General features: G+C 73.7%; 106 protein-coding genes, 1 tRNA gene, 3 pseudogenes and 2 riboswitches (2 of these 112 cut by a window edge). Of the genes and pseudogenes, 36 read left to right on the forward strand and 74 right to left on the reverse strand.

Going from position 1 to position 110,993, the window contains the following annotated elements; genetic code table 11:
- From ACIQKA_RS12925 to pssA, 8 genes are all read left to right on the forward strand, one after another.
- On the forward strand, positions 1–101 hold the end of the coding sequence (locus ACIQKA_RS12925; RefSeq protein ID WP_383159876.1) for a TetR family transcriptional regulator. Its footprint begins 748 nt before the window's first position; 101 of the gene's 849 nt are visible here — the last part of the coding sequence; its start codon lies beyond the left edge, outside the window; it ends in the stop codon at positions 99–101.
- Positions 102–507: 406 nt separating this feature from the next.
- A complete protein-coding gene (gene ccrA / locus ACIQKA_RS12930) occupies positions 508–1,869 on the forward strand; it encodes a crotonyl-CoA carboxylase/reductase (protein WP_402540898.1) in 1,362 nt (453 codons plus the stop codon).
- 14 nt (positions 1,870–1,883) lie between these two features.
- Positions 1,884–3,896: a protein meaA gene (locus tag ACIQKA_RS12935; RefSeq protein ID WP_402540900.1), complete on the forward strand. Its 2,013-nt coding sequence runs from the start codon at positions 1,884–1,886 to the stop codon at positions 3,894–3,896.
- The gene (locus ACIQKA_RS12940; RefSeq protein ID WP_383159883.1) at positions 3,893–4,867 is read left to right on the forward strand and encodes an HpcH/HpaI aldolase/citrate lyase family protein; all 975 of its coding nucleotides are present in this window, start codon (positions 3,893–3,895) and stop codon (positions 4,865–4,867) included. Before ACIQKA_RS12935 ends, ACIQKA_RS12940 begins: the two co-directional genes overlap by 4 nt.
- Before the next feature lie 5 nt (positions 4,868–4,872).
- Entirely contained in the window at positions 4,873–5,397 is a 525-nt protein-coding gene (locus ACIQKA_RS12945) for a MaoC family dehydratase (protein ID WP_351972947.1), read from the forward strand.
- A 2-nt stretch (positions 5,398–5,399) separates the two neighbouring features.
- Positions 5,400–6,605: an acyl-CoA dehydrogenase family protein gene (locus ACIQKA_RS12950; RefSeq protein ID WP_383159886.1), complete on the forward strand. Its 1,206-nt coding sequence runs from the start codon at positions 5,400–5,402 to the stop codon at positions 6,603–6,605.
- A 168-nt stretch (positions 6,606–6,773) separates the two neighbouring features.
- Positions 6,774–7,430 carry a phosphatidylserine decarboxylase gene (locus ACIQKA_RS12955; protein WP_383159887.1) on the forward strand — a complete coding sequence of 219 codons (657 nt, stop codon included), beginning with the start codon at positions 6,774–6,776 and terminating at the stop codon, positions 7,428–7,430.
- Complete coding sequence (gene pssA / locus ACIQKA_RS12960; RefSeq protein WP_366374512.1) at positions 7,423–8,286, forward strand: CDP-diacylglycerol--serine O-phosphatidyltransferase; 864 nt, start codon at positions 7,423–7,425, stop codon at positions 8,284–8,286. Before ACIQKA_RS12955 ends, pssA begins: the two co-directional genes overlap by 8 nt.
- 82 nt (positions 8,287–8,368) lie before the next feature.
- Here the strand turns inward: pssA and ACIQKA_RS12965 are convergent, their stop codons facing one another.
- The 8 genes and pseudogenes from ACIQKA_RS12965 to ACIQKA_RS13000 form a co-directional block, all read right to left on the reverse strand.
- Positions 8,369–8,917 carry a GNAT family N-acetyltransferase gene (locus ACIQKA_RS12965; protein WP_391094242.1) on the reverse strand — a complete coding sequence of 183 codons (549 nt, stop codon included), beginning with the start codon at positions 8,915–8,917 and terminating at the stop codon, positions 8,369–8,371.
- Positions 8,918–8,986: 69 nt separating this feature from the next.
- Positions 8,987–9,421 (reverse strand): annotated as a pseudogene (locus ACIQKA_RS12970) (GNAT family N-acetyltransferase); the annotation flags it as partial.
- 196 nt (positions 9,422–9,617) lie between these two features.
- Positions 9,618–10,883 carry an ABC transporter substrate-binding protein gene (locus tag ACIQKA_RS12975; protein WP_402540902.1) on the reverse strand — a complete coding sequence of 422 codons (1,266 nt, stop codon included), beginning with the start codon at positions 10,881–10,883 and terminating at the stop codon, positions 9,618–9,620.
- Positions 10,880–12,028 (reverse strand): branched-chain amino acid ABC transporter permease, encoded by a 1,149-nt coding sequence (locus tag ACIQKA_RS12980; RefSeq protein WP_402540904.1) that lies wholly within the window; start codon positions 12,026–12,028, stop codon positions 10,880–10,882. The genes ACIQKA_RS12975 and ACIQKA_RS12980 overlap by 4 nt, the downstream gene beginning before the upstream one ends.
- Positions 12,021–12,149, reverse strand: coding sequence for a hypothetical protein (locus ACIQKA_RS12985; protein WP_390107894.1), 129 nt, complete (start codon positions 12,147–12,149; stop codon positions 12,021–12,023). Before ACIQKA_RS12985 ends, ACIQKA_RS12980 begins: the two co-directional genes overlap by 8 nt.
- A complete protein-coding gene (locus ACIQKA_RS12990; RefSeq protein WP_383151823.1) occupies positions 12,142–13,032 on the reverse strand; it encodes a branched-chain amino acid ABC transporter permease in 891 nt (296 codons plus the stop codon). Before ACIQKA_RS12990 ends, ACIQKA_RS12985 begins: the two co-directional genes overlap by 8 nt.
- Positions 13,029–13,850, reverse strand: coding sequence for an ABC transporter ATP-binding protein (locus tag ACIQKA_RS12995; protein WP_402540906.1), 822 nt, complete (start codon positions 13,848–13,850; stop codon positions 13,029–13,031). Before ACIQKA_RS12995 ends, ACIQKA_RS12990 begins: the two co-directional genes overlap by 4 nt.
- Positions 13,847–14,665: an ABC transporter ATP-binding protein gene (locus ACIQKA_RS13000; protein ID WP_383151825.1), complete on the reverse strand. Its 819-nt coding sequence runs from the start codon at positions 14,663–14,665 to the stop codon at positions 13,847–13,849. The genes ACIQKA_RS12995 and ACIQKA_RS13000 overlap by 4 nt, the downstream gene beginning before the upstream one ends.
- A 198-nt stretch (positions 14,666–14,863) precedes the next feature.
- Between ACIQKA_RS13000 and ACIQKA_RS13005 the strand changes: the two genes are divergently transcribed.
- Positions 14,864–16,063, forward strand: coding sequence for a PucR family transcriptional regulator (locus tag ACIQKA_RS13005; protein WP_383151826.1), 1,200 nt, complete (start codon positions 14,864–14,866; stop codon positions 16,061–16,063).
- 31 nt (positions 16,064–16,094) lie between these two features.
- Here ACIQKA_RS13005 and ACIQKA_RS13010 read toward each other — a convergent pair whose 3' ends face one another.
- Positions 16,095–17,243, reverse strand: coding sequence for a glycerate kinase (locus tag ACIQKA_RS13010; RefSeq protein ID WP_383442542.1), 1,149 nt, complete (start codon positions 17,241–17,243; stop codon positions 16,095–16,097).
- Between the two features lie 112 nt (positions 17,244–17,355).
- Between ACIQKA_RS13010 and ACIQKA_RS13015 the strand changes: the two genes are divergently transcribed.
- A complete protein-coding gene (locus ACIQKA_RS13015) occupies positions 17,356–19,047 on the forward strand; it encodes a BCCT family transporter (RefSeq protein ID WP_402540908.1) in 1,692 nt (563 codons plus the stop codon).
- A 24-nt stretch (positions 19,048–19,071) separates the two neighbouring features.
- Here the strand turns inward: ACIQKA_RS13015 and ACIQKA_RS13020 are convergent, their stop codons facing one another.
- The 6 genes from ACIQKA_RS13020 to ACIQKA_RS13045 all read right to left on the reverse strand — a co-directional run bounded on the left by ACIQKA_RS13020 (position 19,072) and on the right by ACIQKA_RS13045 (position 24,396).
- A complete protein-coding gene (locus ACIQKA_RS13020; protein ID WP_391094177.1) occupies positions 19,072–19,275 on the reverse strand; it encodes a type II toxin-antitoxin system VapB family antitoxin in 204 nt (67 codons plus the stop codon).
- An 88-nt stretch (positions 19,276–19,363) separates the two neighbouring features.
- A complete protein-coding gene (locus ACIQKA_RS13025) occupies positions 19,364–19,864 on the reverse strand; it encodes a methylated-DNA--[protein]-cysteine S-methyltransferase (protein ID WP_383151829.1) in 501 nt (166 codons plus the stop codon).
- Between the two features lie 12 nt (positions 19,865–19,876).
- Positions 19,877–21,352 carry an AlkA N-terminal domain-containing protein gene (locus ACIQKA_RS13030; protein ID WP_402540909.1) on the reverse strand — a complete coding sequence of 492 codons (1,476 nt, stop codon included), beginning with the start codon at positions 21,350–21,352 and terminating at the stop codon, positions 19,877–19,879.
- Between the two features lie 77 nt (positions 21,353–21,429).
- Positions 21,430–22,050 (reverse strand): L-threonylcarbamoyladenylate synthase, encoded by a 621-nt coding sequence (locus ACIQKA_RS13035; protein WP_402540910.1) that lies wholly within the window; start codon positions 22,048–22,050, stop codon positions 21,430–21,432.
- 10 nt (positions 22,051–22,060) lie between these two features.
- The gene (locus tag ACIQKA_RS13040) at positions 22,061–23,479 is read right to left on the reverse strand and encodes a phytoene desaturase family protein (protein WP_383430712.1); all 1,419 of its coding nucleotides are present in this window, start codon (positions 23,477–23,479) and stop codon (positions 22,061–22,063) included.
- Between the two features lie 80 nt (positions 23,480–23,559).
- Positions 23,560–24,396, reverse strand: coding sequence for an inositol monophosphatase family protein (locus ACIQKA_RS13045; protein WP_402540911.1), 837 nt, complete (start codon positions 24,394–24,396; stop codon positions 23,560–23,562).
- 111 nt (positions 24,397–24,507) lie between these two features.
- Between ACIQKA_RS13045 and ACIQKA_RS13050 the strand changes: the two genes are divergently transcribed.
- The 3 genes from ACIQKA_RS13050 (at position 24,508) to ACIQKA_RS13060 (ending at position 27,490) form a co-directional block, all read left to right on the forward strand.
- Positions 24,508–25,563, forward strand: coding sequence for a biotin/lipoate A/B protein ligase family protein (locus ACIQKA_RS13050; RefSeq protein ID WP_383430681.1), 1,056 nt, complete (start codon positions 24,508–24,510; stop codon positions 25,561–25,563).
- 54 nt (positions 25,564–25,617) lie between these two features.
- On the forward strand, positions 25,618–26,505 hold the full coding sequence (locus tag ACIQKA_RS13055; RefSeq protein WP_402540912.1) for a hypothetical protein: 888 nt from the start codon (positions 25,618–25,620) through the stop codon (positions 26,503–26,505).
- 175 nt (positions 26,506–26,680) lie between these two features.
- Entirely contained in the window at positions 26,681–27,490 is an 810-nt protein-coding gene (locus tag ACIQKA_RS13060; protein WP_383151835.1) for a serine protease, read from the forward strand.
- A 159-nt stretch (positions 27,491–27,649) separates the two neighbouring features.
- On the opposite strand, the pseudogene ACIQKA_RS13065 reads toward ACIQKA_RS13060, so the two are convergent.
- The 8 genes and pseudogenes from ACIQKA_RS13065 to ACIQKA_RS13100 form a co-directional block, all read right to left on the reverse strand.
- A pseudogene (locus tag ACIQKA_RS13065) lies at positions 27,650–27,892 on the reverse strand (cytosine permease); the annotation flags it as partial.
- Positions 27,893–27,992: 100 nt separating this feature from the next.
- Entirely contained in the window at positions 27,993–28,994 is a 1,002-nt protein-coding gene (locus tag ACIQKA_RS13070) for a TIGR03842 family LLM class F420-dependent oxidoreductase (protein WP_402540913.1), read from the reverse strand.
- Positions 28,995–29,005: 11 nt separating this feature from the next.
- Entirely contained in the window at positions 29,006–30,409 is a 1,404-nt protein-coding gene (hydA, locus tag ACIQKA_RS13075) for a dihydropyrimidinase (protein WP_402540915.1), read from the reverse strand.
- Between the two features lie 48 nt (positions 30,410–30,457).
- Entirely contained in the window at positions 30,458–31,738 is a 1,281-nt protein-coding gene (locus ACIQKA_RS13080; protein WP_383151839.1) for an aspartate aminotransferase family protein, read from the reverse strand.
- Positions 31,735–32,577, reverse strand: a complete 843-nt coding sequence (locus tag ACIQKA_RS13085; protein ID WP_402540916.1) for a nitrilase-related carbon-nitrogen hydrolase — start codon at positions 32,575–32,577, stop codon at positions 31,735–31,737. Before ACIQKA_RS13085 ends, ACIQKA_RS13080 begins: the two co-directional genes overlap by 4 nt.
- Before the next feature lie 264 nt (positions 32,578–32,841).
- Positions 32,842–34,380: a UL36 very large tegument protein gene (locus ACIQKA_RS13090; protein WP_402540918.1), complete on the reverse strand. Its 1,539-nt coding sequence runs from the start codon at positions 34,378–34,380 to the stop codon at positions 32,842–32,844.
- A gap of 109 nt (positions 34,381–34,489) precedes the next feature.
- Positions 34,490–34,873, reverse strand: coding sequence for a PPOX class F420-dependent oxidoreductase (locus tag ACIQKA_RS13095; RefSeq protein WP_391094186.1), 384 nt, complete (start codon positions 34,871–34,873; stop codon positions 34,490–34,492).
- Positions 34,874–34,929: 56 nt separating this feature from the next.
- Positions 34,930–35,181, reverse strand: a complete 252-nt coding sequence (locus ACIQKA_RS13100; protein WP_121833151.1) for a helix-turn-helix domain-containing protein — start codon at positions 35,179–35,181, stop codon at positions 34,930–34,932.
- Positions 35,182–35,214: 33 nt separating this feature from the next.
- Here ACIQKA_RS13100 and map point away from each other — a divergent pair, with 33 nt between their 5' ends.
- Positions 35,215–35,982, forward strand: coding sequence for a type I methionyl aminopeptidase (gene map / locus ACIQKA_RS13105; protein WP_383430663.1), 768 nt, complete (start codon positions 35,215–35,217; stop codon positions 35,980–35,982).
- 58 nt (positions 35,983–36,040) lie between these two features.
- On the opposite strand, the gene ggt is transcribed toward map, so the two are convergent.
- Complete coding sequence (gene ggt, locus ACIQKA_RS13110) at positions 36,041–37,849, reverse strand: gamma-glutamyltransferase (protein ID WP_402540921.1); 1,809 nt, start codon at positions 37,847–37,849, stop codon at positions 36,041–36,043.
- A gap of 116 nt (positions 37,850–37,965) precedes the next feature.
- On the opposite strand from ggt, the gene ACIQKA_RS13115 reads away from it, so the two are divergent.
- Both ACIQKA_RS13115 and ACIQKA_RS13120 read left to right on the forward strand, forming a co-directional pair.
- Positions 37,966–38,715: a hypothetical protein gene (locus ACIQKA_RS13115; RefSeq protein ID WP_402540922.1), complete on the forward strand. Its 750-nt coding sequence runs from the start codon at positions 37,966–37,968 to the stop codon at positions 38,713–38,715.
- Between the two features lie 243 nt (positions 38,716–38,958).
- The gene (locus tag ACIQKA_RS13120; RefSeq protein WP_402540924.1) at positions 38,959–40,515 is read left to right on the forward strand and encodes an alpha/beta fold hydrolase; all 1,557 of its coding nucleotides are present in this window, start codon (positions 38,959–38,961) and stop codon (positions 40,513–40,515) included.
- A gap of 37 nt (positions 40,516–40,552) precedes the next feature.
- Here ACIQKA_RS13120 and ACIQKA_RS13125 read toward each other — a convergent pair whose 3' ends face one another.
- From ACIQKA_RS13125 to ACIQKA_RS13200, 16 genes are all read right to left on the reverse strand, one after another.
- Positions 40,553–41,413, reverse strand: a complete 861-nt coding sequence (locus tag ACIQKA_RS13125) for an amino acid ABC transporter permease (protein ID WP_383430511.1) — start codon at positions 41,411–41,413, stop codon at positions 40,553–40,555.
- Complete coding sequence (locus ACIQKA_RS13130; protein WP_383151850.1) at positions 41,410–42,054, reverse strand: amino acid ABC transporter permease; 645 nt, start codon at positions 42,052–42,054, stop codon at positions 41,410–41,412. Before ACIQKA_RS13130 ends, ACIQKA_RS13125 begins: the two co-directional genes overlap by 4 nt.
- A gap of 19 nt (positions 42,055–42,073) precedes the next feature.
- Complete coding sequence (locus ACIQKA_RS13135; protein ID WP_383430509.1) at positions 42,074–42,991, reverse strand: glutamate ABC transporter substrate-binding protein; 918 nt, start codon at positions 42,989–42,991, stop codon at positions 42,074–42,076.
- Between the two features lie 13 nt (positions 42,992–43,004).
- Entirely contained in the window at positions 43,005–43,751 is a 747-nt protein-coding gene (locus ACIQKA_RS13140; protein WP_402540926.1) for an amino acid ABC transporter ATP-binding protein, read from the reverse strand.
- 139 nt (positions 43,752–43,890) lie between these two features.
- Positions 43,891–44,334 (reverse strand): DUF6278 family protein, encoded by a 444-nt coding sequence (locus ACIQKA_RS13145; RefSeq protein WP_383151853.1) that lies wholly within the window; start codon positions 44,332–44,334, stop codon positions 43,891–43,893.
- A 54-nt stretch (positions 44,335–44,388) separates the two neighbouring features.
- Entirely contained in the window at positions 44,389–45,195 is an 807-nt protein-coding gene (locus ACIQKA_RS13150; RefSeq protein WP_383151854.1) for an exodeoxyribonuclease III, read from the reverse strand.
- 52 nt (positions 45,196–45,247) lie between these two features.
- The gene (locus ACIQKA_RS13155; protein ID WP_383151855.1) at positions 45,248–45,880 is read right to left on the reverse strand and encodes an MBL fold metallo-hydrolase; all 633 of its coding nucleotides are present in this window, start codon (positions 45,878–45,880) and stop codon (positions 45,248–45,250) included.
- Positions 45,881–45,889: 9 nt separating this feature from the next.
- Entirely contained in the window at positions 45,890–47,149 is a 1,260-nt protein-coding gene (locus tag ACIQKA_RS13160) for an alpha/beta fold hydrolase (RefSeq protein ID WP_402540927.1), read from the reverse strand.
- Between the two features lie 121 nt (positions 47,150–47,270).
- On the reverse strand, positions 47,271–48,065 hold the full coding sequence (locus ACIQKA_RS13165; RefSeq protein ID WP_383151911.1) for an SDR family NAD(P)-dependent oxidoreductase: 795 nt from the start codon (positions 48,063–48,065) through the stop codon (positions 47,271–47,273).
- Between the two features lie 146 nt (positions 48,066–48,211).
- The gene (locus ACIQKA_RS13170) at positions 48,212–48,814 is read right to left on the reverse strand and encodes a TIGR00730 family Rossman fold protein (RefSeq protein WP_390107845.1); all 603 of its coding nucleotides are present in this window, start codon (positions 48,812–48,814) and stop codon (positions 48,212–48,214) included.
- A gap of 115 nt (positions 48,815–48,929) precedes the next feature.
- On the reverse strand, positions 48,930–49,460 hold the full coding sequence (locus ACIQKA_RS13175) for a hypothetical protein (RefSeq protein WP_390108545.1): 531 nt from the start codon (positions 49,458–49,460) through the stop codon (positions 48,930–48,932).
- Between the two features lie 41 nt (positions 49,461–49,501).
- Complete coding sequence (locus ACIQKA_RS13180) at positions 49,502–50,677, reverse strand: ROK family glucokinase (protein ID WP_366373835.1); 1,176 nt, start codon at positions 50,675–50,677, stop codon at positions 49,502–49,504.
- Positions 50,678–50,714: 37 nt separating this feature from the next.
- Entirely contained in the window at positions 50,715–51,509 is a 795-nt protein-coding gene (locus ACIQKA_RS13185) for an ATP-binding cassette domain-containing protein (protein ID WP_391094244.1), read from the reverse strand.
- Positions 51,510–51,523: 14 nt separating this feature from the next.
- Positions 51,524–52,576 (reverse strand): ABC transporter permease, encoded by a 1,053-nt coding sequence (locus tag ACIQKA_RS13190; protein WP_383151857.1) that lies wholly within the window; start codon positions 52,574–52,576, stop codon positions 51,524–51,526.
- On the reverse strand, positions 52,573–53,592 hold the full coding sequence (locus ACIQKA_RS13195; protein ID WP_402540928.1) for a sugar ABC transporter substrate-binding protein: 1,020 nt from the start codon (positions 53,590–53,592) through the stop codon (positions 52,573–52,575). The genes ACIQKA_RS13190 and ACIQKA_RS13195 overlap by 4 nt, the downstream gene beginning before the upstream one ends.
- Before the next feature lie 100 nt (positions 53,593–53,692).
- Positions 53,693–54,412 carry a GntR family transcriptional regulator gene (locus ACIQKA_RS13200; RefSeq protein ID WP_383442497.1) on the reverse strand — a complete coding sequence of 240 codons (720 nt, stop codon included), beginning with the start codon at positions 54,410–54,412 and terminating at the stop codon, positions 53,693–53,695.
- Positions 54,413–54,638: 226 nt separating this feature from the next.
- Between ACIQKA_RS13200 and ACIQKA_RS13205 the strand changes: the two genes are divergently transcribed.
- A complete protein-coding gene (locus tag ACIQKA_RS13205; protein WP_402540930.1) occupies positions 54,639–55,637 on the forward strand; it encodes a Gfo/Idh/MocA family oxidoreductase in 999 nt (332 codons plus the stop codon).
- Positions 55,638–55,739: 102 nt separating this feature from the next.
- On the opposite strand, the gene ACIQKA_RS13210 is transcribed toward ACIQKA_RS13205, so the two are convergent.
- Together ACIQKA_RS13210 and ACIQKA_RS13215 are read right to left on the reverse strand one after the other, a co-directional pair.
- A complete protein-coding gene (locus ACIQKA_RS13210) occupies positions 55,740–56,411 on the reverse strand; it encodes a response regulator (RefSeq protein ID WP_383430502.1) in 672 nt (223 codons plus the stop codon).
- The gene (locus ACIQKA_RS13215; RefSeq protein WP_402540931.1) at positions 56,408–57,619 is read right to left on the reverse strand and encodes a sensor histidine kinase; all 1,212 of its coding nucleotides are present in this window, start codon (positions 57,617–57,619) and stop codon (positions 56,408–56,410) included. Before ACIQKA_RS13215 ends, ACIQKA_RS13210 begins: the two co-directional genes overlap by 4 nt.
- 146 nt (positions 57,620–57,765) lie before the next feature.
- Between ACIQKA_RS13215 and ACIQKA_RS13220 the strand changes: the two genes are divergently transcribed.
- A complete protein-coding gene (locus ACIQKA_RS13220; RefSeq protein WP_383151864.1) occupies positions 57,766–57,987 on the forward strand; it encodes a hypothetical protein in 222 nt (73 codons plus the stop codon).
- 63 nt (positions 57,988–58,050) lie between these two features.
- On the opposite strand, the gene ACIQKA_RS13225 is transcribed toward ACIQKA_RS13220, so the two are convergent.
- The 3 genes from ACIQKA_RS13225 to ACIQKA_RS13235 all read right to left on the reverse strand — a co-directional run bounded on the left by ACIQKA_RS13225 (position 58,051) and on the right by ACIQKA_RS13235 (position 60,104).
- Entirely contained in the window at positions 58,051–58,416 is a 366-nt protein-coding gene (locus ACIQKA_RS13225) for a hypothetical protein (protein ID WP_383151865.1), read from the reverse strand.
- Between the two features lie 11 nt (positions 58,417–58,427).
- Complete coding sequence (locus tag ACIQKA_RS13230) at positions 58,428–59,387, reverse strand: DMT family transporter (protein ID WP_402540932.1); 960 nt, start codon at positions 59,385–59,387, stop codon at positions 58,428–58,430.
- 108 nt (positions 59,388–59,495) lie between these two features.
- Complete coding sequence (locus ACIQKA_RS13235; RefSeq protein ID WP_383151867.1) at positions 59,496–60,104, reverse strand: dihydrofolate reductase family protein; 609 nt, start codon at positions 60,102–60,104, stop codon at positions 59,496–59,498.
- A 169-nt stretch (positions 60,105–60,273) separates the two neighbouring features.
- Between ACIQKA_RS13235 and ACIQKA_RS13240 the strand changes: the two genes are divergently transcribed.
- On the forward strand, positions 60,274–61,014 hold the full coding sequence (locus ACIQKA_RS13240; RefSeq protein ID WP_383151868.1) for an SDR family NAD(P)-dependent oxidoreductase: 741 nt from the start codon (positions 60,274–60,276) through the stop codon (positions 61,012–61,014).
- 295 nt (positions 61,015–61,309) lie between these two features.
- On the opposite strand, the gene ACIQKA_RS13245 is transcribed toward ACIQKA_RS13240, so the two are convergent.
- A complete protein-coding gene (locus tag ACIQKA_RS13245; protein ID WP_383151869.1) occupies positions 61,310–62,158 on the reverse strand; it encodes a class I SAM-dependent methyltransferase in 849 nt (282 codons plus the stop codon).
- A 166-nt stretch (positions 62,159–62,324) separates the two neighbouring features.
- Here ACIQKA_RS13245 and ACIQKA_RS13250 point away from each other — a divergent pair, with 166 nt between their 5' ends.
- Entirely contained in the window at positions 62,325–62,909 is a 585-nt protein-coding gene (locus ACIQKA_RS13250) for a TetR/AcrR family transcriptional regulator (protein ID WP_383151870.1), read from the forward strand.
- Positions 62,910–62,956: 47 nt separating this feature from the next.
- On the opposite strand, the gene ACIQKA_RS13255 is transcribed toward ACIQKA_RS13250, so the two are convergent.
- The 3 genes from ACIQKA_RS13255 to allB form a co-directional block, all read right to left on the reverse strand.
- A tRNA-Trp gene (locus ACIQKA_RS13255) sits at positions 62,957–63,029 on the reverse strand.
- Positions 63,030–63,345: 316 nt separating this feature from the next.
- Positions 63,346–64,464: an allantoicase gene (alc, locus tag ACIQKA_RS13260; protein ID WP_383430487.1), complete on the reverse strand. Its 1,119-nt coding sequence runs from the start codon at positions 64,462–64,464 to the stop codon at positions 63,346–63,348.
- 3 nt (positions 64,465–64,467) lie between these two features.
- On the reverse strand, positions 64,468–65,802 hold the full coding sequence (allB, locus tag ACIQKA_RS13265) for an allantoinase AllB (RefSeq protein WP_383151873.1): 1,335 nt from the start codon (positions 65,800–65,802) through the stop codon (positions 64,468–64,470).
- A 358-nt stretch (positions 65,803–66,160) separates the two neighbouring features.
- Here allB and ACIQKA_RS13270 point away from each other — a divergent pair, with 358 nt between their 5' ends.
- On the forward strand, positions 66,161–66,967 hold the full coding sequence (locus ACIQKA_RS13270; RefSeq protein WP_383151874.1) for an IclR family transcriptional regulator: 807 nt from the start codon (positions 66,161–66,163) through the stop codon (positions 66,965–66,967).
- A 121-nt stretch (positions 66,968–67,088) separates the two neighbouring features.
- On the opposite strand, the gene ACIQKA_RS13275 is transcribed toward ACIQKA_RS13270, so the two are convergent.
- On the reverse strand, positions 67,089–67,769 hold the full coding sequence (locus ACIQKA_RS13275; RefSeq protein ID WP_383430484.1) for an ABC transporter ATP-binding protein: 681 nt from the start codon (positions 67,767–67,769) through the stop codon (positions 67,089–67,091).
- 90 nt (positions 67,770–67,859) lie between these two features.
- On the reverse strand, positions 67,860–68,939 hold the full coding sequence (locus ACIQKA_RS13280; protein WP_402540934.1) for an ABC transporter permease: 1,080 nt from the start codon (positions 68,937–68,939) through the stop codon (positions 67,860–67,862).
- A 112-nt stretch (positions 68,940–69,051) separates the two neighbouring features.
- Between ACIQKA_RS13280 and ACIQKA_RS13285 the strand changes: the two genes are divergently transcribed.
- Positions 69,052–70,281, forward strand: a complete 1,230-nt coding sequence (locus tag ACIQKA_RS13285) for a sensor histidine kinase (RefSeq protein WP_402540935.1) — start codon at positions 69,052–69,054, stop codon at positions 70,279–70,281.
- Positions 70,278–70,904: a response regulator gene (locus tag ACIQKA_RS13290; protein WP_383151878.1), complete on the forward strand. Its 627-nt coding sequence runs from the start codon at positions 70,278–70,280 to the stop codon at positions 70,902–70,904. The genes ACIQKA_RS13285 and ACIQKA_RS13290 overlap by 4 nt, the downstream gene beginning before the upstream one ends.
- Positions 70,905–70,937: 33 nt before the next feature.
- Here the strand turns inward: ACIQKA_RS13290 and ACIQKA_RS13295 are convergent, their stop codons facing one another.
- Positions 70,938–71,264 (reverse strand): DUF5955 family protein, encoded by a 327-nt coding sequence (locus tag ACIQKA_RS13295; RefSeq protein WP_383151879.1) that lies wholly within the window; start codon positions 71,262–71,264, stop codon positions 70,938–70,940.
- A 206-nt stretch (positions 71,265–71,470) separates the two neighbouring features.
- Between ACIQKA_RS13295 and ACIQKA_RS13300 the strand changes: the two genes are divergently transcribed.
- The gene (locus ACIQKA_RS13300) at positions 71,471–72,109 is read left to right on the forward strand and encodes an NTP transferase domain-containing protein (protein WP_402540937.1); all 639 of its coding nucleotides are present in this window, start codon (positions 71,471–71,473) and stop codon (positions 72,107–72,109) included.
- Between the two features lie 290 nt (positions 72,110–72,399).
- Positions 72,400–74,022 carry a malate synthase A gene (gene aceB, locus ACIQKA_RS13305; protein WP_383151881.1) on the forward strand — a complete coding sequence of 541 codons (1,623 nt, stop codon included), beginning with the start codon at positions 72,400–72,402 and terminating at the stop codon, positions 74,020–74,022.
- A 129-nt stretch (positions 74,023–74,151) separates the two neighbouring features.
- Here the strand turns inward: aceB and ACIQKA_RS13310 are convergent, their stop codons facing one another.
- Together ACIQKA_RS13310 and ACIQKA_RS13315 are read right to left on the reverse strand one after the other, a co-directional pair.
- Complete coding sequence (locus ACIQKA_RS13310; protein ID WP_402540939.1) at positions 74,152–75,957, reverse strand: hypothetical protein; 1,806 nt, start codon at positions 75,955–75,957, stop codon at positions 74,152–74,154.
- A gap of 81 nt (positions 75,958–76,038) precedes the next feature.
- Positions 76,039–77,010, reverse strand: a complete 972-nt coding sequence (locus ACIQKA_RS13315) for a fibronectin type III domain-containing protein (protein WP_390107815.1) — start codon at positions 77,008–77,010, stop codon at positions 76,039–76,041.
- Between the two features lie 132 nt (positions 77,011–77,142).
- On the opposite strand from ACIQKA_RS13315, the gene ACIQKA_RS13320 reads away from it, so the two are divergent.
- Positions 77,143–77,805: a hypothetical protein gene (locus tag ACIQKA_RS13320; protein WP_391094211.1), complete on the forward strand. Its 663-nt coding sequence runs from the start codon at positions 77,143–77,145 to the stop codon at positions 77,803–77,805.
- A gap of 22 nt (positions 77,806–77,827) precedes the next feature.
- Here the strand turns inward: ACIQKA_RS13320 and ACIQKA_RS13325 are convergent, their stop codons facing one another.
- From ACIQKA_RS13325 to ACIQKA_RS13365, 9 genes are all read right to left on the reverse strand, one after another.
- The gene (locus tag ACIQKA_RS13325) at positions 77,828–78,475 is read right to left on the reverse strand and encodes an aspartate/glutamate racemase family protein (RefSeq protein ID WP_402540975.1); all 648 of its coding nucleotides are present in this window, start codon (positions 78,473–78,475) and stop codon (positions 77,828–77,830) included.
- 248 nt (positions 78,476–78,723) lie between these two features.
- On the reverse strand, positions 78,724–80,073 hold the full coding sequence (locus tag ACIQKA_RS13330; protein WP_383151916.1) for a nucleobase:cation symporter-2 family protein: 1,350 nt from the start codon (positions 80,071–80,073) through the stop codon (positions 78,724–78,726).
- 454 nt (positions 80,074–80,527) lie between these two features.
- Positions 80,528–81,919 (reverse strand): 8-oxoguanine deaminase, encoded by a 1,392-nt coding sequence (locus ACIQKA_RS13335; RefSeq protein WP_402540941.1) that lies wholly within the window; start codon positions 81,917–81,919, stop codon positions 80,528–80,530.
- A 48-nt stretch (positions 81,920–81,967) separates the two neighbouring features.
- Positions 81,968–83,374 carry a nucleobase:cation symporter-2 family protein gene (locus tag ACIQKA_RS13340; protein ID WP_383430462.1) on the reverse strand — a complete coding sequence of 469 codons (1,407 nt, stop codon included), beginning with the start codon at positions 83,372–83,374 and terminating at the stop codon, positions 81,968–81,970.
- 74 nt (positions 83,375–83,448) lie between these two features.
- Positions 83,449–84,372 carry a factor-independent urate hydroxylase gene (gene pucL / locus ACIQKA_RS13345; protein WP_351970389.1) on the reverse strand — a complete coding sequence of 308 codons (924 nt, stop codon included), beginning with the start codon at positions 84,370–84,372 and terminating at the stop codon, positions 83,449–83,451.
- Between the two features lie 5 nt (positions 84,373–84,377).
- Positions 84,378–84,782 carry a hydroxyisourate hydrolase gene (gene uraH / locus ACIQKA_RS13350; RefSeq protein ID WP_161373932.1) on the reverse strand — a complete coding sequence of 135 codons (405 nt, stop codon included), beginning with the start codon at positions 84,780–84,782 and terminating at the stop codon, positions 84,378–84,380.
- A 51-nt stretch (positions 84,783–84,833) separates the two neighbouring features.
- Positions 84,834–85,349, reverse strand: a complete 516-nt coding sequence (gene uraD / locus ACIQKA_RS13355) for a 2-oxo-4-hydroxy-4-carboxy-5-ureidoimidazoline decarboxylase (RefSeq protein ID WP_383430460.1) — start codon at positions 85,347–85,349, stop codon at positions 84,834–84,836.
- A 155-nt stretch (positions 85,350–85,504) separates the two neighbouring features.
- Complete coding sequence (locus tag ACIQKA_RS13360) at positions 85,505–85,843, reverse strand: helix-turn-helix domain-containing protein (protein WP_383151917.1); 339 nt, start codon at positions 85,841–85,843, stop codon at positions 85,505–85,507.
- A 44-nt stretch (positions 85,844–85,887) separates the two neighbouring features.
- The gene (locus ACIQKA_RS13365; RefSeq protein WP_366374497.1) at positions 85,888–86,139 is read right to left on the reverse strand and encodes a hypothetical protein; all 252 of its coding nucleotides are present in this window, start codon (positions 86,137–86,139) and stop codon (positions 85,888–85,890) included.
- A gap of 143 nt (positions 86,140–86,282) precedes the next feature.
- Between ACIQKA_RS13365 and ACIQKA_RS13370 the strand changes: the two genes are divergently transcribed.
- From ACIQKA_RS13370 to ACIQKA_RS13380, 3 genes are all read left to right on the forward strand, one after another.
- Entirely contained in the window at positions 86,283–87,116 is an 834-nt protein-coding gene (locus ACIQKA_RS13370) for a TIM barrel protein (RefSeq protein ID WP_383430457.1), read from the forward strand.
- 53 nt (positions 87,117–87,169) lie between these two features.
- Positions 87,170–88,060, forward strand: a complete 891-nt coding sequence (locus ACIQKA_RS13375; protein ID WP_402540942.1) for a 2-hydroxy-3-oxopropionate reductase — start codon at positions 87,170–87,172, stop codon at positions 88,058–88,060.
- A gap of 191 nt (positions 88,061–88,251) precedes the next feature.
- Positions 88,252–89,706: a catalase gene (locus ACIQKA_RS13380; protein WP_383151891.1), complete on the forward strand. Its 1,455-nt coding sequence runs from the start codon at positions 88,252–88,254 to the stop codon at positions 89,704–89,706.
- A 906-nt stretch (positions 89,707–90,612) separates the two neighbouring features.
- On the opposite strand, the gene gcl is transcribed toward ACIQKA_RS13380, so the two are convergent.
- Positions 90,613–92,400, reverse strand: a complete 1,788-nt coding sequence (gene gcl / locus ACIQKA_RS13385) for a glyoxylate carboligase (RefSeq protein WP_383151892.1) — start codon at positions 92,398–92,400, stop codon at positions 90,613–90,615.
- 265 nt (positions 92,401–92,665) lie between these two features.
- Here gcl and ACIQKA_RS13390 point away from each other — a divergent pair, with 265 nt between their 5' ends.
- From ACIQKA_RS13390 to ACIQKA_RS13400, 3 genes are all read left to right on the forward strand, one after another.
- Positions 92,666–93,868 (forward strand): hypothetical protein, encoded by a 1,203-nt coding sequence (locus ACIQKA_RS13390; RefSeq protein ID WP_402540943.1) that lies wholly within the window; start codon positions 92,666–92,668, stop codon positions 93,866–93,868.
- Positions 93,869–94,080: 212 nt separating this feature from the next.
- Positions 94,081–94,872 (forward strand): TIGR04222 domain-containing membrane protein, encoded by a 792-nt coding sequence (locus ACIQKA_RS13395; RefSeq protein ID WP_402540945.1) that lies wholly within the window; start codon positions 94,081–94,083, stop codon positions 94,870–94,872.
- Between the two features lie 63 nt (positions 94,873–94,935).
- Positions 94,936–95,511 carry a GNAT family N-acetyltransferase gene (locus tag ACIQKA_RS13400; protein WP_391094219.1) on the forward strand — a complete coding sequence of 192 codons (576 nt, stop codon included), beginning with the start codon at positions 94,936–94,938 and terminating at the stop codon, positions 95,509–95,511.
- On the opposite strand, the gene ACIQKA_RS13405 is transcribed toward ACIQKA_RS13400, so the two are convergent.
- Both ACIQKA_RS13405 and ACIQKA_RS13410 read right to left on the reverse strand, forming a co-directional pair.
- Positions 95,508–97,130: an AMP-binding protein gene (locus ACIQKA_RS13405; RefSeq protein WP_391094221.1), complete on the reverse strand. Its 1,623-nt coding sequence runs from the start codon at positions 97,128–97,130 to the stop codon at positions 95,508–95,510. The genes ACIQKA_RS13400 and ACIQKA_RS13405 overlap by 4 nt on opposite strands.
- Positions 97,127–98,803: an AMP-binding protein gene (locus ACIQKA_RS13410; RefSeq protein WP_391094222.1), complete on the reverse strand. Its 1,677-nt coding sequence runs from the start codon at positions 98,801–98,803 to the stop codon at positions 97,127–97,129. Before ACIQKA_RS13410 ends, ACIQKA_RS13405 begins: the two co-directional genes overlap by 4 nt.
- 130 nt (positions 98,804–98,933) lie before the next feature.
- Here ACIQKA_RS13410 and ACIQKA_RS13415 point away from each other — a divergent pair, with 130 nt between their 5' ends.
- Positions 98,934–99,752 carry a response regulator transcription factor gene (locus ACIQKA_RS13415; RefSeq protein ID WP_383151898.1) on the forward strand — a complete coding sequence of 273 codons (819 nt, stop codon included), beginning with the start codon at positions 98,934–98,936 and terminating at the stop codon, positions 99,750–99,752.
- 15 nt (positions 99,753–99,767) lie between these two features.
- On the opposite strand, the gene ACIQKA_RS13420 is transcribed toward ACIQKA_RS13415, so the two are convergent.
- On the reverse strand, positions 99,768–100,550 hold the full coding sequence (locus tag ACIQKA_RS13420) for a TSUP family transporter (protein ID WP_383151899.1): 783 nt from the start codon (positions 100,548–100,550) through the stop codon (positions 99,768–99,770).
- A 77-nt stretch (positions 100,551–100,627) separates the two neighbouring features.
- On the opposite strand from ACIQKA_RS13420, the pseudogene ACIQKA_RS13425 reads away from it, so the two are divergent.
- The 3 genes and pseudogenes from ACIQKA_RS13425 to ACIQKA_RS13435 form a co-directional block, all read left to right on the forward strand.
- Positions 100,628–100,935: pseudogene (locus tag ACIQKA_RS13425) on the forward strand (3-hydroxyacyl-CoA dehydrogenase family protein); the annotation flags it as partial.
- A 171-nt stretch (positions 100,936–101,106) separates the two neighbouring features.
- Positions 101,107–101,262: riboswitch (cobalamin riboswitch) on the forward strand.
- A 183-nt stretch (positions 101,263–101,445) separates the two neighbouring features.
- Positions 101,446–103,764, forward strand: a complete 2,319-nt coding sequence (gene metE, locus ACIQKA_RS13430) for a 5-methyltetrahydropteroyltriglutamate--homocysteine S-methyltransferase (RefSeq protein ID WP_402540947.1) — start codon at positions 101,446–101,448, stop codon at positions 103,762–103,764.
- Between the two features lie 181 nt (positions 103,765–103,945).
- A complete protein-coding gene (locus ACIQKA_RS13435) occupies positions 103,946–105,232 on the forward strand; it encodes a radical SAM protein (protein WP_390108539.1) in 1,287 nt (428 codons plus the stop codon).
- Here the strand turns inward: ACIQKA_RS13435 and ACIQKA_RS13440 are convergent.
- The 7 genes from ACIQKA_RS13440 to ACIQKA_RS13470 form a co-directional block, all read right to left on the reverse strand.
- Positions 105,145–106,032, reverse strand: coding sequence for an ATP-binding cassette domain-containing protein (locus ACIQKA_RS13440; RefSeq protein ID WP_391094226.1), 888 nt, complete (start codon positions 106,030–106,032; stop codon positions 105,145–105,147). The two genes, ACIQKA_RS13435 and ACIQKA_RS13440, sit on opposite strands and share 88 nt — an antisense overlap.
- Positions 106,029–107,087, reverse strand: a complete 1,059-nt coding sequence (locus ACIQKA_RS13445) for a FecCD family ABC transporter permease (RefSeq protein ID WP_383442455.1) — start codon at positions 107,085–107,087, stop codon at positions 106,029–106,031. Before ACIQKA_RS13445 ends, ACIQKA_RS13440 begins: the two co-directional genes overlap by 4 nt.
- Positions 107,084–108,163: an ABC transporter substrate-binding protein gene (locus ACIQKA_RS13450; protein ID WP_391094227.1), complete on the reverse strand. Its 1,080-nt coding sequence runs from the start codon at positions 108,161–108,163 to the stop codon at positions 107,084–107,086. Before ACIQKA_RS13450 ends, ACIQKA_RS13445 begins: the two co-directional genes overlap by 4 nt.
- 55 nt (positions 108,164–108,218) lie before the next feature.
- A riboswitch (cobalamin riboswitch) is annotated at positions 108,219–108,344 on the reverse strand.
- Between the two features lie 96 nt (positions 108,345–108,440).
- Complete coding sequence (locus ACIQKA_RS13455; protein ID WP_391094229.1) at positions 108,441–108,647, reverse strand: cold shock domain-containing protein; 207 nt, start codon at positions 108,645–108,647, stop codon at positions 108,441–108,443.
- 244 nt (positions 108,648–108,891) lie between these two features.
- Complete coding sequence (locus tag ACIQKA_RS13460; protein ID WP_391094230.1) at positions 108,892–109,485, reverse strand: TetR family transcriptional regulator; 594 nt, start codon at positions 109,483–109,485, stop codon at positions 108,892–108,894.
- 90 nt (positions 109,486–109,575) lie between these two features.
- A complete protein-coding gene (locus tag ACIQKA_RS13465; protein ID WP_383151906.1) occupies positions 109,576–110,340 on the reverse strand; it encodes an SDR family NAD(P)-dependent oxidoreductase in 765 nt (254 codons plus the stop codon).
- A 153-nt stretch (positions 110,341–110,493) separates the two neighbouring features.
- Positions 110,494–110,993: the 3' portion of an NAD-dependent epimerase/dehydratase family protein gene (locus tag ACIQKA_RS13470; protein WP_402540949.1), read on the reverse strand. Its footprint extends 481 nt past the window's final position; 500 of the gene's 981 nt are visible here — the last part of the coding sequence; its start codon lies off the right edge, out of view — the gene reads right to left on this strand; the stop codon is at positions 110,494–110,496.

Raw genomic sequence — 110,993 nt, forward strand, 5'->3', positions numbered from 1 at the left:
GGGCCTCCGCCACCGGTGACGTGGTGGTGGCCGTGGCGCGCACGGACGCGCCCCTCGACGAGGTCATGCGGACCATCCAGAAGGCGCTCGGCACCGTCTGAGCCCCTTCCACCGCGAGGGCCGTTCCCGAATTCCGGGAACGGCCCTCGTCGTGTTTGCCCAGCTCGGAGCCGTTTCAGGGCATGATTCGATCGATCATCGCTCATGTGTGACCACCAGATTGCATCTGAGTGAAATTGTTGGCACCCAGTGCCTTGTCAGGTGACACGGCGTGCCATACGTTGATGTTGTCCGGGCGGCCGGCGCACGGAGGTCCACCTCGTGCGCCGGCTGTCCCCACAAGCCGACGGCTCGTGCGCCCGGACGCCTGCGTCACAGGCAACCCCGCGCCCGACCGGCGCCGCGCCACCGCACGACCCAGCCGAACCGACGGCACACCTCCACAGCAGCACTCACCGCCGTAACCCTCAGGCGTCCTCCCCGGACGCTCACCGCCGGAGGCAACCCGTGAAGGAAATCCTGGACGCGATCCAGTCCCAGACTGTGACATCGAGCGGCTCCGCCGCGGTCACGTCCGCCGACTTCGCGAACATCAAGCTCCCCGAGTCGTACCGCGCCGTCACCGTCCACAAGGACGAGGCGGAGATGTTCACCGGACTCGCCAGCCGCGACAAGGACCCGCGCAAGTCGCTCCACCTGGACGACGTCCCGCTGCCCGAGCTCGGCCCGGGCGAGGCGCTCGTCGCCGTCATGGCCTCCTCGGTCAACTACAACTCGGTCTGGACCTCGATCTTCGAGCCGGTCTCGACCTTCGGCTTCCTGGAGCGCTACGGCCGCCTCTCCGAGCTGACCAGGCGCCACGACCTGCCGTACCACGTCATCGGCTCCGACCTCGCGGGCGTCGTGCTGCGCACCGGCCCCGGCGTCAACTCCTGGAAGCCCGGCGACGAGGTCGTCGCGCACTGCCTCTCGGTCGAGCTGGAGTCCTCGGACGGCCACAACGACACGATGCTCGACCCCGAGCAGCGCATCTGGGGCTTCGAGACCAACTTCGGCGGCCTGGCGGAGATCGCCCTCGTCAAGTCCAACCAGCTCATGCCCAAGCCGGGCCACCTGAGCTGGGAGGAGGCGGCGGCCCCGGGCCTCGTCAACTCCACCGCGTACCGCCAGCTCGTCTCCCGCAACGGCGCCGGCATGAAGCAGGGCGACAACGTCCTGATCTGGGGCGCCAGCGGCGGCCTCGGCTCGTACGCCACGCAGTTCGCCCTGGCCGGCGGCGCCAACCCGATCTGCGTCGTCTCCTCCCCCGAGAAGGCCGACATCTGCCGGTCCATGGGCGCCGAGGCGGTCATCGACCGCAACGCCGAGGGCTACAGGTTCTGGAAGGACGAGAACACGCAGGACCCGAAGGAGTGGAAGCGCTTCGGCAAGCGCATCCGCGAGCTGACCGGCGGCGAGGACATCGACATCGTCTTCGAGCACCCGGGCCGCGAGACCTTCGGCGCGAGCGTGTACGTCACCCGCAAGGGCGGCACCATCACCACCTGCGCCTCCACCTCCGGCTACATGCACCAGTACGACAACCGCTACCTGTGGATGTCGCTCAAGCGGATCATCGGCTCGCACTTCGCGAACTACCGCGAGGCCTGGGAGGCCAACCGCCTCATCGCCAAGGGCAAGATCCACCCGACCCTGTCGAAGGTCTACTCCCTGGAGGAGACCGGCCAGGCCGCCTACGACGTCCACCGCAACCTCCACCAGGGCAAGGTCGGCGTCCTCGCCCTCTCGCCCGAGGAGGGCCTGGGCGTGCGCGACCCGGAGCTGCGGGCCCAGCACATCGACGCCATCAACCGCTTCCGCAACATCTGAGCCCGGGACCATAGATGACTGAGCGCCAGAAGGACCGTCCGTGGCTCATGCGGACGTACGCCGGTCACTCGACCGCCGAGGCGTCCAACGAGCTGTACCGGCGCAACCTCGCCAAGGGTCAGACCGGCCTCTCGGTCGCCTTCGACCTGCCGACGCAGACCGGGTACGACCCCGACCACGTCCTCGCCCGCGGCGAGGTCGGCCGGGTCGGGGTCCCCGTCTCGCACCTCGGTGACATGCGCCGGCTGTTCCAGGACATCCCCCTGGAGCAGATGAACACCTCGATGACGATCAACGCCACGGCGATGTGGCTCCTGGCGCTCTACCAGGTGGTGGCGGAGGAGCAGGGCGCGGACGTCACCAGGCTCCAGGGCACCACCCAGAACGACATCGTGAAGGAGTACCTGTCGCGCGGGACGCACGTCTTCCCGCCCGGCCCCTCCCTCCGCCTCACGACGGACATGATCACCTACACGGTGAACAGCATCCCGAAGTGGAACCCGATCAACATCTGCAGCTACCACCTGCAGGAGGCCGGGGCCACCCCGGTCCAGGAGATCTCGTACGCGATGTCCACCGCCATCGCGGTGCTGGACGCCGTCCGGGACTCCGGCCAGGTCCCGGAGGAGCGCTTCGGCGAGGTGGTCGCCCGCATCTCGTTCTTCGTGAACGCGGGCGTCCGCTTCGTCGAGGAGATGTGCAAGATGCGCGCCTTCGGGCGCATCTGGGACAAGGTCACCCTGGAGCGGTACGGCATCGAGAACGCCAAGCAGCGCCGGTTCCGCTACGGCGTGCAGGTCAACTCGCTCGGCCTGACCGAGGCCCAGCCGGAGAACAACGTCCAGCGGATCGTCCTGGAGATGCTGGCCGTCACCCTCTCCAAGGACGCCCGCGCGCGGGCCGTCCAGCTCCCCGCCTGGAACGAGGCCCTGGGCCTGCCCCGGCCCTGGGACCAGCAGTGGTCGCTCCGCATCCAGCAGGTGCTCGCCCACGAGTCCGACCTGCTGGAGTACGAGGACATCTTCGCCGGCTCGCACGTCGTCGAGGCCAAGGTGGACGCCCTCGTCGAGGAGTGCCTGGCCGAGATCGACCGGATCCAGGCGATGGGCGGCGCGATGGCCGCCGTCGAGTCCGGCTACCTCAAGTCGCAGCTCGTCTCCTCGCACGCCGAGCGGCGCGCCCGGATCGAGGTCGGCGAGGAGAAGATCGTCGGCGTCAACATCTTCCGGTCGACCGAGGAGAACCCCCTCACCGCCGACCTGGACACCGCCATCATGACGGTGGACCCGGCGAACGAGGCGCGGGTGGTCGCCGCCCTCCACGAGTGGCGCGACAACCGCGACGAGAACCGCGCCCAGGAGTCCCTGGCGGCGCTGAAGGCGACGGCGGCCGGCGACGGCAACCTCTTCGCCGCCACCCTGGAGTGCGCCCGTGCGGGCGTCACCACCGGGGAGTGGTCCTGGGCGCTGCGGGACGTCTTCGGCGAGTTCCGCGCCCCGACGGGCGTCTCCTCCGCCCCGGTGGCGGTGACGGCCGAGGCGGGCACGCCGCTGGCCCTCGTGCGGGAGAAGGTGACGCGGACCGCCGAGGAGCTGAACACCGGGCGGCTGCGGCTGCTCGTCGGCAAGCCCGGTCTCGACGGGCACTCCAACGGCGCCGAGCAGATCGCCGTGCGCGCGCGCGACGCCGGTTTCGAGGTGGTCTACCAGGGGATCCGGCTGACCCCGGAGCAGATCGTCGACGCGGCCCTGGCCGAGGACGTGCACTGCGTGGGCCTGTCGATCCTCTCCGGCTCGCACGCCGAGCTGGTCCCGGACGTCCTCGAACGCCTCCGCGAGGCGGGCGCGGCCGACATCCCGGTCATCGTCGGCGGGATCATCCCGAACGCCGACGCCGCAGAACTGAAGCGCGCGGGTGTGGCCGCCGTCTTCACACCGAAGGACTTCGGTATCACGGAGATCATCGGCCGTATCGTCGACGAGATCCGGAAAGCGAACAAGCTCGATCCCCTGGAGGTCCCCGCATGACCAGCCCCGCGTCCCCCGTGAACCGGCTGCGCCCCCGCCGTTCCTGCCTGGCGGTCCCCGGCTCCAACCCGCGCTTCCTGGAGAAGGCCCAGGGCCTCGCCGCCGACCAGGTCTTCCTCGACCTGGAGGACGCCTGCGCCCCGCTGGCCAAGCCCGAGGCCCGTCACACCATCGTGAAGTTCCTGAACGAGGGCGACTGGACCGGCAAGACGCGCGTGGTCCGCGTCAACGACTGGACCACCCACTGGACGTACCGGGACGTCGTCACCGTCGTCGAGGGCGCCGGCCAGAACCTCGACTGCATCATGCTGCCGAAGGTCCAGGACGCGCAGCAGATCGTCGCGCTCGACCTGCTGCTCACCCAGATCGAGAAGACCATGGGCTTCGAGGTCGGCAAGATCGGCATCGAGGCGCAGATCGAGAACGCGCAGGGCCTGACCAACGTCAACGCCATCGCGCAGGCCTCCCAGCGCGTCGAGACGATCATCTTCGGCCCGGCCGACTTCATGGCCTCCATCAACATGAAGTCGCTGGTCGTGGGCGAGCAGCCGCCCGGCTACCCGGCGGACGCGTACCACCACATCCTGATGAGCATCCTGATGGCCGCCCGCGCCAACAACCTCCAGGCGATCGACGGCCCCTACCTCCAGATCCGCAACCAGGAGGGCTACAAGGCCGTCGCGCGGCGCGCCGCCGCCCTCGGCTTCGACGGCAAGTGGGTGCTGCACCCGGACCAGGTCGCCGCCGCGAACGAGATCTTCTCGCCCTCGCAGGAGGACTACGACCACGCCGAGCTCATCCTCGACGCGTACGACTACTACACGTCCGAGGCCGGCGGGAAGAAGGGCTCCGCGATGCTCGGCGACGAGATGATCGACGAGGCCTCCCGCAAGATGGCCCTGGTCGTCTCCGGCAAGGGCCGCGCCGCCGGCATGCGGCGCACCAGCAAGTTCGAGATCCCGGAGGCCTGAGTCCGATGCAGTTCGGCCGCACGTACGAGGAGTTCGAGGTCGGTGCCGTCTACAAGCACTGGCCCGGGAAGACGGTCACGGAGTACGACGACCACCTCTTCTGTCTGCTCACCATGAACCACCATCCGCTGCACATGGATGTGAACTACGCCGAGAACACGACGGACTTCGGCAAGAACGTCGTCGTCGGCAACTACATCTACTCGCTGCTGCTCGGCATGTCCGTGCCGGACGTCTCCGGCAAGGCCATCGCCAACCTGGAGATCGAGTCGCTGCGGCACGTGGCGCCGACCTTCCACGGCGACACGATCTACGGCGAGACCACGGTCCTCGACAAGACGCCGTCGAAGTCGAAGAACGACCGCGGGATCGTGTACGTGGAGACCAAGGGCTACAAGCAGGACGGCACCCTGGTGTGCGTCTTCCGCCGCAAGGTGATGGTCCCCACCGAGACGTACATCAAGGAGCGCGGCGGGGAGCAGCCCGGCCGCCCCACGCTCGTCGAGCCCTCCAAGAAGACGGAGAAGTAGTCATGGCGCGACTCGCCCAGACCCACGGTCTGACCGACGTCCAGCAGGAGATCCTCGCCACCGTCCGGGACTTCGTCGACAAGGAGATCATCCCGGTCGCGACGGACCTGGAGCACCGCGACGAGTACCCCCAGCAGATCGTGGACGGGCTCAAGGAGCTCGGCGTCTTCGGCCTGATGATCCCCGAGGAGTACGGGGGCCTGGGCGAGTCGCTGCTCACCTACGCGCTGTGCGTGGAGGAGATCGCCCGCGGCTGGATGTCGGTCTCCGGCATCATCAACACCCACTTCATCGTGGCGTACATGCTCAAGCAGCACGGCACCCAGGAGCAGAAGGAGCACTTCCTTCCCCGGATGGCGGCCGGCGAGACGCGCGGCGCGTTCTCGATGTCGGAGCCGGCCCTGGGCTCGGACGTGTCGGCCATCACGTCGAAGGCGGTGAAGGACGGCGACGAGTACGTCCTCAACGGCCAGAAGATGTGGCTGACGAACGGCGGGACGTCCTCGCTCGTGGCCGTTCTGGTCCGGAGTGACGAAGGACACCCCGAGGGCACCGCGCCCCACAAGTCGATGACGACCTTCCTCGTCGAGAAGGAGCCCGGCTTCGGAGAGGTCCGTCCGGGCCTCACCATCCCGGGGAAGATCGACAAGATGGGCTACAAGGGCGTCGACACGACCGAGCTCATCATGGACGGACTGCGCATTCCGGCCAATCGTGTACTCGGCGGGGAAACCGGTCGCGGCTTTTACCAAATGATGGACGGTGTCGAGGTCGGGCGGGTGAACGTGGCGGCCCGTGGTTGCGGCGTCGCTCAGCGTGCGTTCGAGCTGGGCGTTTCGTACGCCCAGCAGCGCCACACCTTCGGCAAGGCCATCGCCCAGCACCAGGCCATCCAGTTCAAACTGGCCGAAATGGCTACCAAGGTCGAGGCCGCCCATGCGATGATGGTCAACGCAGCACGCAAAAAGGACTCCGGGGAGCGAAACGACCTCGAAGCAGGGATGGCGAAGTACCTCGCCTCCGAGTACTGCAAGGAGGTCGTCGAGGACGCCTTCCGTATCCACGGTGGATACGGGTTCTCGAAGGAGTACGAGATCGAGCGCCTCTACCGCGAGGCACCGATGCTGCTCATCGGCGAAGGTACCGCCGAGATCCAGAAAATGATCATTGGTCGTCGGCTGCTCGAGGAGTACCGATTCCAGGGTTGATTGTCGGTTTTGAGTCGTTTCGGCCGCGAAGAAGATCACACCCTGTGTTCGTCTTCCGGCCGTCGACTCGGTTCCTGGCTTGCCCAGTTGCGCCCCGCAACCGATAGCATCGCCGGAAAGCCGCCGTCCCCGTTGCCAGCGCGGCATCATCCGCTACGAAGGTCATCCATGCCCCACAGCCAAACCTCTGCACACCGCGACAGCCTCAAGGGCGTACGCCTCGCGCGCGGAGCATCGCCGTGGCTCCTGCCGACCGTCGCCACCGCGGCGCTCAGCCTCGTGCGCGCCCGCGGCTCGCGGCGCGCCGCGGCCATCGCCGTGCCGACCACCGCTCTCGCGGCCGGCATGCTGTGGTTCTTCCGCGACCCCGAGCGAGAGATCGCTCAGGGCCGGGTCATCTCCCCCGCCGACGGCGTGGTGCAGAGCATCATGCCGTGGAAGGACGGGCGCACCCGGGTCGCCATCTTCATGAGCCCCCTGAACGTCCACGTCAACCGCGCGCCGCTGGCCGGCACGGTGACGTCCGTGGAGCACGTTCCCGGTGGGTTCGTCCCGGCGTTCAACAAGGAGAGCGAGAACAACGAGCGCGTCGTCTGGCACTTCGACACCGAGCTCGGCGACATCGAGATGGTCCAGATCGCGGGCGCCGTCGCCCGGCGCATCGTGCCGTACATCCCGCAGGGGACGAAGGTGGAGCAGGGCGACCGCATCGGCCTGATCCGCTTCGGCTCGCGCGTCGACATCTACCTCCCCGAGGGCGTCGAGGTCGCGGTCGAGGTCGGGCAGGTCACCACAGCGGGGGTGACTCGCATTGACCGTGATTGATCCCGACACACGGGCGGCCGACTGGGCCGCCGACGCCGAGACCGCGGCCGAAGAGGCCGAGGAGATGCCGCTCTCGCTGAGGCTGTCCATAGCGGACGCCCTCACGCTCGGTAACGCCACCTGCGGATTCATGGCGGTGTACTTCACCACCACCGGAATCCTCATCCCGCACCTGACGGGCAGCGCCGAGACCGGCATGGCGCGCAACAGCGCCGCCACCGCCGTGATCCTCATGCTGTGCGCGGCGATCTTCGACCTCTTCGACGGGATCGTGGCGCGCAAGCTCCGCTCGTCCCCGATGGGCGCCGAGCTCGACAACCTGTCGGACCTGATCAGCTTCGGCCTGGCCCCGGCCTACTTCGTCCTCGTGTACGGGATGGTCGCGGACGACGCGCAGCAGAAGGTCTCGGCGGTGGCCGCGATCGTGGTGCTGCTCGCGGTGGTGCTGCGGCTGGCGAGATTCTCCTGCGTGACCATGAAGGACGGCATGTTCCAGGGCATGCCGAGCCCCTTCGGCGCGCTGACGGTGGTCTCGATCGTGCTCCTGGAGCTCCCCTTCATCCCGACGCTGCTCGCGATCATCGGGGTGGCCTGGCTGATGGTGAGCCGGGTCGAGTACCCGAAGCCGCGCGGCGTGCTCGCGGTGGCGATGCTCAGCTGGATCGTCGGCGCGATGGGCATGCTGGCGGCCTGGGCGTTCGACGCCCCGGGCGGGCAGTTCCTGCTCCAGACCGGCTGCGCGCTCCAGGTCGTGATGGGCGCGGTCATCCCGCTCTTCGCGACGGCCCGCCGGGTGAACACCTTCCGCGGCAACCGGCGCGAGAGCCGGGAGGCGCGGGCGGCCCAGCTGCCGTAGGCGGCGGACGGCGTACGAGAGGGCCCCGGGAGGCGAACAGCCTCCCGGGGCCCTCTCGCGTCCCCCGAGTCCGCCCGGCGGATCAGGGTCGCGGCCCCGATCCGCCGGGCGGGCCCTGGTCGAGCCGCTTGTAGTACAGCGTGGTCGCGCGCAGGACCCCGGCCGGGTCGGCGGCGTACTCCGGGATCGTCCCGGCGGCGGTCCAGCCCGCGCCCCGGTAGAGGCGCTCGGCCGGGCTGCCGGTCCGCGTGTCCAGGACGAGCAGGGTCAGGCCGGTGGCGGCGGCGTGCGCCTCGGCCGCGGCGAGCAGCCGGCGCCCGAGGCCCCGGCCCCGGGCGGAGCGGTGGACCAGGAGCCGGGCGATCTCCCCCCGGTGCCGGCCGTTGGCGGCGCCGGGGCGGACGAGGGTGACGGCCCCCACCGGGCGCCCCGCGCCGTCCAGGGCCGCCCAGACGTCCCGGGCGCCCTCCTCGGCCTCCCCGGCGGCCCGGAGCCACCAGGAGGCCGCCTCGGCGGCCTCCAGGGGCGCGAGGAAGCCGACGGAGGCGCCGTCGTCCACGGCGTCCGCGAGGAGCGCGGCGAGGCCGTCGGGGGCGTGGGCGCGGACGGCGTCGGGGGTGAGGCGCGCGATGCGGTCGGCCGCGAGCGGCTTCTCCAGGCAGAGGAGGCCGGGGCGGGCGTCCCAGGAGGGGACGGTCGCGAAACCGAGGCTCCGGTAGAGGGCCAGCGGCTCCTGCCGCCAGTTCCAGACCGTGAGGCGCACGGCGGGCGCCCCGAGGGCGGCGGCCCGGCGCAGGGCCTCGGCCACGAGGGCCCTCGCGAGGCCCTTCCGGCGGGCCGCGGGCGCGACCCAGAGCCGCTTGACCTCGGGCGCGCGCCCGGCGCGGGGGGCCTTCAGGACGACGCAGCCGGCCGGGTGCTCCCCGCCGGGCGGGGTGGCGAGCAGGACCGTGTCGGCGGCGAACGCGGCGGCCGGGTCCTCGGTCTCCCCGCGGTATGCGGCCGGGAGCTCGGCGACCGTCGCCACGGGCGTCCCCTTCTCCGCCTGGTTGGCCAGGTGGTAGGCGCCCAGCAGGCCGGCGAGGTGCGGGTGGGAGCGGTTCTCCTCGATGAGCGGAGTGATGTACGGCTTCATGCGCCCGAGCTTCACACCGGAGTGTTTCCGGGAGGTGACAATCTCCCGGAGGCTTCCGGGACGGCGGCCGTGCGGGTCCTGGTCGCGGACGCCGTGGGCCCGGGGCGCGGTGGACGTCCGGGCCCGTGCGCTCGGCCGGCCCCGGCCCGCCCGTCCCGGCGGACGGGCTTCGCGGGCCGGGGCCGGCGCGGGCCGGCTACGGGGTGTAGCCCTTCGCCGCGTCCGAGACGAAGGGCTGCCGGACCGTGCGCATGCCGCCGGGGACGGACTTGTCCGGCTGGACGATGACGGACTCGCGGGACGACGGGGCCTTCGGGTCGCCGAGGTCGTGGGTCACGCCGAAGCCGGCGTCGTGGGCGGTCAGGGTGAGCAGCGCCTTCCCGACGCCCTCGCGGGTGAGGTCCTTGGCGGCGCAGGCCTTCTCCAGGGCCTCGCCGAAGACGCTCGCGGCGGTCCAGCCGGCGACGACGCCGTTGTCGAGGGCCTCCCCCGGGTAGGCGGCCCGGTAGTCCGCCACCAGCTTCTTCGCGACCGGGGTGTCCGCGCCGACGGGGAGGCTCGGGGAGGCGAACCAGTACATCTTCTCCAGGGCGGGTCCGGCCTGGGTGCCGAGGAGCTGCGGGGCGAAGGCCGAGTTGTTGCCGATGACCGGGACCCCGAGGCCGGTGGCGGCGGCGACGCCGACGAGGGAGGCGGCCTGGCGGGGTCCCGCGCTGACGACGACGGCCTTGACCCCGGCCTGCTTGAGCGCCGCGACCTGCGCGGACATGTCGTTGTCGGTGGGCTTGATCTTCTGCTCGACGACGGTCAGGCCGGCCTTCTCCGCCGCGTACTTCGAGCCCTTGAGGGCGTTCTCGCCGTAGTCGCCCTCGAAGTAGACGTGGCCGAGCCTGTCGCCGGCCTTGAGCCCCTTCTCGGTGAGGAGGAAGTCGACGGCGTTGATCGTCTCGACGTCGTACGTGGAGCCCAGGACGCGGATGTACGGCGAGCCGAGCAGCGAGGCCGACCAGGCCTGCGGGAGGACGAGGCCCTTGTCCTGGGCGTCGACGCGCTGCTTGACGGCGGCGACGAACGGGGAGCCGATGAACTGGACGTAGCCGACGACCTCGGGCTCCAGCTCGGTGTAGGCGGCGAGGGCCTTCTGCGGGTCGTAGCCGTGGTCGCGGACCGTGAGCTCCAGCTGCCGGCCGCAGATTCCGCCGGCGGCGTTGACCTGCTTCACGTAGAGCTGCTGGGCCTGGGTGACGCTCTTGCCGAGGGTGGCGTACACGCCGGTCATGTCGGTGAGCGCGCCGAGCGCGATCGTCCCGTCGGTGACGCCCTCGCCGGTCCTCACCCCGCCCGCGCCGGTCTGTTCGCCGTCGCCGGTCTTCGCCTTGGAGCTGCATCCGGCGGCGGTGAGGGCGACCAGGGCGGCGAGCGCGGCGGCCAGGCCCCGCACGGCCTGTCGTCTGTGGGTCATCGTGTCTCCCCTGAGGGTTCGGTGGACGTGGGGGGTGTGGGTGTGTCTGGTGTCTTTGGCGTCTCGGACGTCTCGGACCTCTCGGACCTCTCGGGCGTCCGGGCGGCGAGGCGGGCCAGGCCGCCGGGCAGGAACAGCACCACCGCGACGACGGCCGCGCCGTACAGGTAGCGGGCGGCCTCCCCCGGCGCGATCCCGCCCGTCCCCGGGGCGGAGACCAGGGGCAGGGCGTCGCTGTAGCGGGTGAGGAGCTGGGGCAGGAGGGAGACGAAGACGCCTCCGGCGACCGCTCCGGCGACCGAGCCGAGGCCGCCGATGACGATCATGGCCAGGTACTCCAGGGAGAGCGCCATCCCGAAGTACTCCGGGACGGTCCGCTGGAAGACCAGGGCCAGCAGGACGCCGGCCAGGCCCGCGTACATCGAGGACAGGACGAAGACGGCGGCGCGGTGGCGGGCCACCGGGATGCCCATGACGCCGGCGGCGATCCGGTGGTCCCGGATGGCGTTCATGGCGCGCCCGGGGCGGCCCCGGAGGACTCCCCGGGCGAAGAGGACCCCGCCGAGGAGCAGGACGAGGCCGAGGTACCAGAGCTTCTCGACGGCGCCGAAGGGGACTTGGGCGACGAGCAGTTCGGTGTCGTCGAAGGCGAGGCCGAAGAGGGAGAGCGGCGGGACGGCGCGGCCGTTGTAGCCGCCGGTGAGGTCGTGGGCGTTGAAGAGGACGTGCTGGCCGATGAAGATCAGCGCGAGGGTGGCGATGCCGAGGTACGCGCCGTGCAGCCGTCCCGCGATGGGGCTGAAGACCCCGCCGGCCAGGCCCGCGAGGGCGACCGCGAGGACGGCGGCGAGCCAGCCGGGCAGGCCGAGTCCGGCGAGGCCGTCGGCACCGTCCCCGGCGAAGGCGCAGTAGCCGTAGGCGCCGACGGCGAGGAAGAAGGCGTGCCCCATCGAGAGCTGGCCGGTGGCGCCGGTCAGCAGGTTGATCCCGATGGCGCCGAGGGCGGCGGCCATGGCGAACAGGCCGGCCTGGAGCCAGAAGCGGTCCAGGTAGAAGGGCAGGGCCAGCAGGACGAGCCCGGCGGCGGCCCCTCCGTACGCGGCGGGCCGGACCCGGGGGCCGGGGCGGGCGAGGGTCTCAGACACGGGCGGGCTCCTTCGTGCCGCCGGGGCGGGCGGGGGCCGTGGACGCGGACCGGACGCCTCGGGCCGCCGGACGGGCGGCGACGTGCGGCGGGGCCGCCGGGCGGGCAGAGGCCTCAGACACGGGCGGGCTCCTTCGTGCCGAAGAGGCCGGCCGGGCGGATCAGGAGCACCACGACCATGACGAGGTACGGGGCGAGGTCGCCGATCCCCCGGCCGAGGAAGGCCAGGTCGCCCTGGTAGCCGGTGGCGAGGGACTCGGTGACGCCGACGAGGAGGCCGCCGACGAGGGCGCCCGTGGTGGAGTCGAGGCCGCCGAGGATCGCGGCCGGGAAGGCCTTGAGGGCGGCGAGCGAGGTGGCCCGTTCCAGGCCGGGGGTGGGGAAGACGGTGAGGAAGAGCGCGGCGACGGCGGCGAGGCCGCCGGCGACCGCCCAGGCGCCCAGCGAGACCCGGCCGAGCCGGATGCCCATGAGGGCGGCGGTCTCCTGGTTCTCGGCGGCGGCCCGCATGGCGACGCCCCAGGAGGTGTGCCGGAAGGCGAGCAGGAAGGCGGTGATGAGGAGGGCCGCCGCGAGGAGGGCGGCGATCCGGGTCTGGGCGATCGTGACCGGTCCGACGGTGACGACGGCGTCGCCCCAGGGGTCGCCGAGGGCGAGGATGTCGGTGCCGATCCGGCGGGTCAGCTCGGTGGCGAGCAGGATGTCGACGCCGATGGTGACGATGGCGAGGACGCTGTGGTCGGCGCCCCGGTGGCGGCGCATGACGAGGAACTCGACGGCCGCGCCGACCACCGCCGCGCCCGCGACGCCGGCGAGCAGCGCGGGCCAGAAGCCGATCTCGTCGTGGAGGACCGCGGTGACGTAGCCGCCGGCCAGGAGGAGGGAGGCGTGGGCGAAGTTGACGACCTCCGTGGCGCGGAAGATGACGACGAAGCCGAGGGCGATGAGGGCGTAGACCGAGCCCAGGGAGACGCCGTTGATCAGGAACTCGGCGAAGGTGCTCACGCGGCGGACTCCTCTCCGAGGTAGGCGCGGACGACCGCCGGGTCGTTCTGCACGTCGGCGGGTGCCCCGTCGGCGATCCGGCGGCCGAAGTCGAGGACGGTGACGGAGTCGGCGAGCCGCATCACCAGGCCCATGTCGTGTTCGACGAGGAGGACCGAGATGCCGAGGCCGTCGCGGACCCCGGCGATGACGGAAGCGGTGCGGCGGCGCTCGTCGACGGTCATCCCGGCGACGGGCTCGTCCAGGAGCAGGAGCCGGGGTTCCGTGCAGAGGGCGCGGGCGAGTTCGGCGAGCTTCTGCTGTCCGTACGGGAGGGAGCCCGCGGGCCTGGCGAGCTGCCGTTCCAGGCCGACGAAGGCGGCGATCTCCCGGACCCTGGCCCGGTGCCGGGCCTCCTCGCGGGCGGCGGAGGGCAGTCGGAGGCCGGCGGCCAGGAAGCCGGTGCGGGTGAGCCGGTGGCGGCCGAGCATCAGGCTGTCCTCGACGGTGGCGCGGGGCGGCAGGGCCAGGTTCTGGAAGATCCGGCCGACGCCGAGTTCCGCGATCCGGTGCGGGGGCAGGCCGGTCAGCTCGTGCTCCCCGAGGCGCACGGAGCCGGAGGTGGCGCGGTAGACGCCGGAGAGGACGTTGAAGCAGGTGGACTTGCCGGCGCCGTTGGGGCCGATGAGGGCGTGGACGGTGCCGGGCCGGACGGTGAAGCCGACGGAGTCGAGGGCGGTGAGCCCGGCGAACCGGACGGTCAGGTCGCGGACGTGGAGGGCGGGGACTCCGGGGTCGGGGGCGTGCGCGGATTCCGCCGGCGGGGGCTGCGGTCTCATCGGTGCTCCTCCCAGCGGGTCAGGACCGGGTGCGCGGCGGCGGCGCGGGCCGCGTCGGCGGCGGCGTCCTCGTCGACCACGCCCAGGTAGCGGCGGCGCACCTCGTCGGAGGCGGCGAGTTCGGCGGCGGGCCCGGAGAGGGTGACCTCGCCGACCTCCAGGACGTACGCGCGGGAGGCGAGCCGCAGCGCGAGCGCCGCGTTCTGCTCGACGAGGAGCACCGCCGTGCCCTGGGCGTTGATCTCGCGGACGGCGTCCGCGATCCGGGCCGCCATCAGCGGGGCGAGGCCGAGGGAGGGCTCGTCCAGGAGGAGCAGGCCCGGCGCGGCCATCAGGGCGCGGCCGACGGCGAGCATCTGCTGTTCGCCGCCGGAGAGCAGCCCGGCCGGCTGGCGGGCGCGCTCGGCGAGGACCGGGAAGAGCTCGTGGACCCGGCGCAGGGCGGCGGCCCTCGAGGCCCGGCCGCCGCGCCGGCCGAGCGCGCCGGCCCGCAGGTTGTCCTCGACCGTCATCCGGGCGAAGACCTGGCGGCCCTCGGGCACCTGGGAGGCGCCGGCGGCGACGACCCGGTCGGGCGGCAGCCCGTCGAGCGGGCGGCCGTCGCGGCTCACCGTGCCGGAGACCACGGCGCCGCCGTGGAACCGCAGGGTGCGCGAGACGGCCCGCAGCAGGGTGGACTTGCCGGCTCCGTTGGCGCCGAGGACGGTGACGACGGCGCCGGCGGGCACGGTCAGCGACACCCGCCGCAGCGCGCGCACCGGTCCGTATCCCGCCGTCAGGTCCGTGACCTCCAGGGCGGGTGCGGTACCTCCCATGGTTCCCCTTTCCCGGGCCGCCCACGTCGGCCCGGCCGTTCGGTGGCGCTCACCCCAGCACCGCACCGGACCGCGCGTCCACGCCCGGCGGCCGAAACGCTGCCGGTGACCAGCGGGTGCGGCGGGGGGCTGTGCACGCGCACAACGGTGCGCGTCAGGGGGTGTGCGAAGGGGGGCGGGAGGGGGGATCCTCCCGGCATGGGACGGCGCAGACGGCGGACCGGTGACGACTGGAAGGTGCTCGCCCGGGCGTGCACGGAACTTCTGGAGCGGGTGCCGGAGCTGGTGGACGAGCATCTGAGGGAACTCCACGCGTACGAGCCCGCCTACGGGCGGATCCTGGCGTACGACCAGCACTGGCAGGAGGCCCACGAGGCGATGCGGATCGGGATCGAGATGATCTCGGCGCCCCGGAACTCGCCCCGGCGGGACCTGGAGCACGCCGACGGGATGGGCCGGCGGCGGGCCGCGCAGGGCATGCCGCTCGAACTGGTCGTGCACGCCTACCGGCACGCCGGGCACCTGGTGTGGGACGCGCTGATCGAGGGCGCGGGGTCGGACGCGGCGCGGCTCGCGGCCCTGATGCAGTCGGCGACGACGGTGTGGTCGGCGGTGGACGCGCAGGCGGACACGGCGTCGGAGGCGTACCGGGAGACGGAGCTGGAGCTGCGCAGCCGTACGGACGAGCAGTTGCAGGCGCTCCTGGACGCGCTGCTCCAGGGGCAGCGCTCGCCCGAGCTGGTGGCGCGGGCGGCGGCGGGCCTGGACCTGCCGGAGCAGGGGCGGTACGCGGTGGTGGTGCTGCGCTACGACCGGCGGGAGGAGCGGGAGCCGTTCCACCGGCAGGTGCAGGGCGAGGGGGTGCGGTTCCTGTGGCGGATGGGCGCGGACGGCGAGCTGGGGGTGGTGGCGCTCGCCGGTGACACGGGTCTGGACGCGCTGTCGGAGCTGCTGGACGGGCGGTGTCCGGGGCCGGGCGGGATCAGTCCGGTGGTGGTGGGCCTGACCGAGCTGGGCCGGGCGCGCCGCCTCGCGGAGCTGGCGCTGCGCACGTGTCCGCCGGGCAGCCGGCGGATCGTGCGCCTGGACCGGCGGATGACGGGGGCGCTGGTGGTGGGCCAGCCGGAGATGGCGAGCCTGCTGGTCTCGGACGTCCTGGGCGGTCTCCTGGAGCTGGACCCGGCGGACCGGGCGGTGCTCCTGGAGACGCTGGACGCGTGGCTGGAGTGCGAGGGGTCGGCGGGGCGGGCGGCCGGACGGCTGTACTGCCACCGCAACACGGTCTTCAACCGGCTGCGGCGGCTCGAACAGCTGACGTCGCGGTCGCTCTCCCGGCCGCGGGACCTCACGGAGATGACGCTGGCGCTCGACGCGTTCCGGCTGACGGGGCCGGGGTGACCGGGCCCCGTCCCCGCAGGCCCCGGGGCGGCTACTTCAGGAAGTCCCGGGCGATGTTCGCGGCGGCCTCCTCCAGGAGGGGGCCCGCGTTCGCCATGGACCTGGCGGGGTCCGGCTCCAGGTCGGCGAGGGGGTAGGCGCGGCGGATGCCGGCCCTGCCGAGCGCCTCGGCGGGGAGGGCGAGGCGGCCGCAGACCGCGACGACCTCCTTGCCGGCCGCGCGGGCCGCGGCGGCGACGCCCGCCGGAGCCTTGCCGTGGAGGGTCTGCTCGTCGAGGGAGCCCTCGCCGGTGACGACGAGGGTGGCGCGCTCCAGGGCGGGGGCGAAGCCGAGGACCTCCAGCATCAGCTCGATGCCGGGGCGGAAGCTCGCGCCGAGGACGAGGGCGCCGTAGCCGATGCCTCCGGCGCCGCCCGCGCCGGGCGCGAGCGCGGCCTCGGCCGCCTTGGGGCCGATCGCCTTCTCCAGGACGGTGGCGAAGTGGGCGAGGGCCGCGTCGAGGGTCCGGACGTCGTCCGGGGTCGCGCCCTTCTGCGGTCCGTAGACGGCGGGGGCGCCCTTGGGGCCGGTGAGCGGGTTGTCGACGTCGCTCGCGAGGATCAGGTCGACCGAGGCGAAGCGGGGGTCGAGGCCGGTGAGGTCGGCCGTGGCCAGGTCGGCGAGGGCCGCTCCGCCGGGGCCGACGGGCTCGCCGTCCGCGTCGAGGAGGCGGGCGCCGAGCGCGGCGAGCATGCCGGCGCCGCCGTCGGTGGTGGCGCTGCCGCCGACGCCGAAGACGACGGTGGTCGCACCGGCGTCCAGGGCCGCGCGGAGCAGTTCCCCGGAGCCGTACGTGGTCGCGGTGAGCGGGGCGAACACGCCGTCCGGGAGGAGCTGGAGGCCGGAGGCCTCCGCCATCTCGACGACCGCGGTGGTGCCGCGCAGCGCGAACGCGGCGGTGACCGGTTCGCCGACCGGCCCCGTCACCGCCACCTCGTGGCGCTCGAATCCGGCCGCGACGGCCGCCGCGACGGTGCCGTCGCCGCCGTCCGCGACCGGCAGCGTCTCCACCTCCAGGTCCGGGACGACCCGTCGCAGGCCTGCCGCGACCCGCTCGGCGACCTCCACGGCCGTGAGCGAACCCTTGAACTTGTCGGCCGCCACGAGCACGCGAGCGACCGTTGCTGCTCCGTCCGTCACCTTGCATCCCTTGCTTTCGAACGTGCAGTCGCGCCGCCGCCGACCCTATCCGGAGCCCCGGACGGCGTGCCACCCCCTGATGTGCGGATATTCGGCACCATAGTGGGGTCGCATGAGCACGGAACCGAGCGAGCGCGCCCCGGCGGTCCCGGACGAACGGCACGCGCCCGACGGCAAGGTCATCGGGATCGGGGTCGCGGCCGTCGTCGCGGCCGTGGCCTGGGCGGCCCTGGGCGAGGACTCCTTCGACAGCGCCTCGTCCACGGCCCTGGACTGGGTCCTCTCCAACTTCGCCTGGCTGTTCGTGGTGGCGGCGGACGTCTTCCTGGTGCTGTGCGTGGTCCTCGCGCTGAGCCGGTTCGGCCGGATCAGGCTGGGCCGGGACGACGACGAGCCCGAGTTCACGAATCTGGCCTGGATCGCGATGATGTTCAGCGCCGGCATGGGCATCGGTCTGATGTTCTACGGGGTCGGGGAGCCGCTCCAGCACTTCCTCGACCCGCCGCCGGCGAGCGGCGCCCCGGCGGGGACGGGCGCGGCGGCCCTCAACGCCATGGAGTACTCGTTCTTCCACTGGACGCTGACCCCGTGGGCGATCTACGGCATCACGGGGCTCGCCCTGGCGTACGCGGGCTTCCGCAAGGGCCGGGGGAACCGGCTGAGCTCCGCCTTCGTGCCGCTGATGGGGGCGCGGCGGGCGGACTCCTGGCCGGGCAAGGCGATCGACCTGCTCGCGGTGTTCGCGACCGTGTTCGGCACGGCGACGAGCCTGGGGCTCGGTGCGCTCCAGGTCGCCGAGGGGCTGAACCTGACGGCGGGCGTGGAGAACACGACGGGCGTCCAGCTGGTCATCATCGTGTCGCTGTCGGGGGCCTTCGTCCTGTCGGCCTTCTCCGGCCTCCACAAGGGCGTGAAGTGGCTCTCCACGCTGAACATCGTCCTCGCGGCCTGTCTGATGCTCTTCGTCTTCCTGCTCGGGCCGACCGTCTACGTCCTGGACACGATCCCCGCCTCCGTCGGCGGCTACCTGCACGAGCTGCTGCCGATGGCGAGCCGGACCGGGGCGTTCACCGATCCCGACTGGCTGGGGACGTGGACGATCTTCTACTGGGCGTGGTGGCTGTCCTGGGCGCCGTTCGTCGGCACGTTCATCGCCCGGATCTCGCGGGGCCGGACGGTCCGGGAGTTCCTGGTGGGCGTGCTGCTCGTGCCGTCGGGGGCGACGGTGGTGTGGTTCTGCGTGATGGGCGGCACGGCGATCCGGCTGGAGTCGACGGGCGCCGCGGACCTGGCGGCGACCGTGGAGGACGGGGCCGAGGCCTCGCTGTTCGGGATGCTGGAGGCGCTGCCGCTGGGCACGCTCACCTCGGTCGTCGCGATGGTCCTGGTGATGACGTACTTCGTCACCAGCGCCGACTCGGCCTCGCTCGTGATGGGTTCGCTGACCAGCCGAGGCTCGCTCCATCCGCCGACCTGGCTGGTGGTGACCTGGGGCGTCCTGATGGCCGCCGTGGCGGCGGCGCTGCTCGTGGTGGGCGGCCTGGACTCGCTCCAGACGGCGACGATCCTGGTGGCGCTGCCGTTCGTGGTGGTGATGCTGGTGCTCTGCTGGGCGCTCGTGAAGGAGCTGCGGGAGGATCCGGGAGCGGGTCCGGCCCGGCACCACGCCCTGCACGGATTGCGGGACGCGGTGCGGTCCATGGTCGGCGAGGCGATGACCGAGCAGGGCGGCGACCGCCACCCCCGGCTGCGGCGCGCGGCGCGGGCCCGCAGCGACGCGGAGCCCCCGGACCGGGAGGGCTGAGGTTCCTCTCCGGGGCCGGCGGTCTCAGCCCTGTTGCGGTTCCGGCGGGACGATCTCCCCGGTGCGGACCGGTTCCTCGCGGCCGGCAACCCGGGCCTCGGTGCGGTGGCCGCGGGCGATGTAGTCGCGGACGACCGCCTCGACGGCGTCCTGCGGGTTGTTGACGCCCGCCAGGACCATGACTTCCACGACGAGTTCGGCGTCGAGCGCGATGTTCACCTTGGCCATGCCGGGAACCTAGCACCCCGGCCGGGGAAGGGCACCGGGTTCGCGCGGGAGGGCCGGGGGCCGGGTGCGCGCGGAAGGGGCCGCGGGTTCAGAAGAGGGCGTCGGGCTCCTTCGCGCCCGACTCGAAGGCCAGCAGCCGCTGCTTGCGGTCGAGGCCGCCGCCGTAGCCGGTGAGGCCGCCGCCGGCGCCGACCACCCGGTGGCAGGGGACGACGATGCTGACGGGGTTCTTGCCGTTGGCGAGGCCGACGGCGCGGGAGGCGCCGGGGTTCCCCAGCTCCTCGGCGAGTTCGCCGTACGTCCGGGTCTCCCCGTACGGGATGAGGCTCAGCCGCTCCCAGACGCGGAGCTGGAACGGGGTGCCGACCAGGTGGAGCGGCAGGTCGAACGCGGTGAGTTCGCCGGCGAAGTAGGCGTCGAGCTGGCGGACCGCCTCGCCGAAGGGGCGCGGGTCGGGCGCGCCGAAGGTCTCCTCGGGCGGGCGGTGGCGCTGGCCGGTCATGTGGACGCGGCTGAGGACGCCGTCGACGGCGACGAGGGTCAGCGGCTCGTACGGGCTGTCGACGACGGTGTGCTGGACGGTGGGCACGGGGCGACCTCCTCAGGAGGGCAGGTGGTTGATCGGGTGGGAGTCGGTGGCCCAGAGGTACTGGACGGCGTAGGCGCGCCAGGGGCGCCAGGGGGCGGCGCGGGCGGTCAGCGCGGCCGGGGTGCCGGGCAGGCCGAGTCCCTCGGCGGCGCGGCGGACGCCGAGGTCGCCGGAGAGGAAGGCGTCGGGGTCGCCGAGGGCCCGCATGGCGATGACCTCCGTGGTCCAGGGGCCGAAGCCGGGCAGGGCGAGCAGCCGGGCGCGGGCCTCCTCGCGGTCGTCGGCGGGGCCGAGGGGGAGGGTGCCGTCCGCGAGGGCCCGGACCAGGGTGAGCAGGGTGGTGCGGCGGCTGCGGGGCAGGGCCAGGGAGTCGGGGTCGAGGGCGGCGAGCGCCCCGGGCTCCGGGAAGAGGTGGGTGAGGCCGCCCTCGGGGTCGTCGACCGGGGTGCCGTGGGCGGCGACGAGCCGGGCGGCGTGGGTGCGGGCGGCGGCGGTGGAGACCTGCTGGCCGAGGACGGCCCGGACGGCGAACTCGGCCGGGTCGACGGAGCCGGGCACCCGGCGGCCGGGGGCGGCGTCGACGAGCGGGGCGAGCAGCGGGTCGGCGCGCAGCCGCTCGTCGACGGCGACGGGGTCGGCGTCGAGGTCGAGGAGCCGGCGGCAGCGGCTGATCGCGTGGGTGAGGTCGCGCGGGTCGGTGAGGGAGAGCCGGCAGGCGATGTGGTCGGCGCGGGGCGCGAGGGCGACGACGCCGTGCCCGTACGGGAGGTTCAGGGTGCGGCGGTAGGCGCCGTCCCGCCACTCCTCGACGCCGGGGACGGCGGTGGCGGCGAGGTGGCCGAAGAGGTTGGAGGGTTCGAGCGGGGTGCGGAACGGCAGCCGGAGGCTGATCACTCCGGGGGCGGGTGTCCGCGGCCCGGCCGGGCGGGCGGCGCGGGCGCGCAGTTCGCCGGGGGTGAGGGCGAAGACCTCGCGGACGGTGTCGTTGAAGGTGCGGATGGAGGAGAACCCGGCGGCGAAGGCGACCTCGCCCAGCGGCATGGGGGTCGTCTCGACGAGGACCCGGGCGGTCTGGGCACGCTGGGCGCGGGCCAGGGCGAGGGGCCCGGCGCCGAGTTCGGCGAGGAGCTGGCGCTCGATCTGGCGGGTGGACCAGCCGAGGCGCCGGGCGAGCCCCGGGACGCCCTCCCGGTCGACGACGCCGTCCTGGATGAGCCGCATCGCGCGGGCGACGGCGTCGGCCCGGACGTTCCACTGGGGCGAGCCGGGGCTGGTGTCGGGCCGGCACCGCTTGCAGGCCCGGAAGCCGGCGCGCTGGCAGGAGGCGGCGCTGGGGTGGAACTCCATGTTCTCGGGTTTGGGCGGGGCGACCGGGCAGCTCGGCCGGCAGTAGATCCGGGTGGTGCGGACGGCGGTGAAGAACACGCCGTCGAAGCGGGCGTCCTTCGACCGGACGGCCCGCACGCAGCGCTCGGTGTCGGTGTGCATGCCTCCATGATCGGGGGCGGACGGCGCCGAGGCTGGCGGAAAAACGACATGGCCGTCCGGCCCCGGGGCCGGGGCCCCTACTCGAAGCGGGTGGTGTCGCCCGCTCCCCGGCGGACGATCTCGGGCTCGCCGCCGGAGAAGTCGACGACGGTGGTGGGCTCGGTGCCGCAGTCGCCGGAGTCGAGGACCGCGTCGACCTGGTGGTCGAGCCGCTCCTTGATCTCCCAGCCCTGGGTCAGCGGCTCCTCCTCGTCGGGCAGGAGGAGGGTGCTGGAGAGCAGCGGCTCGCCGATTTCGGCGAGGAGGGCCTGGGTGGCGACGTGGTCGGGGATGCGGACGCCGACCGTCTTCTTCTTGGGGTGGAGGAGCTGGCGCGGCACCTCCTTGGTGGCGGGCAGGATGAAGGTGTACGGGCCGGGGGTGGCCGCCTTGACCGCGCGGAAGACGTCGTTGTCGATGTGCACGAGCTGCCCGAGCTGGGCGAAGTCCCGGCACATCAGGGTGAAGTGGTGGCGGTCGTCGAGGTCGCGGATCGCGCGGATGCGGCTGATGCCGTCGCGGCTGCCCATGCGGGTGCCGAGCGCGTAGCAGGAGTCGGTCGGGTACGCGACGAGCGCCCCGTTCCGGATGCTGTCGGCCACCGTGGAGATGGTGCGCGGCTGCGGGTTGTCGGGGTGCACGTCGAAGTACTTGGCCATGGGAGCCAGTCTAATTTTCGCGGGCGGAGGCGCGCAGCCGCCGCCAGACCGCCTTCGCCGCGTTGTGCCCGGACATGCCGTGCACGCCGGGGCCGGGCGGGGTGGCGGAGGAGCAGAGGAAGACCGCGGGGTGCGGTGTGTCGTAGGGGCGGAGCGACAGGGTGGGGCGCAGCAGGAGCTGGAGGCCGCGGGCGGCGCCGCAGGCGATGTCGCCGCCGACGTAGTTGGCGTTGTGCGCGGCGAGTTCGGGCGGTCCCGCGGTGGCGCGGGCCAGGACGCGGTCGCGGAAGCCGGGGGCGAAGCGCTCGATCTGGCGCTCGATCGCGTCCGTGAGGTCGCCGCGCCAGCCGTGGGGCACGTGGCCGTACGCCCAGAAGACGTGCTTGCCCTCGGGGGCGCGGGAGGGGTCGACGAGGCTGGGCTGGGCGGTGATGAGGAAGGGGGCGTCGGGGGCGGTGCCGGAGGAGGCCTGGCTCAGGGCGGTGCCGATCTCGCCCGCGGTGGGGCCGATCTGGACGGTGCCGGCGCGCCGGGGCTCCTCGGCGGTCCACGGCACGGGTCCGTCGAGCGCGTAGTCGACCTTGAAGACGGCCGCGCCGTACTTGTAGTGGTCGTAGTGGCCGCCGAAGCCGGCGATCCGGGCGAGGGCGGTGGGCGAGGTGTCGAAGACGTAGGCGCGGGCCGGCGGCAGGTCGTCGAGGCGCTTGACCTCGAAGTCGGTGTGGACGGCACCGCCGAGGTCCTTCAGGTACGCGGTGAGGGCGTCGGAGATGGACTGCGAGCCGCCACGGGGCAGCGGCCAGCCGCCGGCGTGGGCGGCGAGCGCGAAGACGAGGCCGACGGCGCCGGTGGCGAAGCCGTCGAGCGGGGCGATGACGTGGCCGACGAGTCCGGCGAAGAGCGCGCGGGCCTTCTCGTCCCGGAAGCGGCGCGTCAGCCAGGTGGAGGGCGGCAGTCCGGCGAGGCCGAAGCGGGCGAGGGTGACCGGGTCGCGGGGCAGCGCGGTGAGCGGCAGCTGCATGAAGTCGGCCGCCAGGGTGTCCCACTTGCCGCGGAAGGGGGCGACGAGCCTGCGGTACGCCCCGGCGTCGCGCGGCCCGAAGGAGGCGGCGGTCTCGGCGACGGAGCGGGCGAGGACGGCGGCGGTGCCGTCGTCCCAGGGGTGGGCCATGGGCAGTTCGGGATGCAGCCACTCCAGGCCGTACCGGTCGAGCGGCATGGTCCTGAAGACGGGCGAGCCGGCGCCGAGGGGGTGCACGGCGGAGCAGGGGTCGTGCCGGAAGCCGGGGAGGGTGAGCTCCTCGGTCCTGGCGCCGCCGCCGACGGTGGGCTTCGCCTCGAAGACGGCGACGGAGAGGCCTCGGCGGGCCAGTTCGACGGCGGCGGTCAGTCCGTTGGGCCCCGCCCCCACGACGACGGCGTCGAGCATCGGCGTCCTGTTCGTCACCTGCGGGCTCCTTCGTCAGCCGGTGGCCGGGTCCTCAGGATAGGCGGAGGGGCGCGGCGGTCTCACCGCCCCCCGAGGAGGGTCCGTATCCGCTCGGCGGTCGCCGCGTCCCGGGCCGCGGTGAACGGCAGCGCGTTGCCGCCGGTGACACGGAACGGCTCTCCGGCGAGCGTGGTGTCCGTGCCGCCCGCCTCGGCGACCAGGAGGAGTCCGGCCGCGTGGTCCCAGGCGTACTCCCAGGAGAAGGCCACGCCGGAGAGCGCCCCGCGCGCGACGGCCAGGTACTCGAGTCCGGCGGAGCCGCAGGGCCGGGGGCGGACGCCGTCGACGGCCAGGCCGAGCAGGGCGCGCTTCTGCTCCGGGGTGGTGTAGTCGGGGTGCGAGGAGGCGATCTCCAGGACCTCGCCGGGCGCGGGCGCGCCGGAGCGCAGCGGCTCGCCGTTCAGCGTGGCGCCGCGGCCGCGCACCGCGACGGCCATCTCCTCCAGGGCGGCCGCGTACGTCCAGGAGGCGAGGACCTCGCCGTGCCGGGCGAGGGCGACGAGGGTGCAGAAGGCGGGGTCGCCGTGGACGAACTGGCGGGTGCCGTCGACGGGGTCGACGATCCACACGGGCGCGTCGCCGCGCAGCGCGTCGTAGACCGCCGGGTCGGCGTGGACGGCCTCCTCGCCGACGACCACGGAGCCGGGCAGGAGTGCCGTGAGGGAGGCGGTGAGGTGGGCCTCGGCGGACCGGTCGGCGACGGTGACCAGGTCGTGCGGGCCGTTCTTCTCGACGATCTCGTGGGCGGCGAGCTGACGGAAGCGCGGCATGATCTCGGCGGCGGCGGCCTTGCGGACCGCCTCCTCCACCTCGGTCGTGCCGCCGCCGAGGACGTGGGCAAGGAAGTCTTCGATCATGCGTCCAGCCAATCACGGCGCTCTGACAACCGGTACGGCGCATCCGTCACCCGTTGTTTCCCCGGGGAGTACCCTTTGGCCGAGTTCATCCCTTACCCGCGGGAGGGTTCCGTGCACGGCGAGTACAAGGTCCCCGGTGGAAAGCTGGTGGTCGTCGACCTCGACGCGGAGGACGGCGTCCTGCGGAACGTGCGGGTCGCGGGCGACTTCTTCCTGGAGCCGGACGAGGCGATCCTCGCGATCGACCGGGCCCTGGAGGGCGCCCCGGTCGACACGGACGCGGCCGGGCTCGCGGCGCGGATCGACGCGGCGCTGCCGCCGGGCACCCACATGTTCGGCCTGACGTCGGAGGGCGTCGGGATCGCGGTCCGCCGCGCCCTCGCGCACGCCACGGACTGGACCGACTACGACTGGCAGCTGATCCACGAGCCGCCCCGGTCCCCCGCCCTGCACATGGCGCTCGACGAGGTCCTGACGGACGAGGTGGCGGCCGGCCGCCGCCCGCCGACCCTGCGGGTGTGGGAGTGGGGCGCCCCGGCGGTGGTGATCGGCAGCTTTCAGTCGCTGCGCAACGAGGTGGACCCGGAGGCGGCCGAGCGGCACGGGATCCGGGTGGTGCGCCGGATCAGCGGCGGCGGGGCGATGTTCATCGAACCGGGCAACACCATCACGTACTCGCTCTCCGTCCCCGACGCCCTCGTGCAGGGCCTGTCCTTCGCCGACAGCTACGCCTACCTGGACGACTGGGTGCTCGGCGCGCTCGGCGACATGGGGGTCCGGGCCTGGTACCAGCCGCTCAACGACATCGCCACGGACGCCGGGAAGATCGCGGGCGCCGCGCAGAAGCGGGTCGTGGCGGGCGCCGGCGCGGTCCTGCACCACGTGACGATGGCGTACGACATCGACGCGGACAAGATGACGGAGGTGCTCCGGATCGGCCGGGAGAAGCTCTCCGACAAGGGGACGAGGAGCGCGAAGAAGCGGGTGGACCCGCTGCGCCGCCAGACGGGCCTGCCGCGCGAGGCGGTGATCGAGCGGATGATCGCCTCCTTCCGGAACCGGTACGGCCTGGCGGAGGGCCGCCTCACGGAGGAGGAGCTGACGCGGGCGAAGGGGCTCGTGGAGAGCAAGTTCGGGACGGAGGAGTGGACGGCCCGGGTGCCGTGACCGCCGCCCGTGCTCCACGGACCGCCGCCCCGACCGCCTGCGTAGGGTGACGGGATGCGCGTCGAGGAGCCGGTGAAGCCCGGTCTGCGGATGGAGTGCGCCGACGGACGCCGTCTGGTGCTCGTGCAGGGGTCCGTCCCGGTGCTGTTCGCCCGCCAGCGGGCCACCCACTACGGGGTGCACTACGCGCGGACCGGCCGGTACGCCTCCCCGCTGGCCCCGTTGCGGGCCGAACGGGCCCGCGCCTTCGCGGAGTTCGCCGAGCCGGGCTCGGAGGAGTGGACGGCGCGCCGGGCCGCGCGCGCCGGGGCGGAGCTCCGGGCGGCCGCCCGGGGTCCGCTCCACGAGGGCGAGTGGCGGCTCGGGCCCGACGTGAACCGCTGGTTCGTGGAGGCCAATGGGCCGAAGCTGCTCGCGCACGACCCCGACCGGGGCCATCTGACCTGGTTCGGGTACGGCGACCCGGTCGAGGACGCGCGCGACCTGCTGCCGCTGCGGGCGCTCTCGCCGGTGGAGGCGCCCCGGGTGCGCGCGTACCGCCGCCAGTACCGGGAGGGGGTGCTGCCGCCGGTGTTCGCCCGGTGGATCAGCGGGCTCCACTCCCCCGTGGTCCTGGACGGTCACGACCGTCTGACGGCGGCGCTCGCGGAGGGCGGCCGGCCGGGGGTGCTGCTCCTCTCTCGGGCCGTGGACGCCGCGTGGGTGGCGCTCCACGCGGCCCCTCCCGTCCGGGCGTACGAGGAGCGGGTCGCCGCCCTGGGCGACCGTCCGGACGCCGCTTCCCGGGTCGCGTACGAGAGCCGCGGTCTCGCGGACACCCTCCGGTCGCTCGTCGCCTCCCCGGACACGACCCGGGCGTGGCCCTTCCCGGGCGGTGTCCCGGCCTGGGAGGCGGCGGCGGCCTCGTACGTCCCGGGCTGGAGCCCGGACGCGGACCGCTGAGCGGCCGGCGGCCCGCCCCTCCGCACACCAGTCCGGATCGCGCCCCGCGGTGACCGGATCCCGTCCGGTTCGTTGATGCCGACGCGGGCCGGAGCGCGTGCGCGGGACGGGTGGAGGAAACGTCTTTGCACGCCGAAGGGCCGGAGAAGACGGTGCCGACAGTTCGGAGTTCTCCATGGGATGGGCGCGGAAGCTCGTGGCCGCGGTCGCGGGTGTGGTGATGGGGGCGAGCCCGCTCGGGATCGCGCCGGCGTACGCGGTCGTCGGCGGCCAGGAGGCGCGGCCGCACCAGTACCCGTTCATGGCGGGGCTCGTGGACCTGGCGGAGCGGCGGGTGATGTGCGGCGGGGCGCTGATCGGCGACCGGTACGTGCTGACCGCCGCGCACTGCCTGACGGGCTCGTACGGCAGCACGGCGCGGGTGGGCGTGCTGCTCGGGGACCACGACCTGACGGCCGGGGACGACAGCCCGCACGCGCTCCTCGCCTCCCCGGCCCGGTTCCTGACGCACCCGGAATACGACCCGGAGACCCAGCGGAACGACATCGCGCTCGTCCGGCTGGCCGAGCCGGTCGCGTTCAACCGGGACGTGCGCCCGGTCGCCCTGCCCACCGCGTACGCGCACGGCGCCTTCGACCACACGCGGGTCGAGGCCCCCGGCTGGGGCGCCACCTCGTTCGGCGGGCGCGCCTCCGACGTCCTGCGGACGGTGACCCTCGGCACCATGAACAACCGGACGTGCGTCGCCCGGGGCATGTCCCGGGTGACGTCCGCCCAGCTCTGCACGTACGCCCCCGGCCGGGACACCTGCCTGTACGACTCCGGCGGCCCCCTCGTCCACACGGCGGCCCGGAAGCCCCATCTGGTGGGCCTGGTGTCCTACGGGCGCGGGTGCGCCGGCGACACCCCCGCCGTGAACACCCGCGTCTGGTCGTACCTCAGCTGGATCGGGCGGGTGACCGGGCTGCCGTCCCGCGCCTCATGAGGGCGGTGTACAGGAGCAGGGAGGCGGCGAGGCCCACCGCCCAGCCGTAGTCGGCGAGCGGCTCGAGGAAGGGGATCAGGCCGTCCTCGGGGAACGGGCCCGCGCCCGGGGCCGAGTGGGAGCCGCCGACGGCGAGGATCCCGCCGACCGCGAAGCGAGGACGGCCCGCTTCCAGTCCATGCCGAGGGCGACGAGACCGGAGGCCAGCATCCAGGAGGGGATGGTGTGGGCCGTGCCGACCCAGAGGGCGGTGAAGTTGTACGTGGTCCAGCGGCGCCGTTCGACGGGGACGGGGAGCAGGTCGTCGTTGACGAGGCGGGGGTCGGCCGGGACCGTGCCGGGCGCGAGCTCGACACGGTCGTCGGCCATGGCGGGTCTTCCCGCGGGGGTGGTGGCGGTCATGGCGGCGGAACCCTTCGTTCGGCGGGGGCGGAACGAGCCGTGCGGGGCCTGGGGCGTCCGAGTGGAGCGAAGCGGGGTCCGGGAGCGGGAGCGGCGCGGGTCAGGTGGCGAGCGCCGGGATGACCTCGGAGCCGTACGCGTCGATCGTGGTCTCCTTGGCGTCGTGCATCGCGTACACGGCGAACTGGTCCACGCCCATGTCCCGGAGCCGTCGCAGCTTGTCGACGTGGGCCTCGGCGGGGCCGAGGAGGCAGAAGCGGTCGACGATCTCGTCGGGGACGAAGTCGGTGGAGGGGTTCCCGGCGCGGCCGTGGTGGGAGTAGTCGTAGCCGTGCCGGTTCTTGATGTACGCGGTGAGTTCCTCCGGGACCATTCCCGAGTGCTCGCCATACTTCTCCACCAGGTCGGCGACGTGGTTGCCGACCATGCCGCCGAACCAGCGGCACTGCTCGCGGGCGTGGGCGAGGTCGTCGCCGACGTACGCGGGGGCGGCGACGCAGATCGTGAGGGCGTCGGGGTCGCGGCCCGCGTCGGCGGCGGCCTGCCGGACGGCCTTGACCATCCACTCGGTCAGGAACGGGTCGGCGAGCTGGAGGATGAAGCCGTCGGCCTTCTGCCCGGCGAGGGCGAGGGCCTTGGGGCCGTACGCCGCCATCCAGACGGGCAGCTTTCCGTTCCTGATCCAGGGGATGCGGATCGGGTTGCCGTCGACCTCGGCCTCGCGGCCCTCCGCCAGGTCGCGGATGACGTCGATGGCCTCGCCCAGGCGGGCCAGGGTGTTCGGCTTGCGTCCGGCGACGCGCATGGCGGAGTCGCCGCGGCCGATGCCGCAGACGGTCCGGTTGCCGAACATGTCGTTGAGGGTGGCGAAGGTGGAGGCGGTGACCTCCCAGGTGCGGGTGCCCGGGTTGGTGACCATGGGGCCGACGTGGAGCTTGGTGGTGTGCTCCAGGATCTGGCTGTAGACGACGAAGGGTTCCTGCCACAGCACGGCGGAGTCGAAGGTCCAGCCGTAGCGGAAGCCGTTGCGTTCCGCCCGGCGCATCAGGCCGACGACCTGCGAGGCGGGCGGGTCGGTCTGCAGGACGAGTCCGAAGTCCAAGGCGGGGTCTCCTAGTTCAGGTATTGACAGGTGGAGCGGGGGGTGAAGACCCCGTGCCCGGCGCGGCCGACGTACGTGCGCCGGTCGATGACGACCTCGCCGCGCGAGAGGACCGTCTCGACCCGCCCGGTGACGGTCCTCCCCTCGTACGCCGAGTAGTCGACGTTCATGTGGTGGGTCTCGGCCGACAGGACCTGGGTGGCGTGCGGGTCGTAGATGACGACGTCGGCGTCGGCGCCCGGCGCGAGCGTGCCCTTCTGCGGGTAGAGGCCGAACATGCGGGCCGGGGCGGCGCAGGCGATCTCGATCCAGCGGCGCCGGGAGATGTGCCCGTCGACGACGGCCTGGTGGAGGAGGTCCATGCGGTTCTCCACCCCGGGGAGGCCGTTGGGGATCTTGGAGAAGTCGCCCCGGCCGAGGTCCTTCTGCCCGGTGAAGCAGAAGGGGCAGTGGTCGGTGGAGACCACCTGGAGGTCGTTCGTCCGCAGCCCCCGCCAGAGCGCCGCCTGGTGCTCCTTCGGCCGCAGGGGCGTGCTGCACACGTACTTGGCGCCCTCGAAGCCCGGCTCCGCGAGGTTGTCGGTGGAGAGGAAGAGGTACTGGGGGCAGGTCTCGCCGAAGACGGGGAGCCCCTTGTCGCGGGCGGCGGCCAGCTCGGCCACCGCCTCCTCGGCCGACACGTGCACGACGTAGAGCGGGGCGCCGGCCACCCGGGCGAGCTGGATCGCGCGGTGGGTGGCCTCCGCCTCCAGGAGGGCCTTGCGGACCTCGCCGTGGTACCGGGGGTCGGTCTCGCCGCGGGCGAGGGCCTGTTCGACGAGGACGTCGATGGCGATGCCGTTCTCGGCGTGCATCATGATCAGCCCGCCGTTCTCGGCGGAGCGCTGCATGGCGCGCAGGATCTTGCCGTCGTCGCTGTAGAAGACGCCGGGGTAGGCCATGAAGAGCTTGAAGGAGGAGATCCCCTCCTGGACCAGCTTGTCCATCTCCTTGAGCGTGTGCTCGTTGACGTCGGAGAGGATCATGTGGAAGGCGTAGTCGATCGCGCAGACGCCGTCGGCCTTGGCGTACCAGGCGTCGAGCCCCTCGCGCAGGCCGTGGCCCACGCTCTGGACGGCGAAGTCCACGATGGTGGTGGTGCCGCCCCAGGCGGCGGCGCGGGTGCCGGTCTCGAAGGTGTCGGAGGCGAAGGTGCCGCCGAAGGGCAGCTCCATGTGGGTGTGGGCGTCGACGCCGCCCGGGATGACGTAGCGGTCGGTGGCGTCGATGGTCCGGTCGGCGGTCCAGGCCGCCGCCGCGTCCGAGCCGCGGGCCGCGAGGGCGGCCACGCGGCCGTCCTCGATCAGCAGGTCGGCGTGGACCTCGTCGGCGGCGGTGACGACCAGGCCGCCCCGGATGAGGGTACGGGTGCTCACGGGACTCTCCCTGTCGCTGAGTCGGAACTGCGGGGCGGCCGGCGGGGACTACAGGGAGCGGAGGGCCGCTTCGAGGAGGGCGGCACCCTCCTCGGCCTCGGAGACGGTGAGGGAGAGCGGCGGGGCGATGCGCAGGGTGCTGGTGTCGTGTCCGCCGCCCTTGCCGATGAGCAGGCCGTTCTCGCGGGCCGCCTCCAGGACGGCCGCGGCCGCCTCCGGATGCGCGCGGTCGGTGCCGGGTTCGGTGAGCTCGATGCCGACCATGAGGCCCCGGCCGCGCACCTCCCGTACGGCGGGGACGCCGGCGCAGGCGGCCCTGATCCGCTCGATCAGGAGGCCGCCGACCCGGCGCGCGTTGCCCTGGAGGTCGTGCTCCAGGAGGTACGAGAGGTTGGCGAGCCCGGCGGCCATGGTGACCGGCGAACCGCCGAAGGTGGAGATGGAGTTGGCGTCGAGGCAGTTCATGACCTCGGCGCGGGCGACGACCCCGCCGACCGACATGCCGTTGCCGATGCCCTTGGCGAAGGTGAGGATGTCGGGCGGCCCGGCCTGGCCGTGGGCCTGCCAGCCCCAGAAGTGCTCGCCGGTGCGGCCCCAGCCGGTCTGCACCTCGTCCGCGATCCACAGGATGCCGTGCCGGTCCAGGACGCGGCGGAAGGCGGCGTACAGGCCGTCGGGCGGGGAGGTGAAGCCGCCGACGCCCTGGATCGGCTCCGCGATGAGGGCGGCGACGTTCCGGGTGTGGCCGAGGAGGTCTTCGAGGTCGGCGACGCAGGCCTCGACGAACTCCTCGTCGCTGTGGTGCGCATAGGGGCCGCGGGTGCGGACGCCGCCGTGCACGTAGAGCGTCTGGAGCGGGGAGAGGCCGGTGGGCGACCAGGCGCGGTTGCCGGTGATGCCGACGGTGGAGAAGGAGCGCCCGTGGTAGCTGTTGCGCATCGCCAGGATCTGGTTCGAGCCGCGGTGCGCGGTGGCCAGGAGGAGAGCGGTGTCGTTGGCCTCGGTGCCGGAGGTGGTGAAGAAGACGCGGGCGTCGGGGATGCCGGAGAGCCCGGCGATCCGCTCGGCCAGCTCCACCATGGGCCGGTTGAGGTAGAGCGTCGAGGAGTGGATGATCCGCCCGGCCTGCTCGGCGACGGCCTTGGTGACCTCGGGCAGGGCGTGGGCGGTCATGGTGGTGAGGATGCCGCCGAAGAAGTCGAGGTACCTGCGCCCCTCGGCGTCCCAGACGTGGCGGCCCTCGCCGTGGGTGATCTCGATGGGGTCGCGGTAGTAGAGGGCGACCCAGTCGGGGATGACGGCCCGGTGCCGGTCGTGGAGGTCGTTCACGGCTTCACCAGCCCGTCGTACGCGTCGGGGCGGCGGTCCCGGTAGAAGGCCCACTGCTGCCTGACCTGCTCGATGAGGCCGAAGTCGAGGTCGCGGACGACCAGTTCCTCGGCCTTGTCGGAGGCGACGTCGCCGACGAAGCGGCCGCGCGGGTCGACGAAGTAGCTGGTGCCGTAGAAGTCGTTGTCGCCGTACTCCTCGACGCCGACGCGGTTGATCGCGGCGACGAAGTACTCGTTGGCGACGGCGGCGGCCGGCTGCTCCAGCTGCCAGAGGTGGGCCGAGAGGCCGCGGTGGGTGGCGGACGGGTTGTAGACCAACTGGGCCCCTTTGAGGCCCAGTTCGCGCCAGCCCTCCGGGAAGTGGCGGTCGTAGCAGATGTAGACGCCGACCTTGCCGACGGCGGTGTCGAAGACCGGCCAGCCGGCGTTGCCCGGGCGGAAGTAGTACTTCTCCCAGAAGCCCTTGACCTGGGGGATGTGGTGCTTGCGGTACTTGCCGAGGTAGCTGCCGTCGGCGTCGATCACGGCGGCGGTGTTGTAGTAGAAGCCCTCGCCCTCGACCTCGAAGACGGGGACCACGATCACCATCCCGGTCTCGCGGGCGAGGTCCCGCATCCGGCCGACGGTCGGTCCGTCGGGCACGGGCTCGGCCCAGCGGTAGTGCTCGGCCTCCTGCACCTGGCAGAAGTAGGGGGCGTTGAACACCTCCTGGAAGCCGATCACCTTCGCGCCCTGCCGGGCGGCCTCCCGGGCGTACTCCTCGTGTTTGGCGATCATGGATTCGGTGTCGCCGGTCCAGGATGCCTGGACGAGCGCGGCGCGTACGACGTCGGTCATGAGCTGCTCCTTCGGCACGGCGTCAGAGAGCCTCTACGCACGTAGACGCGGTGCGTAGGAGGAGAACGTAAGCCCCGTCACACCCCGGAGCAAGACCGCCGCAGTGAACCGACCGGGTCGATCATGTTTCATACCCGAGTGGTCCACATCGGACACGTACCGACACGTGGCGAGGCGTACGGGTACGCCCATCGGTCCGGTGCGGTCCGGTCCGGTGCGATCCGGTCCGGTCCGGTGCGGCCGGGCTCCGGCGCCCGTGGGGCCTCAGACGCCCGCCAGGCCCGCCACGCGGAGGGCGTGGAGGAGGTCGCGCTCCCGGGAGGCGGACACCGCCCGGGCCGCGTCGAGGAGTTGGGGGACGAGTCCGCGCGGGTCGGCGCCCGCGAGGCGGACCGCGTCCCCGGGGGCCCGGACCCGGACGAAGGCGGTCAGGAGGGCGTGGGCCTCGCGGTGGTGCTCCTCGGCGCGCAGGGCGGCGCAGGCCCCGGCCAGCTCCTCGACCGGGCGGGCTACCCCCTGGCGCAGGAGCCGCTCGCAGTCGGCCGTCCGGCCCGCGTCCGCGAGGACGCCGGCGACGGCGGCGAGCCGGTCGGGCGGCAGCGAGGCCGCCTCCCAGAGCAGGGTGGACCAGTCGGCGCCGAGTCCGGCCCGGTGCAGTTCGTCGGCGAGCGCGGGCAGCCGGGCGGGCGGGCCGCCGAGCGCCTCGCAGAGCAGGACGTGGGCCTCGCCGCCGCGGCCCCGGGCGCGGAGCCTCCGCAGGGCGTAGACGGCGTTCGCGGCGGCGCGGGCGGCCTCGGCGGGGTCCTCCGCCGGGCCGGCGGCCGGCCCCCCGCCCGACCCCTCGGACCCGGCGGCGCCTCCGAAGCGGGCGCCCCGGGGCGCCACGCCCCCTGCGGGGAGCACGGGAACGGGCACGGTCTCCCGGGCCTCGTCCCCCTCCTCCAGCCAGGCGTACCGGGCACCCCGGGGGCGGCGCCCGGCCTTCCCGGCCTTCGCCGACCGCTCCGGCTCGGCCGGGGGGCCGGGGGCGGGGGTCGCGGACGGGGCGGGCGAGGCGGGCGCCGGGGGCCCGGAAGCGGATGCCGCAGCAACGGGCGCCGGGGGCGCGGCGGCGGGCGGCGGGGACGCCGCCGAGGCCGTCGCGGCCCGGCCGTCCGGAGTCGACGGAGTCGTCGCGGCCCAGTCGGCCGGAGCCGACGGAAGCGCCGTGGCCAGGCCGGCCGCGGGCGCCGGGGCCGCCGTCGGAACCCGAGCGCGACCCGCCGGGGCCCCGCCCTCCAGGACCGGTCCCCGTCCCCGGTCCCCCGCCCCCGCCCCCGCCAACCGTGCCGTCAGTTCCGCGACGCGGGCGGCGGCGCGGGCGTGGTCGTCGCGGATCCAGGCGAGGTCGCGCTCCAGGCGGGCGGCCTCCTCGGGGCCGGGGCCCGGGACCGCGCGGAGCCGTACGCCGAGTTCGCGGGCGCGGGACTCGGCGTGCCGGCGTTCGCGCTCCATGAGCTCCCGGCGTTCGGCGAGCGCCGCCGCCGCGCCGGGCAGGCGGTCGCGGGCGCCCGCGGCCGCCGCGTACAGCGCGCGGCCCCGGAGCGCGAGGGGTCCGCCGACGGCCTCCCCGGCGTCCTGGAGCAGGGACGAGACGACGTCCCAGGGCAGGAGTTCCGTACCGACGAGGCAGGCGCGCAGGCCCTCCGGGTCGCGTGCGGCGAAGACCCCGTACCAGCCGGCGTCCGGCCGGAGGCGGGCCGTGAGTCCCGCCAGCCAGTGGGTGAACTCGGCCACTTCCGCCGGTTGTCGAGTCGCCGTCATGTCTCACGCACCTGCCCCGCAGTCGACTGGGACCGTACGGTCCGCGGGTATTGGACCGCAGTCGTGTTACGGGACGACTACGGACCGTTTTCCTGCGGGTGCCCGCCCCTCAGGGGAAGCGCACGACGATCCCGGTGTGCGGGCGCCTGCCGAGCCGGAAGACGGTGGCCGGCACGTCGATGAACCAGAACTGCCAGGTGTACTTGCGCAGGAGCAGCTTCCGGACGCGGCGCAGCTCCTCCCCCGTCACGAGGCGGGCCTCGCCGGTCACGCGCGCGGCGCCCTCGGGGACGTTGCCGCGCACGTCGCAGACGGCGGCCTCGACCCTCGCGTCCTTCCGCAGCCGCTTGACCTTCCAGGAGTCGGTGCGGGTCCAGGCGTACAGCTCGGACCCCTCCACCGCGTACCAGACGGGCGTCGCGACCCCCGTGCCGTTCTTGCGGAAGGTGGTCAGGCTGACGTAGCGGCCGCGCCGCAGCTCCTCGGGAATCATGCCCAGAGCCTAGGGGGTGCCTTGTCGGTCACGCCGGGCTCGCGGCGTCCGGCCGCTCAGACGGGGACCGGGACGCAGTGCGCCACCAGCTCGTCCATGGAGAGGTCGAGGACTCCGGCGAGGGCCGCGACGGTGAAGAAGGCCGGGGTCGGGGCCCGGCCGGTCTCGATCTTCCGGAGGGTCTCGGCGGAGAGGCCGGCGGCCGCGGCGATCTCGGCCATGGACCGCTCGCCGCGCGCCGCGCGCAGCAGCAGGCCGAGCCGCTCGCCGCGCTCGCGCTCTTCGGGGGTCAGGGGTGTGCGCACCATGAGGACCATTCTAATACCGGTATAGTAATTGGCATGGTGGAGATCAAGACGAACGAGTCCCTGGCGGCCATGCGCGAGGCCGGCCGGGTGGTGGCCCGCGCCCTGGCGGCCGTGCGGGAGAAGGCGGCGCCCGGGGTCCGGCCGACGGAGCTCGACCGGGTCGCGCGCGAGGTGCTGGACGCGGCGGGCGCCGCCTCGCCCTTCCTCGGCTACCGCCCGGAGTGGGCGCCGGTGCCGTTCCCGGCGGTGGTGTGCGTCTCGGTGAACGACGCGATCGTGCACGGCATCCCGGACGACACCCCGCTCGCGCCGGGCGACCTGGTGTCGGCGGACTGCGGGGCGCTGCTCGGCGGCTGGGCGGGCGACGCGGCCGTGAGCTTCACGGTCGGTCCGGCCCGGCCGGAGGACGCGCGGCTCATCGCCACGGCGGAGGAGGCCCTGGAGGCCGGCATCGCGGCGGCCGTGGTCGGCAACCGGATCGGGGACGTCGCGCACGCGATCGGCCGGGTCTGCCGGGCCGCCGGGTACGGCATCCCGGACGGCTTCGGCGGGCACGGCATCGGCCGCACCATGCACGAGGACCCGGGCGTCCCCAACGAGGGGCGCCCGGGCCGGGGCATGAAGCTGCGCCACGGCATGACGCTCGCGATCGAGCCGATGCTCGTCGGCGGCGGCACGGACGACTACTACACGGCGCGGGACGGCTGGACGATGCGCACGGTCGACGGCTCGCGCGCCGCCCACGCCGAGCACACGGTGGCGATCACGGACGACGGCCCGCGCGTCCTGACGGCGCTGTAGGCCCCGGCCCCGCCGGCCGTCGCCCCGCCGGCCGTCACCTGTCGGTCCCCGTCGCCCGTCACCTCCCCGGCCCCGCCGGCCGGACCGCCATCGCGGAGCCGCCGCCCCGGCGAACCTTCTCCGCGGCGGCCACCCAGCGGCCGTCCGGCAGGCGCTGGACGCCGGTCGCCGCGCCGATCTCCGGGTTCTGCCGGAAGCCGTGCCCGATGGCCTCCAGTTCGGCCCGGACGGGGCTGTTCCAGAGGCCGGGTTCGAGTTCGGTGGTGGCCTGGTTGCGCTGGCTGGCGCGCGGCGCGGCGATGGCCTCGACGAGCGGCAGGCCCCGGTCGACGACCCCGGTGAGGGTCTGGAGGACGGTGGTGACGATGGTCGCGCCGCCCGGCGAGCCGAGCGCGAGGACGGGCCGGTCGTGCCGGTCGAGGACGATCGTCGGGGAGATCGAGGAGCGCGGCCGCTTGCCGGGGCCGGGCAGGTTCGGGTCGTGCACGGCCGGGTTCGCCGGGGCGAAGGAGAAGTCGGTCAGCTCGTTGTTGAGCAGGAAGCCCCGGCCGGGCACGGTGATCCCGCTGCCGCCGGTGGACTCGATGGTGAGGGTGTACGCGACGACGTTGCCCCACTTGTCGGCCACCGTCAGGTGGGTGGTGTTCTCGCCCTCGTACGTGGTCGGGGCGGCGGTCCCGCCGGGGGCGCACGGTGCCGGGTCGCGGGGGTCGCCGGGCGCGAGCGGGCTGGTCAGGACGGCGTCGTCGCGGATCAGGCAGGCCCGGGAGTCCGCGAACCGCTGCGAGAGCAGACCGCGCGTCGGCACGGACTCGAAGGCCGGGTCGCCGACCCAGCGGCCCCGGTCGGCGAAGGCGATGCGGCTGGCCTCGACGAACCGGTGCAGGTAGCGGGTCTGCGAGGCCCGGGAGAGGTCGGTGCCCTCCAGGATGTTGAGCGCCTCGCCGACGCTGGTGCCGCCGGAGGAGGAGGGCGCCATGCCGTAGACGTCGAGCCCCCGGTACGCGACCTTCGTCGGCGCGCGGAACACGGTCCGGTACGCGGCGAGGTCGCGCTCCGTCAGGTCGCCGGGGCGGACGTTCCGGGTGGCGCCGGGACGGACGGGGGGCTTGCGGACGGTGTGGACGATGTCCCGGGCGAGCGGCCCCTCGTAGAGCGCGCCGACGCCCTCGCGGCCCAGCTTCTCGTACGTGCGGGCCAGGTCGGGGTTCTTGAAGCGGGAGCCGACCGCGGGCAGCCGCCCGCCGGGCAGGAAGAGGTCGGCGCTGGCCGGGAAGTCGCGGAAGCGGGCCTCGTTGGCGGCCGTCTGGGAGCGGAAGGTCTCGTCGACCGTGAAGCCCTCGCGGGCGAGGCGTTCGGCGGGTTCGAGGAGGGTGGAGAGCCGCTTGGTGCCCCAGGCGTCGAGGGCGGACTTCCAGGTCGCCGGGGTGCCGGGGGTGCCGACGCCGCGCCCGCTGGTCATGCCCTCCTCGAAGGGGATGGGGACGCCGTTCTCCGTGAAGAGGCGCGCGTCGGCGGAGCGGGGCGCGGTCTCGCGGCCGTCGACGGTGTGCACGGTGCGGCTCTTCGCGTCGTAGTGGACGAAGTAGCCGCCGCCCCCGATGCCGGCCGAGTAGGGCTCGGTGACGCCGAGCGCGGCCGCGACGGCGACGGCGGCGTCGACCGCGTTGCCGCCCTTGCGGAGGATCTCGATCCCGGCGGCCGAGGCGTCGGCGTCGACGCTGGCGACCACTCCGCCGTATCCGGTCGCGACGGGCTCCTTGACGGGTGGTGCCACCGGCGCCGCCGGCGGCGCGGCGGCTCCCATCGAGAACACCGTCGCCGTGACGGCGAGAACGGAGACCTTGCCAGCGGCGGAGCGACGCATTCGTACCTCCAGTCGGCGACCGTCCGCGCAGCGTAACTTCTCCCCTCCCCTTCCGTCAGGAACGCCTCGAACGGGATCTCGAACGGTGGGCCGAACGGCCGCTAGCATGCGCGCCCATGAACGAAGACGTGCGCAACATCGTGCTCGGGGTGCTCGCCACCGGCGTCAGCGCCTCCCTCGGCTGGCTCGGCCGTACGTACGGGTGGCGGCGGAGGCTCCGCCGCAAGCAGGCGTTCTTCGGCCTCCCGGGGGGCTCGGAGTGCCTGCTCGTGGTGAACAGGGAGTCCGGCGGGGACAACGTGGTGCACCGCTACGACGTCTTCGCGCTGCTCGAACTCTCCGCGCTCATCAAGGACTGCGGCGCGCAGGTCCGCATCCTGCCGCAGGACCAGACCCACCAGGGCTTCGGCGACCGCACCGAGTTCTGCGTGGGAGGCCCGTACTCGAACAGGCGCATGGCCGCGCACCTGTCGACCCTGCTGCCGGGCGTGGAGGTGAACGTGGACGTCGAGCCGTCCGAGGTCAGGGGCTCGATGACGATCGGCGGCGAGCGGTACCTCATGGAGAAGGGGGCGTCCGAGTACGTGGTCCTGGCCCGGCTCACGACCGGGGAGGACCACCGGCCGGTCTTCCTCTTCTGCGGGCAGCGGGCGATCACCAACCAGGCGGCGACCCGCTACCTGGCCCGCCATCACGAGGCCCTGGCCCGCCGTCACCGCGACGGCTCGTTCGTGCTGCTCCTGAAGGTGGTCAACTCGGAGGCGTACGGCCCCGACGTGGTGGAGCTGGTGGCCGACGTGACGCGTGCGGCCCGTACGGCTCCCCCGGCGTCCGAGCCCGCCGCCGAACCGGCGGCGGCGGCCTGACCGGAGGGGCCCGGCAGGCCCCTTCCCCGGAGCCCGGCGGGGCACCGGGCCGGTACGGGCACGCGGTGGGGCACGGCCCGGGGCGGGGCCGTGGACCCGCTCGCCGCCGACCGGACGCCAATCGTTACCCCCACGTAACTTACCGGGGAGTTACCTCGGGTAAACACCTGCGGTTACCGTCGGGTCACTTTCACTGCCCCCCCTCGCCGACCACCCATCGGCGCCCCCAGTGAGGAGTGCCCCGTGCGCACATCCCTGGTCCTCGCCGTCTCGGCCGCGCTCGTGGCCGGGACGGCCCTCGGGCTCGCCCCCGCCGCCCAGGCCGTGGAGACCGCCGACCCGGCCGGCATCCGCTTCGTCGACATCGCGGGAGAGGGCGGCACCGTCCTCAAGGCGAACGTCGTCGCTCCCGCCGGGGCGGCCGGCGCCCGCCACCCCCTGATCGTGCTGCCCACCAGCTGGGCCATGCCCCAGGTCGAGTACCTCGCCCAGGCGCGGAAGCTCGCCGACTCCGGCTACGTCGTCGTGAGTTACAACTCGCGCGGCTTCTGGCAGTCCGGCGGGGAGATCGAGACCGCGGGCCCCAAGGACGTCGCCGACGCCTCCAAGGTGATCGACTGGGCACTGGCCCACACCGCCGCCGACCCCGACCGGGTGGGCATGGGGGGCGTCTCGTACGGCGCCGGGATCAGCCTGCTCGCCGCCGCGCACGACCCGAGGGTCAAGGCCGTCGCCGCACTCAGCGGCTGGGCCGACCTCATCGAGTCCATCTACAGCGGCCGGACCCAGCACCTCCAGGCCGCCGCCCTGCTCGGCGGCGCCGGGGCCCTCACCGGCCGTCCGGGACCCGAACTGAAGCAGATCCTGAGCGACTTCCTCTCCTCCGACCTGGCCAAGGAGGAGGACATGATCGCCTGGGGCCGCACGCGCTCCCCGGTCACCTACCTGGACCGCATCAACGCCAACGGCACCGCGGTCATGCTCGGCAACGCCTGGGGCGACACCATCTTCCCGCCCAACCAGTACGCGAGCTTCTACGAGAAGCTCACCGGCCCCAAGCGCCTGGAGTTCCGTCCCGGCGACCACGCCACCGCCGAACTCACCGGACTCTTCGGCCTGCCCAACGACACCTGGACCAACGCACAGCGCTGGTTCGACCGCTACCTCAAGGGCGCCGACAACGGCATCGACCGCGAGCGGCCCGTCCAGCTCAAGTCCCGGTCGACCGGCGGCTACGAGGGCTATCCGGACTGGAAGTCCGTGCACGCGAACCAGCGCAGGTTCGACCTCGGCGGCACGCAGCGGGTGTGGGCGAACGTCGACTCGGGCGCGAACGGCGGGGTCACCCTGCTCACCAACGCCCTGGACCAGTTCCTCCGCACCCCGCCCGTCGTCTCCGTCCCCCTCCTCCCCCGCGCCTTCGCCGGCGTCTGGCAGTCCGAGCGGTACGACGCCCCGCAGCGGGTGCGCGGCACCGTGAAGGTGCACACCACGGTCGCCTCCACCCAGGAGAGCGGCACCCTCGTCGCGTACCTCTACGACGTCGGCCCGCTCGGCGTCGGCAAGCTGGTGACCAACGCCCCGCACACCTTCCACGGCAAGGCCCCCGGGCAGCCGTTCACCGTCGACCTGGAGCTGTTCTCCACGGCGTACGACGTGCCCGCCGGGCACCGGCTGGCGCTGGTCGTGGACACCGTCGACCCGCTCTACATCGAGCACAACCCGGCCGGCGCGCAGCTGACCTTCTCCTCCCCGGCCGCCGACCCGTCGTACGTGTCGGTGCCGCTGCGGGAGGAGTGATCTCCGGCTGCCGCCGGGCGGGTGCGGCCCGTGCCCGCTACCGCCCTCCCGGCGGCGGCCCTCCCGGTCCGGCCGGAGCGACGTCCGCGGCCTTCGTCCTCGGGTCGCGGCGCTCCCTGCGGGCCACCCAGGTGGCGAACCAGGAGAGCAGCATGCACATCCCGATGTAGATCGGCGAGATGACGAGCACGACGGGGATGAACGGCAGGTCGTAGTCGAGGTTGGACGCGATCAGCTTGCCCGCGTGCAGGAACTCCTCGTAGGTGATCAGGAATCCGAGCGAGGTGTCCTTCAGGGCCACCACGAGCTGGCTGATGATGGCGGGCAGCATCGCGCGGACGGCCTGGGGCACCAGGACGTACGTCATCACCTGCGTCTTGCGCATGCCGAGCGCGTACGCCGCCTCGCCCTGGCCGCGCGCCACGGAGTGGACGCCGGTGCGGAAGACCTCGGCGAGCACGGAGCCGTTGTAGAGGGTCAGCCCGGTGACCAGGGCGGGCAGCGGCTGCACCTTCAGCGCCACGAAGACGAAGAAGATCATCACGAGGACGGGCATCGCGCGGAAGAACTCCACGAAGAGGGTGGAGGTCCAGCGCAGGACGCGGTGTTCGGAGAGGCGCCCGCAGGCCAGGACGGCGCCGAGGGCGAGCGAGAGGACCGATGCGCAGGCGAAGGCCTTCAGGGTGTTGCCCAGACCCCTGAGCAGCAGTTCCTGGATGCCCTCGTAGAGGAAGGGCGACCACTTGGCGGAGGTGAACTGCTCGGTGTCGAAGAGGAGGTGGAGGATCCAGCCGGCCAGGGCCAGGAGCACGGCGGTGGAGACGAGGCCGTAGAGGAGGTGGCGCCGCCGGGCGCTCGGCCCGGGGACGTCGTAGAGGGCGGTGGACTCGGTGGTCATCGGGCGACTCCCCAGCGCTTCTCCATGACGTGGAAGAGGGCGCTGATGGTGAGGGTGATGATCAGGTATCCGACGGCGATCCAGACGAAGGTCCAGACGATGTTGTAGCCGAGCTCGCTCAGCGTCTTGTAGGTGCCGAGGAGTTCGGTGACGCTGAACGCCCCCGCGATCGCCGAGTTCTTGGCGAGGGCGATCAGGGTCGAGCCGAGGGGCGGGATGACGGTGCGGAAGGCCTGCGGCAGGACGACCGTGCCGAGGGTCTGGGCGAAGGTCATGCCCAGACTGCGGGCCGCCTCGCCCTGGCCGCGCGGCACGGTGTTGATGCCGGAGCGCAGCACCTCGCAGACGAAGGCAGAGGTGTAGCAGCCGAGGGCGAGGACCGCGAACAGCTCGAAGGGCAGGACGAGTCCGAAGCGGGGCAGTCCCAGCATGACCGCGAAGAAGAGCAGGGTCAGCGGGGTGTTGCGCAGGACGGTCACCCAGACCGTGCCGAAGACCCGGAGGGAGCCGACGGGCGCGACCCGGAAGGAGGCCATGACGAAGCCCAGGACGAGGGCGAGCGCCGAGGCGTAGACGGTGAGTTCGACGGTGCCGAGGAACCCCTTTCCGTAGAGCGAGAAGTTGTCGGTCAGGACGTCCATGTCGGGAGGCTCCTGCGGATCAGCCCGCGGGGTAGCGGTCGATGGCGGGCGGCGGCGGGGCGGGGACTCCGGAGAGGCCGAGGGTGGCGTCGTACGCCTTCTTCCAGTCGCCGTTCTTCTCGTGGGCGGCGAGGGCGTCGTCGAGGGCGAGGCGGAGCGCGTTGTCGTTGCGGGGGACGCCGATGCCGTACGGCTCCTCCGAGAACGGCTTCCCGACCACCTTGAGCTCGTCGGGCACCTTGGCGGCGTAGCCGAGCAGGATCGTGTCGTCGGTGGTGACCGCGTCGACCTGGTAGGTCAGCAGGTTGTCCACGCAGACCGAGTACGTGTCGTAGGCGACGAGTTCGGCCTCCGGGTGGTCCTTCTCGATCCGCTGGTACGGGGTGGAGCCCGCGGCCGAGCAGACCCGCTTGCCGGCCAGGTCCTGGGGTCCGTCGATGTCGTGCTCGTCGGTGCGGACCAGGAGGGACTGTCCGGCCAGGTAGTAGGGCCCGGCGAAGCCGACGAGCTTCTTGCGGTTGTCGTTGATGGTGTACGTGCCGACGTAGTAGTCGATCTGGCCGTTCTGGAGGGCGGTCTCGCGGTTGGCGGAGGCGATCGTGCGGAACTCGACGCGGGCCGGGTCGAAGCCGAGGGATGCGGCCATCATCCTGGCGATCTCGATGTCGAAGCCGGAGTAGCGGCCGGAGGCGGGGTCCTTCTCGCCCATGTAGGGCTGGTCCTCCTTGGCGCCGACGACGAGCCGGCCGCGCTTCTTCGCCCGGTTCCAGGTGGCGGAGTCGGGCAGGGTGAAGTCCGACCGCACCCGGTAGACGGGGAGTCGGTCGGGCTGCGGGCCCTTGACGGGCGGGCTGCCCTCCCGGCCGCAGCCGCCGAGCGCCGCCGTCGCGGCGAGCAGCAGGGCGAGCGCGGCCAGGGTCCGGTGCGTACGCTGCATGGTTCCCACCCGGTCAGTGCTTGAGGATCTTGGAGAGGAAGTCCTTGGCGCGTTCGCTGCGCGGAGCGGTGAAGAACTCCTCCGGCGCGCGGTCCTCGACGATCCTGCCGTCGGCCATGAAGACGACCCGGTTGGCGGCGGAGCGCGCGAAGCCCATCTCGTGGGTCACGACCACCATCGTCATGCCGTCCCGGGCCAGCTGCCGCATGACCTCCAGGACCTCGTTGATCATCTCGGGGTCGAGGGCCGAGGTCGGCTCGTCGAAGAGCATGACCTTCGGGTCCATCGCGAGCGCGCGGGCGATCGCCACGCGCTGCTGCTGGCCGCCGGAGAGCTGGGCCGGGTACTTGTCGGCGTGCGCGGCGAGTCCGACCCGGGCGAGGAGTTCGCGCGAACGCCGGTCGGCCTCCTCCTTCTTGCGCCCGCGCACCTTGACCTGTGCGAGGGAGACGTTCGCGAGGACGGTCCTGTGCCCGAAGAGGTTGAAGGACTGGAAGACCATGCCGACCTCGGCCCGGAGCCGGGCGAGCGCCTTGCCCTCATCGGGGAGCGGCTGCCCGTCGATGAGGATCTCGCCCGACTCGACGCTCTCCAGCCGGTTGATCGCCCGGCAGAGGGTGGACTTGCCGGAGCCGGAGGGGCCGATGACGACGACCACCTCGCCGCGGCCGACGGTGAGGTCGATGGACTGGAGGACGTGCAGGGCGCCGAAGTGCTTGTTGACGCCACGCAGTTCGATCAGCGGATCGACGACGGCCATACGCTGCCCTGCCCCATTTCTCAGCGGTGTCGCGGTCCACGCAAAATATCCACCGGAAAAAGGACTTCAGGGACGACACGCATGAAACGGGTATTAGCCGTATTTACTGCGGAAGGGGGGCGACCGACAGGTGTACGCGTCAGTACTCGGCGGCCTCCGCGTACACCTGGGAGAGCTGCGGAGCGCCCGTCATCGCCCAGTCGAGACCGGCCTCGACGACCTGGATCTCACGGCCGGAGGCGAGCTGCACCACCGGGCCGCCGCCGGGGCGCATCTGCCAGCGGGCGGCCGGGACGTTGCGGACGATCACCGTGCCGAGGTAGAGCCCGGCGTCGTTCCCGAACCAGGGCAGCTCCTCGGGGTCGTCGCGCCAGCGGGGCGGCAGCTGGTCGAGTTCCTGGAGCGAGCGCGGGGTGTCGTCGAGCGCCACCCCGGCCTCCTCGACCCGGGCGCGCAGCAGCTCGCACTCGGCGAACAGATCGGCCATCCCGTCCGGGGCGCGGTCGGAGGCGGCGGCCGGCGGGGAGTCCGGGGAGTCGGGATGGTGCCGCTTGCGCCAGCTGTCCAGAAACGGGATGTTCATCCGAACAGCCTCGCACCGACACCTCCCGGTCCACCACTCGGCGCGCGGAGACCGTTACCGGCCCCGGTCCGCCGCACGCCCCTGCACGTCGAGGTCGACGACGACGGGGGCGTGGTCCGAGGCGCCCTTGCCCTTGCGCTCCTCGCGGTCCACGTAACTGTCCGTGACCGCCTCGGCGAAGGGCTCGTTGCCGTAGACCAGGTCGATGCGCATGCCCTTGTTCTTCGGGAAGCCGAGCTGGCGGTAGTCCCAGTACGTGAAGGGGTGGTCGTACTTGAGGGGGCGGGGGACCACGTCGCGCAGGCCGGTCCCGCGCAGGCCCGCGAGCGCGGCCCGCTCCGGCTCCGTCACGTGCGTGGCGCCCTCGAAGACGGCGATGTCCCAGACGTCCTCGTCGGCCGGCGCGATGTTGTAGTCGCCGAGGACCGCGAAGGGCCGGTCCCCCGCCGCGTCCTCCGCGACGGCCGTCCTGAGCGCCTCCAGCCAGCGCAGCTTGTAGGCGTAGTGCTCGTGGGCGACCTCGCGGCCGTTCGGCACGTACACCGACCAGACGCGGACGGGGCCGCAGGTCGCGGAGACCGCCCGGGGCTCCTGCGCCCCGTCGTACTCCGGGCCGCCGGGCAGGCCGGTGACCACGTCGTCGAGGCCGACGCGGGAGAGCAGCGCGACGCCGTTCCACCGTCCGGTGGCGTTGACCGCCGACTCGTAGCCCAGTTCGCGCAGCTCCTCGGCGGGGAACTGCTCGGCGGTGCACTTGGTCTCCTGGATGCACAGCACGTCGGTGCCGCTGCTCTCCAGCCAGGCCAGGAGACGGGGCAGCCGGGCGGTGATCGAGTTGACGTTCCAGGTCGCGATGCGCATGGGCGCAAGCCTACTGTCGGGCACCGACAACGGCCGGTCCTCCGGGGCCGTCTCAGACGTCGGCGGAGCTCCCGGGGGCGAGCCGGGAGTGGTCGGTGCCGCCGAGCTCCCCGATCTGGCGGTCGTAGATCGGCCGGGCGAGGTCGGTGAGCAGGGCGTCGTGGATGTCGTACGCCCGGCGCGGCTTCAGCTCGCGCACGTAGTCGATGACCTCGGAGATCTTGTTCCAGGGGGCCATGACGGGCAGCAGCAGGGTGTCGACCGGGTGGTCGGGCACGGTGAGCGCGTCGCCGGGGTGGAAGACGGAGCCGTCGACGAGGTAGCCCACGTTGGTGATGCGCGGGATGTCCGGGTGGATCACGGCGTGCAGCTCGCCGTGGACCTGGACGTCGAACCCGGCGGCCGTGAAGGCGTCGCCGTGGCCGACGGTGTGCACCCGGCCGGGGAAGGCCGCCGCGATCCGCCCGGCGACGCTGCGCAGCGTCCAGACCTCGGCGGCCGGGTTCGCCTCCAGGGCGGCCCGCAGCCGGCCCTCGTCGAAGTGGTCGGGGTGCTCGTGGGTGACGAGCAGCGCGTCGGCCCCGAGAGCGGCGTCCTCCTCGGTGAACCCGCCGGGGTCGAGGACGAGCGTCCGCCCGTCCTTCTCCAGCCGGACGCAGGCGTGGGACTTCTTCGTCAGCTTCACGGGACCAGGCTACGCCGGGGGCGTGGTCTCCTCCGCGATGACGCGGGTGACGACCCGCAGGGCGGTCTCGGCGGCCGGGAGACCGCAGTACACGCCCGCGTGGAGCACGATCTCGCGGATCTCGTCGGGCGAGAGGCCGTTGCGGAGGGCGGCCCGGGTGTGGTCCGCGAGGGCCTCCCGGTGGCCCCCGGCGAGGAGGGCCGTGAGGGTGACGGCGCTGCGGACGCGCCGGTCGAGGCCCTCGCGGCTCCAGACCTCGCCCCACTCGTACCGGTTGACGAGCCCCTGGAGGGTCCCGTCGGGGTCCTCGGCGAGGGCGCGGTCCACGTGCGCGTCGCCGAGCACCTCGCGGCGCAGCCCGAGCCCCTTCCCGTACGGGTCGGGGCGCCCGTCCCCGGCGGTCTCGGCGGCCGGGGCGGGGGCCGCGGCCTCGGCGGCGGGCGCCGGACCGGCGGGCGGCGGCGGCACGGCCGGGGCGCCGGCGGTCTCCTGGACCGTCCCGGCGAAGTGGTCGAGGAGCAGGTCGGTGACGGCGGCGGGCTGCTCGACGGGGGCGAGGTGGGAGGCGCCGGGGACGACGGCGAGCCGGGCGTCGGCGATGCCGGCGACCAGGGTGCGGGCCTCGGCGGGGCCGGTGACCTGGTCCTCGGAGCCGACGAGCACGAGCGCGGGGACGCCGATGCGGCCGAGGGCCTCGCGTACGTCGAAGACGGCGAGGGCCTCGCAGGCGGCGATGTAGCAGGCCGGGTCGGTCGTACGGACCATCTGCACGGCCCAGTCGACGATGGCGGGCTGCGCGCCGGCGAAGAGCGGGGTGAACCACTGCTCGGGGGCGGTGCGGGCCATCGGCTCCAGGCCGTTGGCCCGCACGATGACGCCCCGCTGCCGGAACTCGTCGGCGGTGCCGAACCGGGGCGAGGTGGCGACCAGGGCGAGCGAGGCGACCCGGTGGGGCGCCCGCAGTGCGAGGTCGAGGCCGACGGCCCCGCCGAAGGAGCAGCCCGCGTAGCCGAAGCGCTGGATCCCGAGCCCGTCGAGGGTGGCGAGCAGCCGGTCGCCCAGCTCGGCCACGGAACCGAAGGGTTGCGCGGGCGCGCCGCCGTGCCCGGGCAGGTCGAAGCGCACGATCCGCCAGTCCCGCGTGAGCTCGGGGATCTGCCGGTCCCACATGTGGAACGTGGTCCCCAGGGAGGGTCCCAGGACCAGGACCGGAGCGTCCTCTCGCCCGTCGACGCGGTACTGCAGGGTGTTCGGTGGTGTCTCGCTCACCCGCAAGACCCTCTCATATCCCGTGCCGTTCCCAGGGCGGAGGGCACAACTGTGGGGTTCTGTCCCCTTCGTGCCCTCCTCCGCGCGGTCCGTCGCGCGGTCCCGCCGCGGGCGGAGCGCGCTACGGCAGGACGGAGTCGACGTACCCTCCGTCGACCCTCAACGCGCCCCCGGTGGTGGCGGAGGCGTGGTCGGAGGCGAGGTAGACGACCATGGCGGCGATCTCCTCCGGCTCGATGAGCCGCTGGAGCAGCGACTGCGGCCGGTGCTCGCGCATGAACACGCGCTGGGCCTCGTCCCAGGGCAGGGAGCGGTCCACCAGCTCGTACACGAAGTCCTCGACCCCGCCCGTGCGGGTGGGGCCCGCGACGACCGAGTTGACGGTGACGCCGCTGCCCGCCGCCTGCTTGGCGAAGCCGCGCGTGACCGCCAGGAGGGCGGTCTTGGACATGCCGTAGTGGATCATCTCGGCGGGGATCGCCACGGCCGAGTCGCTCGCGATGTTCTGCACCCGTCCCCAGCCGCGCTCGCTCATGCCGGGGAGGTACTGGCGGATCAGCCGGACCGCCGCGAGGACGTTCACCTCGAAGTAGCGCCGCCACTCGTCGTCGCTGATCTCCAGCGGATCGGCCTCGCCGAAGATGCCGAGGTTGTTCACCAGGACGTCCACCCGGGGCAGCGCCTCCGCGGCGCGGCGCGCGCCCTCCTCGGTCGCGACGTCGGCGACCACGGGGACCAGGTCCGCGTCGGCGACCTCGGCGCGCAGGTCCGCGACGGCCTGTTCCACCCGCTGCTCGGTGCGCCCGTTGACGCCCACGCGGGCCCCCGCGCGGGCCAGGCCCTTGGCGATCGCGGCACCGATCCCCTGGGTGGATCCGGTGACCAGAGCGGTCCGTCCTGTCAGGTCGACGAGCATGGGGAGGGCGCCCTTCTTGTGGATCACGGCCGGCTACCCCTCCCCTGTACCCGGTCCGCGGCCGGCCGCACCAGGAGACGCCCGTCTCGCCCAAAGGCCCGGGGCCGGCCCGCGCCGAGGGCGCCGACCGGGCCGGGCCGGGTCCCTCAGGCGGGTCCGGGCGCGGACTCGGCGTCCCGGCCGCCGTGCGCGGGCCGGTGGGCGCCGCGCAGCCGCTCCTCCAGCGCCTCCAGGAGGCCGGGCAGGTCGGGGGCGACGGCGAGGTCGTCCAGGGTGGACGCGGCGAGGAACCCCGTGCCGGAGATCCCGCGCAGGGCGCCGAGGAGCGGGGTCCAGAAGCCCCCGGCGTCGAGGAGGCCGACGGGCTTGGCGTGGAAGCCGAGCTGGCGCCACGACCACACCTCGAAGATCTCCTCCAGGGTCCCGAGCCCGCCGGGCAGGGCGGCGAAGGCGTCCGCGCGGTCGGCCATGATCGCCTTGCGCTCGTGCATCGTGTCGCAGACGACCAGCTCCGTCACCCCCTCGTGCGCCCACTCCCGCTCGATCATGCTGCGCGGGATGACGCCGACGACCTCGCCGCCCGCCTCCAGGGCCGCGTCCGCCAGGACGCCCATCAGCCCCGTGCGGCCGCCGCCGTAGACGAGGCCGATCCCGCGCCGGGCCAGATCGGTGCCGACGGCGGCGGCCAGTGCGGCGTGCGCCGGGTCGTGCCCGTCGGAGGAGGCGAGGAAGACGGCGAGACGGCGCATGGGGACCTCCCGGGGTCTGCTGCGGTGGACGGTCCGGTCCGTCACGGGTGCTTCCGCTCCGGCCAGAGGGCTTGGACCAGGGGTTTCGGGGGCGTGGAGCGGGTGCTCCGGCGGTTCAGGGGCTCGTCGTGGAGACCGCGTACACCCGGGGGAACGCCGGTTCCGTGAGGTCGACCGTGATGTCCGTGGTCGGGCGGGGTTCCTCGCGGGTGACGGTGGTGCCCGACCAGGTCGGGGTGTCGGGGAAGGTCCAGGCGGCGATGGACCGGTCGCGGTCGCCGATGGTGATCCGGCCCGGGGTGAGTCGGGAGCGGGCGGCGCCGGACTCGGCGAGGAAGGCGTCGAGCCCCGCGGCGGTCGTCGAGAACTGGACGTACAGCCTGCTGGTCTTCCAGTTGCTGGTCTCGTAGTAGGCGACGTCCCAGGACCCCGGGGGGATCGGGACCTCGAAGACCCGGCGCTTCATCAGGGAGGGCCAGTTGTCCTGGAGGCCGACCACCGAGGACTCGCGCTCCTTGTCGAGGCCGCTGTCGCGGCTCTGGCCGGCGGAGATGACGAGGTACCCGGCGGGGATGCCGACGAGGAGCACGATGATGACGGCCGTCAGCCAGCGGCGGCGGATCATGTGCCGGCGGTCCTCGGGCATCCGCTCCAGCGGCGGGCGGGGCGGGGGCGGGGCGGTCGGGATCACGACGGGGGGTCCTCGGGGGTGCGGGCGGCCCGGGCCGAGGTCCCGCTGCGCAGGGCCTGGGCGTAGCGCTCGTACCGTTCGTACCGCTCGACGCGGCGCCGGTTGGCGCGGCGGAAGCGGCGGGCGACGAGCCGGGCCAGGTCGGCGGCGCCGACCATGCCGGCCTCGGGGCCGAGCTGGGCGCGGACGAGGCGGGCCTCGGGGCGGTAGCCGCGGCCGGTGAGGTGGCGGCGGAAGGAGTCCCGGGCGGGGCCGATGAGGAGGTCGTCGGCGGCGGAGACGCCTCCGCCGATGACGAAGCAGGAGGGGTCGAGGGCGGCGGCGAGGTTGGCGATGCCGACGCCCAGCCACTGGCCGATGTCCTGGAACAGCTCGACGCACATGGCGTCGCCCTCGCGGGCGAGTTCGGTGATGAGGGGGCCGGTGATGTCGGGGACGTGGCCCTTGACCCGCTCGATGATGTTGTACGCGACCGGGGAGTCGGCGGCGGCCAGCTCGCGGGCCTCGCGGACCAGCGCGTTGCCCGAGCTGTACTGCTCCCAGCAGCCGCGGTTGCCGCAGGGGCAGCGGTGGCCGCCGGGGACGACCTGCATGTGGCCGAACTCGCCGGCGACGCCGTACTTGCCCCGCTTGACCTGGCCGTCCTCCAGGATGGCGCCGCCGATGCCGGTGCCGAGGGTGATCATGACGAGGTGGTCCTCGCCGCGCCCGGCGCCGAAGCGCCACTCGGCCCAGGCGGCGGTGTTGGCGTCGTTGTCCACCATGACGGGGACGGCGAGGCGGCCCTGGAGGGCGTCGCGCAGGGGCTCGTTGCGCCAGGCCAGGTGGGGGGCGAAGAGGACCCTGGCGCGGTCGGCGTCGACCCAGCCGGCCGCGCCGATGCCGACCGCGTGCACGTCGTGCCGGTCCGAGAGGTCCAGGACCAGTTCGACGATGGTGTCCTCGACGACCTTGGGGCTCTTGGACTTGTCCGGGGTCTCCGTGCGGAGCTTCTCCAGGATGTTGCCGTCGGCGTCGACGACCCCGGCCATCACCTTCGTGCCGCCGATGTCGATGCCGACGGTCGGCACCCGGGGGGCCGTCAGGTGGGAGCGCCGTTCCCGGGTCCCCACGGTCCGCAGCACGGTGCCGCGGGCGGAGCCGCGGTGGGCGAGGTCACGGTAGGTACTCATCGGATCCGATTCTGCCAGGCGGGCCCCGCGGGGGCCGTCACGTCGCGGAGGGGCGTTCCAGTTCGTGGCGGAGGTCCTCCAGCTCGCTGCCGCCGGCCATCTGCCGGGTCAACTCGTCGAGGGTGACGGAGTCCTTGGTGTGGCTGCCGGCCATGACGCCCCGCTTGAGGAGGACGAAGCGGTCGCCGACGAGGTGGGCGTGGTGGGGGTTGTGGGTGATGAGGACCACGCCGAGGCCCTGGTCGCGGGCGGCGGCCACGTACTTCAGGACGACGCCGGACTGTTTGACGCCGAGGGCGGCGGTCGGCTCGTCGAGGACGAGGACCTTGGCTCCGAAGTGGACGGCGCGGGCGATGGCCACGCACTGGCGCTCGCCGCCGGAGAGGGTGCCGATGGGCTGGTCGACGTCGCGCAGGTCGATGCCCATGCGGAGCAGGGCCTCGCGGGTGGTGGTCCGCATGAGGCCGGCGTCGAGCCGTCTGAACGGCCCCTTGCCCCTCGTCGGCTCGGAGCCGAGGAAGAAGTTGCGCCAGACCGGCATGAGCGGGACGACGGCGAGGTCCTGGTAGACGGTGGCGATGCCCCGGTCGAGGGCGTCGCGCGGGTTGGCCAGGGTGACCTCCTCGCCCTCGATGCGGAAGGTCCCGGCGTCGTGCCGGTGCAGCCCGGCGACGATCTTGATGAGGGTGGACTTGCCGGCGCCATTGTCGCCGAGGACGCAGGTGATCTCCCCCGCGCGGACCTCCAGGGAGACCCCTTCGAGGGCGCGGATGTTGCCGTAGTACTTGCTGACGTCGTCGAGCTCGACGAGGGGGGCGCTCTCGGTCGTCACAGGGGTGCCGGTCGTCACTTGGTCGCCTCCACGCGCTTGCGGATCCAGGCGTTCAGGAGGGTCGCGAGCAGCAGCATCGCGCCCAGGAAGAACTTGAACCAGTCCGGGTTCCACTCGGCGTACACGATGCCCTTGCTGGTCATGCCGAAGATGAGGGCGCCGACCGCCGAGCCGATGGCCGAGCCGTACCCGCCGGTGATCAGGCAGCCGCCGATGACGGCCGCGATGATGTAGATCAGCTCGTTGCCGACGCCCTCGCCCGACTGGACGACGTCGAAGGAGAAGAGCAGGTGCTGGCCGGAGATCCAGGCGCAGAGGGCCACGCCCGCGTAGAGGCCGATCTTGGTGCGGTGGACGGGGACGCCGACCGCGCGGGCCGCGTCGGCGCCGCCGCCGACCGCGAAGATCCAGTTGCCGAAGCGGGTGCGGAGCAGGATCCAGGTGGCGAGCGCGACCAGGCCGAACCACCACAGGATGGTGACCTTGAGCTCGACCCCGCCGAGGGTGAGCTGCGAGGCGAAGAGCTTGCGGGCGGAGGGGAAGCCCTCCATGTCGGCGATGGTCTTGGTGGAGACGGTGCCGCTGATCAGCTTGGTGAGGCCGAGGTTCAGGCCGGTCAGCATGAGGAAGGTGCCGAGCGTGATGATGAAGCTGGGCAGCCTGGTGCGGGTCAGCATGACGCCGTTGAAGACGCCGATCGCCAGGGTGACGAGCAGCGAGACGCCGACGCCGACCCAGACGTTCGCCGTCATCTGGTAGCTGAACATCGAGGAGACGAGCGCGGAGCTGGTGACCATGACGCCGGCGGAGAGGTCGAACTCGCCGCCGATCATCAGGAGCGCGACGGGGACGGCCATGATGCCGATGGTGGAGGCCGCGTAGAGGACGGTGCCGAGGCTGGAGGCGCGCAGGAAGCTGTCGGCGAAGACCGCGAAGAAGACGAAGACGGCGGCCGCGCCGACGACCGAGCCCAGCTCGGGGCGGGCGAGGAGCTTCTTCAGCGGGGTGGTGCGCAGGAGGCGTTCGTCGACGTGGTCGATGCCGGACGGCGGAGCGGTGGAGCTCATCGGGTGCCCCGATCCGCGTAGGCGACGAGGTCGTCGGCGTTCTCGTCGGTGATGATCTGGGGGCCGGTGAGGACCGGCTTGCCGCCGCCGAGGACGTCGGCGTTGTAGCGGTGGAGCCAGAGCAGGTCGACGGCCTCGTAGCCCTGGAGGTAGGGCTGCTGGTCGACGGCGAAGCCGAGGGTGCCGGCCTTGAGGGCGGTGGCGACCTTGGCGTTGAGGTCGAAGGTGTCGATCTCGGCCTTGCTGCCGGCGCTCTTCGCGGCCTGGACGGCGGTGTCGGCGAAGGGGGCGCCGAGGGTGACGACGGCGTCGATGTCCTTGTCGGCCTGGAGCTTGGCCTCGACGGAGGCCTTCACGTCGGGCATGTTGGTGCCGTCGACGTACAGGTTGACGAGTTCGCCGCCGAAGGTCTTCTTCGCCCCGGCGCAGCGCTGCTCGTGGCCGACGTTGCCCTGCTCGTGCAGGACGCAGAGCGCCTTCTTCCTGCCCCGCCTGTCGAGTTCCTCGCCGACGGCCTCGCCGGCGACGGTCTCGTCCTGGCCGATGTGGGTGAGGGCGCCGTAGGCCTTGGACTGCTCGGCGCCGGAGTTCACGGTGATCACCGGGATGCCGGCCTTGACGGCCTTCTCCACGGCGGCCTTCATGGCGTCGGGCTTGGCGAGGGTGACGATGAGCCCGTCGACGCCCTTGGCGATGTACGAGTCGACCAGCTGCGCCTGCTGCTGCGCCTCGTCGCTGTGGGCGTAGAGGAAGTTGATGTTGTCCTTGACGGCGGCCTGCCGGGCGCCCTTCTGGACGATGTCCCAGAAGGTGTCGCCGTCGCCCGAGTGCGTCACCATCGCGAAGGTCCAGCGGGGGGTGTCGACGGCCGCCCTGCCCTGGGCCTGCGTGGCCTTGCGGGCGTCCTCCGCCCGCTTGCCGCCGGTGCTGCTGCATCCGGCGAGCGCCGTCGTCAGCGCGAGTGCGAGCACGGCGCCGACCGCGGCGCGTACCCCTCCTGTCCGAAGCCTGGTCACGAGGCCGTGCCCTCCTTTGTGTCCTTTGCGCGCATTGCAGGCGTGCATTGCAGTATCGGTCATGCGGGCCGGGCGGGTCGCCGCGGGGCCCGGCCCGGGGTCACGGACGGGCCATCAGGCGGAACTCGAAGGAGTGGCGGGCGGCCCGGTAGAGGTGGGAGCCGTACGCGACGGCCCGGCCGGTGTCGTCGTAGGTGACCCGTTCCATGGTGAGCAGCGGCGCCCCCTCCTCCTCGTCGAGCAGCGCGGCCTCGGCGGCGGTCGCGGCGCGGGCGCCGACCGCCTGGCGCGCGCTGTGCAGGGTGATCGCGGCGGAGCGGAGCAGCCGGTGGAGGCCGGTGGCCTCCAGGAGCGCGGTGTCCGGTTCCAGGAGCCCGGCGGGCAGGTGGTCGCGCAGGCGGGCCAGGGGTTCGCCGTCCGCGGTGCGGAGCCGTTCCAGGTAGTGGACCTCGCTCCCCTCGGGCACCCCGAGGGCGGCGGCGACCGGTCCGGTGGCGGGTTCGAGCCGGTTGGCCAGGACGCGGGTGGCGGGGTGCCGGCCGGCGCTCTCCAGGTCGTCGTAGAGGCTGCTGAGTTCCGGCGGGCGCCGGACGCCGGTGTGCACGACCTGGGTGCCGACGCCCCGGCGGCGGACCAGGAGCCCCTTGTCGACGAGGGTCCGGAGGGCCTGCCGGACGGTGGGCCGGGAGAGTCCGAGACGGGCGGCGAGGTCGATCTCGTTGCCGAGGAGGGTGCCCGGGACCAGCGTCCCGTCCTCCACCGCGCCCTCCAGCTGGCGGGCCAGCTGGAAGTAGAGCGGGACCGGGCTGGTGCGGTCCACCGAGAGCGGCGGGAGGGCCGTGCCGGACCGCGGCGGAGGCGCGGCGCGGGACCTCGGGGTGGAGGCGGATCCGGACCGCGGGGGAAGGGCTGAGCCGGACTGCGGAGGCACGGTGCGAGCGTAGCCCCGGGGCGCGGAGGACGGGAACCCGATGACGGGGGGCCGTGACGTCCTGTTGTCCTGACAAATCCTTGACAGGTGGTGCGGACGCCCCCACGGTGGGGCCATGCGCATCGGACTCATCGGTACGGGACGGATCGGGAGCTTCCACGCGGGGGTGCTGGCCCGCCACCCGGAGGTCGGGTCCCTGGTCGTCGCGGACGCGGACCCCGCGCGGGCGGCCGGGGTCGCGCGGGCGCTGGAGGCGGAGGCGGCGCCGGACGTGGACGCGCTGCTCGGGAGCTCCCCGGACGCGGTGGTGATCGCCTCGGCGACGGCGGCGCACGCGGAGCTGATCGCCCGGGCCGCCGGGGCGGGCCTTCCGGCCTTCTGCGAGAAGCCGATCGCCCTGGACGTGCCGGGGACGCTCGCCGCGCTGGACGCGGTGGCGGCGGCGGGCACGGAGCTCCAGCTCGGGTTCATGCGCCGCTTCGACGCCGGGTACCGGGCGGCCCGCGAGGCGGTCCGGTCGGGGCGGCTCGGCCGGCTGCACACCGTACGGGCGGTGACCTCCGACCCGCAGCCGCCGCCCGCCGCGTACCTGCCGCTCTCCGGCGGGCTCTTCCGGGACTGTCTGGTGCACGACTTCGACGCGGTGCGCTGGGTGACCGGCCGCGAGGTCGTCGAGGTGTACGCGACGGGTTCGGACGCGGGTCCGGCGATGTTCCGGGAGGCGGGGGACGTATCCTCGGCCGCCGCGCTCCTCACCCTGGACGACGGGACGCTGGTGACGGCGACCGCGACCCGGTGCAACGGCGCCGGGTACGACGTGCGGATGGAGCTGGCGGGCGAGCGGGGCCAGATCGGGGTGGGCCTGGACGACCGCGCTCCGCTCGTCTCCGTGGAGCCGCAGGGGCCGCCCGCGCCGGAGAAGCCGTGGCCGGGTTTCCTGGAGCGGTTCGCCCCGGCGTACGAGGCGGAGCTCGACGCCTTCGTCCGGCTCGCGCACGGCGCGGCGCCCAATCCGTGCGACGGGCGGGAGGCGCTGGCGGCACTGCGGATCGCGGAGGCGTGCGAGCGCTCGCGGCGGGAGGGACGGCCGGTGCGGGTGGATCCGTCCGGCTGACCTCGCCGGTGCGGACGGGACCCGGCCCGCGGGCGCCCGTGGTCGGCACCCGTGCCGGTGCCGGTGCCGGTGTCGGTGTCGGTGTCGGTCACCGGGTCGGCCTCATGCGCCGTCCTCCCCGTCGAGGAGGCCCGCGTCGTGGACGAGGAGGGCGATCTGGACGCGGTTGTTGAGGTCGAGCCTGGCCAGGATCCGGGAGACGTACGTCTTGACGGTCGGCACGCTCATGTACAGCTCGGCGGCGATCTCCGCGTTGGAGCGCCCGTGGCCGACGGCGACGGCCACCTCCCGCTCGCGGCCGGTGAGTCCGGCGAGGCGGTCGGCCGCCGTGGCGCGCCGGGGCTGCTCCGGCCGTCCCGCGACGTGGGTCATGAGCTGGCGGGTGACGGCCGGGGAGAGGACGGGGTCCCCGGCGGCGACCCGGCGGACGGCGGCGACGATCTCGGCGGGCGGGGTGTCCTTGAGGACGAAGCCGGCGGCGCCGGCCCGCAGGGCGCGCAGGACCTGCTCGTCGGCGTGGAAGGTGGTGAGGACGACGACCTCGGGGGCGCCGGGGCGGGCGCGCAGGAGTTCGGTGGCGGTGAGGCCGTCGACGTGGGGCATGCGGATGTCCATGAGGACGACGTCGGGGGCGTGCCGGGCGACGAGTTCGGGGACGTCCCGGCCGTCGGAGCCCTCGCCCACGATGTCGAGGTCGTCGTCCCCGCCGAGCATGAGGGCGAGGCCCGCGCGGACGAGGGGGTCGTCGTCGACGACGATCAGCCGGATGGTCATGGGGGCCACGGTAGCCAGGCGCGCAGGGCGAAGCCGCCGTCGGGGGCCGGTCCGTGTTCGAGGCGGCCGCCGGCGAGGGCGGCGCGTTCGGTGAGTCCGATGAGTCCCTGGCCGGAGCCGGGCACGTGCGGGACGGGTCCGTCGGGGGCCGGGTTGCGGACGTCGACGGTGAGGCCCTCGCCGGGGCGGCCGCGGACGGTGACGGTGACGGGGGCGCCGGGTGCGTGCTTGCGGGCGTTGGTGAGGCCCTCCTGCGCGATGCGGTAGACGGTGCGGCCGGTGGCGGCGGGGACCGCGGCCGGGTCGTCGACGGTGGTGTCCAGGACGACCTCGGCGCCGGCTTCGCGGGACTCCTCGACCAGCGCGCCGAGGGTGGCCAGGGTGGGCTGGGGCCGGTTGCCCTCGCCGTCCTCGTCGGGCGCGCGCAGCACGCCGATGATCTCGCGGAGGTCCTGGAGGGCCTCGTGGGCGCTGTCGCGGATGACTCCGGCGGCGCGGGCGACCTGCTCGGGCGGGGCGTCGGGCCGGAACTCCAGGGCTCCGGCGTGGACGCTGAGCAGGGTGAGCCGGTGGGCGAGGACGTCGTGCATCTCGCGGGCGATGGCCTCGCGGGCGAGCCGCTGGGCCTGGACGGCGCGCAGTTCCGCCTCGGCCTCGGCACGGCGGGCGCGTTCCCTGAGGGCCTCGACGAGCTGGCGCCGGGAGCGGACGAGCATGCCCCAGGCGGTGACGAGCAGGACGAGGACGAAGCCGAGGACGAGGGAGAGGGTGCGGCTGGTGGTGGGGTCGGGGCGGAGGAAGACCTGGACGACCGAGGTGGCGACGGCGAGCGCGCAGATCCAGGCGACCTCCCGGAAGGGGCGGCGCACGGCGACGCTGAACAGGCTCGCGAGGAGGGCGCCGGCGGCGACCGGGGCCACGACGTTCGCCAGGGAGAGGCCGACCGCGAGGCCGACCGGCCACCGGCGGCGCAGCCAGAGCGCGCAGCAGGCGGCGGCTCCGGCGAGCTGGTCGAGGAGGGTGACGGGCTCGCTGGTGTACTGCGCGCTGGTGTCGGCGGCGACGAGGCCGACGAGGGCGGCGAGCAGGAAGAGCGAGGTGTCCACGATCCAGTCGCGGACGGTGCGGCGGGGCCGCGCCGCCCCGCTTCCGCCCGGTTCGACCAAGTGGGAGGGGAACAGCCAGCGCTGCCGGTCCGTGCGGGTCATGTCCGCAATGTACGCAGCCGGGGGCGCCGGGAAGGGGTTCGGGCGGCCGGGTCGCTACCGAAGTCGCGGAGATCGGTACTTCGGTAGCGGCGGACGTGGACCGGGGTCGGACGCGCCCGCTCCCCCGCCCCGGTCATGATCGGGACATGAAGAGATTCCTGGAGACCGTCGGGTTCCTGATCGCCCTGGCCGGTGTGTGCGGGGTGGTCCGCGAGCTGACGGACGGCTGGTTCCGGTTCATGGGCCTGACCCGGTTCCTGACGGAGAACGTGTGGTTCCTGGAGGGGCGGGAGCTGTTCGCCAACATCGTCATAGCGGTGCTCGGCGGGGTCGTCCTGATCGTGTCGGACCGGGTGCCGAAGTCCTGAGCGGTGGAGCCGGGCCGTCCCGAGCGGTGGGCTCCGGCGCCGGCCGGGCCCCGAGCGGTGGGCTCAGGCTCCGGCGGAGTCCAGGCGGGTGACCTCGGCGAGGTAGTCCGCCGTCCGGTGCGCGGCGGAGCCGCCGGTGTAGAGGGCGGCGCCGACGACGGCGAAGGGGAGGGAGCCGCCGAGGAGGGCCACGAGGCCGGGCCAGTCGCGCTCCTCGACGCAGTCGTCGTGGTGGACGTACTCGCTGGTGAGGAGGGCGGGGCAGGGGCTGCCGCCGCCGCTCTGCTCGTACGGGGTGACGAGGAGGACGGCGAACCGGATCCAGAGCAGGCCGGCGACGGCGAGCAGGAGGATCCCCCAGCCCTGGGTGCGGCGGGCGCGGGCCCTGAACTCGTTGCCGTGGACGAGGGAACGCGTTGACGAGGACATGAAGGGAGAACCTACCGGTCGCCCTCGGCGGCCCCGCCGGGGCGGTCGGTCCCGTCGGCGGCGCGGCGGCCCCAGGTGGTGCCCGCGAGGACGAGGAGCGCGCCCGCGAGGCCGAGGGCGCCGGGGCGGTCGCCGGCCACGGCGATGCCCGCGGCGGCGGCCCAGAGGGGTTCGGTGCCGAGGAGGAGGCTGACCCGGGACGGGGAGGTGCGGCGGACGGCCCACATCTGCACGAAGAAGGCGAAGAGCGTGCAGAAGACGGAGAGGAAGAGCAGCCCGGCCCACTCGCGCGGGCCGAAGCCGAGGGCCGTGGCCCACGGGGAGGCGCCGGTGCCGGGGATGGCGGCGATGACGGCGAACACGGCGACGGCGGAGCCGAGCTGGACGGTGGTCAGGGAGAGCGAGTCGGCCGAGCGGACCGCCTTGATCCGGGACATGGCCAGGACGTGGACGGTGCGGGCGAGGGCGGCGAGCAGCATGAGCAGGTCGCCGGTCGAGGGGGCGGTGAAGCCGCCGCCCTGGGTGAGCAGGACGACGCCCGTGACGGAGAGCCCGGCGGCGGCGAGGAAGGCGCGCGTCGGCCGGACGCCGGTGACGGCGGCCTCGGCGAGCGGGGTGAGGATCATGGTGAGGCTGATGATCAGGCCCGCGTTGGTGGCGGAGGTGTGGACGACGCCGTAGGTCTCCAGGAGGAAGATCCCGCCGAGGACGAGTCCGAGGGTGCCGGCGCCGCGCCACTGGGCGGCGGTCAGGGCCCGGAGCCTGTTCCAACCGGCGGCGACGAGGACGGGCAGCACCACCGCGAACCGCAGGACGAGGACCGCGACGACCGTGTGGGAGGTGGTGATGCCCTTGGCCGCGAGGTAGCTGGCGCCCCAGAAGACGGCGACGAACAGGACGGGCAGATCGGTGAGCCAGGCCCGGCGCGGGGCGCCGAGCGACAGGGGTGCGGCGAACGACGGAGCCGGCATCGGGCCGTTTCTCCCACTCTCGGGACGGGGTGGGAGACTTCGGCGGCTCGCACGCGGAGGATCACCGTACCCGGAGCGGCCCGTGGTGACTACACCTTTCCGCCGTGCTCAGTAACTGCCGTACGCGGGGCGCCCTTCGAGCTCGTACGTGTGGACGGCGACGCCCGCGCCGGTGGTGTGCGACCCGGCGGGCCGGAAGGCGGTGGGGCGGACGCCGTCGGTGAAGAGGCGGCGGCCCGTGCCCAGGACGACGGGGAAGACGAGCAGGTGGAGGGTGTCGATGAGGTCGTGGTCGAGGAGGGTGCGGGCGAGGCCGGCGCTGCCGTGCATCTGGATCTCGCCGTCGAGCCGCTCCTTGAGGCCGGCGACCTCCCGGGCGACGTCGCCGCGGAGCACGGTGGTCCCGGCCCAGTCGGCCTGGGCGAGGGTGGTGCTGGCGACGTACTTGGGGAGGGCGTTCAGCTTGCTCGCGACCGGGTCGCCGGGGTCGGTCCGCTCCGGCCAGTGGCCGGCGAAGATGTCGTAGGTGCGGCGGCCGAGGAGGAAGGCGGTCGGACGGGCGAAGACCTCGTCCATGAAGCGTCCGAAGTCCTCGTCGCCGTACGGGACGGACCAGCCGCCGTGCTCGAAGCCGTCGCTGCGGTCCTCGTCGGGGCCGCCGGGGGCCTGGACGACGCCGTCGAGGGTGAGGAACTGGGTGAGGCTGAGGGTGGCCATGGCGGATGCCCTTTCTGTTCTCCGGACCATCGTGTTCCGAAAGCTCCGACCGCGCCGCCGGGCGGAACTCATCGGTGCCGGACTCGACGTCCGATTGCCGCCGGTGTCCGCCCGCTCCCCCGACTTTCATTGAACCCGCAACCACTTAGCGCTTCCACGGAGGTTCGGGATGTCCACGATGAACGGCACGGCGGTCCTGGTGACGGGCGGCAGCAGGGGGATCGGCGCGGCGACGGCGGTACGGCTCGCCCGGGAGGGCGCGGACGTGGCCTTCACCTACGTACGGGACGAGGCGCGGGCCGCGGAGGTCGCGGCGCGGATCGGGGCGGCGGGCCGGAAGGCGCTGCCGCTGCGGGCCGACGCGGCGGACCCCGGGGACGCGGCGGGCGCGGTCGCGTGGGCGGCGGACGCCCTGGGCCGGCTCGACGTCCTGGTGAACAACGCGGGCGTCGGGGTCCTCGGCCCGCTGGAGTCGCTGGCCCTCGCGGACGTGGACCGGGTCCTCGCGGTGAACGTGCGGGCGGTCTTCCTCGCCTCGCAGGCGGCGGCGGGCCGGCTGCCCGACGGCGGCCGGATCGTCACGATCGGGAGCTGCATGACCCAGCGGGTCCCGGGCCCCGGCGGGACCCTGTACGCGATGAGCAAGACCGCCCTGACGGGCCTGAACAAGGCGCTCGCCCGCGAACTGGGCGGCCGGGGCATCACGGCCAACCTCGTCCACCCCGGCCCCGTCGACACCGACATGAACCCGGCGGACGGCCCGCTCGCGGAGGGCCAGAAGGCCCTCACGGCCCTGGACCGCTTCGGCACCCCGGACGAGGTGGCGTCGATGGTGGCGTTCCTGGCGGGCCCGGAGGGGCGGTACGTGACGGGGGCGGAGTTCTCGGTGGACGGGGGGCACGCGGCGTAGCCCCTGCCGGGACGGGGAGGCGGGGCGCGGCCCCCGGCCGGGGACGGAGGAGCGTGGTGCGTCCCCGGCCGGGGACGGAGGGGCGTGGCCCTCGGCCCGGGGCAGGGAGACGCGCGGCGCAGCCCTCGGTCCGGGGCGGAGGCACGCGGTGCCGCCCCCGGCCGGGGGAGAGACACGCGGCGCGCCCCGGGTCCGGGACGGAGGCACGCGGCGCGCCCCGGGTCCGGGACGGAGGCCTGCCGTACGGCACCCGGCCGGGGCGGTGGGCGCGAACGGCCCTCTGCCGGGGGGCCGTTCAGGCCGGGCGGTCCGCCGTGACCAGCCAGCAGGTGCTGAGCAGCCGGACGGTGCCGTCCGCCGCCTCGTGGGCGCGCAGGCGGTCCTCCAGGGTCCGGCGGACGCGGGCCCGCGTCTCCGCGTCGGCCCGCTCCGTCAGGTGGCGGCCGGGGCCCGTGCCCAGGAGGAAATCCGCCGCGTCCCCGGCCCCCCGCCCCCACCTCCCGTGCGCCCGGACCCGCTCGGCGGTGACGCCGGTGAATCCGGCGGCGGCGAGGACGCGGCGGATCCGGTCCGGGTCCGCCAGCGAGAACATGCCGGGCAGCCCCGGGCTCCCGAAGTCGCCGACCGGCAGGAGGTCGCGCAGGGCCGTCATCGCCACGGCCCACTCGTTGAGCGCCGCCTCGGCCGGGCAGACGAAGGCCAGACGGCCGCCGGGCCGCAGGGCCCGGCCGATGTTGGCGAAGGCCGCGACGGGGTCGGCGAAGAACATCACCCCGTAGCGGCTGATCGCCGCGTCGAACGCGCCCGCCCCGAAGGGGTGTTCCTGGGCGTCCCCCTGCTCGAAGAGCGCGTGGGGAACGCCCTCGCGCTCCGCGCGGGCGCGCGCCTCGGCCAGCATCGGGCCGGACAGGTCGAGCCCTAGGGCGCTCCCCCGGGGCGCCCTGAGCGCGGCGAGCCGCGTGGTCTGCCCGGCGCCGCAGCCGATGTCGAGGACCCGGCCGTCCCCGGTGATGCCGGCGGCGTCGAGCAGCGGTTCGTCGAAGCCCTCGTTCACGGCGTTCCAGCGGTCCTGGTGGCGGGCCCAGTGGACCCCTTCGGGCCCGTTCCACGCCTGCGCCTGCTCGGTGTTGACGATCCCGGACATGGGTGCCTCCTGGTGGACGACGGGACGCAGGAGTGCGCCCGACGAGTACGGGCGGACGCCCAAACAGTATGGGCGCATGCCCAAACTGGCAATCCCCGCTAGGATCGGCCGTGTTCGAGGAGGTGTGCCCGCCGGAGAGATCGGCGGCAGTCGCGGGGAGGGGCCCATGTCACCGCGCGGAGTGGCGACGCCGGACGTGCGCGAGCGGTTGTTCGCGGCCGCCGAGCGGGTCCTCGCGGACGGCGGGCCCGGCGCGCTGACCAGCCGGGCGGTCACCACCGAGGCGGGCTGCGCCAAGGGGCTGCTGCACGCGCACTTCGCCGGTCTCGACGAGTTCGTGGCCGAGCTCTGCCTCGACCGGTTCGCGCGCACGGCCGCGAAGGCGGGGGCGCTCTCGGAGCTCGTCGGGCGGGGCTCGGTGGCGGAGAACCTCGACGCCGTCGTCCTCGCGCTGCTCGGCTCCGGCGGCCCGGCCGTCTCCGGCCTCGCCCTGGCCCGGCCCGTCGCCACCGTGCGCGTGCGCGAGGCCCTGGAGGCCGGGGCGCCCGGCTTCGCCGCGATCCAGGAGGCCGTCACCGGCTACCTGGAGGCCGAGCGGCGCCTCGGCCGGGTGGCGGACACGGTCGAGCCGTCCGTCGCGGCCCTCGCCCTGGTGGGGACCGCCCACCACCTGCTGATGACGAGCCGGCCGGGCACGCCCGACCCGCGGGCCCTGATGACGGGCCTCGTGGCGTCTTTGCTGAGGAGCTGAACCCCGCGGCGGTCCGGCGGCGGACCCGGGAGAAGCGGCAGGAGCGGCAGGGGTGGCAGGAATCGAACCTGCGGCATCCGGTGTTGGAGACCGGCGCTCCGGCCTCTGAGCCACACCCCTTCGGTGGTCCCGAGCATGGCACCCGGCGCACGTCGGCCGCCACGCGTTTTCCGGGCCGTACGGCCGGGGCGGCGGGTTCGTGGCGCGTCGGGGCAGCTGCCCGACGACGGGGGCGGACTCCTCCGGCCGGGCGCGGACCGCGTCCCCGGCCGGAGTTCCGGCGGAACGTGCGAGGGCGCACCGGTGCTGTCGGGCCGGTGCGCCCTCGGGGGCCGGGCGGGGTGTCGTGTCCCGCTCGGGTCGTGGGGGCCGGGCGGGTCGCCCGGCGGGGGGCGGCGTTCCGGGGGCGCCCTGTCGGCGGGGCGCCTCTGGGAGGTCAGCCGCCCAGTTCCTGGTGGCGGGCGGTCAGCCGCGCCGTACCGGCCTCCGTGGGGGAGCCGAAGAGGCGGAGGCGGGAGATGCCGCCGTCCGGGTAGATGTCGATCCGGACGCGGGAGCCGACCGCCGGGGCGTCCAGGACGAAGCGGTGGTTGGTGTCGGGCTGGAGGCGGGTCCGGGGCAGGATCTCGGTCCACTCCTCCGAGCCCTCGGCCGCGACGGAGAGGGCGGCCCAGCCCGCGCTGTTGCCCTTGAGGTAGGCGGTGTCGATCTCGACGGCGCGGATCTCGGACTCGGCGACCAGGGCGTAGCGGATCCAGTCGTTGCCCTTGTCGCGGCGGCGGCGGGTCTCCCAGCCGTCGTCCATCTTGCGGGAGCGGCCCGGCTGGATGGTGTTGGTGGCCGGGGAGTAGAAGCGGTCGGAGGCGTCCTCCACCCGGCCGCCGTTCTCCAGGGCCGCCAAGTCGAAGGTGCCGAGGACGCCGAGCCAGGCCGGGTCGGGGGCGACCTCGCCGTACACGCGGAGGCGGGCGATGCCGCCGTCGGGGTGCTGGTTGACGCGCAGGTGCGTGAAGCGCTGCTCGACGTCGACGGCGAAGCCGTTGGCGGCGTGGCCGCCGACGGCGGTGCGCGGGACGAGCACCGTCCACTTCACGTCGTCGGCGAGGAGGTCCTCGGGCGAGGGCGAACCGGCGACGGACGCGGCCTCGACGGAGACGGCCTGCGGGTAGTTGCCGCGGAAGTGGGCGGTGTCGAGGACGATGCCGCGGATCACGCCGGGGGCGCCGAGCCGTACGAGGGCCCAGTCGTGGTCGTCCTCGGTGGGGTGCGGCTGCTGCGCGGAGACCCCTCGGCGGCGGCGGGTCTCCCAGCCGTCCATGATCTTGCCCTTGTGGCCGAAGTGCTCGGGGTCGAACTCGGCGGCACCGGGCTTGAGCAGGTTCTCGCGCTCCGCGAAGAACTCGTCGTTGGCCGCGATCACGCCCGCGCCGAGCCGCCGGTCCGCGAGGTCCGCGTACCGGGTGAAGGGGAAGTCGGCCGTGCGGTAGTCGGCGTACGGGTCGCCGCCGCCGTAGGGGCTGGCGTCGCCGGTGAAGGAGGGTATGCCGGTGCTCACGGGTCAGTTGTTCCTTTCGAGGAGGCGGCCGGAGGGCTCGGCGAGGACACCGCGGTCGGCGATCCGCTCGCCGCGCAGCCAGGTGGAGGTGACGACGCCGTGCAGGGTCCGGCCCGCGTAGGCGGTGATCCGGTTGCGGTGCTGGAGTTCGGCCGGGTCGACGGTGAAGGTGGCCTCGGGGTCGAGGACGGCGAAGTCGGCGTCGCGGCCGGCCTCGATGGCGCCCTTGCGGTCGAGTCCGGCGAGCCGGGCGGGGCCCGTGGACATCCAGCGGACGACGTCCGTCAGGTCGTGGCCGCGGCGGCGGGCCTCGGTCCAGATGGCGGGCAGGCCGAGTTGGAGGGAGGAGATCCCGCCCCACGCGGAGGCGAAGTCGGGGGTCTTGAGGTCTGCGGTGGACGGCGAGTGGTCGGACACGACGCAGTCGATCGTGCCGTCCGCGAGGCCCTGCCACAGCGCGTCCTGGTTGGCCGCCTCGCGGATCGGCGGGCAGCACTTGAACTCGGTGGCGCCGTCCGGGATCTCCTCGGCGGTGAGGGTGAGGAAGTGCGGACAGGACTCGACGGTGATCTTCACGCCCTCGGCCCGGGCGGCGGCGATGGCCGGAAGGGCGTCGGAGGAGGAGAGGTGCAGGACGTGGACGCGGGCGTCGAGCCGGCGGGCCTGGTCGATCAGGTTCTCGATGGCCGTGTTCTCGGCGTCCCGGGGCCGGGAGGCGAGGAAGTCGGCGTACGCGCCGCCCGGCCGCTGGGGCGCGGCGGCGAGGTGGTGCGGGTCCTCGGCGTGGACGATCATCAGGCCGCCGAAGCCGGAGACCTCGGCGAGCGAGGTCGCCAGCTGATCCTGGTCGAGCTCGGGGAACTCCTCCACGCCGGAGGGCGACAGGAAGCACTTGAAGCCGAAGACGCCGGCGTCGTGCAGCGGGCGCAGGTCCTTGACGTTGCCGGGCAGGGCGCCGCCCCAGAAGCCGACGTCGATGTGGGCCTTGGCGCGGGCGACGTCCTGCTTGACGCGCAGGTTCTCCACGGTGGTGGTCGGCGGCAGCGAGTTGAGCGGCATGTCGAGCAGGGTGGTGATGCCGCCGGCGGCGGCCGCGCGGGTGGCGGTCCAGAAGCCCTCCCACTCGGTGCGGCCGGGGTCGTTCACGTGCACGTGGGTGTCGACGAGTCCGGGCAGGACGACGTCGTCGCCGACGTCCTCCAGCCGGGCGCCGGCGGGCACCTCGGCGTCGTACGGCAGCACGGCCGCGATCGTCCCTCCGGAGACGGCGATCGACGCCGGACGCGTCCCCCCGGGAGTGATGACGCGCGTCGAGCGCAGGACCAGGTCGATGTCCACCCGTACCCCTTCTTCCACTGCTCCGGGAAGGAGCCGCCCCTGCTCGGGGCGGGCTCCACGGAGAAATTCAACGAACTGTTGAAGGAGTCTTCACTTCCGGACGACATGTCGTCAAGGGCACACTTCCAGCATCCGGGACCGCCGAATCCGGCTTGGACGTTTCCACGAAGTGGAATGTAAATTTCGTACAGTAGAACGTAGCTCCGCACATGCGGGGCAGCCGGGGGCCGCCCCGAACCCTCGCCGACACCGGACAAACACCCCCTGACCGGCGCCGACGCCGGGACCGGGACCGTGTGCCCCGGCCGGTCGCCCGGTAGGCTGCTGCCTTGCCCGCCCGCCCCGAAAGGACCGTGACGTGCCGACGTCCAGCGCCAGCACCACCGACGCCGCCAAACCCGCCGCGAGCGGGGGCGTCCAGTCCCTCGAGCGCGCCTTCGACCTCCTGGAGCGGATGGCCGACGCCGGGGGCGAGGTCGGGCTGAGCGAGCTCTCCGCCAGCAGCGGTCTCCCGCTCCCCACCATCCACCGCCTGATGCGGACCCTGGTCGCCTGCGGCTACGTGCGCCAGCAGCCCAACCGGCGGTACGCGCTCGGGCCCCGGCTCATCCGGCTCGGCGAGTCCGCCTCCCGCCTCCTCGGCACCTGGGCCCGGCCGTACCTCGCCCGGCTGGTCGAGGAGACCGGCGAGACCGCGAACATGGCGCTGCTCGACGGCGACGAGATCGTGTACGTGGCACAGGTGCCGTCCAAGCACTCGATGCGCATGTTCACCGAGGTCGGCCGGCGGGTCCTGCCGCACTCCACCGGCGTCGGCAAGGCGCTCCTCGCGCACACCCCGCCGGAGGAGGTGCGCGCGCTGCTCGCCCGCACCGGCATGCCGGCCGCGACCGAGAAGACCATCACCACGCCCGAGGGCTTCCTCGACGCGCTCGTCGCGGTCCGCGAGGCGGGGTACGCGGTCGACGACAACGAGCAGGAGATAGGGGTCCGCTGCCTCGCGGTGTCCGTGCCGGACTCCCCCACCGCCGCCGCCGTCTCCATCTCGGGCCCGGCGGGCCGGGTCACCGAGGCGGCCACGGAGAAGATCGTCCCGATCCTCCAGGAGGTGGCGCGCGACCTGTCGGCGGCGCTGGCGAACACGGCGGGGAACGGCCAGGCCTGAAACCCCGTACGAGGGCGCCCGGAACCAGGACGGTTCCGGGCGCCCTCGCGCGCGCCGGGCGAACCCACGCGTGCCGAGGAGCATCACGTGCGTGCCGGGGGGATACGCGTGCCGGCCGGGATCACGCCGGTACGGCCTCCGAGAGCCGGCCGTCCCGGACCGTCACCGTGCGGTCCGCCCGGGACAGGTGGGTCCGGTCGTGGGTGACCAGGACCGTCGCCGTGCCCCGCTCCCCCGCCAGGCGGGCGAGGAGGTCCATGACGGCCGCCCCCCGCTCGTGGTCGAGGGCGCTGGTCGGCTCGTCGACCAGGAGGACGGACGGCTCGTTCATCAGGGCCCGCGCGATGTTGACCCGCTGCCGCTGGCCGCCCGAGAGCTGGTGCGGCCTGCGTCCGGCCAGGTCCGCGAGGCCCACCGCGTCGAGCAGTTCCAGGGCCCTGCCCCGTGCCGCCTTCGGGGAGCGGCCCGACAGGTGCGCCATCACCTGCACCTGCTCCGCCGCGTTCAGCGCGGGCAGCAGGTTGGGCTGCTGGAAGACGATCCCGACGTGCTCGCGCCGCAGCTCCGCCCGGCCGGCCGGGGTGAGCGCCCCCGTGTCCGTACCGGCGACGACGACCCGCCCCCGGTCCGGGGTGACCAGGGTCGCGGCCACCGCGAGCAGGCTGGACTTGCCGGAGCCCGAGGGGCCGACGACGGCCGTGAGCGTCCCGGCGGGGACGGCGAGGGAGACGGCGTCGAGGGCGGTGAGCCGGCCGTCGCCGTCGGGGTAGGTCAGGGTGACGTCGTCGAGGACGAGGCTCATCGGGTGCTCCACTGTGCGGTGAGGGGGCTCATCGGATGCCCCGGCGCGTGGCGAGGGGGCTCATCGGGCGCTCGGCGCGTGGCGAGGGGCTCACCGGGCGCTGCCCAGGGCCGTGAGGGGGTCGACGGCGGTGACCCGCCGGACGGCCAGGGCCGCGCCGAGCACGCCGAGGACGCCCATGACGGCGGCCGGCCCGAGGACGGTGAGCGGGTCCAGGACGAAGGGCACGTTCCCGCCGCCGACCAGGGCGCCGATGCCGAGCGCGAGTCCGGTACCCAGCAGGGTCCCGGCGGCGAGCACGAGGACGGCCTGCCCGAGGGCGTCCCTCAGGAGGTACGGGGTGGAGGCGCCGAGCGCCTTGAGGACGGCGACGTCGCCGGCGCGCTGGACGGTCCAGACGGTGAAGAAGGCCCCGACGACCAGGGCGGAGATGACGAAGAGGAAGCCGCGCATGAGCTGGAGGGAGCCGTTCTCGGCCTGGTACGACCCGATGGCGGCGAGGGCGTCGCCGACGGTCCGCGCCTCGGTGCCGGCGGCCTCGTCGCCGGCCGCCCAGTCCGCCCCACCTCCCCCGCGCAGGGCGACGACGGTGGCCTGCTCCTCCGCCGTGGTGCCGCTGTGCCCGACCTTCTGCCAGTCGTCGAGGGAGGTCCACACGACGGGCGTGTGGCTGTACGAGGCGTCGCCGGAGACGGCCGCGACGGCGACCTCCAGGGGGCCGAGGCGGAGCGCGTCGCCGGGGCCCACGCCCAGTTCCTCGGCCGCCGGCTCCGACAGGACCGCCTTCCCCGGGGCGACGGGCCCGGGCGCGAGCCCGGACTCCGGCTCCGTGCCGAACGCGGAGACGGCGGCGGTGCGGTCTCCGGCCACCGCGTTGAGCGTGCGGATGCCGAGCGGCGCCGCGCCCGTCACCCCGGGCCGCTCCGCCCACGCCCGCCACTGCTCCTCCGTCACCGTCGATTCGGTGAAGGAGACCGACCGCCCGGGCGGCGGCGCCGCGAAGGCCAGCCGGTCGGCGGGCAGGCCGGTGATCGCGGAGACGTTCTCCCTCGCGAGTCCGGCGGTCAGCCCGGACAGCAGCCCCACGAGCAGGGTGATCAGCACGATCACCGTGCCCATGAGGGCGAACCGCCCCTTGGCGAATCCCATGTCTCTCCATGCCACGAACATGCGGACCAGCCTGGTCCGCGCACCCCCTCGCGGACATCGCGCCCGGGATGGCCCCGCAATCAAACTTTCGGTTGAGCCGGGTCGCGCACCCGCTGTCTACCCTGGAGGGATCATGGGTCCCCACTCCTCCCTCCGTCCCGCCCGGCGTCCCCCCACCCCCGCCCCGCTGGTGCTGCGCCTCTGCCTGCACCTGCTCATGGCGGGCCTGCTCGTCCTGGCGGCGGCGCGGGCGCACTCGGCCGCCGGGACGATGGCGGCGGCGGTGACGGGAGCGGTCTACGCGGCGGGGTCGCACCTGCCGGCGGTGCGGGACTCCCGGCGGGCGGCCGGCGTCTGGCTGGGGGTCCTGGGGGCGTCCTGGCTGGTGATGCTCTGGCTGACGCCGGAGGCGCTCTGGGTGGCGTTCCCGCTGTACTTCCTCCAGCTCCACCTGCTGCCCGCCCGCTGGTCGCTGCCGGCGGTGGCGCTCACGGCGGGCGCGGCGATCCTCTCGTACGTGGGGCACGGCGCCGCGCTCAACCCGGGGGTCTTCATCGGGCCGCTGCTCGGCGCGGCGGTCGCCGTGGCGACGGTCCTCGGCTACCAGGCCCTCTACCGGGAGAGCGAGCGGCGGCGCCGGCTCATCGAGGAGCTGATCGCGACGCGGGCGGAGCTGGCGGCGGCGGAGCGGCACGCGGGGACGCTCGCCGAGCGGGAGCGGCTCGCGCGGGAGATCCACGACACGCTCGCGCAGGGCCTGTCCTCGATCCAGCTGCTGCTGCGGGCGGCCGAGCGGGCGCTGCCGCCGGGCTCCCCCGCCGCCGGGCACATCGAGCGGGCGCGCCGGGCGGCGCAGGACAACCTGGCGGAGGCGCGGCGCTTCGTGCGGGCCCTGACGCCGTCGGACCTGGAGCACGGCTCGCTCGCGGCAGCCCTGGAGCGCCTGTGCGAGCCGGGCGCGGGGGCCGGTCCGTACGGGCCGGGGGCGGGGCCCCGGGTGCGGTTCTCGGTGAGCGGGACGCCGGTGGAGCTGCCCACTCCGTACGAGGTGGCGCTGCTGCGGATCGCGCAGTCGGCCCTCGCGAACACGGTGCGGCACGCCTCGGCCTCGCGGGCGGAGATCACCCTGTCGTTCATGGACGCGTCGGTGACCCTGGACGTGGTCGACGACGGGGAGGGCTTCGAGCCCGGCTCCGTGCGCCCCTCCTCCGAGGGCGGCTTCGGGCTCCCGGCGATGCGGTCGCGGGCGGAGTCGCTGGGCGGCACGTTCGCCGTGGAGTCCGCGCCGGGCCAGGGCACCGCCGTCGCCGTCTCCCTGCCGCTGTCCGACAAGGCTTCCCTTCCCTCCGGAGGTTCCGCATGACCATCCGCCTCCTGCTCGCCGACGACCACCCGGTGGTACGGGCGGGCCTGCGCGCGGTCCTCGACACCGAGCCGGACTTCGCGGTCGTCGCGGAGGCCGCCACCGCCGAGCGCGCGGTGGAACGGGCCGCCGCCGGGGACGTGGACGTGGTCCTGATGGACCTCCAGTTCGGGGCGGGGATGCACGGCTCGGAGGCGACAGCGGCGATCACGGCGGCGCCGGGCGGGCCGAAGGTGCTGGTCCTGACGACGTACGACACGGACGCGGACATCCTGGCGGCGGTGGAGGCGGGCGCCTGCGGCTACCTCCTGAAGGACGCGCCGCCGGAGGAGCTGGCGGCGGCGGTCCGGACGGCGGCGGCCGGGCAGTCGGCCCTCGCCCCGGCGGTGGCGCACCGGCTCATGGACCGGATGCGGACCCCGGCGGAGGCGCTGACCAGGCGCGAGCTGGAGGTGCTCCAGCTGGTCGGCGAGGGCCTGTCGAACCAGCAGATCAGCAAGGCGCTGTTCCTGAGCCAGGCGACGGTGAAGTCCCATCTGGTCCACGTCTTCGCGAAGCTGGGCGTGGACTCCCGCACGGCGGCGGTGGCGGCGGCGACGGCCAGGCGGCTGATCAGACGGTGACTTCCCGCTCCCGACCCGGTGCCTGACCGGCCATCAGCTCTCCGTGCCCCTTCCCGGCGGCGCGCCGAAGAGTTCGACGGCGCGGCGGACCCCGGCGAGGGCGCCGGCGAGGGCGCTGACGGAGCCGACGCAGCCCGCGACGATCAGCAGGGAGCGGCGCAGCCGCCGTACCTCCGGAGCGCCGCCGAGCGCCATGGCGTCGAGCGCCGCGAGCTCCCCCTCCGCAATCTCCCGGTCGGCGAACTCGGCCCGGTGCGCGGCCAGTTCGCGCCGGAGCCGGGACACGGCCGACCGCAGTTCGGCCACCCTGGGGTCCACGCCCTCGCTGCCCACCGGCCTCTGCTCCACGCTTCGCAACATGGTTCTCCCCCTCGCACGACACTGTGCGCAGAACTCCACACCCCGAGCACGCGGAACGCCCCGGACCGCCCCCTCCGGACGACTCCGGACGGCGGTCGGGCGCCGCGAGTCGGGCCAGTTAACTCCTTCGCCACCCCACGCGCCACCCCCCGCAAGGCTGATTCGGGCAACCGTGTGTTTCCGTCCGGATGCGGTATGCAGTCTCCATGACGACTCCGGAAGACCGAACCGACCCGCTCACCTCCGACCGCGCCCCCGTCGTGGCCGGTCTGCTGCTCGCCGCCGGGGGCGGGCGGCGGCTCGGGGGCCGGCCCAAGGCGCTCCTCGTCCACCGGGGCCGGCCCCTGGTGGAGCACGCGGTGGGGGTGCTGCGCGCGGCCGGGTGCGAGGTGGTGCACGTGGTGCTCGGGGCGTCGGCCGACGCCGTGCGGGAGCGGGCGGAGCTGCCCGGGTGCGTCCTGGTGGACAACCCGGAGTGGGCGGCGGGGATGGGCTCCTCGCTCCGGGCCGGGCTCGCGTCGCTCGCCGCCGATCCGCGCGGGGTGGACGCGGCGCTCGTGTCGCTGGTCGACCAGCCGGGGATCGGGGCGGAGGCGGTGGCCCGGGTCCGGGCGGCGTACGGCTCGCGGGACTCGCTCGCGGCGGCCTCGTACGACGGGCGGCGGGGGCATCCGGTGCTGTTCGGCGCCGGGCACTGGGCGGGCGTCGCGGAGGCGGCGGTGGGCGACCGGGGCGCGCGGGACTACCTGGCGGCGCACCGGGACGCGATCACGCCGGTGGACTGTTCGGACGTGGCCGAGCCCTACGACATCGACACCGAGGCGGACCTGGCGCACCTGGAGTGAGGCCGGAGCGGGCCCGGAGCGGGCGCCGCACGGCGGGCGCCTCCCGGTGGGCGACCGGGAGTGAGCGGTCTGGCACTGAGCGCCGCGTTCTGTCGATCCGGAGAATCTCGACATCAACAAACCATTGAACTTCCACCATGAGGAAACTAGTATCCACTGTTCAGAAGCGCCTGCTGCTCCAGAAGGCGCTCGCGGCCGTATCTCGGCTCCGGTGGCACTCCGTGCCGTCCCGTGACGCCCGGCGGCCGCCTGGCACCGCCCGCGAAGTCCGCTGAAGGAAGTGACAGTTCATGTCCGCACCAGCGCCGTCCCCCCTGGCCGTCGTCGATGCCGAGCCCCTGCCGCGCCAGGAAGAGGTGCTCACCGACGCCGCCCTCGCCTTCGTCGCCGAACTGCACCGGCGGTTCACCCCGCGCCGGGACGAGCTCCTCGCCCGCCGGGCGGAGCGCCGCGCCGAGATCGCCCGCACCTCCACCCTGGACTTCCTGCCGGAGACCGCCGCGATCCGCGCCGACGACTCCTGGAAGGTCGCGCCGGCCCCGGCGGCCCTGAACGACCGCCGGGTCGAGATCACCGGTCCCACCGACCGCAAGATGACGATCAACGCGCTCAACTCCGGCGCGCGGGTGTGGCTCGCCGACTTCGAGGACGCCTCGGCGCCGACCTGGGAGAACGTGGTCCTGGGCCAGCTCAACCTGATCGACGCGTACACCCGGAACATCGACTTCACGGACCCGCGCTCCGGCAAGTCGTACGCCCTCAAGCCCGCCGGGGAGCTGGCCACCGTCGTCATGCGGCCGCGCGGCTGGCACCTGGAGGAGCGCCACCTCGTCGTCGACGGACGGCCCGTTCCCGGCGCGCTCGTCGACTTCGGCCTGTACTTCTTCCACAACGCCCGGCGCCTGATCGACCTCGGCAAGGGCCCGTACTTCTACCTGCCGAAGACGGAGTCGCACCTGGAGGCCCGCCTCTGGAACGAGGTCTTCGTCTTCGCGCAGGACCACGTCGGCATCCCGCAGGGCACCGTCCGCGCCACGGTCCTCATCGAGACCATCACGGCCGCGTACGAGATGGAGGAGATCCTCTACGAGCTCCGCGACCACGCGGCGGGCCTGAACGCGGGCCGCTGGGACTACCTCTTCTCCATCGTCAAGAACTTCCGCGACGGCGGCGCCAAGTTCGTCCTGCCGGACCGCAACCTGGTCACGATGACGGCCCCGTTCATGCGCGCGTACACCGAACTCCTCGTGCGCACCTGCCACAAGCGCGGCGCGCACGCGATCGGCGGCATGGCGGCGTTCATCCCGTCCCGCAGGGACGCCGAGGTCAACAAGGTCGCGTTCGAGAAGGTCAAGGCCGACAAGGACCGCGAGGCCGGCGACGGCTTCGACGGCTCCTGGGTCGCCCACCCCGACCTGGTGCCGATCGCGATGGCCTCCTTCGACGCCGTCCTCGGCGAGAAGCCGAACCAGAAGGACCGCCTGCGCGAGGACGTCTCCGTGGCGGCCGGCGACCTGATCGCGATCGACTCGCTCGACGCGAAGCCCACCTACGACGGCCTGCGCAACGCCGTCCAGGTCGGCATCCGCTACATCGAGGCCTGGCTGCGCGGCCTCGGCGCCGTCGCCATCTTCAACCTGATGGAGGACGCGGCCACCGCCGAGATCTCCCGCTCCCAGATCTGGCAGTGGATCAACGCGGGCGTCGTCTTCGAGAACGGCGAGGCGGCCACCCCGGAGCTGGCCCGCAAGGTCGCCGCCGAGGAACTGGCCGCGATCCGCGCCGAGATCGGCGAGGAGGCCTTCGCGGCCGGCACGTGGCAGCAGGCCCACGACCTGCTGCTCCGCGTCTCCCTCGACGCGGACTACGCGGACTTCCTGACGCTCCCCGCGTACGAGCAGCTGGTCGGCTGATCCGGCCGCCGCAGGCATGGGATACGGCTGATCCGGCCACCCGCACAGTCGTCGGACAGCTTTTCGGACGGGCCCCGCTCCCGGTGTCGCACAGCACCGGAAGCGGGGCCCGTCCCCGTTTTCCCCGCGTCACGGCAGGGCGATGCCGAGCGGGCCGAGGGCGCGTTCCGTCTCGTGGCGGTCGGCCTCGGCCATCGCGCGGACCAGGGCGGCGGAGCCGCCGGGCCAGGTGGCCGCCGCCCCGTCGAAGGCGGCGCGGCGGGACTCCAGGGGGCCCTTCTTGGCGGGGAGCGCGTCGAGGACGCGCAGGGCGCGGGCCGAGGTCGGCACCTGGATCGGGTCGGCCTCCTCGCCCCGGTCCTCCAGGGCCCGGAGGGCGTACGCGCCGAGCACCGGGTCGCGGAGGGCCGCGCGCAGCGCCCCGGGCGGGGCGGTGGTGGTGTCCAGGAGGGTGAAGAGCCCCCGGACGGAGGCCGCTTCGGAGGTGCCGGCGTGGACGGTGCCGAGGGCGTCGAGCAGCTCGGTCCAGGCGCGGTCGGTGTCCACGCGCGCGTGGAGCCAGTCGCCGAGCACGCGCGCGGCGACGGACGCGGACCAGCCCACGGCGGCGGCGACCAGGACGGACGCGGGCCAGGCCGCGGCCTCGGCGGCGTCGGGCGCGGCGACCCCGCGCACGCCCAGCAGGTAGCGCACGGCGCCCGCGCCGCGCGGGGTGAGCCCGAAGGCGTCGCCGCTCCGGAAGACGAGGCCGGTGGCGGCGAGCCGGTCGAGGACGACGGCCAGGTCCCGGGCGGGCCCTTCGAGCCGGGCGCGGTCGGCCTCGTTCAGCTCGGGGGTGCCCAGGAGCCGGACGAGCTCCGGCACGGGCGGGACCGCGTACGCGTCGGGCGCGCCGTCCGGCACCGGGACGGGCAGGTCCTCCAGGGCCGGGTCGACAGTCCAGTCCTCGTACTCGGCGGCCTTGCGGGCGACGGACTCGGCGGAGCAGCCGCGCTGGTAGACCACGTAGAGGAGGTGCGGGGCCTCGCCCCCGTACGGTTCGAACTCCTCCTCGGCGAGCTCCTCGACGGCGGCCAGGAGGGTGTTCGCGTCGTCCTCGACGGCCTCGGGGGTTTCCGGCTCGATCGCGGGCGGCGGGGGCACGGGGGCGGCGGGGTCGCCGTGGTGGTCGAGGTGCTCGTCGAGGAGGGCGTCGGCCAGGACGAGGTGGGGGAAGGCGTCGGGGCCGGGGGCGTAGTGCGCGTACGGGCCGGCGAGCTGCGCGGCGAGTCCGGCGGCGGTCCACCGGTCCTGGAGGGCGGCGGCGACCCGTCCGATGCCGGTCGCGACGGCATGGTCCGTGAGCAGCGGCCCGACGGGCGGCGGCGCCTCGGCGTCCCGTACATACGCGCGCGTGAGGGCCTCGGCGAGCAGGACGTCCGCGAGGGCGGTCCGCCCCATGAGGTCGGCCCGGCGCACGCCGTCGGGGAGGGGCGCGCCGCCGAGGGCGGCGAGCCTGCGCCGTACGTCCTCGGGGTCCGCGAGGTCGGCGCCGCAGGTGCGCAGGAGGGAGGCGTACCAGCGGTGCCAGGTGAGGTTTCCGGGGTCGTTCACGGCCCGTTCGAAGTCGGGCCCGGCCTCCGCGACCACCGCGGCGATCCGCTCGGCGAGGTCGCCGTCGAAGCGGGCGGCGAGCGCCCCGAGCACGGCCGGGTAGAGCGCGACCTCGCCGGGCGGCACGTGCACGAACGTCGGCAGGTCCTCCACGAGGAGCTGCCGCGCCAGCTCGGGCGTCGGCTCGGGCACCCCCGTCCCCCGGTCGGCCCCCCGCAGCGCGAGGAGCCCGAGCACCGCCTCGGCGGCGCGCGCGAACGCGGGGTCGCGGTGCTCGGGTGCTCCGCCGACGAGTTCGAGGAACCTGTCGAGCCCGGTGTTGGTGAGAACGGTCTCGGCCACGCTTCCCAGGGTAGTTCCGGGCGGGTGCTTCCGGGCTGCAAGGAGCGGGGCGCAGGTGTGTCGCCGCAGTTCGGAGGGGTCTCAGCGCACGACCACCGTCCTCGGTGCCGAGAAGTCGCCCCAGGTGCCGTCGGGGAGGCGGGCGCGGAGGGTGAGGGTGTAGCGGGTGCCCGGGGGGTCGGTGACCGGGAAGGTGTAGGTGGCCCGGCCGGGGGGCGGTGCGGCGCCCCAGACGATGGTGGTGGCGAAGCGGCCGTTGAGGTGGAGTTCGTGGTGGGTGACCGGGGCGCCCGTCTTCGGCGGGGTCCAGGTGACGGTGATCTCGCCGCCCTTCGCCGCCTCGGCGGTGAGGTCGGTGGGGGCCGTGTTGGGGGGCGCGCCCGGGGCCGGGGCGGTGGTGAGGTCGACCGCGTTGCTGTCCGGGGAGGAGTTCTCGGCGGCGTCGCGGGCCCGGACGGTGAACGCGTAGGCGGTGCCGGGGCGCAGGCCGGTGAGGCGGGCGTCGGTGGCGGTGCCGGGGACCGTGTGGACGCGGGTGTCGGCCTGGTAGACGTCGTACGCGGTGACGCGGGTGTCGTCCCGGGCCGGGGACCAGCGGAGGGCGGCGGCGCGGCTGCCGTCGGGGGCGACGCGGAGGCCGGTCGGTGCGGTGGGGGGCGTGCGGTCCTCGGCGGCGGCCGGGAGGGTGGTGGCGGCGACGGTGGCGCTGGGGGGCGAGGTGTTGCCGGCGGCGTCGCGGGCGCGGACGGTGAAGCGGTGGGGGGTGGCCGGGTCGAGGCCGACGACGTCGGTCATCAGGGTGGTGGCGGGGAGGTCCTTGACCTTGCGTCCGTCGCGGTGGACCTCGTAGCCGGTGACGGCGCGGTCGTCGGTGGCGGCGCTCCACATGACGTGGACGGTGGTCGAACTGCCCGAGGTGGCGGTGACGCCGGTGGGCGCGGTGGGGGCGCGGGTGTCCTTCGGTTGGGCCCCGGCGGTGGAGCAGGCGGTGAGGGCGAGCGCGAGAAGTGCCGCCGGGGCGAACAAGCGGCGTGGGGGGAACGGGCGTTGCACGGTACTGCCTCCGTCCGTGGGAAAGGTCCAGACCTATATCGCACAGCCGGGGCGGGTCCGACAAGGGGGCGTTGTCAGTGGGGTGCGCTTCACTGGAATCGTCACGCTCCGTAGTCGAGTTCTGGGGGAAACATGACGGACCGTACGACCTACGTGTCGCTCGCCGGGGTCCGCCGGCGCGGCTGGACCGACGCGATGGTCCGGGACCTGCTGGGCACGCCCGACGTGCAGGGCCGCGACCCGCGCCGCTGGTCCCTCGCACCGGTGCGGCTCTATCTGCTCGCCCGGGTGGAGACCGTGGAGCGGACGCCCGAGTTCGCCGGGGCCTCGGAGCTCTCGCGGGTCCGCTCCCCCGCCGCCGGGGCGCACGCCGAGCGGCGGCGGGCCGCCGTCCTGGCGGCGATCCGCGCGGAGCCGATCGAGGTGCCCCGGCTGCCCGGCCCCGAGCTGGAGCGCCGCGCCGTCCGCCACCGGCACCTGCTGGGGGCCCGGAGCCCGGGGGCGTCGGAGCCGGACCGCGGGAGCACGCTGAGGACGGGCCGGCCGACCGGACCGGACGGCGGGGGCGCGGTGCGGAAGGCGGCCGGGGCGCCCTCCGGGACGCTCGTGCGGTGGCAGGTGAGCTATCTGCGGCACGCCCTCTCGCGGTACGAGGCGCTGCTCGACGGCCTGTACGGCGAGACCGGGCGCGGCGAGGCCGAACGGCTGCTGCGCAGGCGCCTGTACGAGGCGATCGGCGCCGCCTACCCGGCCCTGGCCCGGGAGTGCCTGCGCCGGATCGCGGTGGAGGGGTGAGCGGGACGGGCGCCCCCGGCCGTCACTCCGTCAGCAGGCGGGCCAGCGACCGGCAGGCCGCCGGGACCGGGGCGACGATCCGGACGGCGCAGCGGGTACGGAGCTCCTCGGCGGCCTCGCCGAGCGGACCGCCGCCGATGACGACGGTGCGGGCCCCGTCGCGTTCGGCGCAGGCGCGGACCGCCCGTTCCAGGCGGTCGAGGAGGACGGCCGGGGCGGCGGAGAGGTGTTCGGGGGCGCCGGCGGTGAGCCGCAGGCCCGTGTACCGGTCGGAGAGTCCGAGCTCCGCCACCCGGGCGGTGATGGCGTCGGCCAGGAGCGGGGTGGTGGTGGCGACGCCGAAGGGGGAGCCGTCGGCGGCGGCCTCCAGGAGCGCCGCCTCGCCGAGGCCGGCCACGGGGAGCCCGGTCGCCTCGCGCAGGGCGGCCAGGCCCGGGTCCCCGAAGGCGGCGACGAGGAGGGCGGCGCAGTCGCCCCCGGCGGTGGCGGCGATCCCCGCCGCGAGGACCTCGGGGGCGGCGGCGCGCAGGGCGGCCGGATCGGTGAGCATGCGCGGGCCCCTGGCGACGGTCACGCCCCGGACGGGGAGGGCGGGGCCCAGGGTCCGCCGGGCGATGGCGGTCATCATCGCGGTGGTGGCGGCGGAGGTGTTGGGGTTGATCAGGACGATGGTCCTGGCGGTGCTTCCGGTGCCGGCGGCCCTTCGGGTGCTTCCGGTGCCGACCGCTGTTCCGGTGCTTCCGGTGCCGGCCGCTGTTCCGGGCCGGGTCGCTCCCCCGGCGCCGGTGCCGGTCCCCGCTCCGGTCCCAGCCGTTCTCCCCGTACCGGCCGCCGCGCCCGCTCCCGTGGCGCGCGCGGCGGCCCCGGGCCCCGCCGGGCGGGCGGGGGCCGGGGCTGCCGGTGGGGCGGGGTGCGGGTTCAGTGGACGTGCGCCGCCTTCGCGGTGCGGCTGCCGGAGATCTCCTCGCCGGGCTCCATCGGCGCGGTGACCTCGTCGTCGTCCCGGCGCCGGCCCAGGTGGTTGAAGACCACGTTGAGCAGGACGGCGGCGACGCAGCCGGTGGAGATGCCGGAGTCCAGGATGATCTTCGCGGTCTCCGGGAAGGCGTGGTAGAACTCCGGCGCCGTGATCGGGATGATGCCGACGGCCAGCGAGACGGCCACGATCAGGACGTTGTTGTCCTTCTCCAGGCCGGCCTTGACGAGGGTCTGGATGCCGCTGGCGGCGACCGAGCCGAAGAGGACGACGCCCGCGCCGCCGAGGACCGGGCGGGGCACGACCGAGATGAGCGAGGCCGCGACCGGCGAGAGGCCCATGAGGACCAGGAAGCCGCCGCCGCAGGCGACGACGAAGCGGCTGCGGATCCGGGTCATGGCGACCAGGCCGATGTTCTGGGCGAAGGCGCTGCACATGAAGCCGTTGAACAGGGGGCTGAGCGCGGAGCCGAGGGTGTCGGCGCGCAGTCCGGCGGCGATGGTCTTCTCGTCGGCGGGCCGCTCGACGATCTCGCCGAGCGCCAGCATGTCGGCGGTCGACTCGGTCATGGAGACCAGCATGACCACGCACATGGAGATGATCGCGGCGAGGGCGAACTGCGGGGCGCCGAAGTGGAAGGGGGACGGGAAGCCGACGATGTCCGCCTCGGTCACCGGGGAGAAGTCGGTGACGCCGAACGGGACGGCGATGAGGGTACCGATGACGAGGCCGACCAGGACGGCCACCTGCTTGAGGAAGCCGCGGGTGAAGCGGCGCAGGAGCAGGACGACGACGAGGGTGATGCCGGCGAGGGAGAGGAAGGTCGTCGAACCGTAGTCCTCCGCCTGGGGGTTGGGTCCCTGGGCCCAGCCGAACGCGACCGGGAGGAGGGACACGCCTATGAGGGTGATGACGGTGCCGGTGACGACCGGCGGGAAGAACCGGACGAGCCGGGAGAACCAGGGGGCGGCGAGGAAGCCGAGGAGTCCGGCGACGATGATCGCGCCGAAGATCACGGGGAGCGCGTCGGCCTTGTTCTCGGTGGTGTCGACGATCGCGAGCATCGGGGCGACGCCGGCGAAGGTGACGCCGTTGACGAACGGAAGGCGGGCGCCGATCTTCCAGACGCCCAGGGTCTGGAGGAAGGTGGCGAGGCCTGCGGTGAAGAGGCTCGCGCCGGTGAGGAAGGTGAGTTCGGTGCCGGAGAGGCCGACGGCCGCTCCGACGATCAGGGGCGGCGCGACGACGCCCGCGTACATGGCGGCCACGTGCTGGAGGCCGCTGGTGAGCATCTTCACTGGGGGCAGCGTCTCGTCGACCGGATGCTTCTCGCGGTCTTCGGGGGCGGAGCCTGCGTCTTGTGCATTGCGAACCTGGGGCTTGGCTGCCACGGCGGTTCCTCCGGTCGGTTACACGTCGGCGGTGACGCGGGTGTCTGGGAGGTGGTGCGATGCGGTGCGGGTGCAGGAGGTGCGGCTCGTTGCGGGAGGGCCGGGGGCCCGGCGGGCGGATCCCGGCGCGGAGTCCCGGCGGGCGGGGCTCCGAGGGGCGGTGCGGGGCGGCCGCGGAGGGGGTGCGGCGCGTGAGCGGGGTGCCCGGTGGGGGCGGCGGGCACGTGTCACCGTCCCGGGAGGTGCCGTAGGTCTTCTGCGTACGGCACCTCCCGGTCGGGCTGCCGCGGATCCCGCTCGGATCCGCGGCGACCGGCCGAGGGCCGTCCCCCTCGGCCGGACTCCGTGGGGAGGGTCAGCCCCGGGCCGCGATGCGGGCCAGGCGCTGCGCCTCCGCGCGCGCGTCGCGCGCGATGGTGTCCTCGTCGACGGTGAGCAGCCGGTCGTTCTCGACGATCTGCCGGCCGTTGACGAAGGAGGCCGTGACCGGGGCCGCCGCGCCGAAGACGATGGCGGTGACCGGGTCGGCGATGGTCGAGTGGCCGAGGCCGTCGATCTTCCAGAGGACGAAGTCGGCGAGCTTGCCGGCTTCGAGGGAGCCGATGCTGTCGGCGCGGCCGAGGACCTGCGCGCCGCCGTGGGTGCCGAGGCGCAGGGCCTGGCGGGCGTTGAGCGCGGCCTCGCGGTGGGCGCCGAGGCGGTTGATGAGGAGCGCGTTGCGCAGCTCGGTGTGGAGCTCGCCGGACTCGTTGGAGGCGGTGCCGTCGACGCCGAGGCCGACGGGGACGCCCGCCTTGAGCATGTCCGGTACGCGGGCGATGCCTGCGGCGAGGCGCGCGTTGGAGGAGGGGCAGTGCGCCACGCCGGTCTTCGTGCGGGCGAAGGCGGCGATGTCGGAGTCGTTCATGTGGACGCAGTGCGCCATCCACACGTCCTCGCCGAGGAAGCCGGTGGACTCGAAGTAGTCCGTCGGGCCCATGCCGAAGAGCTCGTGGCAGAACTTCTCCTCCTCCACGGTCTCCGAGCCGTGGGTGTGCATGCGCACGCCCAGGCGGCGGCCGAGCGCCGCGCCCTCGCGGAGCAGCTCGGTGGAGATGGAGAAGGGGGAACAGGGGGCGACGGCGACCTGGGTCATCGCGTCGAAGGAGGCGTCGTGGTGGCGCTTCACCGTCTCCTCGGTCGCGGCGAGCGCGCCCTCGGTGGTCTCGACGGCGAAGTCCGGCGGCAGGCCGCCGTCCTTCTCGCTGCGGTCCATGGAGCCGCGGGCGAGGGTGAAGCGGACGCCCATCTCGGAGGCGGCGCCGATGATGGCACCGGAGAGGTCGCCGGAGTTCACCGGGTAGACGTAGTGGTGGTCCATGGCGGTGGTGACGCCGCCGCGGGCCATCATCGCCAGCGAGCCCCGGGCGGCGGCGCGCACCATCTGCTCGTCGATCCGCGCCCAGGTCGGGTAGAGCGCGACCAGCCAGTTGAAGAGGTTGTGGTCGGTCGCCAGGCCGCGGGTGATCCACTGGTAGAAGTGGTGGTGGGTGTTGACCAGGCCGGGCGTGACCAGGTGACCGGTGGCGTCGATGCGCCGGACCACGTTCTCCAGGCCCTCGGGGGCCCTGCCGGCGCCGATGGACTCGATCCTGTTGTCGGCGACGACCAGGTACCCGGAGGCGTACTCGGTGTCGTTCGCGTCAACGGTCGCGATCGCCGCGTTCTCGACGACGATCCGCTGGGGGGCTGCCGAAGGTGCTGCCATGGCGGTGCTTCCTTCATTCCTCGGGGATGGTGTGGGCACGGCAGGACCCTAGGAGGATTTGAGTGCCGGGGCCGTCTGACGGCTCCGGGTGCCGAGATGGTGGAAGAACAGGTTGAGCAGGACGGCGGCGAGCGCGCCCGCGCTGATGCCGGAGCCGAGCACGGTCTGCGCCCAGGCCGGGAAGCCCGCGTAGAAGGTGGGGGCGGCGAGCGGGATGATGCCCGCTCCGAGCGCGACGGCCACCAGGATGATGTTGGAGCTGTCGTCGAGTCCGGCTTCCGAGAGGGTGCGGATGCCGCTGACCGCGATCGAGCCGAAGAGGACGATGCCGGCGCCGCCGAGGACGGGCATCGGGACCGTGGAGACGACCGCGCCGAGGACCGGGAAGGCGCCGAGGACCAGCAGGGCGCCGCCGGCGGCGGCGACCACGTACCGGGAGCGGACCCGGGTCAGCGAGACGACGCCGACGTTCTGGGCGAAGGCCGAGGTCGGGAAGCCGCCGAAGACGGGGCCGAGCAGGGTGGCGATGCCGTCGGTGCGCAGGCCGCGGGTGATGGTCCGGCCGTCGGTGCGCCGCTCGCAGATCTCGCCCAGGGCGAGCATGCCGGCGCTGGACTCCGTCATGAGGACCAGCATCACGATGCACAGGGAGAGGATCGCGGCGGGCTGGAACTCGGGGGCGCCGAAGGCGAAGGGCGCGGGCAGGGCGGCGACGGGCGCCTCGCGCAGGGCGCCGAAGTCGGCCATCCCGAAGGGGATCGCGGCGAGGGTGCCGATGAAGAGGCCGAGGAGCAGGGCGATCTGCTTGACGAAGCCCTTGCCGAAGCGCTGGAAGAGCAGGATGACGACGAGGGTGAAGCCGGCGAGGGCCAGGTACTTCATGGCGCCGAAGTCGGCCGCGGTCCGGTCGCCGCCCTGGGCCCAGGCCACGGGCACGGGCATCAGGGTGACCCCGATGAGGGTGATGACGACGCCGGTGACGAGCGGCGGGAAGAAGCGCAGGAGCCGGCCGAAGAAGGGTCCGACGGCGAGGCAGAAGACTCCGGCGACCATCACCGCGCCGTAGATGGCGGGCAGTTGGCGGCCGGGGGCGCTGGTCTCGGCGATGGCGAGCATGGGGGCGATGCCGGCGGAGGAGGCCGCGTTGACGAACGGGAGCCGGTTGCCGGCGAAGCGTCCGGCGCCGAGGGTCTGCAGGACGGTCGCGCAGCCGGCGATCAGCAGGCTGGCCGCGATGAGCCGGGTCATGCCGGCCGCGTCCAGGCCGACGGCCTGGCCGATGATGAGCGGAGGGGTGACGACGCCGGCGTACATGGCGGCGATGTGCTGGAGTGCCGCGGGGACGAGCCGCGAGGCGGGGAGCTTCTCGTCCACCGGGTGGCAGGGGGCCGGGGAGGACGAGGGGGTGGAACACGGGCCTTCGGCGGTTGCCGGCCCCTTTGCAGGCTGTGCCATGGGAAGGTTCCCTCCGGTCTGGTGCGGCCCCCGCCCGACTGCGGGCGGGCGGGGGCCGGTCACTCAGATGCCGCTTAGAGGTTGGTCATGTCGACCGGGATCTGCGCCGTGGCTCCGTCACGCAGGACGGTGGCCTCGATGAGGCCGTACATGCGGTCGGCGGCGTAGTAGACCTCGTTGTCGTTCTTCAGGCCGAAGGGCTCGAGGTCGACCAGGAAGTGGTGCTTGTTCGGGAGCGAGAAGCGGACCTCGTCGATCTCCGAGCGGTGGTTGATGATCCGGGTGGCCATCTGGTAGAGCGTCTGCTGGAGGGAGTACGAGTACGTCTCCGCGAAGGCCTCCAGCATGTGCTTCTTCGTCTGCTCGTAGGACCGTTCCCAGTTGGGCATGCGCTGGTCGTCGTCGGTCCAGTTGAAGCGCCACCGGCCGGAGACCTGGGTGGCCAGGATGCGGTCGTACGCCTCCTGGAGCGTCGTGTACTGGTCCTTGATGTAGCCCCAGAACTCCGAGTTGGTGGAGTTCATGACGACGAGGTCCTTCAGGCCGGAGATGACCTCCCACTTCTCGCCGTCGTAGGTGATCTGGGTGACGCGGGTCTCCTGGCCCTTGCGGGCGAAGGAGTGGTTGACCTCGTCGGAGCCGATGAACTTGGAGTTGGCGTCGGAGGAGGCGATGCGCTCCCAGCTGTACTCCTCGATCCGGATCCGGGCGCGCTCGATCGGCTCCTGGCTCGTCACGAAGTGACGGGCGAGGTGGATGCCGAACTGCTCGGCGGACTCGATGCCGTACTCCTTGGCGAACGCGAAGACGGTGTTCTTCGTCGTGTCGGTGGGGAGGCAGTGGGCGTTGGAGCCGGTGAGGTGGACGTCGCTGAGGTCGCCGGAGAGGGCGACGGAGACGTTGAGGTCCTTGATGTGGTGGGTGGCGCCGTCCCGCGTGATCTTGACTACGCGGTTCTCTGCTTTGCCGTACTGGTTCTGGCCGAGAATCGTGGGCATGTCTGCTAGCTCCCTCGGTATACGGAGTAGCCGAACGGGTTGAGCAGCAGCGGTACGTGGTAGTGCTCGCCCGGGGTGACGGCGAACGTGATCGCCACCTCCGGGAAGAACGCACCGCTGTCCCTTACGCGGGGGGCGTCCTGCTGCGCCTCGGCTTGCTTCTTCGCACTGTGCTGGGTCGAGAAGTACGCCTCGGTCTCGAAGTCGAGGCGTACGTGGGTGGTTCCCTCCGGCAGGGCCGGCAGGTCCTTGCAGCGCCCGTCCGCGTCGGTGGCGGAGCCGCCGAGCGCGGTCCACTCCGCGTCGGAGCCGGCGCGGGCCGCGAGCGCGATGGCGACGCCCCCGGCGGGGCGGCCGATGCTGGTGTCCAGGATGTGTGTGGACACCGAGGCCGTGGTGTCGGTGCTCATGTGCGGAGCTCTCTTCTCTCTCACGAGTCCTCTGCGGGACCCGCGGGCCCGTTACGGGGCCTGCGGGCCCTCCGCGAGGCGGGTCAGCCGGATGCGGTTGATCTTGCCCAGTTCGGCGCGGACGATCTCGCGCTCCGCCTCGGGCGAGTTGGCGATCCGTTCGCGGACCGCGTCGCGCATCTGTTCGCCGCTCTTGCCGGTGGCGCAGATGAGGAAGACATGTCCGAACCTGTCCTGGTAGGCCAGGTTGAGTTCGAGCATCTCGGCCTTGAGCTCCTCGGAGGCGCCGGCCATCCCGCTCTGCTCGCGGGAGGAGGTCGGGTCCCCGGCCTTCGGACGACCGATCGGCGGGTGCCCGGCCATCGCCTCGGCCAGGTCCTCGGCGGTCAGCTCGGCCATGGCGGCGTCACTGGCGAGGAAGAGGGCTTCGGCGGTGGCGTACGGGCGCCGGGCGAGGATCTTGCTCCCCCACGCCGAGCTGGAGCACACCTCGTGGAGCGCGGCGAGGGCCTCGCTGTCCGCCGAGGTGTTGAACCGGGCCAGGCCCGGTGTCGTACCTGAAGTCACGGGAAGCCTCCGTGGCTGTTTTTCGCTGTGCGTCGGACGGGCTGCGGATAGCTAACGCCCTCCACAACACAACGTCAACACTTTGTTGAAAAGTCGGTGACACAAAAGCCGTCGTCCCGACATGCGGACGACGGCTTGTGGACACACGTGATCAACTAGTCGGCCTTGACGGCCTTTTCCCTGTTCAGGGCGGTCTCGCGGTTCAGGTAGTTGTACACGGTGAAGCGGCTGACGCCGAGCGCGCCCGCCACCGTCTCCACCCCGTGGCGCACGGAGAAGGCCCCGCGCGCCTCCAGGAGCCGGACGATCTCCTGCTTGGACTTGCGGTCGAGCTCCGCGAGCGGCGTCCCGTGCCGCCGTTCGAGGGCGGCCAGGATGTGGTCCAGGGACTCCGAGAGCTGCGGGAGGCGCACGGCGAGCACGTCCTCCCCCTCCCAGGACAGGACGACGTCGTCGGGCTCGGCCAGCTCGGGGTCCAGCAGCTCGGCGCCCATGGCGTCGACCAGGGGCTTCACCGCGGCGATCAAGGGGTGTTCGTTCACTTCCCGTCCTCCCCGATCACGTTGACCTGGAGCGAGACGCGCGTGGCGCCGGCCGCGAGCGACTCGCGGAGCAGCGCGTCGACGGCGGTGAGGACCGCGTCGGCGCCGCCCTCCGCCGTGTTGCCGAAGGGGCCGACGTCGACCGCGTCCAGGTCGGCCGACTGGATGACCTCACGGGCCACGACCGCGTGCGCCGGCGCCTCGTCGAGGTCGAACGGCTCGGTCGTGAACTCCACTCTCAAACGCACCATGGCCCCAAGTTACGGCCCTTCCCCCGGCCCGCGGGAGCCCCGGACCTGCGGGGACCTCTTGACAAGCGCGGCGACCTGCTTGCAACATTCCGTCAGACAGAAACTTACTTCCGCTATACGGAAGGAGCGCCTAGCCCCTCATGGGATACACCGATCAGCGCTTCGATGTGAACCTGTCGATCCTCTTCACGGAACTCCCGCTCCTGGAGCGCCCCGCGGCCGCCGCCGCGGCGGGCTTCACCGCGGTCGAGCTGTGGTGGCCCTGGATCGACACCGCCACCCCCGAGCAGAGCGAGCTCGACGCCCTCAAGAAGGCCCTCGAGGACGCTGGCACCCAGCTGGTGGGACTGAACTTCTACGCCGGACAGCTCCCCGGCCCGGACCGCGGGGCCCTCTCCGTGCCCGGCGAGGAGTCGGACCGCTTCCGCGCCAACATCGACGTGGCCGCCGGCTTCGCCGCCTCGGTCGGCTGCAAGGCGCTCAACGCGCTGTACGGCAACCGCGTCGAGGGCGTGGACCCGCAGATCCAGGACGCCCTCGCCCTGGAGAACCTGGTCCTGGCCGCCCGGGCCGCCGACCGCGTCGGCGCGATCCTCCTGGTCGAGACCCTCAACGAGCCGGAGTCGCCGCTCTACCCGCTGGTGAGCGCGCCCGCCGCGATCGAGGTCGTCGACAAGGTCAACGCGGCCACCGGACTCGGCAACGCCAAGTTCCTGCTCGACGTCTACCACCTGTCGATGAACGGCGAGGACGTGAGCGCGGTCATCGCGCGGTACGCGGACAAGACCGGCCACGTGCAGATCGCGGACAACCCGGGCCGCGGCGCGCCGGGCACCGGCGACCTGCCCCTGGAGCAGCTCCTCGACGAGCTGAGGAAGGCCGGTTACGACGGCTGGGTCGGCCTGGAGTACAAGGCCGCCGACGCCGCCGCGTCCTTCGCGTGGCTCCCGGCCGAGGCCCGCGCGGCCCGCTGACCGGCCGACCCGCGCCCCCTCCCCCGTACCACCAGTTTTCGAGAGGCACCCTCATGAGCAACCTTCCCAAGATCGCCTGGATCGGCCTCGGCATCATGGGCTCCCCCATGTCCGAGAACCTCCTCAAGGCCGGCTACCCGGTCACCGGCTTCACCCTGGAGCAGGACAAGCTGGACCGCCTGGCCCGGGCCGGCGGCACCGCCGCGGGCTCGATCGCCGAGGCCGTCAAGGACGCCGACGTGATCATCACGATGGTGCCCGCCTCCCCGCAGGTCGAGGCGATCTCCTACGGCCCCGAGGGCATCCTGGAGAACGCGAAGCAGGGCGCGCTGATCGTCGACATGTCGTCGATCACCCCGCAGACCTCGGTCGACCTCGCGAAGAACGCCGCCGAGAAGGGGATACGCGTCATCGACGCCCCGGTCTCCGGCGGCGAGGCCGGCGCCGTCGAGGCCGTGCTCTCGATCATGGTCGGCGGCGAGCGGGCCGACTTCGACGAGGCCCTGCCGATCCTGGAGGCCCTCGGCAAGACGATCGTGCTGTGCGGTCCGCACGGTTCCGGCCAGACGGTGAAGGCCGCCAACCAGCTCATCGTGGCGGTCAACATCCAGGCCTGCGCCGAGGCCGTGGTCTTCCTGGAGAAGTCCGGCGTGGACCTCACCGCGGCCCTCGACGTCCTCAACGGCGGTCTGGCCGGTTCGACCGTGCTGACCCGCAAGAAGGACAACTTCCTGAACCGGGACTTCAAGCCGGGCTTCCGGATCGACCTGCACCACAAGGACATGGGCATCGTCACCGACGCCGCCCGCACCGTGGGCGCCGCCCTCCCGGTCGGCGCGGTCGTCGCCCAGCTCGTCGCCTCGCTGCGCGCCCAGGGCGACGGCGGCCTGGACCACTCGGCCCTGCTGCGCGCCGTCGAGCGCCTCTCCGGCCAGCAGGTCTGACCCCGTCCCCGCTTCCCCGGGGCCCCCGATTTCCGGTCGGCGGCGGCGCTGACAACTGTCCTGTCGCGCCCAGGCGCCGCCGCCGACCGGAACACCACACTTCATTTTCAACAAACTGTTGACGTTTTTCGGAGGGCGTACCTACGCTCCTGGCACCGTCACACAGTGCAGCTCCCGTACGGAAGGTCACGATGTCGCAGCGCGTGCTTACGACCGAGTCCGGCGCCCCCGTCGCCGACAACCAGAACTCCGCCACCGCCGGCGTCGGTGGCCCCCTCCTCCTCCAGGACCAGCACCTGCTGGAGAAGCTCGCGCGCTTCAACCGTGAGCGGATCCCGGAGCGCGTGGTGCACGCCCGCGGTTCCGGCGCGTACGGGTACTTCGAGGTCACCGACGACGTCACCGGCTTCACGAAGGCCGCGTTCCTCTCCGAGGTCGGCAAGCGGACCGAGACCTTCATCCGCTTCTCCACCGTGGCCGACTCGCTCGGCGGCGCCGACGCGGTGCGCGACCCCCGGGGCTTCGCGCTGAAGTTCTACACCGAGGAGGGCAACTACGACCTCGTCGGCAACAACACCCCGGTGTTCTTCATCAAGGACCCGATCAAGTTCCCCGACTTCATCCACTCGCAGAAGCGCGACCCGTTCACGGGCCGTCAGGAGCCGGACAACGTCTGGGACTTCTGGGCGCACTCCCCCGAGTCCACCCACCAGATCACCTGGCTCTTCGGCGACCGCGGCATCCCGGCCTCGTACCGGCACATGCACGGCTTCGGTTCGCACACCTACCAGTGGACCAACGAGGCGGGCGAGGCCTTCTTCGTCAAGTACCACTTCAAGACGAACCAGGGCGTCCGCAGCCTCTCCGCCGAGCAGGCCGCCGAGCTGGTCGGCAAGGACGCCAACTCGCACCAGACCGACCTGCTCCAGGCGATCGAGCGGGGCGTCAACCCCTCCTGGACCCTCTACGTCCAGGTCATGCCGGCGGCCGAGGCCGCGGACTACCGCTTCAACCCGTTCGACCTCACCAAGGTGTGGCCGCACGCCGACTACCCGCTCCAGCGGGTGGGCCGCCTGGTCCTCGACCGCAACCCGGACAACGTCTTCGCCGAGGTCGAGCAGGCCGCGTTCTCCCCGAACAACTTCGTGCCGGGCATCGGTCCCTCGCCGGACAAGATGCTCCAGGGCCGCCTCTTCGCCTACGCGGACGCCCACCGCTACCGCCTCGGCGTGAACCACACCCTGCTGCCGGTGAACGCCCCCCGGGCGACCACGGCGCAGAACTACGGCCGGGACGGCCTCATGGCCACCCGCAACGGCTCGCGCCACGACAAGAACTACGAGCCCAACTCGTACCGGGGCCCGGCCCAGACCGACGCCGCGCTCTCCGCGCCGCTCGCGGTCCACGGCTGGACCGGCACCCACGAGGCGCCCGCGCACGTCAAGGACGACGACTTCTTCCAGGCCGGCGAGCTCTACCGCCTGATGTCCGAGGACGAGAAGGGCCGCCTGGTCGCCAACATCGCCGGCAGCCTGTCCCAGGTGTCCCGCGAGGACGTCGTCGAGAAGAACGTCGCGCACTTCGCCGCCGCCGACCCGGAGTACGGCCGGCGCGTGGCCGAGGCGGTCGCCGCCCTGCGCGACTGATCCACGGCGCACCCCAGACTGCGTACGGCACTTGACGGGAGGTCAGCGCCGTACGCGGTCCGGATCACCGGCCCGAATGAGGGGTGGCCGGTGGACCGGACAGCGTGAGGACCGCGGCGGCTCCGAGCCAGTGCGGTGGTAAGGGCGAGGACCCCCCTTCCTGACCTGAAGGAAGGGACGGCCGCTCGACCCGTCGGCACCGCCGCGGTCCCAACGCCTCCCCTTACAGAGGGGAATCCCGCATAGAGGGGAATCCCCTCCACGGGTGGATCCCGATCACAGGGGAGTCCCACGACTCCGCCCGGCGGCGCGAACGTCCTGTCGCGCCAGCCTCGCACCGTCGGGCGGTCATCAGACGGAAGAGCGCGGAACCAGGTTTACGGTCCCTGGTTCCGCGCTCTTCTTCTGTTTCCCGCGCCCCCGCGCCGCGCGCCCCGGCCGGTCCGCTGCTCGGGCGGCCCGCGACGGGAGGAGGCCCCGGGGCGGGAGGAGGCCCCGGGGCGCACGGGGCGAGGGCGCCGGCGAGGGGCCGGACTTACCGGGAGGGCGCGAAGCGGGGTTCCGCGGCGCGCACAGCCCGTACTGCCCCCGGCCCCGCCCCCCTGCCGCACGGCCCTGCGAGGCCTGCGCAAGGCCCCGCAGGCGAGGCCTGTGCAAGGCTCCCGCATCCGCACGGCCCGCCCACCCCCTCGTGGCCGCCCCGCAAGGCCGGTGCGGGATCGGCACGGGGAGGGCGATCGCGTCCACCCCACAGGACCGGCGCGGGACCGGTGCGGGACGGACGGCGCACAGGGCCGGTGCGGGATCGGCGCGGGACGGACGGCGCAGGGCCGGCGCGGGGCGGGCACACGAGAAGGCCCCCGTCCCGGTGCTCCGCGGGACGGGGGCCTTTCGGCAGGGGCCGGATCAGACCTGGAGGGCCTTGATCGCGGTCGGTGCGTGGCCGGGCTCGGTGGCCAGGTCCTCGAACTCGGTGACGTCGCTCATGTCGACCGTCTTGCTCATCGCGATGTTGGTGATGCGCTCCAGGATCGCCTCGACGACGACCGGGACCCGGTGCTCGACGGCCAGCTTCTTGGCCTGCTCCAGGGCCTCGCCCAGCCGGTCCGGGTCGGTGACGCGGATGGCCTTGACGCCCAGGCCCTCGGCGACCTTGACGTGGTCGACGCCGTAGACGCCGATCTCCGGGGTGTTGATGTTCTCGAACTCCAGGTTGACCTCGAAGTTGATGCCGAGGCCGCCCTGCGCCTGCCGGATGAGGCCCAGGTAGGCGTTGTTCACCAGGACGTGGACGTAGGGGACCTTGTGCTGGGCGGCGACCGCCAGCTCCTCGATCATGAACTGGAAGTCGTAGTCGCCGGAGAGCGCGACGACCGGGGTCTCCGGGTCGGCGGTGGCGGCGCCGATGGCGGCCGGGATGGTCCAGCCGAGCGGGCCGGCCTGGCCGCAGTTGATCCAGTGGCGCGGCCTGTAGACGTGCAGGAACTGCGCGGCGGCGATCTGGGAGAGGCCGATGGTGGTGACGTACCGGGTCTCCGGGCCGAAGGCCTTGTTCATCTCCTCGTAGACGCGCTGCGGCTTCATCGGGATGTCGTCGAAGTGCGTGCGGCGCTGGAGGGTGGCCTTGCGCTCCTGCGCGGAGGCGGCCCAGGCGGTGAAGTCGGGGAGCCGGCCGGCGGCCTTCCACTCCTTCGCGATCTCCACGAAGAGCTCCAGGGCGGCCTTCGCGTCGGAGGCGACGCCGTAGTCCGGGGCGAAGATCTTGCCGAGCTGGGTGGGCTCGATGTCGACGTGGACGAACTTCCGGCCCTTGGTGTACGCGTCCAGGTTGTAGCCCGTGTGGCGGTTGGCCCAGCGGTTGCCGATGCCCAGGACGACGTCGGACTCCAGGAAGGTCGCGTTGCCGTAGCGGTGTGCGGTCTGGACGCCGACCATGCCGGCGGCCAGCCCGTGGTCGTCCGGGATGGTGCCCCAGCCCATGAGGGTGGAGATGACCGGGACGCCGGTCAGCTCGGCGAACTCGACGAGCAGGTCGGAGGCGTCGGCGTTGATGATGCCGCCGCCGGCGACGATCAGCGGGCGCTCGGACTCCAGGAGGAAGGACAGCGCCTTCTCGGCCTGGGCGCGGGTGGCGCGCGGCTTGTAGACCGGCAGCGGCTCGTACGTCTCCGGGTCGAACTCGATCTCGGTGAGCTGGACGTCGATCGGCAGGTCGATGAGGACCGGGCCGGGACGCCCCGAGCGCATGAGGTGGAAGGCCTGCTGGAAGACGCCGGGGACCTGCGCGGCCTCCAGGACGGTGGTGGCGGCCTTGGTGACCGGCTTGGCGATGGTGGCGATGTCGACGGCCTGGAAGTCCTCCTTGTGGAGCTTCGAGACCGGGGCCTGGCCGGTGATGCAGAGGATCGGGATCGAGTCGGCGATCGCCGAGTACAGGCCGGTGATCATGTCGGTGCCGGCCGGGCCCGAGGTGCCGATGCAGACACCGATGTTGCCGGCCTTGGCGCGGGTGTAGCCCTCCGCCATGTGCGACGCGCCCTCGACGTGGCGGGCCAGCGTGTGGCCGACGCCGCCCACGTTCTTGAGCTCGCGGTAGAAGGGGTTGATCGCCGCGCCGGGGACGCCGAACGCCTGGGTGACGCCTTCGCGCTTGAGGATCTCAACGGCCGCTGCGGCGGCGGTCATACGAGGCATGGGAGTGCTCCTGCTTCGGCCGGGCGGATCCAGGCGGGCTCCCCTCGACTCGGAGGACTCGCCGCCTGTTTCCGTAATACGGAAAAGCTGTTCTGCTATGTGGAAGCAATGTAGGTGGGGTGGCGAAGAACCGTCAAGGGAGGTCCGCGTGCCGGGACGGTTCGGACGGCCCCGGGCCGGTTCCGGGAGGTCCGAAGTGGCCGAACACCCTCCCTGCCGGCGGCCGATGGGTGGACGATGGGAGCGAACGACAGGGGGTTGGACCGTGGGCGATTCGGTACCGGTGCGCTGCCCGGAATGCCTGAGCACACAGGCGTACGCGGCACCCGTCTTCCCCTGCGCCTGCGGGAGCCCCGTGGCGGCGCCGGTGGCGGCGGGCGCGGTGGCGGAACCGATCACGCACCGGAACTGGACGGACGAATGGGTCACCGTCCGCTGCGGCGCCTGCGGGCGCGAGGGCGACTGGCCCCACCCGGAGCTCGGCTGCCAGTGCGGCGCGGTCCTGCGGGTACCGGTCCGGACGGCGGACGCGCTGCGGTCGGCGGAGGGACCGGGCGGGCCCGGGGACCCGGGCGGTACGGGTGACCCGGGCGGCCGTCCCCTCGGCGGTACGGGCGACCCGGGCGGCCGCCCTCCTGGCGGTACGGGTGCCCCTGGTGGCCGTCCCGGTCTCGTCCCGCCGCAGGCCGTGGGCCCGGCTCCGACCCCTTCCGGCCCGGACCGGCCCGCCGCCGGCCGTTCCGGCGGAGGCACGGCCGGTGCCACCGGGACCGCCGGTGCCACCGGGACCGCCCCCGGCGGTACGGGACCCGGCGGTACGGGAGCCGGCGGTACGGGAGCCGGTGACACGGGTTCCGGCCATACGCTCCCCGGCGGCCCGACCGGCGCCGACCGCCCCGGTACCGGCGTTCCCGGCCGCACCGGCCACGACGCCCCTGCCGGCCCCGCCGATCACATCGGCCCCGTCGATCACACCGGCCCGCGCGAGCCCGGCGCCCCGCCGCGCCGGAGGCCGCACCGCACGTTCGCCGAGCGCTACCCCGCGCACGTCCCACTGCCGCCCACCGCCCCGCACCCGGCCCCGGCACGGGGCGCCTTCCGGCCCGTGACGATCCGGACCGGGCGGGACGCGGTGGCCGCCGCGGCCGCGTACCTGCGCTGGCTCGGCTTCCGGGAGGTCGTCCAGCCCGAGGAACGGCCCGCGTCCGGGGTGGACCTGCGGGCGCCGGGGCTCGTCGCCCAGGTGGACCCGAGCACCCGCCCCACCGGGCTGCGGGTGGTCGAGTGCCTCTGGCTCAACGGACTGAGCACGTCGGCGGTGAGCGCGTTCTTCTCGCTCGCCGGCTACACCCCGGAAGCCCGTTCGCGCGCCGCCGAGATCGGCCTCCCGCTCTTCGTCCTCGACCTGACCGGCACCCCGCAGCCGGTCAACCGCGCCGCCGACGACCTGGCCGCGAACGGCGCCTGACCCCGCGCCCGGGCCCTCGCGCACGCCCCGCGCCCACGTCCCGCGTCCGACCCCGCGCCCGGGCCCTCGCGCACGTCCGCGCCCGCGCCCGGCGCTCGGTCCCGGTGAAGCGCGCCCCCGCCCTCCCCCACAACACCTCGGCATCCGAAATCGGCCATTCACGCGTGAGGAACACGCTCCGCCGGGCACAACTCCCTTGGGGGGTGGGCGTCATGCCGACGGGGATGTGGTGGTTCATCGGAGCGGCCTGGGCCGAACTGCTGCTCGCCGCGGCGCTGCTGCGAACGTGCAGCCGGGAGAGCGGAGCGCCGGACGCGAACGCCGTGCCGACGCCGCAGGCGCTCGCGCTGCTGCGCGGCGGGCGGCGGGCCGTCGTCACCGTGGCGCTCGTGGCGCTGCACCAGCGCGGGGCCGTCGCGGCGGGCCGTAAACATACGATTCGGGCCAACGGCGGGCCGGGCCGGACCCGCGACCCGGTCCAGCTCGGGGTGCACGGGGCGCTCCGCCGCGCCCTCGCCCTGGGCGACCTCACACAGCGCCCCGAAACGCGGCGGGCCGTGGACGCGCTGAGCGGCGAGCTGCGCGGGGCCGGACTGCTGCGGCCGGTCGCACAGCTGTGGGTCGTGCGGGCGCTGCTCGGCTGCGTGCCGCTGACCGTCCTCGTCGGGCCGCTCGCGACCGGGGCGACCCGCGCGGGCCTCCCGGAGGTGCTCGCCGTCGGCCTGCCGCCGGTCCTCGGGGCGGTGGCGGTGCTGCTGCGGCTGCCGGTCACGACCGGCGCGGCGCGGCGGCTGCTCACCGGGCTGCGGGAGCGGTACCCGCTGCCGGTCCACCGGCGGGAGGTGACGGACGGGCGCCTCGTCCAGCTGTACGTGGCGCTGTACGGCGATCCGGCGCTCGCCCTCTTCCTGCCCCGCTTCTCGCGGGACGGCGGGCTGCTCGACCGGCCCGGGGACGCGGACCGGCACCGGCCGCCGCCGGGCGGCACCCCCACCCGGCCCTGAGGTCCCACGGCGCCCGCCCCGACGCCGAGGGCGCCCCGCACCCGGCCCGCGCCATACTGTCGTATGCGCATCAGAGCGGCCGTCGCCGCCGAACTCCCGCTGCTCCAGGACATCGAACGGGCGGCGGGCGAACCGTTCCGCGCCCTGGGCATGGCGGCGATCGCCGACGACGACCCGCCGCCCCTGGAGACCCTGGAGGCGTACCGCCGGGCGGGCCGGGCCCGGGTGGCGGTGGACGCCGCCGACCGGCCGGTGGCGTACCTGCTCACCGATCCGGTCGACGGCGCCGCCCACGTCGAGCAGGTGTCGGTGCACCCGGACGCCGCCCGCCGGGGCGTCGGCCGGGCCCTGATCGAGCACCTGGCGGAGACCGCGGGGCGGGAGGGCCTGACGGCCCTGACCCTGACGACCTTCGCCGAGGTGCCCTGGAACGCCCCGTACTACGCCCGGCTCGGCTTCCGCCCGCTCGCGGACGCCGACCCGGCCCTCACGGACGGACTGCGCGCGATACGCCGCGCGGAGGCGGCCCACGGCCTGGCGGCCTGGCCCCGCGTCTGCATGCGCCGGGACCTCGCCGACGCCCGCTGGGGCGCGTGTCGAAAGTCCCGCCTGCCCGGCGGCGCCCGGCACACGCCCTAGGGAGTGCCTGACACCCCCTGGTTCCCGGCGTACCGCTCCCGCAGCTCCACCTTCCGCACCTTCCCGCTCACCGTCATGGGGAACTCGGCGAGGATCTCCACCCGGCGCGGGATCTTGTAGTGGGCGAGGCGGTCGCGGCAGAAGGCGGTGATCTCCTCCGGGGTGGGCGGGTCGGCCGGGTCGCGGGGGATCACGCAGGCGAGGATCTCCTCGCCGTACCGCTCGTCGGGGACGCCGACCACCTGGACGTCCGCGATCTTGGCGTGCCCGTGGAGGAACTCCTCGATCTCGCGCGGATAGACGTTCTCCCCGCCCCTGATGATCATGTCCTTGATGCGGCCGACGATCTGCACATAGCCGTCCTCGCGCATCACCGCCAGGTCGCCGGTGTGCATCCAGCGGCCCGGGTCGATCGCCTCGGCGGTCTTCTCCGGCTCGTCCCAGTAGCCGAGCATCACGCCGTAGCCGCGGGTGCACAGCTCCCCCGCCGCGCCGCGCTCCACGGTCAGCCCGCTCGACGGGTCGACGACCTTCACCTCGACGTGCGGCATGACCCGGCCGACCGTGCCGGTGCGCCGCTCCAGGTCGTCGTCGCGGCGGGTCTGGGTGGAGACGGGCGAGGTCTCGGTCATGCCGTAGCAGATCGACACCTCCGCCATGTTCATCTCGGCGACCACCCGCTTCATCACCTCCACCGGGCACGGCGAGCCCGCCATGATGCCGGTGCGGAGGGTGGACAGGTCGTACGTCGCGAAGTCGGGGAGGTTCAGCTCCGCGATGAACATCGTCGGCACCCCGTACAGCGAGGTGCAGCGCTCCTCCTGGACCGCCCGGAGGGTGGCGGCGGGGTCGAAGGAGGGGGCGGGGATCACCATGCAGGCGCCGTGCGAGGTGGCCGCGAGGTTGCCCATGACCATGCCGAAGCAGTGGTAGAAGGGGACGGGGATGCAGACCCTGTCCTGCTCGTCGTAGGCGATCATCTCCCCGACGAAGTAACCGTTGTTGAGGATGTTGTGGTGGGAGAGCGTGGCCCCCTTGGGGAAGCCCGTGGTTCCCGAGGTGTACTGGATGTTGACGGGCTCGTCGCAGGAGAGCGGCTCCGGGCGCAGCTCCCCGGCGGTACGGGTGAGGAACGCGTCCCAGCTCGCGTCCCCGAAGTACACGGCCTCCCGCAGCCCCGGGCACTCCTCCCGCGCCCGCTCGGCCATCGCCCGGTAGTCGCTCGCCTTGTGGGCGAGGGACGCGAAGAGCAGGGAGACGCCCGACTGGTTCAGCACGTACGCCAGCTCGTGGGCGCGGTAGGCCGGGTTGACGGTGACCATGACGGCGCCGATGCGGGCGGTGGCGTACTGGACGAGGACCCACTCCGGGCAGTTCACGGCCCAGACGCCGACCCGGTCGCCCTTGCGGACGCCGCTGCCGAGGAGGGAGCCGGCCAGCCGGTCCACGTCCGCGCCGAACTCCGCGTACGTCCAGCGGCGTCCGGTGGAGACGTCGACGAGCGCCTCGCGGTCGGGCCAGGCGGTGACGACCCGGTCCAGATTGGCGCCGATGGTGTCGCCGAGGAGCGGGGTGGTGGAGGTGCCGTGCGCGTACGAGAGTTCCTTCGGCGTGCTCACGAGGGGTCCCCTTCCGTGTACTCGGTGCCGCCGCCCTCGGCGGTGAGGCGGCGCAGCTCTACGCGCCGGATCTTGCCGGAGACGGTCTTGGGCAGGTCGGCGAACTCGATCCGCCGGACGCGCTTGTACGGGGCGAGGACCGCGCGCGAGTGCGCGAAGAGGACCTTCGCGGTCTCCGGGCCCGGCTCCCAGCCCGCCGCGAGGACCACGTACGCCTTGGGGACGGCGAGCCGCAGCGGGTCGGGGGCGGGGACGACGGCGGCCTCGGCGACGGCCTCGTGCTCCAGGAGCGCGCTCTCCAGCTCGAAGGGGCTGATCTTGTAGTCGGAGGCCTTGAAGACGTCGTCGGAGCGCCCGATGTAGGTGATGTACCCGTCCGCGTCCCGCGCGCCGATGTCGCCGGTGCGGTAGTGGCCGCCGGCCATCGCCTCCGCCGTGCGCTCCGGGTCGCCGTGGTAGCCGGTCATCAGGCCCACCGGGCGGGCGGACAGGTCGAGGCAGATCTCGCCCTCGTCGACGTCCGGGCGGCCGCTGACCGGGTCGACCAGGGTGACCCGGTAGCCGGGGCTCGGACGGCCCATGGAGCCCTCCTTGAGCCGCTGACCGGGGCTGTTGGAGACCTGGACGGCGGTCTCGGTCTGGCCGAAGCCGTCCCGGACGGTGGTGCCCCAGGCGCGCCGGACGGCCTCGATGACCTCGGGGTTGAGCGGTTCGCCGGCGGCGACGACCTCGCGCGGCGGGGTCTTGAGCTGCCCCAGGTCGGCCTGGATCAGCATCCGCCAGACGGTCGGCGGGGCGCAGAAGCTGGTGATCCCGTGCCGCTCCATCTCCTCCATGAGGCGGGCCGGGTCGAAGCGGGTGTAGTTGTGGATGAAGACGGTCGCCTCGGCGTTCCACGGGGCGAAGAGGTTGGACCAGGCGTGCTTGGCCCAGCCGGGCGAGGAGATGTTGAGGTGCGTGTCGCCGGGCCTGAGCCCGATCCAGTACATGGTGGCGAGGTGCCCGACCGGGTACGAGGTGTGGGTGTGCTCGACCAGTTTGGGGCGGGCGGTCGTGCCGGAGGTGAAGTACAGCATCAGGGTGTCGTCGGCGAGCGTGTCGCCGTCCGGCTCGAAGTCGGCGGACTCGCGGTCGGCGAGCCCGTACTCCAGCCAGCCCGCCCCGCCGTCGCCGACCGCGATCCGGGTGTAGTCGCCGGGGACGTCGTCGAACTTGGCGGTGTCCTCGGCGCGGACCAGGACGTGGCGGGCGCGACCGCGGTCGACGCGGTCGCGCAGGTCGGCGGGGCCGAGCAGCGGGGTGGCGGGGATGACGACGGCCCGCAGCTTCATCGCGGCGAGGACGGTCTCCCACAGCTCGACCTGGTTGCCCAGCATGACGACGATCCGGTCGCCGGCGCGCACGCCCAGGGAGCGCAGCCGGTTGGCGACCCGGTTCGAGCGGGCGGACATCTCCGCGAAGGACACCTTCGTCGCGGAGCCGTCCTCCTCGACGATGTGCAGGGCGGTGCGGTCGTTGCCCTCCGCGACGACGTCGAACCATTCGAGCGCCCAGTTGAACCGCTCGGGCCGGGGCCACGCGAAGCCCTCGTAGGCCGCCGCGTAGTCCTCCCGGTGCTCCAGGAGGAAGTCCCGGGCGGCCCGGAACTCCTCGGTCGCGCTGGTTGCCGTCATGTGTCCTCCTCGTTGCGGGACCGGTCCCGGACATCGTGTAATCAGTGACCCGGGTCTCACCACCCCCGTTCGGGGGTGAACCGGCGGACGTCAAGGGCTGACGGGGTCGGCGGCCACGAAGGAGAGCGCGGTGCGCGAGCACGTCGGATCGTCGGTGGAGCTGCGCGGCGCGCTGCTGAGGCTGCGCCGCGCCACCGGGCTCCCGGTGGTCTTCGGGGGGCTGATGCACGAGACCCGGGGGCTGCGGATCGACGAGCTGAACGGCGCGGTGACGCCGGCCCTGCGCGGGCTCGCGATCTCGGCGGGCTCCGGCCTGGGCGGGAAGTGCCTGGCGCTCGGCCGGCCGTGCGCGGTGACGGACTACCCCTCGGCGCGGCACATCACGCACGAGTACGACGGCCCGGTGTCGGCGGAGGGGCTGCGGTCGGTGATCGCGGTGCCGGTCGTCGTGCGCCGGAGGGTGCGGGGCGTGCTGTACGGGGCGCTGCGCGACGCGCTGCCGGTCGGCGAGCGGGTCTTCGACGCGGCGGTCGCGGCGGCCCGCGACGTGGAACAGGCGTTGGCGGTACGGGACGAGGTCCGGGAACTCCTGGCCCCGCCCCCGCCCGGGCCCTCCTGGGAGGAGGTCCGCCGGGCGTACGGAGAACTGCGCGAACTGGCGCCGAGGGTCACGGACCCGGAGCTGCGGGAACGCCTCCTCGCGGTCTGCGGCCGCCTGGAGACCGCCTCGGGCTCCCCCGCCCCCCTCCCCGGGGTGACCCTCACCCCGCGCGAGACGGACGTCCTGGCGGCGATCGCCTCGGGCGCGACGAACGCCGTGGCGGCGACCCGCCTGGGCCTGCGCCCGGAGACGGTGAAGGGCTACCTGCGCTCGGCGATGCGGAAGCTGGGGGCGCGCACGCGGATGGAGGCGGTGGTGGCGGCGCGGGGGGCGGGGGTGTTGCCGTAGGGGCGGCCGGGCCCCTCACAACAGGGCCTGGACCGCGTACAGCGCTCCCAGGGTCGTCGCCAGGGTGCCCAGGAGGAGGCGGAGGGCGGTTTCCGGGAGGTGGGGTTGGAGGCGGGCGCCGAGGTAGCCGCCGATCAGGCCGCCGAGGCCGCAGGCGAGGCCGAGGGTCCAGTCGGGGGCGGCGGCCTCGGTGGTGGTGAGGGAGAGCAGGGCGAAGGTGACGGCTCCGACGACCGAGGTCGTGAAGGTGGCGGCGAGGGCCGCCGGGGCCACGCGGGCGACGGGGACGCCCCGGCCCGCCAGGATCGGGCCGAGGAGGGAGCCGCCGCCGATGCCGTAGATGCCGCCCACCACCCCGACCGCCAGGGCGAGTCCGGTGACGGTGCGGGGCGAGGGTTCGGCGGCGGGGCGCTCGCGGGCGGGGCGCAGGGTGCGGACGCACAGCCATGTGCCGAGGGGCAGCAGCAGCGCGGCGATGAGGAGGCGGAAGACGGTGGGGCCCGGGAGGGCGAAGACGCGGACGACCGCGCCGACCACCACCCCGGGGAGCGTGCCCGCCACCAGGCGGCGGGTGAGCGGGCCGCGCAGGGCGCCGGTCCTGCTGTGGCGCCAGAGGGCGCCGGGTCCCGCGACGACGTTGTACAGCAGGTTCGTCGGCGTGACGGAGGGGTTCGGCACGGCGAAGACGCTGAGCTGGACCGGGAGCAGGAACACCGCTCCCGAGACCCCGGCCGGCGCGGTCACCACGGAGATCAGCAGCCCCGCGGCCATCCCGCCCAGCAGCATCGCCCAGTCCATCGTGCCCCCGCCGCCGTTTCGAGATCGTCCGGACAGTATCCGGTCCGGTGCGGCAGGGCCTCCGCCTCCCCCTCCACACGATCCTCCACACCTCGGCGGCGACGGCCGCGGTGACCGACTTCGCGGCCCGCACCCCGGGCAAGACCGCGATCGGCTCCCACGACCGGGCCGGCTTCGTCGTCAACGCCCTGCTCGTCCCGTACCCGCTGTCCGCGATGCCGCGGCTCGCGGGCCTCACCGGGCTCGACGCGGTCGCCTCCATCGCGCGCTCGCTGTACGAGGAGTCCAAGGAACCCCTGTACGCGCCCCGCCGCTGCTCCTGCGGAGGGTGGAGGCGGGGCTGCTCGGCCGGAGGAGCGGCCGGGGGTTCCACGTCTACGACCGGGCGGAGACGCCCGGACGGCCGGCCCGCGCGAGCGGCCCCGCTTGCTCGATCCTCACTCGCGCGTCCCTCTCCCCTGCCCGAATGGCGAGATGCGCTCCCCCGCTCCGGCGGTCGACCCCGTAGTCTGACCGGGCAGCTGGTTCGCCCCCGTCCGCCAGGCGGGACGCGTCGTAAGAGGGAACCCGGTGGGAATCCGGGACTGCCCCGCAGCGGTGAGCGGGAACGACCGCCGTCATACGCACTGGCCCCGGGAAGGGGCTGGGAAGCGACGGCCACTAGGTGTCCGCCGGACCAGTCCGGAGGGCGTGCCCGCGAGTCCGAAGACCTGCCCGTTGCCCGCACGCGGACGACTCCGCGCGCGGACATCCCGGTGACCTCGAGGGCGGGTCGGCGCACACACCCGACGGACGACCGTGCCCGCCGCGCACGCGTACCGTCCGGTCCGTCGCCCCTTCGCGCCCTCTCCCCGTCCCCGGGACCTCAGGGATTCATCTCGCGAAGGAGATCTCCGTGACCACGAAGTCCGCAGCCGCGGCAGCACGGGCCACCGTGTACGGCTACCCGCGCCAGGGCCGGGACCGGGAGCTGAAGAAGGCGATCGAGGGCTACTGGAAGGGCCGCGTCACCGCCGACGCCCTCCGGTCCACCGCCGCCGAACTGCGCCGGACCAACTGGCGGCAGCTCGCCGGGGCCGGCGTCCACGAGGTGCCGACCGGCGACTTCTCGTACTACGACCACGTCCTGGACACCACCGTCATGGTGGGCGCGATCCCCGCTCGCCACCGCGAGGCCGTCGCGGCCGACGCCCTGGACGGCTACTTCGCCATGGCGCGCGGCACGCAGGACGTCGCCCCGCTGGAGATGACGAAGTGGTTCGACACGAACTACCACTACCTGGTGCCGGAGCTGGGGCCCGACACGGTCTTCACGGCCGACTCGGCCAAGCAGGTCGCGGAGCTGGCGGAGGCGCTGGCCCTGGGCCTCGCCGCCCGGCCCGTGCTCGTGGGCCCCGTCACCTACCTGCTGCTCGCCAAGCCCGCGCCGGGCGTGCCCGCCGACTTCGACCCGCTGACCCTGCTCGACCGGCTCCTGCCGGTGTACGCGGAGGTCCTCGCGGACCTGCGCGCGGCCGGCGCCGAGTGGGTGCAGCTCGACGAGCCCGCGCTCGTCCAGGACCGGACCCCGGCCGACCTGAACGCCGCCGCGCGCGCCTACCGCGACCTCGGCGCGCCCAGCGACCGGCCCCGGCTCCTCGTCGCCTCGTACTTCGACCGGCTCGGCGACGCCCTGCCCGTCCTGGCGAAGGCGCCGGTCGAGGGCCTCGCGCTCGACTTCACCGGTCCGGCGGCGGCCAACCTGGAGGGCCTCGCCGCCGTCGGCGGCCTGCCCGGCAAGCGCCTCGTCGCCGGTGTGGTCGACGGGCGCAACATCTGGGTCAACGACCTGGAGAAGTCCCTGTCCGTCCTCGGCACCCTGCTCGGCCTCGCCGACCGGGTCGACGTCTCCGCCTCCTGCTCGCTGCTCCACGTGCCGCTCGACGCGGCGGCCGAGAAGGACGTCGACCCACAGATCCTGCGCTGGCTCTCCTTCGCGAAGCAGAAGACCACCGAGATCACGACGCTGGCCGAGGGCCTGTCGCGGGGCACCGACGCGATCGCCGGCGAACTGGCCGCCAACCGCGCCGCCCTCGCCTCCCGCGCGAACTCCCCGATCACCCGGAACCCGGCCGTGCGCACCCGCACCGGGGCCGTCACCGGGGCGGACGCCCGCCGTTCGCAGCCGTACGCCGAGCGGGCCGCCGCCCAGCGCGCCCACCTGGGCCTGCCGCTGCTCCCGACCACCACCATCGGCTCCTTCCCGCAGACCGGCGAGCTGCGCACCGCCCGCGCCGACCTACGGGCCGGGCGGATCGACGCGGCCGGGTACGAGGAGCGCATCAGGGCCGAGATCCAGGAGGTGGTCGCGTACCAGGAGAAGGCCGGGGTCGACGTCCTGGTGCACGGCGAGCCCGAGCGCAACGACATGGTGCAGTACTTCGCCGAACGGCTCGACGGCTACCTCGCCACCCAGCACGGCTGGGTCCAGTCGTACGGCACCCGCTACGTCCGCCCGCCGGTCCTGGCCGGCGACATCTCGCGGCCCGAGCCGATGACGGTGCGCTGGACCTCGTACGCCCAGTCCCTCACGTCCAGGCCCGTCAAGGGCATGCTGACGGGCCCGGTCACCATGCTCGCCTGGTCGTTCGTCCGCGACGACCAGCCGCTCGGCGAGACCGCCCGGCAGGTCGCCCTCGCCCTGCGCGACGAGGTGGGCGACCTGGAGGCGGCCGGCACCTCCGTCATCCAGGTGGACGAGCCGGCGCTGCGCGAGACGCTGCCGCTGCGGGCCGCCGACCGTCCGGCGTACCTGGCGTGGGCGACCGGGGCGTTCCGGCTCGCCACCGGCGGCGTGCGGCCGGACACGCAGGTCCACACCCACATGTGCTACGCCGAGTTCGGGGACGTCGTCCAGGCGATCGACGACCTCGACGCGGACGTCATCAGCCTGGAGGCGGCCCGCTCCCACATGCAGGTGGCCCGCGAGCTCGCCGCCCACGGCTATCCGCGCGAGGCCGGTCCCGGCGTCTGGGACATCCACTCGCCCCGGGTGCCGAGCGCGGAGGAGGCGGCGGACCTGCTGCGCACCGGCCTGGAGGCGATCCCCGCCGAGCGCCTGTGGGTCAACCCCGACTGCGGTCTGAAGACCCGCGCCTGGCCGGAGACCCGGGCCTCCCTGGAGAACCTGGTCGCCGCCGCCCGCACCGTGCGGGGGGAGCTGTCCGGCGCCTGACGGCGTCCGCCGGGTCCGGGGCCGCGCCGCCCCGGACCCGGCGGTCCGGGAGCCCCGGCCGACCCGTCGCGGGTGTGCGCGCGTAGCGTGGGGTACACGTCGGCTCCATAAGCCCCTCACCTCCGGAGACCCGCCTGTGTCCAGCGTCGCACCCACCCGCACGTCCGTCGTGGAGTCCCTCATGGAGCGCTTCCCGGGGATTCCCCGGGAGGCCGTGCTCAAGGAGGACCTGCTGCGCGGCGGGGTCGCCTTCGACCCCTCCGCCCTGTCCGGCAACGAGGGCGGCGAGGTGAAGCCGAAGTCGTACTTCATCTTCTCCTTCGACCACCGGACGCTGCCGGAGCTCGGGGAGGCGGCCCTGAACCGCCCGCCGGAGGAGATCGTGCTGACCGGCGGTCCGTACGGGCTGCGCCGCACGGTGGTGTCGGTGCGGGTGAACCCGTCCTCGCCGTACCGGGTCGCGCCGGACGGGGACGGGGCGCTCGCCCTGTTCCTGGACGGGGCGCGGATCGCGGACGTCGGCCTGCCGCCGATGCCGGAGTACTACCGGCACCCGCTGTCGAACGGCAAGTCCGTGATGGAGGTGGCGCCGACGATCCAGTGGGGCTACCTGATCTACCTGACGGTCTTCCGGGTGTGCCAGTACTTCGGCGCCAAGGAGGAGTGCCAGTACTGCGACATCAACCACAACTGGCGCCAGCACAAGGCGGCGGGCCGCCCGTACACCGGGGTGAAGCCGGTGGACGAGGTCCTGGAGGCCCTGGAGATCATCGACCGGCACGACACGGCCCGCGCGTCGACCGCGTACACCCTGACCGGCGGGGCCGTCACCTCGCAGGTCGGCGGGAAGGACGAGGCCGACTTCTACGGGCAGTACGCGCAGGCGATCGAGGAGCGCTTCCCCGGCCGCTGGATCGGCAAGGTCGTCGCGCAGGCCCTGCCCAAGGAGGACGTGCGGCGCTTCCACGACTACGGCATCCGGATCTACCACCCGAACTACGAGGTGTGGGACCGGCGCCTGTTCGAGCTGTACTGCCCCGGCAAGGAGCGCTACATCGGCCGGGACGAGTGGCACCGCCGGATCCTGGACTCGGCGGAGGTCTTCGGGCCGCGCAACGTCATCCCGAACTTCGTCGCCGGGGTCGAGATGGCGCGCCCCTCGGGCTTCCTGACCGTGGACGAGGCGATCGCCTCCACCCGGGAGGGCCTGCGGTTCTTCATGTCGCGCGGGATCACGCCCCGGTTCACCACCTGGTGCCCGGAGCCGACGACGCCGCTGGGCCGCGAGAACCCGGACGGCGCGCCCCTGGAGTACCACCTGCGGCTCCTGGAGGCGTACACGGAGACGCTCCGGGAGAACGGCCTGACCGCCCCGCCCGGCTACGGTCCGGCCGGTCCCGGGCGCGCGGTGTTCTCGGTCAGCTCCTTCATGGACGCGCTGGAGCCGGAGTCCGGCGACGCGGAGTAGGGGGGCCCGGCCGTCCCCAGGAAGCGGACGTGGGGGCGGCGGCCGGGGTCCGGGTGCGTCACGGCGGCCCGGACCCGGTAGACGTCCGCGATCAGCTCCTCGGTGAGCACCTCGTCCGGCGTGCCGCAGGCGACCACGCGGCCGGCGGAGAGGACCACGAGCCGCTCGCAGTACATCGCCGCGAGGTTCAGGTCGTGCAGGGCGACGACGGCGGTGAGGCGCAGCCCCGAGACGAGCTCCATGAGGTCCAGCTGGTGCTGGACGTCGAGGTGGTTGGTGGGCTCGTCGAGGAGGAGCTCGCGCGGTTCCTGGGCGAGGGCGCGGGCGATCTGGACGCGCTGGCGCTCGCCGCCGGAGAGGGTCCGCCAGGGCTGGCGGGCGCGGTCGGCGAGCCCGGTGCGGGCGAGGGCGGAGCGGACGGCGGCCTCGTCGGCCGCCGAGGGCGGGGTCCAGGCCCTGCGGTGCGGGACGCGGCCGAGGCGCACGACGTCCACGACGGTCAGGTCGGTCTGGGTGTCGGACTGCTGCTCGACCGTGGCGAGGCGCCGGGCGACGGTCCTGCGGCCGAGTCCGGCCAGCGGGTCGCCGTCGAGGGTGACGACCCCGGAGTCGGGGGCGAGGACGCCGGCGAGGAGCCGCAGGAGCGTGGACTTGCCGGAGCCGTTGGGGCCGAGGAGGCCGGTGACGGTGCCGGGGACCGGGGCGACGCTGACGCCGTCGAGGACGAGGGTGCCGCCGGCGGTGCGCGAGACCCGGTCGGCGCGCAGGCCCGCGCCCGTGTCTCCTCCGGTGGAGGTCATCGGGTGCTCCTCGTGCTGCGCGTGCGGTGGAGGACCAGGACGAAGGCCGGGACGCCGATCAGCGAGGTCACCACGCCCACCGGGACCTCCTGGGGGTCGAGGACGGTGCGGGCGAGCGTGTCGGCCCAGACCAGGAAGACCGCTCCGGCCAGGGCGGTGACCGGCAGGAGCCGGGCGTGGCCGGGCCCGGTGAGCGCGCGGGCGGCGTGCGGCAGGACGAGTCCGACGAAGCCGATGGCCCCGGCGGCGGAGACCAGGGCGGCCGTCAGGAGGGCGGTGACGCAGAGGAGGACCAGCCGGGTCCGGGCGACGGAGACGCCGAGCGAGGCGGCGGCCTCCTCGCCGAAGGCGAACGCGTCCAGGGTCCGCGCGTACCCGAGGCAGGTCGTCAGGGCCGTCGCGAGGACCGCGAGGCACACCCACACGTCGGTCCAGCCGGCCCCGGCGAGCGAGCCGAGCAGCCAGAAGAGGACGCCCCGGGTGGTCTCCGCGTCGGCGGCCGTCATCACGACGAAGGAGGTGAGGGCGGAGAAGAGCTGCATGGCGGCGATCCCGGAGAGGACCACGCGGTCCGTCGAGCCGCCGAGGGTGTGGCTGAGCAGCAGCACGAGCGCGAAGGAGCAGACCGCGCCGAGGAACGCCCCGCCGGTGACGGAGAGGACCCCTCCGCCGACCCCGAGGACGACGACCGCGACCGCGCCGGTCGAGGCGCCCGAGGAGACGCCCAGGACGAAGGGGTCGGCGAGCGGGTTGCGCAGCAGCGACTGCATCACCGCGCCGCAGAGGGCGAGCCCGGCGCCGCAGACGGCGGCCAGGAGGGTGCGGGGCAGCCGCAGGTCCCACACGATCCCGTCCCGGATCGGGGAGAGCGCCGGGGCGCCGCCGCCGAGGTGGGCGGCGACCGTCGCCCAGACGTCGGCGACGCCGATGCGGGCCGGGCCGATGGTGATCGCCGCGGCGACCGACGCGGCCAGGAGGGCGAGTCCGGCCGCCGTCCACAGCGGGACCGCGGCTCCCGCGCGCGCCGGGGACGGCTTCACGGCCGTGGGGGTCACTTGGCGAGGCCGTACGAGCGGAGCGCCGCCGCCACCTTCTCGACGGCCTCGACGGTGCGGATCGTGGGGTTGAGCGCCTGGCCGCTGAGCAGCACGTACCGCTTGTTCTCGACCGCCGTCATGCTGCGGGTGACCGGGTCGGACTCCAGGAACTCGATCTTCTCGGCGGCGCTCTCGGCCGACTGCGAGCGGCGGGTGAGGTCGCCGATGACGAGGACGTCGGGGTCGCGGTCGGCGACGGTCTCCCAGTTGATCTGGGGCCACTCCTCCCTGGTGTCGTCGAAGACGTTCTTCGCGCCCAGCTCGCGGGAGACGATGCCGGGGGCGCCGCAGCAGCCCGCCATGTAGGGCGCCTCGGCGTTGGCGAACCAGTAGAGGACGGTGGCGTCCTTGAAGTCCCCGCCCGAAGTGGCCTTCGTCACGCGGGCCTTGAGCTCGGCGACGAGCTTCTCGCCGCGCTCCGGGACCGCGAAGATCCGGGCCAGGTCGCGGATCTCGCCGTAGACCGTCTCCATGGTGAGCGGTCGGACGCGGACGCCGTCGCCGTCGCCGCTGTTGTCCTTGCCGACGCAGTCGGTGGGCGAGAGGTAGGTGGGGACGCCGAGCTTCTCGAACCGCTCGCGGGCCGCCACCCCGCCCTTGCCGAGGGTGTACGTGAAGGAGGCGGCGGCGAAGTCGGGTTCGGCGTCGAGGACCTTCTCGAAGGAGGGGTAGCGGTCGGCGAGGCGCGGGACCTCGGCGTTCTCCTTCTCCAGGCCCTTGAGGACGGGGTCCGTCCAGGTGCCGGTGCCCACCATGCGGTCGGCGAGGCCGAGGGAGAGCATGATCTCCGCCGCGCCCTGGTCGAGGGCGACGGCCCGCTCCGGCGCGCGCTCGACGCGGACGGGCCGTCCGCAGTTGTCGTCGAGGACGACGGGATACCCGTTCTTCGGCTTCCCGGCGGGCCGGTCGGACGCGGGGGTGGTCCCCGCGCCGCAGCCGGTCGCGGTCAGGAGCAGGACTCCGGTCAGGAACGGCACGGCGGAGCGGACGGGGTGTGCGAGCGGCACGGGACTTCCTCTGCGGCCACGGCTCATGCGCGGAGCCTGTCGTACGGTGCTCCCCGGGCGGGCGTGCGCCGGGGCCGCCAGCAGGTCTTCGGACTCGGGGTCGTCCGGACGGGGCGCCTTCCCGGGCCGTCGTCGCCGCCCAGTGGCCGATGCTCCGCCCGTCGCCCTCACCGCTGCGCGTCAGTTCCGGTCTCGCACCGGATTCCCTGACCCGTGCACGCACCCGTTCGGGCGCGTACAAAGGTGCGACTGGCCCCGGCACAGTACCACCGGCCCGGGGACGTGCCCGGGGGCGCGGTGGGCGTCAGACGCGCAGCTGCCTGGCCTCGAAGCGGCCGTCCCCGAGGACCAGGACGAAGGAGACCTGCTGCCCCTCCGAGACGGTCCCGCTCTCGTCCTCGATGTCCTCCGCGCTGAACCAGACCTGGTCCCGGGAGCCGACGGGGACGACGAACCCGTATCCCCCGAGACGGTTGAAGGACCGCACGAACCCTTTGCTCCTGCCTTCCACGGCTGCCTCCTCCTCGGCGTCGGCGACGCGGGCGAGGGGTGTCCCGGCCGGGTCCGGCCGTGTCCGCGTCTCAGGGGAGGTGTACCCCGTCCGTCCGCGCTTCGCCCGTCGGCGGGCGGCGGTGCGCGAGCACTCCCGGGCATCTCGTAGAATATTCAACAGAGGTCCGGTGTCGGAGATCCCCCGTGTTCGACACCGGGCCTCGTCGTGTGTCCGGCGCCTTCCGGAGCGGGCGGGGCGCTCCTCAGCGGCCTCCGGGGTACGAGATCCTCGCCGTGATCCTGGCGATGCGCGCCGCCGTCTCGGCGGGCGGGGCCACCGGCTGGACGATGTGGCTGACGGTGAGCCGGACGACCGTCTCGACGGCGAGCCCGCGCGACTCCTCGTCCACCTCGGGCCAGGCCTCGGTCGCGTACGTGTGGAGCATCGCCATGGCCGTGCCGAAGACCGGCTCCGTGCGGGTGGTGAGGTAGGCGAGGAGGTCGTCCTCGCCGCCCCGTGCCGCGACCAGGACGCTCTTGATGAGGGGGTTGTCCACGGCCTGCTGGAGCGTGTAGCCGACGCCGGCCGCCGCAGCCGCCTCCAACTCACCGCGGTGGGAGTCGAGTTCGCGCTCGATGCCGATCAGGAAGCCCTCCAGCTCGCGCTGGACCAGGGCGTCGCCGATGGCCTCCTTCGCCCCGAACTCGTTGTAGAGGGTCTGGCGGCTGATGCCGGCGGCCCGCGCGATGGAGGTCATGCGCAGCCCGCTCCAGCCCTCGGCGGCGACGAGGCGGTGGGCGGCGTCGAGCACCTGCTCGCGCAGCAGGGACCGGACGCTCTCGCGGAAACGTGTCATCGTGCCCCCACTTTATCGACGGGGAACCGCCCCGAGGAGGGGTGCGCGGGGACCGGTCCGAGGCCGGCCCCCGGGCCGGAGCGGGCGGGTTCAGAGCGCGGTGCCGCCCGTCACGTCCACGTACTGGCCGGTGATCCAGCGGGCGTCGTCGGAGACGAGGAAGGCGACCACGTCCGCCACGTCGGCGGGCGTCCCGAGCCGGTTGAAGACCGAGAGCGCGGCGAGGGCGGCGCTCGCCTCGGGCGTCGCCCGGCGCCGCGCGTTCATGTCCGTCGCGATGTAGCCGGGGGCCACGGCGTTGACCGTGATGCCCCGGGGGCCCAGCTCCTTGGCGAGGGCGAGGGTCATCGTGTCGACGGCCCCCTTGGTCATCGCGTACGTGACGGAGTCGGGGAAGGCGTGCCGCGTCGCCGCCGAGGAGATGTTGACGATCCGGCCGCCGTCGCGCAGCCGGTCCAGGCCCCGCTGGACGAGGAAGAGCGGGGCCCTCACGTTGATCGCGAACAGCCGGTCGAAGGTCTCGGTGGTGAGCTGGTGGATGCGGCCGGAGCCGCTCGCGCCCGCGTTGTTGACGAGGACGTCGAACCCGGGCCCCTCGCCCAGCTCCGCGAGGCCGGCGTCCAGGGCGGCGTAGAACACGTCGACGGCGTCCGGCGCCGCCAGGTCCGCGCGGAACGGGAAGGCCCGGCCGCCGTTCTTCCCGATGGTCGCCACCGTCTCGCGGGCGGCCTCCTCGTCGCTGCCGTAGTGCACGGCGACCAGGGCGCCGTCACGGGCGAGGCGCTCGGCGATGCCCCTTCCGATGCCGCGGCTCGCTCCGGTGACGATCGCGGTCTTTCCGTCCAGCGCGGACATGTCGGTGGCGCCTTCTCTCGGTTCGTTCGGTTCGTTCGGTTCGTTCGGTCGGGGGTGGTGCGGTGCGGGCCGGGGTCCGCGGTTCTCGCGGTTTCGCGCTTCTCGCGGTGCGGGCCGCGCCCTCGGCTCTCCCGGTCCCGAGGCGGCGCCGGGTCAGGAGGACCCGGGCGGGGCCGTCCGGGCGGGGCCGAGCGTGCTCCGGTACCACTCCAGGTGGCCGGCGATCCCCTCGACGAAGCCGGGGCCCGGGTCGCAGCCCAGCTCCTTCCAGGGCCGGTCGTCGGAGAACCAGTGGTCGACGGCGAGCATGTCGAGGTGGTGGACGGCGAAGGGGTGGGCGGCCAGGAGGGCGCGTGCCTCCGCGACGTCGAGGGCCGGTCCCCGGCGCGGCCCGGCCCGGTGGGCGAGCAGCTCCTCGCCCACCGCGAGCAGCTCCCCGGCGGGCACCGGATCGGGGTGGTCGACGTGGTACGGGCCGGCCTGGGTGTCCGGCGAGAGGGCGGCGGCGAGCAGGACGCGGGCCAGGGCGCCCACCTCGATCAGGGAGTGCAGCGAGGTGCCGCCGTCGAGCGGGCCGGGCAGCGCGCCGAGGAGCCCGACGATGCCGGGCACGAGCTGCCGGTCCCCGGTCCCGTACACGAGGTGGGGGCGCA

The organism is Streptomyces sp. NPDC092045 (assembly GCF_044756005.1).
Classification (GTDB): domain Bacteria; phylum Actinomycetota; class Actinomycetes; order Streptomycetales; family Streptomycetaceae; genus Streptomyces.

Coding starts and splice junctions, on each gene's coding strand:
- ACIQKA_RS12935 (WP_402540900.1), top strand. CDS start 1,884: ATGACTGAGCGCCAGAAGGACCGTCCGTGGCTCATGCGGACGTACGCC.
- ACIQKA_RS12940 (WP_383159883.1), top strand. CDS start 3,893: ATGACCAGCCCCGCGTCCCCCGTGAACCGGCTGCGCCCCCGCCGTTCC.
- ACIQKA_RS12945 (WP_351972947.1), top strand. CDS start 4,873: ATGCAGTTCGGCCGCACGTACGAGGAGTTCGAGGTCGGTGCCGTCTAC.
- ACIQKA_RS12950 (WP_383159886.1), top strand. CDS start 5,400: ATGGCGCGACTCGCCCAGACCCACGGTCTGACCGACGTCCAGCAGGAG.
- ACIQKA_RS12955 (WP_383159887.1), top strand. CDS start 6,774: ATGCCCCACAGCCAAACCTCTGCACACCGCGACAGCCTCAAGGGCGTA.
- ACIQKA_RS12975 (WP_402540902.1), bottom strand. CDS start 10,883: ATGACCCACAGACGACAGGCCGTGCGGGGCCTGGCCGCCGCGCTCGCC.
- ACIQKA_RS12995 (WP_402540906.1), bottom strand. CDS start 13,850: ATGAGACCGCAGCCCCCGCCGGCGGAATCCGCGCACGCCCCCGACCCC.
- ACIQKA_RS13000 (WP_383151825.1), bottom strand. CDS start 14,665: ATGGGAGGTACCGCACCCGCCCTGGAGGTCACGGACCTGACGGCGGGA.
- ACIQKA_RS13005 (WP_383151826.1), top strand. CDS start 14,864: ATGGGACGGCGCAGACGGCGGACCGGTGACGACTGGAAGGTGCTCGCC.
- ACIQKA_RS13015 (WP_402540908.1), top strand. CDS start 17,356: ATGAGCACGGAACCGAGCGAGCGCGCCCCGGCGGTCCCGGACGAACGG.
- ACIQKA_RS13020 (WP_391094177.1), bottom strand. CDS start 19,275: ATGGCCAAGGTGAACATCGCGCTCGACGCCGAACTCGTCGTGGAAGTC.
- ACIQKA_RS13030 (WP_402540909.1), bottom strand. CDS start 21,352: ATGCACACCGACACCGAGCGCTGCGTGCGGGCCGTCCGGTCGAAGGAC.
- ACIQKA_RS13035 (WP_402540910.1), bottom strand. CDS start 22,050: ATGGCCAAGTACTTCGACGTGCACCCCGACAACCCGCAGCCGCGCACC.
- ACIQKA_RS13040 (WP_383430712.1), bottom strand. CDS start 23,479: ATGCTCGACGCCGTCGTCGTGGGGGCGGGGCCCAACGGACTGACCGCC.
- ACIQKA_RS13045 (WP_402540911.1), bottom strand. CDS start 24,396: ATGATCGAAGACTTCCTTGCCCACGTCCTCGGCGGCGGCACGACCGAG.
- ACIQKA_RS13055 (WP_402540912.1), top strand. CDS start 25,618: ATGCGCGTCGAGGAGCCGGTGAAGCCCGGTCTGCGGATGGAGTGCGCC.
- ACIQKA_RS13060 (WP_383151835.1), top strand. CDS start 26,681: ATGGGATGGGCGCGGAAGCTCGTGGCCGCGGTCGCGGGTGTGGTGATG.
- ACIQKA_RS13085 (WP_402540916.1), bottom strand. CDS start 32,577: ATGACCGACGTCGTACGCGCCGCGCTCGTCCAGGCATCCTGGACCGGC.
- ACIQKA_RS13090 (WP_402540918.1), bottom strand. CDS start 34,380: ATGACGGCGACTCGACAACCGGCGGAAGTGGCCGAGTTCACCCACTGG.
- ACIQKA_RS13095 (WP_391094186.1), bottom strand. CDS start 34,873: ATGATTCCCGAGGAGCTGCGGCGCGGCCGCTACGTCAGCCTGACCACC.
- ACIQKA_RS13100 (WP_121833151.1), bottom strand. CDS start 35,181: ATGGTGCGCACACCCCTGACCCCCGAAGAGCGCGAGCGCGGCGAGCGG.
- map (WP_383430663.1), top strand. CDS start 35,215: ATGGTGGAGATCAAGACGAACGAGTCCCTGGCGGCCATGCGCGAGGCC.
- ggt (WP_402540921.1), bottom strand. CDS start 37,849: ATGCGTCGCTCCGCCGCTGGCAAGGTCTCCGTTCTCGCCGTCACGGCG.
- ACIQKA_RS13115 (WP_402540922.1), top strand. CDS start 37,966: ATGAACGAAGACGTGCGCAACATCGTGCTCGGGGTGCTCGCCACCGGC.
- ACIQKA_RS13125 (WP_383430511.1), bottom strand. CDS start 41,413: ATGACCACCGAGTCCACCGCCCTCTACGACGTCCCCGGGCCGAGCGCC.
- ACIQKA_RS13130 (WP_383151850.1), bottom strand. CDS start 42,054: ATGGACGTCCTGACCGACAACTTCTCGCTCTACGGAAAGGGGTTCCTC.
- ACIQKA_RS13135 (WP_383430509.1), bottom strand. CDS start 42,991: ATGCAGCGTACGCACCGGACCCTGGCCGCGCTCGCCCTGCTGCTCGCC.
- ACIQKA_RS13140 (WP_402540926.1), bottom strand. CDS start 43,751: ATGGCCGTCGTCGATCCGCTGATCGAACTGCGTGGCGTCAACAAGCAC.
- ACIQKA_RS13145 (WP_383151853.1), bottom strand. CDS start 44,334: ATGAACATCCCGTTTCTGGACAGCTGGCGCAAGCGGCACCATCCCGAC.
- ACIQKA_RS13150 (WP_383151854.1), bottom strand. CDS start 45,195: ATGCGCATCGCGACCTGGAACGTCAACTCGATCACCGCCCGGCTGCCC.
- ACIQKA_RS13165 (WP_383151911.1), bottom strand. CDS start 48,065: ATGCTCGTCGACCTGACAGGACGGACCGCTCTGGTCACCGGATCCACC.
- ACIQKA_RS13170 (WP_390107845.1), bottom strand. CDS start 48,814: ATGCGCCGTCTCGCCGTCTTCCTCGCCTCCTCCGACGGGCACGACCCG.
- ACIQKA_RS13175 (WP_390108545.1), bottom strand. CDS start 49,460: ATGCCCGAGGACCGCCGGCACATGATCCGCCGCCGCTGGCTGACGGCC.
- ACIQKA_RS13180 (WP_366373835.1), bottom strand. CDS start 50,677: ATGAGTACCTACCGTGACCTCGCCCACCGCGGCTCCGCCCGCGGCACC.
- ACIQKA_RS13190 (WP_383151857.1), bottom strand. CDS start 52,576: ATGAGCTCCACCGCTCCGCCGTCCGGCATCGACCACGTCGACGAACGC.
- ACIQKA_RS13205 (WP_402540930.1), top strand. CDS start 54,639: ATGCGCATCGGACTCATCGGTACGGGACGGATCGGGAGCTTCCACGCG.
- ACIQKA_RS13210 (WP_383430502.1), bottom strand. CDS start 56,411: ATGACCATCCGGCTGATCGTCGTCGACGACGACCCCCTCGTCCGCGCG.
- ACIQKA_RS13215 (WP_402540931.1), bottom strand. CDS start 57,619: ATGACCCGCACGGACCGGCAGCGCTGGCTGTTCCCCTCCCACTTGGTC.
- ACIQKA_RS13220 (WP_383151864.1), top strand. CDS start 57,766: ATGAAGAGATTCCTGGAGACCGTCGGGTTCCTGATCGCCCTGGCCGGT.
- ACIQKA_RS13225 (WP_383151865.1), bottom strand. CDS start 58,416: ATGTCCTCGTCAACGCGTTCCCTCGTCCACGGCAACGAGTTCAGGGCC.
- ACIQKA_RS13230 (WP_402540932.1), bottom strand. CDS start 59,387: ATGCCGGCTCCGTCGTTCGCCGCACCCCTGTCGCTCGGCGCCCCGCGC.
- ACIQKA_RS13235 (WP_383151867.1), bottom strand. CDS start 60,104: ATGGCCACCCTCAGCCTCACCCAGTTCCTCACCCTCGACGGCGTCGTC.
- ACIQKA_RS13240 (WP_383151868.1), top strand. CDS start 60,274: ATGTCCACGATGAACGGCACGGCGGTCCTGGTGACGGGCGGCAGCAGG.
- ACIQKA_RS13245 (WP_383151869.1), bottom strand. CDS start 62,158: ATGTCCGGGATCGTCAACACCGAGCAGGCGCAGGCGTGGAACGGGCCC.
- ACIQKA_RS13250 (WP_383151870.1), top strand. CDS start 62,325: ATGTCACCGCGCGGAGTGGCGACGCCGGACGTGCGCGAGCGGTTGTTC.
- ACIQKA_RS13275 (WP_383430484.1), bottom strand. CDS start 67,769: ATGAGCCTCGTCCTCGACGACGTCACCCTGACCTACCCCGACGGCGAC.
- ACIQKA_RS13280 (WP_402540934.1), bottom strand. CDS start 68,939: ATGTTCGTGGCATGGAGAGACATGGGATTCGCCAAGGGGCGGTTCGCC.
- ACIQKA_RS13285 (WP_402540935.1), top strand. CDS start 69,052: ATGGGTCCCCACTCCTCCCTCCGTCCCGCCCGGCGTCCCCCCACCCCC.
- ACIQKA_RS13290 (WP_383151878.1), top strand. CDS start 70,278: ATGACCATCCGCCTCCTGCTCGCCGACGACCACCCGGTGGTACGGGCG.
- ACIQKA_RS13295 (WP_383151879.1), bottom strand. CDS start 71,264: ATGTTGCGAAGCGTGGAGCAGAGGCCGGTGGGCAGCGAGGGCGTGGAC.
- ACIQKA_RS13300 (WP_402540937.1), top strand. CDS start 71,471: ATGACGACTCCGGAAGACCGAACCGACCCGCTCACCTCCGACCGCGCC.
- aceB (WP_383151881.1), top strand. CDS start 72,400: ATGTCCGCACCAGCGCCGTCCCCCCTGGCCGTCGTCGATGCCGAGCCC.
- ACIQKA_RS13320 (WP_391094211.1), top strand. CDS start 77,143: ATGACGGACCGTACGACCTACGTGTCGCTCGCCGGGGTCCGCCGGCGC.
- ACIQKA_RS13330 (WP_383151916.1), bottom strand. CDS start 80,073: ATGCTCACCAGCGGCCTCCAGCACGTGGCCGCCATGTACGCGGGCGTC.
- ACIQKA_RS13335 (WP_402540941.1), bottom strand. CDS start 81,919: ATGGCAGCACCTTCGGCAGCCCCCCAGCGGATCGTCGTCGAGAACGCG.
- ACIQKA_RS13340 (WP_383430462.1), bottom strand. CDS start 83,374: ATGGCACAGCCTGCAAAGGGGCCGGCAACCGCCGAAGGCCCGTGTTCC.
- pucL (WP_351970389.1), bottom strand. CDS start 84,372: ATGCCCACGATTCTCGGCCAGAACCAGTACGGCAAAGCAGAGAACCGC.
- uraH (WP_161373932.1), bottom strand. CDS start 84,782: ATGAGCACCGACACCACGGCCTCGGTGTCCACACACATCCTGGACACC.
- ACIQKA_RS13360 (WP_383151917.1), bottom strand. CDS start 85,843: ATGGGCGCCGAGCTGCTGGACCCCGAGCTGGCCGAGCCCGACGACGTC.
- ACIQKA_RS13370 (WP_383430457.1), top strand. CDS start 86,283: ATGGGATACACCGATCAGCGCTTCGATGTGAACCTGTCGATCCTCTTC.
- ACIQKA_RS13375 (WP_402540942.1), top strand. CDS start 87,170: ATGAGCAACCTTCCCAAGATCGCCTGGATCGGCCTCGGCATCATGGGC.
- ACIQKA_RS13380 (WP_383151891.1), top strand. CDS start 88,252: ATGTCGCAGCGCGTGCTTACGACCGAGTCCGGCGCCCCCGTCGCCGAC.
- gcl (WP_383151892.1), bottom strand. CDS start 92,400: ATGCCTCGTATGACCGCCGCCGCAGCGGCCGTTGAGATCCTCAAGCGC.
- ACIQKA_RS13395 (WP_402540945.1), top strand. CDS start 94,081: ATGCCGACGGGGATGTGGTGGTTCATCGGAGCGGCCTGGGCCGAACTG.
- ACIQKA_RS13400 (WP_391094219.1), top strand. CDS start 94,936: ATGCGCATCAGAGCGGCCGTCGCCGCCGAACTCCCGCTGCTCCAGGAC.
- ACIQKA_RS13410 (WP_391094222.1), bottom strand. CDS start 98,803: ATGACGGCAACCAGCGCGACCGAGGAGTTCCGGGCCGCCCGGGACTTC.
- ACIQKA_RS13420 (WP_383151899.1), bottom strand. CDS start 100,550: ATGGACTGGGCGATGCTGCTGGGCGGGATGGCCGCGGGGCTGCTGATC.
- ACIQKA_RS13435 (WP_390108539.1), top strand. CDS start 103,946: ATGGAGCGCTTCCCGGGGATTCCCCGGGAGGCCGTGCTCAAGGAGGAC.
- ACIQKA_RS13440 (WP_391094226.1), bottom strand. CDS start 106,032: ATGACCTCCACCGGAGGAGACACGGGCGCGGGCCTGCGCGCCGACCGG.
- ACIQKA_RS13450 (WP_391094227.1), bottom strand. CDS start 108,163: ATGAGCCGTGGCCGCAGAGGAAGTCCCGTGCCGCTCGCACACCCCGTC.
- ACIQKA_RS13460 (WP_391094230.1), bottom strand. CDS start 109,485: ATGACACGTTTCCGCGAGAGCGTCCGGTCCCTGCTGCGCGAGCAGGTG.
- ACIQKA_RS13465 (WP_383151906.1), bottom strand. CDS start 110,340: ATGTCCGCGCTGGACGGAAAGACCGCGATCGTCACCGGAGCGAGCCGC.